113 protein-coding genes and 1 tRNA gene (1 of these 114 cut by a window edge) are annotated in these 109591 nt (G+C 68.6%); 49 read left to right on the top strand and 65 right to left on the bottom strand.

What is annotated here, in order from left to right; all coding sequences use genetic code 11:
* Positions 1-321, top strand: partial view of a CaiB/BaiF CoA-transferase family protein gene (locus ACIQCS_RS20675; RefSeq protein WP_345849362.1) — the end only. 759 nt of this gene lie to the left of the window's left edge; 321 of the gene's 1080 nt are visible here — the last part of the coding sequence; its start codon lies beyond the left edge, outside the window; it ends in the stop codon at positions 319-321.
* 59 nt (positions 322-380) lie between these two features.
* On the opposite strand, the gene ACIQCS_RS20670 is transcribed toward ACIQCS_RS20675, so the two are convergent.
* Positions 381-1031, bottom strand: a complete 651-nt coding sequence (locus ACIQCS_RS20670) for a TetR/AcrR family transcriptional regulator (RefSeq protein ID WP_345849364.1) — start codon at positions 1029-1031, stop codon at positions 381-383.
* A 245-nt stretch (positions 1032-1276) separates the two neighbouring features.
* On the opposite strand from ACIQCS_RS20670, the gene ACIQCS_RS20665 reads away from it, so the two are divergent.
* Both ACIQCS_RS20665 and ACIQCS_RS20660 read left to right on the top strand, forming a co-directional pair.
* Positions 1277-3508, top strand: a complete 2232-nt coding sequence (locus ACIQCS_RS20665) for a TonB-dependent receptor (RefSeq protein ID WP_401531609.1) — start codon at positions 1277-1279, stop codon at positions 3506-3508.
* Positions 3509-3522: 14 nt separating this feature from the next.
* Entirely contained in the window at positions 3523-4839 is a 1317-nt protein-coding gene (locus ACIQCS_RS20660; RefSeq protein WP_345849366.1) for a metallophosphoesterase, read from the top strand.
* Positions 4840-4943: 104 nt separating this feature from the next.
* On the opposite strand, the gene fliS is transcribed toward ACIQCS_RS20660, so the two are convergent.
* The 18 genes from fliS to ACIQCS_RS20570 all read right to left on the bottom strand — a co-directional run bounded on the left by fliS (position 4944) and on the right by ACIQCS_RS20570 (position 20649).
* Positions 4944-5342, bottom strand: a complete 399-nt coding sequence (gene fliS / locus ACIQCS_RS20655; RefSeq protein ID WP_345849367.1) for a flagellar protein FliS — start codon at positions 5340-5342, stop codon at positions 4944-4946.
* Complete coding sequence (gene fliD, locus ACIQCS_RS20650) at positions 5342-6748, bottom strand: flagellar filament capping protein FliD (protein ID WP_345849370.1); 1407 nt, start codon at positions 6746-6748, stop codon at positions 5342-5344. Before fliD ends, fliS begins: the two co-directional genes overlap by 1 nt.
* A gap of 45 nt (positions 6749-6793) precedes the next feature.
* Positions 6794-7930 (bottom strand): flagellar type III secretion system protein FlhB, encoded by a 1137-nt coding sequence (locus tag ACIQCS_RS20645; protein ID WP_345849372.1) that lies wholly within the window; start codon positions 7928-7930, stop codon positions 6794-6796.
* Positions 7930-8700: a flagellar biosynthetic protein FliR gene (gene fliR / locus ACIQCS_RS20640; RefSeq protein WP_401531606.1), complete on the bottom strand. Its 771-nt coding sequence runs from the start codon at positions 8698-8700 to the stop codon at positions 7930-7932. The genes ACIQCS_RS20645 and fliR overlap by 1 nt, the downstream gene beginning before the upstream one ends.
* A gap of 50 nt (positions 8701-8750) precedes the next feature.
* Positions 8751-9020 carry a flagellar biosynthesis protein FliQ gene (fliQ, locus tag ACIQCS_RS20635; protein WP_086127675.1) on the bottom strand — a complete coding sequence of 90 codons (270 nt, stop codon included), beginning with the start codon at positions 9018-9020 and terminating at the stop codon, positions 8751-8753.
* Positions 9021-9179: 159 nt separating this feature from the next.
* Complete coding sequence (gene fliP / locus ACIQCS_RS20630; protein WP_294049991.1) at positions 9180-10010, bottom strand: flagellar type III secretion system pore protein FliP; 831 nt, start codon at positions 10008-10010, stop codon at positions 9180-9182.
* On the bottom strand, positions 10007-10255 hold the full coding sequence (locus ACIQCS_RS20625; RefSeq protein WP_086127677.1) for a flagellar biosynthetic protein FliO: 249 nt from the start codon (positions 10253-10255) through the stop codon (positions 10007-10009). Before ACIQCS_RS20625 ends, fliP begins: the two co-directional genes overlap by 4 nt.
* A 4-nt stretch (positions 10256-10259) precedes the next feature.
* Positions 10260-10556: a flagellar motor switch protein FliN gene (fliN, locus tag ACIQCS_RS20620; RefSeq protein WP_280281367.1), complete on the bottom strand. Its 297-nt coding sequence runs from the start codon at positions 10554-10556 to the stop codon at positions 10260-10262.
* Entirely contained in the window at positions 10553-11500 is a 948-nt protein-coding gene (locus ACIQCS_RS20615) for a flagellar motor switch protein FliM (protein WP_345849384.1), read from the bottom strand. Before ACIQCS_RS20615 ends, fliN begins: the two co-directional genes overlap by 4 nt.
* Before the next feature lie 6 nt (positions 11501-11506).
* Positions 11507-12130, bottom strand: coding sequence for a flagellar basal body-associated FliL family protein (gene fliL, locus ACIQCS_RS20610; RefSeq protein ID WP_345849386.1), 624 nt, complete (start codon positions 12128-12130; stop codon positions 11507-11509).
* A gap of 18 nt (positions 12131-12148) precedes the next feature.
* Positions 12149-13672, bottom strand: a complete 1524-nt coding sequence (locus ACIQCS_RS20605; protein ID WP_345849387.1) for a flagellar hook-length control protein FliK — start codon at positions 13670-13672, stop codon at positions 12149-12151.
* A gap of 35 nt (positions 13673-13707) precedes the next feature.
* Positions 13708-14133: a hypothetical protein gene (locus tag ACIQCS_RS20600; protein ID WP_280281363.1), complete on the bottom strand. Its 426-nt coding sequence runs from the start codon at positions 14131-14133 to the stop codon at positions 13708-13710.
* A gap of 152 nt (positions 14134-14285) precedes the next feature.
* The gene (locus ACIQCS_RS20595; RefSeq protein ID WP_345849389.1) at positions 14286-15614 is read right to left on the bottom strand and encodes a FliI/YscN family ATPase; all 1329 of its coding nucleotides are present in this window, start codon (positions 15612-15614) and stop codon (positions 14286-14288) included.
* Entirely contained in the window at positions 15608-16339 is a 732-nt protein-coding gene (locus tag ACIQCS_RS20590; protein ID WP_345849391.1) for a FliH/SctL family protein, read from the bottom strand. Before ACIQCS_RS20590 ends, ACIQCS_RS20595 begins: the two co-directional genes overlap by 7 nt.
* Positions 16332-17348 (bottom strand): flagellar motor switch protein FliG, encoded by a 1017-nt coding sequence (fliG, locus tag ACIQCS_RS20585; protein WP_345849392.1) that lies wholly within the window; start codon positions 17346-17348, stop codon positions 16332-16334. The genes ACIQCS_RS20590 and fliG overlap by 8 nt, the downstream gene beginning before the upstream one ends.
* Positions 17345-19021, bottom strand: a complete 1677-nt coding sequence (gene fliF / locus ACIQCS_RS20580) for a flagellar basal-body MS-ring/collar protein FliF (protein WP_345849395.1) — start codon at positions 19019-19021, stop codon at positions 17345-17347. The genes fliG and fliF overlap by 4 nt, the downstream gene beginning before the upstream one ends.
* 3 nt (positions 19022-19024) lie before the next feature.
* Positions 19025-19393: a flagellar hook-basal body complex protein FliE gene (gene fliE, locus ACIQCS_RS20575; RefSeq protein ID WP_345849397.1), complete on the bottom strand. Its 369-nt coding sequence runs from the start codon at positions 19391-19393 to the stop codon at positions 19025-19027.
* Positions 19390-20649: a sigma 54-interacting transcriptional regulator gene (locus tag ACIQCS_RS20570; RefSeq protein ID WP_345849398.1), complete on the bottom strand. Its 1260-nt coding sequence runs from the start codon at positions 20647-20649 to the stop codon at positions 19390-19392. The genes fliE and ACIQCS_RS20570 overlap by 4 nt, the downstream gene beginning before the upstream one ends.
* 222 nt (positions 20650-20871) lie before the next feature.
* Between ACIQCS_RS20570 and ACIQCS_RS20565 the strand changes: the two genes are divergently transcribed.
* A complete protein-coding gene (locus tag ACIQCS_RS20565; protein WP_345849399.1) occupies positions 20872-21756 on the top strand; it encodes a flagellin in 885 nt (294 codons plus the stop codon).
* A 153-nt stretch (positions 21757-21909) separates the two neighbouring features.
* Here the strand turns inward: ACIQCS_RS20565 and ACIQCS_RS20560 are convergent, their stop codons facing one another.
* From ACIQCS_RS20560 to ACIQCS_RS20520, 9 genes are all read right to left on the bottom strand, one after another.
* Positions 21910-23265 carry a M28 family peptidase gene (locus tag ACIQCS_RS20560; protein ID WP_345849400.1) on the bottom strand — a complete coding sequence of 452 codons (1356 nt, stop codon included), beginning with the start codon at positions 23263-23265 and terminating at the stop codon, positions 21910-21912.
* 277 nt (positions 23266-23542) lie between these two features.
* Positions 23543-24274: an RNA polymerase sigma factor FliA gene (locus tag ACIQCS_RS20555; protein ID WP_345849401.1), complete on the bottom strand. Its 732-nt coding sequence runs from the start codon at positions 24272-24274 to the stop codon at positions 23543-23545.
* A 29-nt stretch (positions 24275-24303) separates the two neighbouring features.
* Positions 24304-26385 carry a flagellar biosynthesis protein FlhA gene (gene flhA / locus ACIQCS_RS20550; protein WP_345849402.1) on the bottom strand — a complete coding sequence of 694 codons (2082 nt, stop codon included), beginning with the start codon at positions 26383-26385 and terminating at the stop codon, positions 24304-24306.
* Positions 26386-26391: 6 nt separating this feature from the next.
* Positions 26392-27279, bottom strand: a complete 888-nt coding sequence (locus tag ACIQCS_RS20545; RefSeq protein WP_345849403.1) for a lytic transglycosylase domain-containing protein — start codon at positions 27277-27279, stop codon at positions 26392-26394.
* A gap of 87 nt (positions 27280-27366) precedes the next feature.
* Complete coding sequence (locus ACIQCS_RS20540; RefSeq protein ID WP_345849404.1) at positions 27367-27678, bottom strand: flagellar protein FlgN; 312 nt, start codon at positions 27676-27678, stop codon at positions 27367-27369.
* On the bottom strand, positions 27665-27958 hold the full coding sequence (locus ACIQCS_RS20535; RefSeq protein WP_401531599.1) for a flagellar biosynthesis anti-sigma factor FlgM: 294 nt from the start codon (positions 27956-27958) through the stop codon (positions 27665-27667). Before ACIQCS_RS20535 ends, ACIQCS_RS20540 begins: the two co-directional genes overlap by 14 nt.
* 68 nt (positions 27959-28026) lie before the next feature.
* Entirely contained in the window at positions 28027-28617 is a 591-nt protein-coding gene (locus ACIQCS_RS20530) for a flagella basal body P-ring formation protein FlgA (RefSeq protein ID WP_345849406.1), read from the bottom strand.
* On the bottom strand, positions 28614-29114 hold the full coding sequence (locus tag ACIQCS_RS20525) for a flagellar motor protein MotB (protein ID WP_345849407.1): 501 nt from the start codon (positions 29112-29114) through the stop codon (positions 28614-28616). Before ACIQCS_RS20525 ends, ACIQCS_RS20530 begins: the two co-directional genes overlap by 4 nt.
* Positions 29111-29773 (bottom strand): MotA/TolQ/ExbB proton channel family protein, encoded by a 663-nt coding sequence (locus ACIQCS_RS20520; protein WP_345849408.1) that lies wholly within the window; start codon positions 29771-29773, stop codon positions 29111-29113. Before ACIQCS_RS20520 ends, ACIQCS_RS20525 begins: the two co-directional genes overlap by 4 nt.
* A 217-nt stretch (positions 29774-29990) precedes the next feature.
* Between ACIQCS_RS20520 and flgB the strand changes: the two genes are divergently transcribed.
* From flgB to ACIQCS_RS20455, 13 genes are all read left to right on the top strand, one after another.
* Positions 29991-30344, top strand: coding sequence for a flagellar basal body rod protein FlgB (gene flgB, locus ACIQCS_RS20515; RefSeq protein WP_294050007.1), 354 nt, complete (start codon positions 29991-29993; stop codon positions 30342-30344).
* A 2-nt stretch (positions 30345-30346) separates the two neighbouring features.
* On the top strand, positions 30347-30757 hold the full coding sequence (gene flgC, locus ACIQCS_RS20510; protein ID WP_086127697.1) for a flagellar basal body rod protein FlgC: 411 nt from the start codon (positions 30347-30349) through the stop codon (positions 30755-30757).
* 2 nt (positions 30758-30759) lie between these two features.
* The gene (locus tag ACIQCS_RS20505) at positions 30760-31467 is read left to right on the top strand and encodes a flagellar hook assembly protein FlgD (RefSeq protein ID WP_345849409.1); all 708 of its coding nucleotides are present in this window, start codon (positions 30760-30762) and stop codon (positions 31465-31467) included.
* A gap of 28 nt (positions 31468-31495) precedes the next feature.
* Positions 31496-32803: a flagellar hook protein FlgE gene (locus tag ACIQCS_RS20500; RefSeq protein ID WP_345849410.1), complete on the top strand. Its 1308-nt coding sequence runs from the start codon at positions 31496-31498 to the stop codon at positions 32801-32803.
* Between the two features lie 26 nt (positions 32804-32829).
* On the top strand, positions 32830-33573 hold the full coding sequence (gene flgF / locus ACIQCS_RS20495) for a flagellar basal-body rod protein FlgF (protein WP_345849411.1): 744 nt from the start codon (positions 32830-32832) through the stop codon (positions 33571-33573).
* Positions 33574-33587: 14 nt separating this feature from the next.
* Positions 33588-34376, top strand: coding sequence for a flagellar basal-body rod protein FlgG (flgG, locus tag ACIQCS_RS20490; RefSeq protein WP_167300131.1), 789 nt, complete (start codon positions 33588-33590; stop codon positions 34374-34376).
* 9 nt (positions 34377-34385) lie between these two features.
* A complete protein-coding gene (locus ACIQCS_RS20485; protein WP_345849412.1) occupies positions 34386-35081 on the top strand; it encodes a flagellar basal body L-ring protein FlgH in 696 nt (231 codons plus the stop codon).
* A 14-nt stretch (positions 35082-35095) separates the two neighbouring features.
* Positions 35096-36196, top strand: coding sequence for a flagellar basal body P-ring protein FlgI (locus ACIQCS_RS20480; RefSeq protein WP_345849413.1), 1101 nt, complete (start codon positions 35096-35098; stop codon positions 36194-36196).
* Positions 36193-36549 carry a rod-binding protein gene (locus ACIQCS_RS20475; RefSeq protein WP_345849414.1) on the top strand — a complete coding sequence of 119 codons (357 nt, stop codon included), beginning with the start codon at positions 36193-36195 and terminating at the stop codon, positions 36547-36549. Before ACIQCS_RS20480 ends, ACIQCS_RS20475 begins: the two co-directional genes overlap by 4 nt.
* Positions 36546-37889 carry a flagellar hook-associated protein FlgK gene (gene flgK, locus ACIQCS_RS20470; RefSeq protein WP_345849415.1) on the top strand — a complete coding sequence of 448 codons (1344 nt, stop codon included), beginning with the start codon at positions 36546-36548 and terminating at the stop codon, positions 37887-37889. Before ACIQCS_RS20475 ends, flgK begins: the two co-directional genes overlap by 4 nt.
* A gap of 6 nt (positions 37890-37895) precedes the next feature.
* Positions 37896-38795, top strand: a complete 900-nt coding sequence (locus ACIQCS_RS20465; RefSeq protein ID WP_345849416.1) for a flagellin — start codon at positions 37896-37898, stop codon at positions 38793-38795.
* Positions 38796-39068: 273 nt separating this feature from the next.
* Entirely contained in the window at positions 39069-39932 is an 864-nt protein-coding gene (gene motA, locus ACIQCS_RS20460) for a flagellar motor stator protein MotA (RefSeq protein WP_137863640.1), read from the top strand.
* Between the two features lie 3 nt (positions 39933-39935).
* A complete protein-coding gene (locus tag ACIQCS_RS20455) occupies positions 39936-40910 on the top strand; it encodes a flagellar motor protein MotB (protein ID WP_345849417.1) in 975 nt (324 codons plus the stop codon).
* A 34-nt stretch (positions 40911-40944) separates the two neighbouring features.
* Here ACIQCS_RS20455 and ACIQCS_RS20450 read toward each other — a convergent pair whose 3' ends face one another.
* The gene (locus ACIQCS_RS20450) at positions 40945-43956 is read right to left on the bottom strand and encodes a TonB-dependent receptor (RefSeq protein ID WP_345849418.1); all 3012 of its coding nucleotides are present in this window, start codon (positions 43954-43956) and stop codon (positions 40945-40947) included.
* 166 nt (positions 43957-44122) lie between these two features.
* Positions 44123-44209 (bottom strand) — tRNA-Leu (locus ACIQCS_RS20445).
* Positions 44210-44338: 129 nt separating this feature from the next.
* On the opposite strand from ACIQCS_RS20445, the gene ACIQCS_RS20440 reads away from it, so the two are divergent.
* Complete coding sequence (locus ACIQCS_RS20440) at positions 44339-45691, top strand: MATE family efflux transporter (protein ID WP_345849419.1); 1353 nt, start codon at positions 44339-44341, stop codon at positions 45689-45691.
* Here the strand turns inward: ACIQCS_RS20440 and ACIQCS_RS20435 are convergent.
* A complete protein-coding gene (locus ACIQCS_RS20435; RefSeq protein WP_345849420.1) occupies positions 45672-46421 on the bottom strand; it encodes an MJ0042-type zinc finger domain-containing protein in 750 nt (249 codons plus the stop codon). The two genes, ACIQCS_RS20440 and ACIQCS_RS20435, sit on opposite strands and share 20 nt — an antisense overlap.
* A 158-nt stretch (positions 46422-46579) precedes the next feature.
* Between ACIQCS_RS20435 and ftsE the strand changes: the two genes are divergently transcribed.
* From ftsE to ACIQCS_RS20415, 4 genes are read left to right on the top strand one after another with little or no spacing between them, the layout of a single operon-like run.
* Positions 46580-47281: a cell division ATP-binding protein FtsE gene (ftsE, locus tag ACIQCS_RS20430; protein ID WP_345849421.1), complete on the top strand. Its 702-nt coding sequence runs from the start codon at positions 46580-46582 to the stop codon at positions 47279-47281.
* Positions 47278-48162 (top strand): FtsX-like permease family protein, encoded by an 885-nt coding sequence (locus ACIQCS_RS20425; RefSeq protein ID WP_345849422.1) that lies wholly within the window; start codon positions 47278-47280, stop codon positions 48160-48162. The genes ftsE and ACIQCS_RS20425 overlap by 4 nt, the downstream gene beginning before the upstream one ends.
* Positions 48159-48689, top strand: coding sequence for a YdcF family protein (locus tag ACIQCS_RS20420; RefSeq protein WP_345849423.1), 531 nt, complete (start codon positions 48159-48161; stop codon positions 48687-48689). The genes ACIQCS_RS20425 and ACIQCS_RS20420 overlap by 4 nt, the downstream gene beginning before the upstream one ends.
* Complete coding sequence (locus ACIQCS_RS20415) at positions 48689-49372, top strand: lysophospholipid acyltransferase family protein (protein ID WP_345849424.1); 684 nt, start codon at positions 48689-48691, stop codon at positions 49370-49372. The genes ACIQCS_RS20420 and ACIQCS_RS20415 overlap by 1 nt, the downstream gene beginning before the upstream one ends.
* Before the next feature lie 392 nt (positions 49373-49764).
* Here ACIQCS_RS20415 and ACIQCS_RS20410 read toward each other — a convergent pair whose 3' ends face one another.
* Complete coding sequence (locus ACIQCS_RS20410; protein WP_345849425.1) at positions 49765-50706, bottom strand: prephenate/arogenate dehydrogenase family protein; 942 nt, start codon at positions 50704-50706, stop codon at positions 49765-49767.
* Positions 50706-51815: a histidinol-phosphate transaminase gene (hisC, locus tag ACIQCS_RS20405; protein ID WP_345849426.1), complete on the bottom strand. Its 1110-nt coding sequence runs from the start codon at positions 51813-51815 to the stop codon at positions 50706-50708. The genes ACIQCS_RS20410 and hisC overlap by 1 nt, the downstream gene beginning before the upstream one ends.
* 84 nt (positions 51816-51899) lie before the next feature.
* On the opposite strand from hisC, the gene ACIQCS_RS20400 reads away from it, so the two are divergent.
* Genes ACIQCS_RS20400 through ACIQCS_RS20380 form a run of 5 tightly spaced genes read left to right on the top strand, consistent with a single transcriptional unit; the run spans position 51900 to position 56511 of the window.
* Positions 51900-53447, top strand: coding sequence for an NAD(P)/FAD-dependent oxidoreductase (locus ACIQCS_RS20400; protein WP_345849427.1), 1548 nt, complete (start codon positions 51900-51902; stop codon positions 53445-53447).
* 32 nt (positions 53448-53479) lie between these two features.
* Positions 53480-54616: a homoserine O-acetyltransferase gene (locus ACIQCS_RS20395; RefSeq protein WP_345849428.1), complete on the top strand. Its 1137-nt coding sequence runs from the start codon at positions 53480-53482 to the stop codon at positions 54614-54616.
* Positions 54613-55050, top strand: a complete 438-nt coding sequence (locus ACIQCS_RS20390; RefSeq protein ID WP_345849429.1) for a GNAT family N-acetyltransferase — start codon at positions 54613-54615, stop codon at positions 55048-55050. The genes ACIQCS_RS20395 and ACIQCS_RS20390 overlap by 4 nt, the downstream gene beginning before the upstream one ends.
* The gene (gene metW / locus ACIQCS_RS20385) at positions 55047-55634 is read left to right on the top strand and encodes a methionine biosynthesis protein MetW (RefSeq protein ID WP_345849430.1); all 588 of its coding nucleotides are present in this window, start codon (positions 55047-55049) and stop codon (positions 55632-55634) included. Before ACIQCS_RS20390 ends, metW begins: the two co-directional genes overlap by 4 nt.
* Positions 55635-55653: 19 nt before the next feature.
* Positions 55654-56511: a pirin family protein gene (locus ACIQCS_RS20380; RefSeq protein WP_345849431.1), complete on the top strand. Its 858-nt coding sequence runs from the start codon at positions 55654-55656 to the stop codon at positions 56509-56511.
* A gap of 10 nt (positions 56512-56521) precedes the next feature.
* Here the strand turns inward: ACIQCS_RS20380 and ACIQCS_RS20375 are convergent, their stop codons facing one another.
* The 3 genes from ACIQCS_RS20375 to ACIQCS_RS20365 form a co-directional block, all read right to left on the bottom strand.
* Positions 56522-56956, bottom strand: a complete 435-nt coding sequence (locus ACIQCS_RS20375; RefSeq protein ID WP_401531589.1) for a hypothetical protein — start codon at positions 56954-56956, stop codon at positions 56522-56524.
* A gap of 342 nt (positions 56957-57298) precedes the next feature.
* The gene (locus tag ACIQCS_RS20370) at positions 57299-57595 is read right to left on the bottom strand and encodes a hypothetical protein (protein ID WP_345849433.1); all 297 of its coding nucleotides are present in this window, start codon (positions 57593-57595) and stop codon (positions 57299-57301) included.
* A 9-nt stretch (positions 57596-57604) separates the two neighbouring features.
* Positions 57605-62146, bottom strand: coding sequence for an RHS repeat-associated core domain-containing protein (locus ACIQCS_RS20365; RefSeq protein WP_345849434.1), 4542 nt, complete (start codon positions 62144-62146; stop codon positions 57605-57607).
* A gap of 643 nt (positions 62147-62789) precedes the next feature.
* Here ACIQCS_RS20365 and ACIQCS_RS20360 point away from each other — a divergent pair.
* Positions 62790-63335 carry an RHS repeat domain-containing protein gene (locus ACIQCS_RS20360; RefSeq protein ID WP_401531587.1) on the top strand — a complete coding sequence of 182 codons (546 nt, stop codon included), beginning with the start codon at positions 62790-62792 and terminating at the stop codon, positions 63333-63335.
* Positions 63336-63593: 258 nt separating this feature from the next.
* Here the strand turns inward: ACIQCS_RS20360 and ssb are convergent, their stop codons facing one another.
* Entirely contained in the window at positions 63594-64154 is a 561-nt protein-coding gene (gene ssb, locus ACIQCS_RS20355; RefSeq protein ID WP_345849435.1) for a single-stranded DNA-binding protein, read from the bottom strand.
* 41 nt (positions 64155-64195) lie between these two features.
* On the opposite strand from ssb, the gene ACIQCS_RS20350 reads away from it, so the two are divergent.
* Positions 64196-64369: a DUF4169 family protein gene (locus ACIQCS_RS20350; protein ID WP_345849436.1), complete on the top strand. Its 174-nt coding sequence runs from the start codon at positions 64196-64198 to the stop codon at positions 64367-64369.
* Between the two features lie 393 nt (positions 64370-64762).
* On the opposite strand, the gene ACIQCS_RS20345 is transcribed toward ACIQCS_RS20350, so the two are convergent.
* The 4 genes from ACIQCS_RS20345 to ACIQCS_RS20330 form a co-directional block, all read right to left on the bottom strand.
* Positions 64763-66613 carry a ferrous iron transporter B gene (locus tag ACIQCS_RS20345; RefSeq protein ID WP_345849437.1) on the bottom strand — a complete coding sequence of 617 codons (1851 nt, stop codon included), beginning with the start codon at positions 66611-66613 and terminating at the stop codon, positions 64763-64765.
* Positions 66610-66882: a FeoA family protein gene (locus tag ACIQCS_RS20340; protein ID WP_086127725.1), complete on the bottom strand. Its 273-nt coding sequence runs from the start codon at positions 66880-66882 to the stop codon at positions 66610-66612. The genes ACIQCS_RS20345 and ACIQCS_RS20340 overlap by 4 nt, the downstream gene beginning before the upstream one ends.
* 67 nt (positions 66883-66949) lie before the next feature.
* On the bottom strand, positions 66950-67606 hold the full coding sequence (locus ACIQCS_RS20335; RefSeq protein WP_345849438.1) for a COQ9 family protein: 657 nt from the start codon (positions 67604-67606) through the stop codon (positions 66950-66952).
* A complete protein-coding gene (locus ACIQCS_RS20330; RefSeq protein WP_345849439.1) occupies positions 67606-68535 on the bottom strand; it encodes a DMT family transporter in 930 nt (309 codons plus the stop codon). The genes ACIQCS_RS20335 and ACIQCS_RS20330 overlap by 1 nt, the downstream gene beginning before the upstream one ends.
* A 56-nt stretch (positions 68536-68591) precedes the next feature.
* On the opposite strand from ACIQCS_RS20330, the gene ACIQCS_RS20325 reads away from it, so the two are divergent.
* A complete protein-coding gene (locus ACIQCS_RS20325; protein ID WP_345849440.1) occupies positions 68592-69686 on the top strand; it encodes an alkene reductase in 1095 nt (364 codons plus the stop codon).
* Here the strand turns inward: ACIQCS_RS20325 and ACIQCS_RS20320 are convergent.
* The 9 genes from ACIQCS_RS20320 to ACIQCS_RS20280 all read right to left on the bottom strand — a co-directional run bounded on the left by ACIQCS_RS20320 (position 69683) and on the right by ACIQCS_RS20280 (position 76398).
* The gene (locus ACIQCS_RS20320; protein ID WP_345849441.1) at positions 69683-70144 is read right to left on the bottom strand and encodes a hypothetical protein; all 462 of its coding nucleotides are present in this window, start codon (positions 70142-70144) and stop codon (positions 69683-69685) included. The genes ACIQCS_RS20325 and ACIQCS_RS20320 overlap by 4 nt on opposite strands.
* A 5-nt stretch (positions 70145-70149) precedes the next feature.
* Positions 70150-70569: a 6,7-dimethyl-8-ribityllumazine synthase gene (gene ribH, locus ACIQCS_RS20315; protein WP_280281314.1), complete on the bottom strand. Its 420-nt coding sequence runs from the start codon at positions 70567-70569 to the stop codon at positions 70150-70152.
* A 1-nt stretch (position 70570) separates the two neighbouring features.
* Positions 70571-71719: a 3,4-dihydroxy-2-butanone-4-phosphate synthase gene (ribB, locus tag ACIQCS_RS20310; protein WP_345849442.1), complete on the bottom strand. Its 1149-nt coding sequence runs from the start codon at positions 71717-71719 to the stop codon at positions 70571-70573.
* Complete coding sequence (locus ACIQCS_RS20305) at positions 71706-72326, bottom strand: riboflavin synthase (protein ID WP_345849443.1); 621 nt, start codon at positions 72324-72326, stop codon at positions 71706-71708. The genes ribB and ACIQCS_RS20305 overlap by 14 nt, the downstream gene beginning before the upstream one ends.
* Positions 72327-72378: 52 nt before the next feature.
* Positions 72379-73308, bottom strand: coding sequence for a bifunctional diaminohydroxyphosphoribosylaminopyrimidine deaminase/5-amino-6-(5-phosphoribosylamino)uracil reductase RibD (ribD, locus tag ACIQCS_RS20300; protein ID WP_345852029.1), 930 nt, complete (start codon positions 73306-73308; stop codon positions 72379-72381).
* Positions 73309-73322: 14 nt separating this feature from the next.
* Positions 73323-73670: a hypothetical protein gene (locus ACIQCS_RS20295; RefSeq protein ID WP_280281311.1), complete on the bottom strand. Its 348-nt coding sequence runs from the start codon at positions 73668-73670 to the stop codon at positions 73323-73325.
* 67 nt (positions 73671-73737) lie between these two features.
* Positions 73738-74403: a TonB family protein gene (locus ACIQCS_RS20290; protein WP_345849444.1), complete on the bottom strand. Its 666-nt coding sequence runs from the start codon at positions 74401-74403 to the stop codon at positions 73738-73740.
* Between the two features lie 85 nt (positions 74404-74488).
* Positions 74489-75814, bottom strand: a complete 1326-nt coding sequence (locus tag ACIQCS_RS20285) for a glutamate--tRNA ligase (RefSeq protein ID WP_345849445.1) — start codon at positions 75812-75814, stop codon at positions 74489-74491.
* Between the two features lie 41 nt (positions 75815-75855).
* The gene (locus ACIQCS_RS20280; RefSeq protein WP_401531582.1) at positions 75856-76398 is read right to left on the bottom strand and encodes a YcxB family protein; all 543 of its coding nucleotides are present in this window, start codon (positions 76396-76398) and stop codon (positions 75856-75858) included.
* Positions 76399-76468: 70 nt separating this feature from the next.
* Here ACIQCS_RS20280 and ACIQCS_RS20275 point away from each other — a divergent pair, with 70 nt between their 5' ends.
* A complete protein-coding gene (locus ACIQCS_RS20275; protein WP_280281307.1) occupies positions 76469-77404 on the top strand; it encodes a ribose-phosphate pyrophosphokinase in 936 nt (311 codons plus the stop codon).
* Between the two features lies 1 nt (position 77405).
* On the opposite strand, the gene ACIQCS_RS20270 is transcribed toward ACIQCS_RS20275, so the two are convergent.
* Complete coding sequence (locus ACIQCS_RS20270) at positions 77406-78155, bottom strand: sulfite exporter TauE/SafE family protein (RefSeq protein ID WP_345849447.1); 750 nt, start codon at positions 78153-78155, stop codon at positions 77406-77408.
* A 120-nt stretch (positions 78156-78275) separates the two neighbouring features.
* Here ACIQCS_RS20270 and ACIQCS_RS20265 point away from each other — a divergent pair, with 120 nt between their 5' ends.
* Positions 78276-78599, top strand: coding sequence for an antibiotic biosynthesis monooxygenase (locus tag ACIQCS_RS20265; protein WP_345849448.1), 324 nt, complete (start codon positions 78276-78278; stop codon positions 78597-78599).
* Positions 78596-79885: an MFS transporter gene (locus ACIQCS_RS20260; RefSeq protein WP_345849449.1), complete on the top strand. Its 1290-nt coding sequence runs from the start codon at positions 78596-78598 to the stop codon at positions 79883-79885. Before ACIQCS_RS20265 ends, ACIQCS_RS20260 begins: the two co-directional genes overlap by 4 nt.
* Before the next feature lie 133 nt (positions 79886-80018).
* On the opposite strand, the gene ACIQCS_RS20255 is transcribed toward ACIQCS_RS20260, so the two are convergent.
* A complete protein-coding gene (locus ACIQCS_RS20255; protein WP_345849450.1) occupies positions 80019-82313 on the bottom strand; it encodes a CDC48 family AAA ATPase in 2295 nt (764 codons plus the stop codon).
* A 290-nt stretch (positions 82314-82603) separates the two neighbouring features.
* On the opposite strand from ACIQCS_RS20255, the gene ACIQCS_RS20250 reads away from it, so the two are divergent.
* A complete protein-coding gene (locus ACIQCS_RS20250) occupies positions 82604-83503 on the top strand; it encodes a LysR substrate-binding domain-containing protein (RefSeq protein ID WP_294050044.1) in 900 nt (299 codons plus the stop codon).
* Between the two features lie 136 nt (positions 83504-83639).
* On the opposite strand, the gene ACIQCS_RS20245 is transcribed toward ACIQCS_RS20250, so the two are convergent.
* Positions 83640-84071, bottom strand: a complete 432-nt coding sequence (locus tag ACIQCS_RS20245; protein ID WP_401531615.1) for a peptidylprolyl isomerase — start codon at positions 84069-84071, stop codon at positions 83640-83642.
* A 135-nt stretch (positions 84072-84206) separates the two neighbouring features.
* On the opposite strand from ACIQCS_RS20245, the gene mgtE reads away from it, so the two are divergent.
* Both mgtE and ACIQCS_RS20235 read left to right on the top strand, forming a co-directional pair.
* Complete coding sequence (gene mgtE / locus ACIQCS_RS20240; RefSeq protein WP_401531579.1) at positions 84207-85610, top strand: magnesium transporter; 1404 nt, start codon at positions 84207-84209, stop codon at positions 85608-85610.
* Positions 85611-85641: 31 nt separating this feature from the next.
* The gene (locus ACIQCS_RS20235; protein WP_345849451.1) at positions 85642-86055 is read left to right on the top strand and encodes a DUF1489 domain-containing protein; all 414 of its coding nucleotides are present in this window, start codon (positions 85642-85644) and stop codon (positions 86053-86055) included.
* A gap of 19 nt (positions 86056-86074) precedes the next feature.
* On the opposite strand, the gene msrA is transcribed toward ACIQCS_RS20235, so the two are convergent.
* The 3 genes from msrA to pabB are packed head-to-tail and all read right to left on the bottom strand — an operon-like array spanning position 86075 to position 89762.
* On the bottom strand, positions 86075-86743 hold the full coding sequence (msrA, locus tag ACIQCS_RS20230) for a peptide-methionine (S)-S-oxide reductase MsrA (protein ID WP_345849452.1): 669 nt from the start codon (positions 86741-86743) through the stop codon (positions 86075-86077).
* A gap of 26 nt (positions 86744-86769) precedes the next feature.
* Positions 86770-87969 (bottom strand): pyridoxal phosphate-dependent aminotransferase, encoded by a 1200-nt coding sequence (locus tag ACIQCS_RS20225; RefSeq protein ID WP_345849453.1) that lies wholly within the window; start codon positions 87967-87969, stop codon positions 86770-86772.
* A 35-nt stretch (positions 87970-88004) separates the two neighbouring features.
* Positions 88005-89762, bottom strand: a complete 1758-nt coding sequence (gene pabB / locus ACIQCS_RS20220; protein ID WP_345849454.1) for an aminodeoxychorismate synthase component I — start codon at positions 89760-89762, stop codon at positions 88005-88007.
* 80 nt (positions 89763-89842) lie between these two features.
* Between pabB and ACIQCS_RS20215 the strand changes: the two genes are divergently transcribed.
* Positions 89843-90505 (top strand): MBL fold metallo-hydrolase, encoded by a 663-nt coding sequence (locus tag ACIQCS_RS20215; protein WP_345849455.1) that lies wholly within the window; start codon positions 89843-89845, stop codon positions 90503-90505.
* Here ACIQCS_RS20215 and ACIQCS_RS20210 read toward each other — a convergent pair.
* Positions 90502-90930 (bottom strand): MAPEG family protein, encoded by a 429-nt coding sequence (locus ACIQCS_RS20210; RefSeq protein ID WP_345849456.1) that lies wholly within the window; start codon positions 90928-90930, stop codon positions 90502-90504. The two genes, ACIQCS_RS20215 and ACIQCS_RS20210, sit on opposite strands and share 4 nt — an antisense overlap.
* 187 nt (positions 90931-91117) lie before the next feature.
* Here ACIQCS_RS20210 and rpmF point away from each other — a divergent pair, with 187 nt between their 5' ends.
* From rpmF to ACIQCS_RS20185, 5 genes are all read left to right on the top strand, one after another.
* Positions 91118-91297, top strand: coding sequence for a 50S ribosomal protein L32 (rpmF, locus tag ACIQCS_RS20205; protein ID WP_137862863.1), 180 nt, complete (start codon positions 91118-91120; stop codon positions 91295-91297).
* A gap of 40 nt (positions 91298-91337) precedes the next feature.
* Positions 91338-92369 (top strand): phosphate acyltransferase PlsX, encoded by a 1032-nt coding sequence (gene plsX, locus ACIQCS_RS20200; RefSeq protein WP_280277385.1) that lies wholly within the window; start codon positions 91338-91340, stop codon positions 92367-92369.
* A 10-nt stretch (positions 92370-92379) separates the two neighbouring features.
* Positions 92380-93351 carry a beta-ketoacyl-ACP synthase III gene (locus ACIQCS_RS20195; RefSeq protein ID WP_345849457.1) on the top strand — a complete coding sequence of 324 codons (972 nt, stop codon included), beginning with the start codon at positions 92380-92382 and terminating at the stop codon, positions 93349-93351.
* 114 nt (positions 93352-93465) lie between these two features.
* Complete coding sequence (locus tag ACIQCS_RS20190; protein WP_280277387.1) at positions 93466-93765, top strand: integration host factor subunit alpha; 300 nt, start codon at positions 93466-93468, stop codon at positions 93763-93765.
* A gap of 11 nt (positions 93766-93776) precedes the next feature.
* On the top strand, positions 93777-94142 hold the full coding sequence (locus tag ACIQCS_RS20185; RefSeq protein ID WP_345849458.1) for a MerR family transcriptional regulator: 366 nt from the start codon (positions 93777-93779) through the stop codon (positions 94140-94142).
* Positions 94143-94629: 487 nt separating this feature from the next.
* Here the strand turns inward: ACIQCS_RS20185 and ACIQCS_RS20180 are convergent, their stop codons facing one another.
* A complete protein-coding gene (locus ACIQCS_RS20180; RefSeq protein WP_345849459.1) occupies positions 94630-95163 on the bottom strand; it encodes a histidine phosphatase family protein in 534 nt (177 codons plus the stop codon).
* A gap of 11 nt (positions 95164-95174) precedes the next feature.
* Entirely contained in the window at positions 95175-97871 is a 2697-nt protein-coding gene (locus ACIQCS_RS20175) for an ATP-dependent DNA helicase (protein WP_345849460.1), read from the bottom strand.
* A gap of 422 nt (positions 97872-98293) precedes the next feature.
* Here ACIQCS_RS20175 and ACIQCS_RS20170 point away from each other — a divergent pair, with 422 nt between their 5' ends.
* Together ACIQCS_RS20170 and ACIQCS_RS20165 are read left to right on the top strand one after the other, a co-directional pair.
* Positions 98294-98974, top strand: coding sequence for a hypothetical protein (locus ACIQCS_RS20170; RefSeq protein ID WP_345849461.1), 681 nt, complete (start codon positions 98294-98296; stop codon positions 98972-98974).
* A gap of 89 nt (positions 98975-99063) precedes the next feature.
* Entirely contained in the window at positions 99064-100641 is a 1578-nt protein-coding gene (locus ACIQCS_RS20165) for a lysine--tRNA ligase (protein ID WP_345849462.1), read from the top strand.
* A gap of 4 nt (positions 100642-100645) precedes the next feature.
* Here ACIQCS_RS20165 and ACIQCS_RS20160 read toward each other — a convergent pair whose 3' ends face one another.
* The gene (locus ACIQCS_RS20160) at positions 100646-102112 is read right to left on the bottom strand and encodes a DUF389 domain-containing protein (RefSeq protein ID WP_345849463.1); all 1467 of its coding nucleotides are present in this window, start codon (positions 102110-102112) and stop codon (positions 100646-100648) included.
* An 83-nt stretch (positions 102113-102195) separates the two neighbouring features.
* Here ACIQCS_RS20160 and nhaA point away from each other — a divergent pair, with 83 nt between their 5' ends.
* Positions 102196-103482 carry a Na+/H+ antiporter NhaA gene (gene nhaA, locus ACIQCS_RS20155; protein WP_345849464.1) on the top strand — a complete coding sequence of 429 codons (1287 nt, stop codon included), beginning with the start codon at positions 102196-102198 and terminating at the stop codon, positions 103480-103482.
* Here the strand turns inward: nhaA and ACIQCS_RS20150 are convergent.
* On the bottom strand, positions 103383-104558 hold the full coding sequence (locus ACIQCS_RS20150) for an MFS transporter (RefSeq protein WP_345849465.1): 1176 nt from the start codon (positions 104556-104558) through the stop codon (positions 103383-103385). The genes nhaA and ACIQCS_RS20150 overlap by 100 nt on opposite strands.
* 70 nt (positions 104559-104628) lie before the next feature.
* On the opposite strand from ACIQCS_RS20150, the gene ACIQCS_RS20145 reads away from it, so the two are divergent.
* Positions 104629-105210 carry a hypothetical protein gene (locus ACIQCS_RS20145; protein ID WP_401531573.1) on the top strand — a complete coding sequence of 194 codons (582 nt, stop codon included), beginning with the start codon at positions 104629-104631 and terminating at the stop codon, positions 105208-105210.
* Positions 105211-105226: 16 nt separating this feature from the next.
* Here the strand turns inward: ACIQCS_RS20145 and ACIQCS_RS20140 are convergent, their stop codons facing one another.
* The 4 genes from ACIQCS_RS20140 to ACIQCS_RS20125 are packed head-to-tail and all read right to left on the bottom strand — an operon-like array spanning position 105227 to position 107569.
* Positions 105227-105544: a phytanoyl-CoA dioxygenase family protein gene (locus ACIQCS_RS20140; RefSeq protein ID WP_345849467.1), complete on the bottom strand. Its 318-nt coding sequence runs from the start codon at positions 105542-105544 to the stop codon at positions 105227-105229.
* The gene (locus ACIQCS_RS20135) at positions 105523-105864 is read right to left on the bottom strand and encodes a hypothetical protein (RefSeq protein WP_345849468.1); all 342 of its coding nucleotides are present in this window, start codon (positions 105862-105864) and stop codon (positions 105523-105525) included. Before ACIQCS_RS20135 ends, ACIQCS_RS20140 begins: the two co-directional genes overlap by 22 nt.
* Before the next feature lie 2 nt (positions 105865-105866).
* The gene (locus tag ACIQCS_RS20130; RefSeq protein WP_345849469.1) at positions 105867-106808 is read right to left on the bottom strand and encodes an electron transfer flavoprotein subunit alpha/FixB family protein; all 942 of its coding nucleotides are present in this window, start codon (positions 106806-106808) and stop codon (positions 105867-105869) included.
* Positions 106805-107569, bottom strand: coding sequence for an electron transfer flavoprotein subunit beta/FixA family protein (locus tag ACIQCS_RS20125; protein WP_345852032.1), 765 nt, complete (start codon positions 107567-107569; stop codon positions 106805-106807). The genes ACIQCS_RS20130 and ACIQCS_RS20125 overlap by 4 nt, the downstream gene beginning before the upstream one ends.
* Positions 107570-107766: 197 nt before the next feature.
* On the opposite strand from ACIQCS_RS20125, the gene ACIQCS_RS20120 reads away from it, so the two are divergent.
* From ACIQCS_RS20120 to queE, 3 genes are all read left to right on the top strand, one after another.
* Positions 107767-108189, top strand: a complete 423-nt coding sequence (locus ACIQCS_RS20120) for a hypothetical protein (RefSeq protein WP_345849470.1) — start codon at positions 107767-107769, stop codon at positions 108187-108189.
* A gap of 58 nt (positions 108190-108247) precedes the next feature.
* The gene (gene ybgF / locus ACIQCS_RS20115) at positions 108248-108967 is read left to right on the top strand and encodes a tol-pal system protein YbgF (protein WP_401531613.1); all 720 of its coding nucleotides are present in this window, start codon (positions 108248-108250) and stop codon (positions 108965-108967) included.
* A gap of 8 nt (positions 108968-108975) precedes the next feature.
* The coding region (gene queE, locus ACIQCS_RS20110) for a 7-carboxy-7-deazaguanine synthase QueE (protein WP_401531570.1) at positions 108976-109591 on the top strand (616 nt) is incomplete at its 3' end.

Here is a 109591-nt window from a genome sequence, read left to right as displayed (position 1 = left end):
GGGCTCGGCATCGCGCCGCACGGGTTCGACCAATATGACCGGGCCTGCTGGCCGGCCCTGGCCGAGGCACTCGCCGCCGCCTTCGCCTCGCGCGGGCGCGACGAATGGGCGGCGCTGTTCGAAGCGAGCGAGGGCTGCGTGACGCCGGTGCTCTCGCTCACCGAGGCGCCGCTCCATCCGCACAATCGCGCGCGCGGTACCTTCGCCGTGCGGGACGGCGCGATGCAGCCGGTGCCGGCGCCGCGCTTCTCGGGCACGCCGGCCGAAGCGACGCCGCCGATGGACGAAGCCGTGGCCGACATCCTCGCCCGCTGGGCCTGAACGCATGGCGCTGACGCCAGCTCCGAACGTTCATGACCATGCCCATGCGCCGCCTTCGTCTATGGCAGCGCCACGGGCTCCTGCGCGCCGAAGGTAAGAAGTGCGACCAGGGCATCGGCCGCACCCTCAGGTGTACGGTCCTTGAGGTCGGGCCGGACGAGGTTGTACGAGATGAGCAGTATGTGCCCAAGCGTGGTCGCCGACCAGGTGGTGCTCCAATCGCCTTCGGCCTGCGCACGGGTGATCAGCGCGGTGATGCGATCGTGTAGCGTGCCGGCGCCGATTCCGGCGCTCATATCCGTTCCATATGTCGCAAAGAAATCGAGCGCCAGAGCACCGACGGACGCCGAACCGACTGTTTCGTCGCCGGCTTCTCGGAACAGAAAGACAAGGAAGCGGCGGATCGCTTCGACCGCCCGCTCGCCCTGGGGGGCCGGCTCGGCTTCCCATAGCTCGGCGAGTTCCCGGCTGAGCTCGCCGACCAGGGCCGCCTTGGTAGGGAAATGCAGAAAGAAGGTGGCGCGGGAAACGCCTGCGGCCGCCGCGATCTCGGCCGCGGTCGTGTTCTGGTACCCCTGGCGGGCGAAGAGCTCCAGGGCAAAGCCGAGCAGGCGCCGCCGTGTGCGCCGCTGCTTGCCGAGCGCCATGTCGGTCGCGTCGGCGCCTCCCCGCGCCGGCAACTCCCGCCATTTTTCGATCTCATTCGCCAAGTGTCAAATCCTAGTAACAATCAAAAACTAGACGGCCATCTAGTTTTTTGGCGCCCACCATAATTCATGGTCCTAGAGCCGGTCCGTCCGGGTGGGAAGCAGCTGAAAACCTGACAATCCACGGGCGAGCCCCAGGCAACCCCCAACATCACAGGCAACCTGCCGCTCCTGGTCGAGCGGCGGGATGGAGAGGATCTGCGTCGATTTCCGGGAGCCATCCCACAATGAAAGAGAGTCGCCACACAATGAGATTGCGAAGCACAAGGACGAGACTCCTCACCGCCGCCACGATCGTTGCGAGCGCCTGCAGCACCGCGGCCCAGGCCCAATCCGAACCGGACGCCGTCGATGAGATTGTGGTCACCGCCGAGAAGCGCGAAACGCGCCTGTTGGACGTGGCCGCCCCGATCTCGGTAATCAGCGGCGAACGCATCGCCGAGCGCGGCGTCTCCGATTTCGAAGGCCTGGTCGAACAGATTCCGGGGGTCAGCATCACGGCCGACTATGGCGGCGCGGCGTCGAAGGTGATCAGCATCCGCGGGGTTGGCGGATCGGATGACTATCGCCCGAACGGCAGTCCTTCCGTGGCGCTGCACGTCGATAACATCTACCAGTCGTCCAACGCCTTTTTGATCATGCCCTTCTTCGACGTCGAACGCGTCGAGGTGCTGAAGGGGCCGCAGGGCACGCTTTATGGCCGCAACAGCACGGCCGGCGTGATCAACCTGATCACGCGCTCCAAGAGCGACGAACTCAACGGCTACGTCACCGGCCAGTATGAGAGCTTCGATCGCGGGAGGCTGGAAGGCGCGGTCGGCATTCCGATCGCTCCGGGGATCGGCCTGCGTCTGGCCGGCCTCGTCGACCAGGGCGGCGGCTTCCAGAAGGGCAAGGGCGCCGGCGCGCTCGCAGGCGTCGCCCCCTTCCGCGGCGCGCCCGCGATTTCCGACCCGGGCACCCGCGACGGCTGGGGCGACCGCGACCTGTTCGCCGGTCGGGCCACGCTCGACGCCGAATTCTCAGCCGACACCCATCTGGTCCTGAAGCTGTTCGGCAGCCGCGATCGCGGCGAGACCCAGATGCCGGATTCGCGCGGCGGCGTGTCCAACCTGGGCTTCGTCGAACCCGACAACGACCCCTATACCTTCTACTCCGATCGCTATCCGAACCGCTCGATCGACCTCTGGGGCGTCTCCGCCTCGTTCTCGCAAAAGCTCGGCGAGGCGATAACGCTCGACCTGGTCGGCGGCTACCAGGCGGCGGACCGCTATGTGGAAGGCGAAGGCTTTGGCACGCCCGCACGTATCTGGGACTTCAACTTTGCCGACCGCATCCGGCAGCATTCACTCGAGGCCCGCCTGTCGCACCGCGACAAGGGCCCGATCGATTGGGTCATCGGTGGCTATTACATCAAGGACAAGGTCGACTTCCGCACCGATCTGATCTCCACGGACCAGCTCGGCAGCACCCTGATGAGCGACTATGATCAGGAGCGCGAAAGCAAGGCGGTGTTCGGCCAGGCGGACCTGAAGCTCACCTCGCGCATCACGCTTTCGGGCGGCCTGCGCTACACCGCCGACACTGCCAACTTCGCCGGCGCCACGACCGACACCAATCCGCTGGGCATCTCGATCGTACGGATCGCCCTGCCGAGCGTGCCCGTGGTCTTCGACCAGGATTTCGACGAAGACAATCTGTCGGGACGCGCCACGCTTTCGTTCCGCCCCACCGACAACACCAACCTCTGGGCTTCGTTCGGCAAGGGCTACAAGGCCGGCGGCTTCGACGGTTCGACGATCTGGAGCGCCGTCGAGGCGCTGCCGTTCAAATCGGAGAATGTCCTGGCCTATGAGGCCGGGTTCAAATTCTCCGGCGCGGGCGGCCTGTTCCTCAATATCGATGGCTTCTACTACAAGTTCGACGATCTTCAGGCCAATACCACGACGCTCATCCCGGGCACGACGACGCCGGCCAACGTCCGCACGAATGTCGCCGAGGCGCGCGTCTACGGCGTCGACATCGCCGCCGGCGCCACGCTGCTGCGTTCCGGCCCCCACCGCCTGAAGCTCGATGGCGGATTGACGCTCCCCGCCTCGAAGATCCTGAAGTTCGACTCCTCCAACCCCGCCATCGTCGCCGTCAATCTGGGCAACGACCTGCCGGCCTCGCCGAAATTCTCCGGCAACGCCCAGGCCGCCTACAGCTATGTCGCCGATGCGTGGACCCTGACGGCGACCGTCGACGCGCGCCACAAGAGCAGCGAGTTCAAGCGCCTGAACAATACGCCGGGGACTGAAGCGCCGGCCTATACGCTGCTCAACGCGCGGCTCGACCTGAGGCTGACCCAGAGCGGGCTGGGCTTCTTCGTCTATGGCCGCAACCTGACCGACCAAATCTATTACACCGACATCACCGCCACCAACCGGCTCTCGGGCTCGCCGCGCGTCTTCGGCGCCGGCGCGAACCTGCAATTCTGAAGAAGGAACCAGGAATGCGCTTTCAACATTGCGCCGCGCTGCTGGCGCTGGCCTTGAGCTCGGCGGCAAGCATCGCGCCGGTCACCGCGCAACAGGCCGCCAAGCACGACCCCGGCAGCTTCACCATCGCGGTGATCCCGGACACCCAGAATTATCTCGACTATGCGCATCAGACCGAAGCGGGTTTCCCCTTCGATGCGCGCGAGATCTTCTATGATCAGATGGCCTATATCGCCCGCAATGCGCAGTCCGAGGGTGGCGAGATCGCCTTCGCTGTCGGCGTCGGCGACGTCTGGCAGCATGCGACGGGCAGGATGGACGACGCCCATGCCCGGATGGGGCTCAAGGCCATTCCCAACAAGCTGGCCGACTCCATTCTCGCGCCGGATCAACGCGCAGTCACCGTCGAGATGCCGATCGCCCGCAAGGGTTATGGCATGATCGCCGGAAAGCTGCCCTTTGCGGTGGTGCCCGGCAATCACGACTATGACGCCAACTGGTCCGACAGCCGCTTCCCGCCCGCCGAGGATTACCGCAATCCGGGCGCCAGCAAATATCCCTATGGCCAGCTCCATTATGGCGGCCTGGCGAACTTCAACGCCGTGTTCGGCAAGGACAGCACCTTCTTCAAGGGCAAGCCCTGGTATGTCGGCAGCTATAATGGCGGGGCCAACAGCGCGGCCCTGTTGACCGCGGGCGGCTATCGCTTCCTGCACATCGGGCTGGAGATGGCGCCGGCCGACGACGTCCTGGCCTGGGCGGAAACGCAAATGAAGGCCCATCCCGGCCTGCCCACGATCATCACCGTCCACGACCATTTGAGCCCGGCGGGCAAGCGCGAGCCAGTGTCCGCCGTGGACTTCAAGGCAGTGCATCCCGAGCACAACAACGCCGAGGACCTGTGGGCCAAGTTCCTTTCGCGGCACGACCAGATCTTCCTGGTGCTGAGCGGTCACCAGCACGGCCAGGCGCACCGGGTCGACAAGAACGCGATGGGCCATGATGTCCACCAGGTGCTGGCCGATTATCAGGACCGCCACCAATCCCTGATCCAGGCCGCGCCCGGCGTGAAGCCGCGGCCGGGACTGGGCATTGGTGACGGCTGGCTGCGCCTGATGCGCTTCGAACTGGGCGGTGCTGCACCGCGTATCGTCGTCAGCACCTATTCGACGCTGTACAAGAGCAACGCGGCACAGCTTCCAACCTATTCGGCCTTCTACAAGGCGAAGGAAAAGCCGGAGCTCAGCGACGCCGCCTTTGTGCGCGAGGAAGAGTTCACGCTGCCGCTCGACGGCTTCGCGAGCCGGTTCGCGCGCGCTCGAACGAAGTGACGAGAGAGGGTGGGTCGCCGCGGGCGGCCCGCCCTTTGCCGGCCTATCTTCCGGCCATGACATGTCCTGGGTCGCCATGGGTATCTGCGGATCGAGGCGGGTGCCTAGCCCGCCTTCAGGCTGCTCCAGGCGCGGGCGATCTCGTCCAGGCTGTTCGCCGCCTCGCGGAACGGGGCGGGATCGGTGCCGGTCGCGGCCTGCAGGATCTCGCCGCGCAGCCCGTGGTAGAAAGTGGCGAGCGTCCGGGCGACTTCGCCGCCCCGGTCGAAGTCCAGCCCCGCTTCGAGCGCGAACAGGATCGCGGTGGCCCGCGCGACGCGCTCGCCCCGCACCGAATAATTGCCGCGCTCCACTGCCCAGGCCGCCGTGCGCAGTGCCGCAATGCCCTCTTCGTAGAGCAGCCCGACCAGCGCGTGCGGATCGCCGCCGGCCGTCCGGCCGACAATGTCGATCTGGCGATAGGTGTCGGCGGGATTGGCGGCGAGCGCCGAGGCGTACCGCATCAGCTCTTCGCGTTCCAGGAATCGATCTGCTGCTTGAGGAAGGTCTGGGTCGACTTGTAGGCCGCGACCTTCGCATCCATCGCCGCGAACTGCTGGGTCATGCGGTCGCGCATCTTCTGGCTATCCGCCGCGATCTTGGTCTTCTCGTCCGCGAGCGCGTCCTGCGCCTTGCCGTACTTGTCGGCGCTCGCGCCCAGGCCGGTCTTCGTGCTCGTGGCGATCGTCGCGACGTCGGAAAGCGCCTTGGAGAGGCCGGCATTCTCCGTGAACATCTTCTCGACGTCGTTCGGATAGGTGGTCAGCACCTTGGAGAGACGCGCCGTATCGAGGCTGAGCGTGCCGTCGCGATTGGTCTTCACGCCGAGATCGGCGAGCGCGGAGGGCGCGTTCTTGCCTGCGCCGGGGACGAGCGGGCTGAGCGTCAGCCGCTTGAGCTGCTGGAGCAGCTGCTTCGCCGCCGGATCGGACTTGAGCGGGCCGTTGATCGGGTCGGTCGCCTGCTGCACCGCCTTGAACACCTGATTGTAGGTTTCGACGAAATTGGCGACCGCCTGGCTGATCGCGCTGGTCGGCGCGCTGGCACCGATCATCACCTTGGTGCCGACCGCGGCCGATACCAGGTCGATCCGTGCGCCGGGAATCATCGTGGTGATGCTGTTGGTCGGATATTTCGCCTCGACGCCGTCGAGCGCGACCCGGGCGTCCTGCGCGGCCGCGTTGATCGTCGACCCGCCGGCGCCGGGGCCGACCGCGAGCTGGGCGAGGCCGTCGGTGCCGCTCAGCGTGAAGGCCTGGGACGAGCCGGTGCCGCTCTTGAGCACCAGCCGGGCGCCGTTCGAATCGCTCAGGATCGTCGCGGTGACGCCGGCTTTCTTGGCGTTGATCGCGGCGGCGACATCCGAAAGCGTCGCGTTGGGCGAATCGATGGTGATGTCGATCGGCGTGGCCGTGCCGGCGGTGAAGCCGGTCATCGCGCCATCGGCCACCGTCGCGGAGCCGAAAGTGAGCGTGAGCGTGCCCGCCCCCACCACCGAGCCGCTGCCGCCGCTGAAGGACGGCGAGCTGGAAACCTGGCCCTGAGCGAGCTGGCGCACCTCCATCGTCGCGCTGAGGCCGGCGAGATCGGCGCCCGACAGGCGGGTGATGCCGAGGATGCCCGTGTTCGAGCTGGTCGGCTGGGTCGCGAGCGAGCCCGAGCTGGTGAGCGACGCGAGCGCCGAGGCGAAGTCGGTGATGTTGCTCTTGATCGTCCCCACGGTGGAAATCTGCGTGGTGAGCGCAGTGCCCTTGCTGGTGAGCGCCTGGTTCTTGTTGGCGAAGCTGTTGTCGACGAGCGACTGGACCAGCGCGGTGATGTCGATCCCCGATCCGGTGCCCAGCGTCTTTGCGATCGATTCGACGGCCATCTCGTCCCCCTGCTCTCCCGGTAAACGGCCGCCGCCGCCGCGCCTTTAGTGCGCGCGCGCCTGTTTCAGGCCGTTCTCGTCGAAAAGTGCCGTCTCGGGCACCGTGATCGCCGGCTGGACCGCGCCGGCCCGGCGGCTGACCTGGAAGACGAAGGCAAGCACCGTCGCCACCGCCATGTAGAGATCGTCGCGGATCTCCTGATTCTCGCGGCTGGTGTAATAGACCGCGCGGGCGAGCTGCGGATATTCGAGGATCGGCACTTCCAGCTCGCCGGCCAGCTCGCGGATCGCCAGCGCGGTGGCGCCGCGCCCCTTGGCCACCACCACCGGCACCTGGTCCCGGCCCTGTTCGTAGCGCAGCGCCACGGCGAAGTGCGTCGGGTTGGTGATCACGACATGCGCGGTCTCCACCGCCTTGCGGAAGCCGCCCTTCAGGATCTGGCGCTGGCGCTGGCGCTGCGCCGCCTTGGCCTCGGGCGAGCCTTCGCTTTCCTTGTGCTCGTCCTTCACTTCCTGCTTGGTCATGCGCAGCCGGTTCATGTGCCGGAGGATCTGGATCGGCAGGTCGATGCCCGCGATCAGCATCAGCCCGCCGGCCATGACGAAGAGCAGCATCAGGAACTCGCCGCCCATCGCGCCGATCGCGCCGTGCAGGTCGGCCTCGACCAGCCCGAGCGAGCGGCGCGTGAGCGACCAGAGCAGCCAGGTGCCGATGCTGCCGAGCAGCACCACCTTGAGCAGCGCCTTGCCCATCTCGATCCAGCCGGTGGGGCCGAAGATGCGCTTGAGGCCCGAGCCCGGATTGATGCGCGAGGCCTTGGGCGCGAACAGCTTCGAGTTCCAGCGCAGCCCGGCGAGCCCGGCATGGCTGAGCACCGCGCCGACGACCGCGACCAGCAGCAGCCCGCCGATCGGCAGCGCGAGCTTCCATCCCGCCTCGGCCAGCGGGCGCCAGGGCTCGAAATCCTCGATATCCGCCCGCCCGAAGCTGAAGCTGCCGACCATCACTTCCTTGCACGCGCGGATCAGCGCGGGTCCCAGCATCGCCATCCAGGCGCAGCCGAGCAGCACGATCAGCGCAGTGCCGAAATCCTTCGAGCTGAGGATCTGCCCCTCGTCCGCAGCCTTGCGCTTGCGCTTGGGTGTCGGGGCTTCCGTCTTTTCGCCGCCGGACTCCGACATCAGCCGAGCACCAGCTGCGGCATCATCACGAGCGCCTCGCGGATGATGACGACGAGATAATCGCCCATGGCGGGCAGCGCGAGCAGCAGCGCGACCACGCCGAACAACAGGCTGGCGGGCAGGCCCACCGCGAACAGGTTGAGCGCAGGCGCCGCACGGCTCAGCATGCCGACGATCAGGTTGAGGCAGAGCAGCAGGAAGCCGATCGGCAGCGAGAGCAGCAGCCCGGCGAGGAAGGTATAGCCGCCGAACATCGCGATGCCGAGCAGCCGCTCGGGCGCGATCCAGGCGCCGGGCGGCATCACCTGATAGCTGCGCACCACCAGCTCGACGAGGACGAGATGCCCGTCGAGCGACAGGAAGATCAGCGTCAGCATCAGCGACAGGAAAGTGCCGATCGCCGGCGTGGCATGGCCGCTCGCCGGGTCGACCGCATTGGCGAAGCCCAGGCCCATCGACATCGAGATCACTTCGCTCGCCACCATCGGCGCGGCGAAGGCGACCTGGAGGACGAAGCCCATGGCGAGGCCGATCAGCGCTTCCGCCGCGATGGCGAGGAACGTGGTGAGCGAGAAGATCTCGGCCGGCGGCGCGATGTGGGCGACGTTCATCACCAGCACGCCGATCGCACCGGTGAGCGCGATGCGCGCCGGCAGCGGGATCGCCACCGCGCTGAACACCGGCGCCGCGACGAAGGCCGCGCCGATCCGCACCATGGCGAACAGCAATGCCCAGAGCTGCGGCTCGATCGAGAGGCCGAAGCCCATCATCTAATTCCCTCTCCCCTTGTGGGAGAGGGAGGATCGGTCCGGCGACAGAATCACTTCACCAGGTCCGGGATGCGCTCGAAGATGCTCGTGGTGAAATCGCCGAGCAGCCCCATGATCATCGAGCCGAAGATGATCAGGCTGAGCGCTACCACGATCAGCTTGGGCACGAAGGTGAGCGTCTGCTCCTGGATCGACGTGGCCGCCTGGACCATGCCGAGCACCAGGCCCGCGAGCAGCGCCGGCACCAGGATCGGCGTGGCGGCGAGCGCCAGCACCCACATCGCCTCGCGGCCGACGGTAAGGAAATAATCGGCGTCCATGCGTCTAATCCTTCGCGGTACCAGCCCGCTCCCCCACCCGGCCACCCATAAGATAGCCTGGCTGGATGGCCGGGTGGGGGAGCGGGCGGAGCAGCCCAAGGTTCCGGCGATGCGAAGCATCGCTGGAAAGGCTGTGAAGGGCGGTGCCGTCCAGCATCGCTAGCTCACGAAGCTGGAGGCAAGCGAGCCCATCGTCAGCGCCCATCCGTCGACCAGGACGAAGAGCAGCAGCTTGAAGGGCAGCGAGATGATCGTCGGCGACATCATCATCATGCCGAGCGCCATCAGCACGGTGGCGACGACGAGATCGATGACGATGAAGGGCAGGAAGATCAGGAAGCCGATCTGGAAGGCGGTCTTGAGCTCGCTGGTCACGAAGGCGGGGAGCAGTACCGAGAAGGGCACGTCCTGCGGCTTGGCATAGGGGCCGCTCTTCGCCAGCCCGGCGAACAGCGTGACGTCCTTGGTGCGGGTCTGCTTGATCATGAAGCCGTGCAGCGCCTCGCCCGACTTGGCGATCATCTCGGTCGCGCCGATCTTGCCGGCCGAATAGGGCTGGATCGCGCTGACGTTCATCGTGTTCAGCGTCGGTGCCATCACGAAGAAGCTCAGGAACATCGCCAGGCCGATCAGCACCTGGTTGGGCGGGGTCTGCTGGAGGCCGAGCGCCTGGCGCAGCAGCGCCAGCACGATGATGATCCGGGTGAAGCTGGTCATCATCAGCAGGATGCCCGGCAGCACCGTGAGCAGGCCCATGATGATGAGGACCTGGAGCGACAGGCTGAGCGGGGCGTTGCCGCCGCCCAGGTCGCCGAGCGCGCGGTCGACCGCATCGCCTACGCCCGGCGTGGCGACCGGGGCGGGCGCGACCGGGGCGGCGCCCTGGGCGAAGGCCGGGAAGGCAAAGAGCACCAGAAAGGCGAGCAGCCCGATGAACAGGGCCGCGCGCCCGCCGACCGTGCGCGGCGCCGGGATGAGCGCCCGCGTCATTGCTGCTTGTCCACCAGGGTGACGCCGCTGCGGCTCACCGAGACAAGCAGCTTCTGCCCCTCGAACTCGATGACGGCGAGGCGCAGGCCGGGGGAGAGCAGCATCGTCTCCTTCAGCTGCACCATGCGGGTCTGCTGGTTCCGGGGCAGGCGCGATTCAAGCTTGCGCCAGGCATAGAGGCAGCCGACCAGCAGGCCGCAGACCAGCGGCAGCAGCACGATCAGCTTGAGGATGTACCAGGTCATGGGATCAGCGGGCCGCGCGCTTGTCCGGGCTGACCAGCTCGGTCATCCGCACGCCGAACTTCTCGCCGACCGTGACCACTTCGCCGCGGCCGATCAGCGTACCGTTGACGAACACGTCGAGCAGCTCGTTGGCCTCGCGATCGAGCTCGATCACGCTGCTCTCGCCCAGCGCGAGCAGCTCGCGCAGCGTCAGCCGGGTCGAACCGATCTCGACGGTCAGCTTGACGTCGACGTCCTGCAGCAGCCGGAAATTGGCGGCGACGGCAGTGTCGACCTGGAATGCGGCCGTCATGTCGTTCATTGGAAGTCCTCTGCGTTGATCGGTTCGAGCGAAGTGAGGCGGACGGCCGCGCGGCCGTTGGCGGTGCCGACAAGGCCGGTGCCCAGGCGGCGCTTCGCCACCATCACCGGAACCTCGGGGCCGAAATCGATCGGAATGACGTCGCCTTCCTTGAGCTCGAGCAGGCGGCCGAGCGGCATGGTCGGTTCGGCAAGCACCGAGCGGACGGGCAGCGTGACCGCCATCACCGCGCGGGTGAGGCCCGAGCGCCATTCGGGCTCCACCTCGTCCTTGTTGCCGTGCACCTTGACCATCAGCGCGGCGCCGTGCGGCTTCAGCGCGGCGACGGGATAGAGAATGTCGACGAAATGCGGCCGGCCCTCGCCCTCGGCCAGGCCGAAGCGCGTGACGACGACGGGGTCGTCCGCGCCGAAATCGGGCGCGGCGGCGAGATTGGGCGCGGCCTCCACGCGGAAGGCGATGCGCGAGAGCGGCTCCCAGGCGCGGTCGAGCAGCAGGGTGGCCGACTGGGCGAGCCGGCCGACCAGCGCCTCGGCGGACGGCGTGAACTCGCCGGGCAGCGGATGCGGCGCCTCGCCGTCTCCGCCGAAAAAGGCATCGAGCATCTCGAAGACCAGCCCGGCCTCGAGCACGAACTGGGCCCGGGCGCGGGCATTGCCCATCGCCAGCGGCTGCCAGGCCGAGAGCGTGCCGCCGCGCTCCGCCTTGTAGTCGGCGAAGCGCTGGACCGAGAGCGGCTCGGCCCAGGTGCGCAGATCCTTGCGCAGCAGCCCTTCAAAGGCACCCTTTAGCGACTTGGCCAGCCGCGCGCTCAGATGCTGCAGCGTGACGAGATCGCCGAACGGATTGAGGTTGGCCGTCCCCAGCGCCGGCGCGTGCTCCGCGCTGGCTCGGGGGCGTTCCCGCCGTTCGGCCGTGCCGTCTGATGAAGGGCTGTTAACCATGCCCGTTCACTGAACAATGAAATTGGTAAAGTAGACGTTACTAACGCCGCCAAAGCCTTCCTTTTCCTTCAGAACGCCGTTGATCGCCTTGGCCAGCCGGTCCTGGATGTGGCGCTTGCCCTCGGCGGTGAACACCTCGTCCTCGGTCGTCTCGCCAAGCGCCATCAGCACGGCCGAGCGAATCGCGATCTCGTGCGTCTTGATGTTCTCGAGGACGCGCTCGTCATAGGGCGTCGACACGGCGATGCCGACCTGGACGAAATGGACGCTGTCCTGGAGGTTGGAAGTGAATTCCTTCTCCATCGGATAATAGCTCGAGGCATATTTGTCGCCGCCCTCGCCCTTGGGCGTGGGCTTGCCGCCATGGCCGGGCGCTTCGCCGCCTTCGTCGCCATGACCGCCCTCGCCGCCTTCCTTCGCCGAAGCGCGCTTCTCCTCGCTCTTGGGCACCAGCCGGGGCTCGTCATTCTGCTCGGCATGCGCGGTCGCGCTGAACCAGCCGGCCTGCATGCCGTAAAAGGCCGCCCCGCCGCCGCCGCCGAGCAGCAGCACGGGCAGGCCGACCAGCAGCAGCAGGTTCTTTTTCTTCTTCTTCGGCGCGTCGGCGCTTTCGGTCTTGGCGTCGGACATCATCTATCTCCGGGGGTCTCAGGCGACCCGTTCGTCGTCATGGGTGGAAGCCCGCGCCTCGCGGCGGGCGGCGGGCGCCGCCAGGGGCTGGTGGCGGTTGGGAGCGGCGTCGTGGCGCTGGTCCTGCCCCGTCTGCGGATTGCCCGGACCGGTGCCGGTTCCGGTGCCCGCCGCGTTCGATTCGACGCTGGTCGAGCCGAGGCGGATGCCGCGCTGCTCGGCGATCTCCGCCAGCCGGGGCTGGGCATCGGCGATCAGCTGGCGCGCGGCCTGGCTCTCGGTATGGAACTGGACGTGGATGCCGGCATCGTCCTGGCGGATCGCGATATCGACCTTGCCGAGCGCCTCCGGCATCAGGCTCAGCCGAGTCTCGCGCGCCGGCGCGGCGTCGCGCAGCGTCTCGATCCGGTCCATCATCTTCGCCGTCCATTGCTGGTGGCGCATGTCGAGCGCGGCGTCCTGGGCAACGCCGGCGGCGGAGGCGGCCATGACGGTCTGGGTGCCGGTGGCCGGCGTAGCCAGCGTCGAGAGATCAGGCTGCGAATCGGCCGGCGCCCCGGCCGGGATGCCCCGGCGGGCGGGCTCGAGCGCGGCGCCCGGTTGCGGCGTGGCGGCCGGTGGCGGAGCGGCCGCTGCCTCGCGCCGTCCCTGAGTCACATCGGCGATCGACACCTTCTGCTGCGGTGCCGGCCGGTCGAGCGCGATGCGCACCACCGGCGCCTCGGCGGCGGCCCGGCGGAGTTCGCGCGGCGCCGGGGCGAGCACGGGCGACGGCGGCACGGATCCGGGCGAATCGGCGGCCTTTGCCGGCTCCGCCTGCACGACGGCGGCAGCGGCGATGTCGGCCGTGGCCGGATCGATGGCCGGATTGCCGCGTGCGGCGCCTGGCGCCGGCACGGTGCGCGACGGGGCGGCCGCGACGGGCGGGGCGCTTTCGGCACCGCGCCGGCCCGGCGACGGGGCTTGCGCCGCCGCCTCGGGCTGCGGCCGGACCTCGGACGCGACCGGCGCTGCCGGTTCGGCGGCGCTCCGCACGGCGGCACGCTCGGTCTTCGCCTTGCCGTCCGGCGCCGCGCCGGTCTCGGCGGCGACGGCTTCGGGGAACGCGATCTCGCGACGCGCCCGCGCCTTGCCGGCGTCTCCCCCCACGGTCGGCAAGGAAACATCGGCTTCGGGGCCTGGCTCGGGCGCAGGCGTCGGCGCCGGTGCGGCGGCGAACCAGGCGAAGGGCGGGGGCGGCGCATCCTCGGCAGCCGCATCGTCGTCCTGCCCGGCGTCCGAACCCGCCTGTTCCCCGGCCTTGCTGTCGAGCGCAGGCACGGCATCCGGCAAATCCTTGCCGCCTTCGGCAGATTCCTGCCCCATCGGCGGCAGGACCGGCGCCTCGCCGGGTTGCGCCCGGGAAGGGATGGCAGGCGCCGCGATCCCGGGCATCAGCGCGTCGAGCGCCAGCGCGAAGCCGCCCGCATCCGCGGAAATCGCGGCGTTCGGCTTGACGGGCCCCACGGTGATGGCGGGAAGCGCGGTAGCGAGCTGGATCAAGTTCAGGTCCCCGTGAAACAAGGTTCACGAGGCACTCAGCAAATATCGTGCCGATTTCTGCCCATCGGCGGCAGCTGCTCCAGCTCGCGCAATGCCTTGAGCGCGGCATCAGCTTCGGCGCGGGTGATCAGCTTCTCGATCGCATTCTGGTCGCGCCGTGCCTCACGCGTGGCGGCGCGCGCCATCTCCAGGCTCTGCTCGGCCACTTCGACGCGCTTCTCGGCGGCGAAGGCGGACTGGTGGAGCCGCTCGCGGAAATGCGCGGCGGCGGCCAGGCTCGAAGCCGATTCGGAAACGCTGGGCGCCGGCGCCACGTTCGCCGCCAGATTGGCGATGCGATCGCGCAGCCGGGCTTCCTGATCGACCTTGGCGAGCGCCCGCACTTCGTCGGCACGGACCAGGTCGAGCTGGAGCGTGCGGACGCGGAGCAGGCGGCCGAGCTTCTTCGCCGACCTAGGCATATCGGGTTTCCGGCACCGGCCCGCTCCCGCACCCGGCCACCCGTAGGATACCGGCGTTGGGTGGCCAGGTAGGGGAGCGGGCGGAGCAGCCCAAGGTTCCGGCGATGCGAAGCGTCGCTGGAAAGGCTGTGAAGGGCGGCACCGCCATCGGATCAGCCATGGCCGAACACGCCGACCAGCTCGGCCACGGCATCGGGCAGCGTCACGATCTCGTCGGCGCCCTGGCGGATATATTCCATCACCGCCGGATGGCAGGCGATCGCCGCGTCGATCTCCGGATCGGCACCGGCGCGATAGGCGCCCATCAGCACCAGGTCGCGATTCTCCTCATAGGTGGCGAGGTGCCGGCGCAGCACGCGCGCGGCCGCCGCATGCTCGCGAGGCGCGATATCGGTCATCACGCGGCTGACCGAGGGGCCAAGATCGATCGCCGGATAGACGCCGCGCTCGGCGAGCGCGCGGCTCAGCACGATATGGCCGTCCAGGATCGAGCGGGCGCTGTCCACCACCGGATCGTTGCCGTCGTCGCCATCGGCAAGCACGGTATAGATCGCGGTGATCGAGCCGCCGCTGTGCACATCGGTGCCGGCACGCTCGATCAGGCTGGGCAGCATCGCGATGGCCGAGGGCGGATAGCCCCGGGCCGAGGCCGGCTCGCCCAGCGCCAGCCCGATCTCGCGCCCGGCATGGGCGACGCGGGTGAGCGAATCCATGATCAGCAGCACCTTCTTGCCCTCGGCGCGGAACGCCTCGGCAATGGCGGTGGCGCGCAGCGCCCCGCGGATGCGGAGCACCGGGGAATGATTGGCGGGAACCGCGACGACGACCGAGCGCGCCCGCGCCTCGCCCGCCACCTTGGTCTCGAGGAAATCGGCGACTTCGCGGCTGCGCTCGCCGATCAGGCCGATAACGATCACGTCCGCCTGGGCCGCGCGGACCATCATGCCGAGCAGCACCGACTTGCCGACGCCCGACCCCGCCATGATGCCGACGCGCTGGCCCTGGCCGATGGTGAGCAGCCCGTTGATCGCGCGCACGCCGACATCGAGCGGCTCGAGCACCCGTCCGCGATCGAGCGGCGACTGGAGCTTGCCGGCCAGCGGCCATTTCCCCGCGCCGCGGATCGGACCGAGGCCGTCGATCGGCTTGCCCGAACCATCGACCACCCGGCCCAGCATCGCGGCGCCGACCTCGGCCTCGCCCGGCGCGCCGATCGGGCGGACGGGGGCGTTGGGCAGCAGCGCGGCGGGGCCGCCGAGATTCATCAGCAGCGTCCTGCCCGAACGGAAGCCGATCACTTCGGCCTCGACCCGGCTGGCGCCATCGCCGATCGCGCAGACCGTGCCGACCGGCAGCTGCAGCCCCACGGCCTCCATCAGCAGCCCGTCATAGGAAGCGAGCCGGCCGGAGATCCGCGGCCGGGCGACGAAGTCGCTGCGGCCAAGGCCTTCCAGATAGTCTTCGGTGAACAGGTTCAGCATGCGGGCGGGATCGGCACGCGGTCGATCGCCTGGGCGAGTTGCTCGAGCCACAGGTCGGGGCCGTCCTCGACGATGGTCGAGGCGCTCTCGATCACGAAGCCGCCGCGCTGGACGTGCGGATCGCCGACGGGGAAGACCGTGGCGGGCAGCTTGCCCTGGACGAACGGCACATCCTCGGGATGGAGGCGCAGCAGCGCGGATTCGGCGCTGTCGGCCAGCATGTCGACCGCGGCATGGATCCGCTGGGCGAGCACATCCGGCGCGACGCCGACTTCGCCGACCAGCCTGGTGACCAGGTGGAGCACCGTCTGGCGCAGCTGCCCGGCCATGCGCTCACGGTCGAAATGGGCGCCGCTGGCGAGCGCGGCGGAAATCTGGTCGAGCAGCGCCATCTCGCGCGCCTTGGCGGCCTCCGCCTCGACGAGCGCGGCGGCATGCCCCTCGGCAAAGCCCGCCTCGTGCGCGGCCGCGATCGGATCGATGAACGCGCCATGCTCGGCGGGGTGCTGGGCATCGGCAGTGAACGGATCCCAGCCCTCGGTGGGATTGGCTTCCGGATTGGCCGGCGCGAAGTGGCGCGGCTGGGCCGGCACTTCCGCGAACACGCGGCGGCCGATCCGGTCGACATCCGACGGCGCGAAGCCGGCACCATCGCCAAAGGCGCGGGCCAGCACATGTCCGGCCGCGCTGATCCGCCCGGCGAATCCCGGCGAGAAATCAGACATAGTCGTCGTCCCCGCCCTTTGACGGCATCTGGATCGTGCCGTCCTTCACCAGGCCGCGCGCGATCGCGATCATCGCCTTCTGCGCGTCGAGCACATCGGCCATCTTCATCGGCCCCAGCGCTTCGATCTCGTCGCGGATGCCATCGGCGGCGCGGCTCGACATGCAGCCGAGGAACCGGCCGCGAACCTCTTCCTCGACGCCCTTGAGCGACTTGACCAGGATGTTGGTGTCGATGTTGCGGATGAGCGTCGACAGGTTCTTGTCGTCGAGCTCGAGCAGATTGTCGAAGACGAACATCGCCTCCTCGATCGCGCGGGCGACCTCGCGATCGATCTTGGCGAGCTTGGGCATGACGCGCTGCTCGGTGATCTTGCGCGCGCCGGAGAGGATCTTCGCCGCCTCGCGCGTGCCGCCCAGCTGGAGCCCGCCGCTCGACTTGCGCCCGCCCATGCCGGCGCGGCCCTGGAGCATCGTCTTCAGCGTCTCGATCGCCTCGGGCGGGATCGGGCCCAGCTTGGCGATGCGGCGCAGGATCTGCGGCTGGGCCGCCTCGGGCAAATGCTCGAACACCTTGGCGGCGATATCGGGATCGAGATTGGCGAGCAGCACCGCCGCGATCTGCGGATGCTCCGCCTCGATCATCCCGGCGATCTCCTCGGGCTCGAACCAGTCGAGCCATTCGATCGCGGCGGCCTGGCTGGCCGGCATCACCCGGGCGAGCACGCCCGAGGCGCGCTCGGGGCCCAGCGCCCTGGTCATGATGCTCTCGATCCTGGGCGCCGGATCGAACGTGACGCCGGTGCGCTCGCGTGCCTTGAAGACGAAATCGTCCAGGACGATCTCGACCTCGGCCTCGCTGACGTCCGCCACGTTGAACATCGCCTTGCCGAGCTGGCGCACTTCCTCCGGATCGAGCTTCTGGAGGATCGCCGCGGCTTCCTCCTCGCCCACCAGCATCATCAGGACCGCGGCGCGCTCGACGCCGTTGAAGCTGCGGATGGCGTTCATTGCGCGTCGGCCTTGATCATGTCGCGAACCGCCAGGGCGGCGCGCGCGGGATTGTCGCGGGTGAAGCCGCGGACCAGGCCGACCCGCTCGTCATAGCTGTTATGAGCGCCCTCGAGCATGTCGATCGAGACCGGCGGCGCGCCCTGGCCGCCTTCCTCGCCGGCATGGCCGCCCATCGACAGCGCCGGGCGATTGCCCGAAGCCGGCTCCTCGCGCTTCTTGAGCAGCGCCTTGGTGAGCGGTCGGACGCCGAGGAACAGGACGAGCAGCGCGATCACCAGCGCCGTCGCGTTGCGTGCGGCGAGCGGCACCCAATTGGCCTCGTACCAGGCCGGGCCCTTGTCGGCGGCATCGGCGGCGGTGGTGAACTTGCGGCTGATCACCGTCACCTGGTCGGCACGGCCCTGATTATAGCCCATCGCGGCCTGGACGAGCTGAGTGATCTGCTGGATCTCCACCGTCGAGCGCGGCTTGCCCGGCTCCTCGCGCAGCAGCACCGCGACCGAAAGGCGCTTGATCCCGCCCGGCGCCTGGCGCGTGACCGAGACCTGCTTGCCGGTCTGATAGGCGCGCGAGAAGCTGTCGCTCTGCTTTTGCGGCGTGGCCTGGCTCGCGCCGGCCGCGGCACCGGCAGCGGGCGCCGCGCCGGGCGTCGGCTGCGCATTGGGCGCGGTGATGGTGCTGGCGGGCGGCAGCGTGTTGGAGAGCGCGCCGGGAATGCCGCCGGGCGCGTTGCCGTCCTTGCTGCCGGTCCAGGCGCCCTGCTCGGCCGCGAGCACGGCGCCTTCCTTGTCATAGCTCTCGCGCGTCGCCTGGCTCTCGTCCAGGTCGACATCGGCCTGCACCTCGGCCGTGAAGTTGCCGGCGCCGACCAGCGGCGTGAGCAGCTGGACGAGCTGCTCGCGATATTTGTCCTCGATGCGGCGCTGATAGTCGATGCGGGCGTCGCCGGCCGAATTGGCCTCATTGCCCTTCTTGGAGAGCAGGGCGCCCATCTGATCGACGATGGTGACGTTCTCCGGCGCCATGCCGGGAACCGACGAGGCGACGAGATTGACGATCGCGCGGGTCTGCGCATCGCCCAGCGCGCGGCCGGGCTGGAGCTTGAGGATCACCGAAGCGGTGGGCACCGCCTTGTCGCGCACGAAGACGCTGGCCTCGGGCGTGGCGAGATGGACGCGCGCCTCGGCGACCGCATCGATCTCCTCGATCGAGCGGGCCAGCTCGGTCTCGCGGGCCTGGCGCAGGCGCTCGCCCTCCACCGCACGGCTGACGCCCATGGGGAGCTGGTCGAGGATCTGGTAGCCGCCCGGCGCCGCCTTGGGCAGGTTCTGGCTGGCGAGCAGCATGCGGGCCTTGTGGAAATCATCCTCGGCGACAGTGATCGAGCCCGACCCGTCGATGTTCGAGCGGATGCTCGCCCCCTGCAGCGCCGAAGTGATCGCCGCCTTGTCGGCATCGCTCACATTGGCGAACAGAATCCGCTGCGGCGGCGTCGAGACCAGCGACCAGGCCAGGAAGCCGGCGGCGACCAGGCCGATCAGGAAGAGCAGCGGCATGGCCCGCCGGACCGCGGGCTGCGCGAGCAGTCCCCGCATCTGGGCGAGTGGTGCGCCGAGCCGGCCGGTGGCGGACGGGATGGCGGCATCGGTGGAGGTGAGGGCGTTGCTCATGGGTTACACCGGCATGCTCATGATGTCCTTGTAGGCGGACAGGAGTTTGTTGCGGACCTGCAGGGTCGCCTCGAAGCCGACCGAGGCCTGCTGGCGGGCGAGCATCACCTTGGCGATGTCGACCGTCTCGCCGCGCTCATAGGCTTCGGAGAGCGCGCCGGCCTGGCTCTGGGCCTGGTTGACCTGCTTGAAGGCGTCTTCCATCGACGCGGCGAAAGTCGCGGATTTCCCGCCCGCTGCGCCCGCGACGGTGCCGGCCGGCGTCTCGTTGGCCTTGGCGAGCGCGGCGTTGCGCTCAAGGATCTGGGCGCGGAGCGCCAGGACCCGGTCGATGCTCATCGCGCCGCCGCCGATACCGTCGATGCCGCTCATGCCGAAGCCCTCGCCTTACCGGTGTCGATGCTCTCGCCCTGCTCGCGCGCCTTGGCGAGGCGGTAGCGCAGCGTGCGCTCCGAGATGCCGAGCCGCCTGGCGGTCTCGATCCGGCTGCCGCCGCATTCGGCGAGCATCTCGCGGATCGCGGCGAACTCGTGGATCTGGACGATGTTGGAGAGCGTGCCCGCCGCCTCGATCTCGACGCGGCGCGCGGCCGGCCTGTCGAAGATCAGATGCTCGGGATCGATGGTGCGGCCGCCGCAGAGCAGCAGCGCGCGCTGGATGACGTTCTCGAGCTCGCGGACATTGCCCGGCCAGTCATGGCCGGCGAGCGCATCGAGCGCCGCGTTCGAGATCCACGGCATCGCGCCCCGCCCGCCGGCATGGCGGACGACCATCGCGGCCGAGAGCGCGGCGATGTCGCCGGGGCGCTCGGCCAGCGCCTTGGTGGCCAGCGGGAAGACCGAGAGGCGGTAATAAAGGTCGGCGCGGAAGCGGCCGGCGGTGACTTCGCCCTGCAGGTCGCGATTGGCGCAGGCAATGACGCGGACGTCCACCTTCTCCGGCAGGGTGCCGCCGATGGGCACCACTTCGCGCTCCTGCAGCACGCGCAGCAGCTTGGCCTGGAGGTTGAGCGGCATCTCGGCGATCTCGTCGAGCAGCAGCGTGCCGCCATGCGCGGCGCGGAAAAAGCCCTGGCCGCCCGACGAGGCACCGGTGAAGGCGCCCTTCTGGTGGCCGAACAGCATCGCCTCGAGCATCGTCTCGGGCAGCGCGGCGCAGTTGATGGCGACGAACGGGCCCTCGCGGCGGGCGGAGCCGTTGTGGATGGCGCGGGCAAGGACTTCCTTGCCGGTGCCGGTGGGGCCGTTGATCAGCACGGTGATGTCCGACGCGGCGACCCGCTCGGCCAGCGCCAGCAGCGCCAGGCTCTCGGGATCGGCGGCGACCGGCTCGTGCGGCCCGCGCAGCAGCGCCGTGGCGAAGCCGGCGCCGACCGCGGCGTCTTCCGCCGTATAGGAGAGCCGAGCCGGATTGCCGTCGCCGAACGCGATCGCCTGGCGGCCTTCGCCGCCCAGGATCAGCGTGCGCGCCGCGGCGGGCGGCACTTCGCCCTCGGCGACGAGGAACAGGTCCTGGGCGGCCGGCCGGCCGTCCTCGCAGGTGCCGATGGCGAAACCCTGGGCGCGCAGCGACGAGACGAGAGCATATTTCTGGCGCAGCACAGCGGCGGACGGGACGATGGATCGCATTGGTTACCCCCTGAGACACCATCCTTTTGCCGCCGGCTTGGTTAACGCCGCGTAAAATTGCGTGTCCCGCAGCAACCTTGGTCCGGGCGCGTCTACGCGTGCGCGCGTAGCGGCGAAATTTTTTGCTTAAGCCCGGCGGCGGGCGGCCGTTCCTTGGCCTGGCGGCTCCGAGCTCCCGTTCAGGGGGGTACGCGGGAAGCCGACGAGCATGGAGTAACGAACATGACTGTTATCTCGACCAACACCGCGGCGCTGCGCGCCGCCAATGCTTCGACCGGCGCCAACAAGGCACTGAGCACGGCCATGGAGCGCCTGTCGACCGGCAAGCGCATCAACAGCGCGAAGGACGACGCCGCCGGCCTGGCGATCGCCTCGACCATGACCGCCTCGATCCGCGGCATGACCCAGGCGGTCCGCAACGCCAATGACGGCATCTCGCTGGCGCAGACCGCGGAAGGCGCGCTCAACGAAGTGACCAACATGCTGCAGCGCATCCGCGAGCTGGCGGTCCAGTCGTCGAGCGGCACCTATTCGGACGACGACCGCAAGAACCTGCAGGCCGAAGTCACGCAGCTGACCTCGCAGATCAAGGACGTGCTGACCAACACCAAGTTCAACGGCAACACGCTGTTCCAGATCGGCAAGCCGCCGGCGGATCCCGCGGCCCCGGCCGCCGGCGAAGTCGCCGCGAAGACCTTCTCGATCCAGACCGGCGCGGAATCGACCGACAAGATCACGATCAGCATCGACGCGCTCGACGTCGGCAGCATCGTGGGTGACGCGGCCGCCAGCCCGGCCGTCGCCGCCCTTTCGGTCGGCACCTCCGGCAGCGCCGACACCGCCCAGGGCACCGTGGACACCGCGCTGAAGTCGGTCGCCACGCTCCGCGCCTCGCTCGGCGCCGCGCAGAGCCGCCTGGACTCGGTGGTCAACAACCTGACGACCAACGTCGCGAACCTGAGCGACGCCCGCAGCCGCATCGAGGACACCGATTATTCGGCGGAGACGACGGCGCTGGCCAAGGCCCAGATCCTGTCGCAGGCGTCGACGGCGATGCTCGCCCAGGCGAACCAGAGCCAGCAGTCGGTGCTCAAGCTGCTTCAGTAAGCGCGTGCCGGTCGGGGTGTCACCCCCCTGACAGGCACCAAGGCCGGTCACCCCTTCTTGCCGGAGGGGGCGCATGGGGAACCCCGGTGGGATCGTCCACCGGGGTTTTTCCTTGTCCGGCGAAGAGCCCGCCCCAGGCCGCGCCGATGCCCCTTACTTCCCCTCGGGCTTGCCGCCGGGCTTCCATTGCGGCCTGGCATCGCTGTTGGCCAGCGCGTGGAGCGGCTCGACCAGCGACTGGATCGCGCGCGTCATGAACGCGATGTCGAGATTGGCCAGCGTGTCGTCGGGCGTGTGATAGGTCGGCGTGACCGCCCAGCCCGAGATGGTGTGGGCCACCACCCCGCGCACCGCGAGCGAATAATTGTCCGAGCGCTCGAAGAAACGCTGCTCGGGATAGGGATCGGCAGCGACCAGCGCGCCGTGCGCCTTCAGCGTCTCGCCCAGGGTCGAGCGCTCGAAACCGGTCATCATCATCGTGCCGGCGGGCAGCTTGGGATCCTGGGCGCCGATCATCTCGATCTCGATATTGGCGACGATCTGGTCAAGCGGCACCGGCGGGTGATCGCCGAACCAGCTCGAGCCATAGCCGCCGATCTCCTCGCTGCCATAGGCGACGAACAGCAGCCCGCGCCGGGCCTGCTTCGCCGCCGCCATCGCCCGGGCCAGCTCGAGCACCGCGGTGGTGCCCGAGGCATCGTCGTTCGCGCCGTACATGATCGTGCCGTCGGGCTTGCGGCCGAGATGGTCGAGATGCGCGGTGACCAGGATCACGCCCGCCTTGGGATCGCTGCCCGGCAGCCAGCCGATCGCGTTGGTGGTGATCGCCTCCTCGCGCACCACCGGCAAGCCGAGCGCGACCGGCGCGCCGGCTTGGGCCACCGCCTTGTCGAAATCGGCCGAGGGCAGCGTCGCGAAGGCGGCATAGCTCGGCGGCGCCTTGCCCTCGAGCCCGGCCGGCATGCGCGGCTTGCCGCCCAGCGCCTTGGCCAGCCCCCGCGTCGCATCGTCCTCGCGCACGATCACCAGCTTCGCCCCGGCCGCGCTGGCGGCGCGGACCAGCGCCATGGGCGAGGCCTTGCCGCCGGTCACGAACAGCACCTGGGCATGCGGGATTTTCGCGAGATCGGCGCCGTCGAACACCGCCGAGGCGCCGGAAATGCTCTCGGCCGCACCGACCAGCACGGTGGGCGCCGCCGCCGGCCTGCCCGCGATCGTCAGCGTCGCCGGGCCGTTCAGCGCATAGCGGATCACCTTGGCGGGCTGGAGATAACCGGTCATGCCCGGCGCGACCTTGAGCCCATAGCCTTCGAACTGCGAGCCGACATAAGTGGCGGCGATCGCCTCATCGCGGGTCGCGCTGCCGCGCCCCTGCAACGCCTCGCTGGCAAGGAAGGATTCGTGCGCGCGCACCCATTCGGGGCGGACGGTCCATGCGTCCTGCGCGAAGGCCGGCGACGCCAGCATGCCGAACGTCATCGCGCCGGCCAGGAACAGATGCTTGGTCATGAAATCCCCCGAATGGTCCACGGGGATTTCTGCGGCAAGCGTCGATGCGGCGCAAGCCGGAGCCGGCAAGGGCCCGGATCGGCGAGGCGCGCAGGCCGCTGCCTTGCAATATAGGATTTTGCCTGCTCGATGCTGGCGGATGCGGGCTGTCTTCCCTCCCCCTGTCCGGTGCGCGCGCCAGGCGCCCGCGCGGCGGAGGAAATCAGGCCCCCATAGCGTATGTTTCGTAACCTTCCGCGGAGCGAATCGACCCACGGACAGCGGCTGGCGGCGGCGACTAGCCGAGCCGGCGCGCCAGCCCCTTCTTCAGCCTGGCATGCGCCGATGCCTTGATCTGGCAGATGCGCGCGGCACCCACGCCCAGGACCTGGCCGATCTCCTCGAGGTTCAGTTCCTCGACATAATAGAGCTGGATCACCTGCTGCTCGCGCTCCGGCAGCTCGGCGATCGCCGCGATCAGCGCCTCGCGCTGGTCGCTCTCCGCCAGCTGGTCGAAGGCGCTGGGCTCGTCGGACATGAACCAGGGGCTCTCGTCCGAATAGCTGTCGTCGATCGAATCGAAGCGCACCGCTTCGGCATTGGCATAGTCGGCGCGCAGCTTCTCCGGCGTCACGCCGAGCCGGGCGGCGACCTGTTCGTCGTCGGGCGCGCGGCCCAGTTCGTTGGTCAGCACCGATATCGCTTCCTGATAGGCCTTGCGCCGGCGCATCGCCCCGCGCGTGGTGGTCGCCTGGCGGCGCAGCTCGTCGATCATCGCGCCGCGCAGCCGCGTGGCGAGATATTGCTCGAAGGTCACCTGCCCCCGGTCCTCGAACGCCGCCGCCGCCTCGATCAGCGCGACCAGCCCGACCTGGATCAGGTCCTCCACCTCGACGAGCGAGCTCATCGAGCCATGGATGTGCCAGGCGATGCGCCGGACGAGCGGCAGGTGCCTGCGCACCAACGCCTCGGGATCGCGCCGCGGCGGCGTGGGCGTGTAGGTCAGCGGCGCAAGGGCCAGTGAAGCCATGGCGTCGAGTTTCCCTGGAGTGAAAGCGTTCATGCGGGCAGCGCCTCCGGCGCGCCGATCACCGCGACGACTTCGACGGCCTTGTCCTCGGGCACTTCGAAGAAGCTCATCACCGGCGTGTCGGGCAGGACCGTCTTGATCAGCTTGCGGATCGCCACCCGGATCGAGGGCTGGACGACGAGCGCGAAGGGCTTGGCCTCGGCGATCAGCGGCTGGGCGGCGCGCTGCAGCGCCTCGGCGATGCGGCGGCCCAGATCGGGCTCGATCGTATGCCGCTTCGAGGGATCCGAGCGGACCGCCTGGCCGAGCAGCGCCTCGAGCTGGCCTTCGAGCGTCATCACCCGCAGCGGCTCGCGCACGCCGCACAGGCGCTGGATGATCAGCGGGCCGAGCTCGGGGCGGATCAGCTCCATCAGCTCGTCCGCGTCCAGGGTCCGCTGGGCGGCGACGGCGATGGCGGCGGCGATGCGGCGGAACTCCTTGAGCGGGATGCTCTCGGCGAGCAGGCCGCGCAGCACCTGGGTGAGCGTGGTGAGCGGCACCGGCGACGGGCACAGCGCGGCCACCAGCTGGGCCGAACGCTCCTTGAGCCCGTCGAGCAGCGCCTGGACCTCGTCCGGGCCGAGCAGGTCCGAGGCGTTCTGGATCAGGCACTGGTTGAGATGGGTGGCGACCACGGTGCCCGGATCGACGACGAGATAGCCCAGGCCCGTGGCGGCATCGGAATCGCCCTGGGCGATCCACAGCGCGTCGAGCCCGAAGGTCGGGTCCTTGACCGGCTTGCCGTCGAGGCGGCCCGAGGCCTGGCCGGTGTCGATCGCCAGCACCTCGTCGGGCGAGACATTGTCCTCGGCGACGACGACGCCGCCGATGACGATGCGATAGGTGAAGGGCGCCAGGTTGATGTCGTCGCGCACGCGCACCTGGGGCACGACGAAGCCAAGCTCCTTGGAAAGCTGGCGGCGCACGCCGGTGATGCGGCCCATCAGCGGGCCGCCGCGCCGCTCGTCGACCAGCGGCACCAGGCCATAGCCGATGTCGAGCATCACCTGCATGTTGTCGGTCACTTCGTCCCAGCCGATCCTGGAGAGGTCGGCCGGCTCGGCCGGCGGCGCGGCGACGAGCTTCGGGCGGTTGGCCGCCTTGCGCAGGCGCCAGGCCGCAAAGCCGGCGGCGGCGGCGGCCGGCAGCATCAGGAAATGCGGCATGCCCGGGAACACGCCGAGCAGGCCCAGGATGACGGCGACCGGCATCCAGGTCTTGTGGCTGGCGAACTGGGTGCCGATCTGGCCGGCCAGGTCGTGGCTCGACGCGACGCGGGTGACGATCGCCGCCGCGGCGATCGAGAGCAGCAGCGCCGGCACCTGCGCGACCAGCGCATCGCCGATGGCGAGCAGGACATAGGTGGAGGCCGCCTCGCCCACCGCCATGTGATGGCTGGCGACGCCGAGGATCAGGCCGCCGATCACGTTGATCGCCAGGATCAGCAGGCCGGCGATCGCGTCGCCCTTCACGAACTTGGACGAACCGTCCATCGCACCGTAGAAATCGGCCTCGGTCGACACTTCCTCGCGGCGCTTCTTCGCGTCGTCGGGCGTGATCAGGCCGGCGTTGAGATCGGCGTCGATCGCCATCTGCTTGCCGGGCAGCGCGTCGAGGGTGAAGCGCGCCGAAACTTCGGAGACGCGGCCCGCGCCCTTGGTGACCACGATCATGTTGATGATCACGATGACGGCGAACACCACCAGGCCGACGACATAGTCGCCGCCGATCATGAAGGTGCCGAACGCCTCGATCACATGGCCCGCGGCGCTTTCCCCTTCATGGCCATGCACCAGCACGACGCGCGTCGAGGCGACGTTGAGGCCGAGGCGGAACAGCGTCGCGAACAGCAGCACGGTGGGGAAGGCGGAGAAGTCCAGCGGCTTCTGCGCGTTCAGCGCCACCATCAGCACCGCGAGGCTGATCATGATGTTGAGGATGAAGAAGACGTCGAGCAGGAAGGCCGGGATCGGCACCACCATCAGCGCGACGAGCAGCAGGATCGCGCCGGGCAGCGCGAAGCTCTTCAGGGCAGGGCCGGTCCCTGCGGGAAGCGAGAGTGCGGACACGAGGGGTCAGGCTCCCAGATTCGCGAGCATGAGATAGGCGAGCCTGGCATTCTCCGGCGTCGGCCGGAGCGGATCGATGCGGCGGCCGAGCGCCGGTTCGCCGGGCGAACCCGGGGCGACGTTCAGCTGGGCGAGCGTGTTCTGCACCCAGTGGCGGTCGCGATCGACCGCGCCGTTGCCGAGCACGACTTCGTTGTCGCCGTCGCTCCAGGCGCGCGCGGCGGCGGCGAAGCCGGCATCGAGCCCGTCCGGGGCGCTGCCGGCGCCGCCGCCCGCGGCCGCGCCCTGGTCGAGCTTGCCGGCGAAGCGGCTATAGATGTCCGAGAGCGTGCGCGGCTGGCCGTTCGACGCATAGAAGACGCTGCGATTGGCGCGCGCGGCGGCGGGGAACAGCGAGGCGCCGGTGCGGCCGGGGCTGTCGGCCATCGCGCTCAGGAACTTGCCGGCGCCACCCAGGCCCAGGAAATGCGCCATGTAGAGATCGGTGCCGGTGGCGGGGCGGCCGAGCGAATCCTCGAGCGCCGCCTTGTTGTCGGCGGCATGCTCGGCGGCCATCAGCGACGCGGTCTGCGGATCGCTGCGCAGGCCCAGGATCGCGCTGCGCGCGGCGGGATCGCTGACGACATAGCGGCCGGTGCCGGTCTGCTTGATGCTGTCGGCGGCCCAGCCCAGGCCATGCTCGGCGCCGTGCTGCTTCACCACGCCCAGCCAGCTCTGCTCGATGAACTGATAGAGGCCGGTGGCCGAGGAAGTTCCGGCGCGCGCATCGGCACGCAGCCCGCTTTCCACCTGCGCCTGGCCGAGCAGATAGTTGAAGTCGATGCCGGTCTTGCGGCTCGCCGCGGCGATCGCCGTCTGGACGCTTGCCCTGGTGTTGACCGAAGTAACGCTCATCGATCCTGGAATCCGAATAGCCTAATCCGAGGCTATCCAAAGCAAGGACCGTGCCAGTTACGGTTAACGGATGTCGGAAACGCCCGTTCAGCCGAGGGCGTAGCCGCCCGCCTTGTAGGCGGGGGCCTGCTGGCCGGAAAGGATTTGCAGGCGGCGGCGAACATTTGCCGCCATCAGGTTCACATAGATGCGGCAAGTCTCGTTGAGCTTGTGCGCCTCGGCGGCAAGCTCGCGGATCTCGGGGCCCGGCGCCTCGCCGTCGTACAGCGCGACCGTGTCGATCGCAGCCAGCTTGGTGCGGGTGGCCGCCTCGAGCGCGGCGACGTCGTTCGCCTTGAGCGCCGCGATCTCGGCGTGAAGGCATTCGATCACCTGGATGAGCGCGTCACGACGGTTCACGGGACTTCCAATCGAGCTTGAAGGCGAGCAGCCGGTCGGCGATCGTCGAGGGAGAAAGCGGGAATTTGTTGTCGTGGATCGCCTTGCGGATGCGCGAGACCCGCTCGGTATCGACCGGCGGCCGCGCCGCCTGTTCCACGGCGATCTCCGCCGCGGCGCTCCGCACCGCCGGCGCGTCGCTCGCGACCGGGCGCACCGCCGCCACACGGGCTGCGGGGTCAACGGGCACAATGCGACGATCGGTGACCGCGCCTCCCTTCGTGCCGATTGAGTCCACCATTGCCTGCGATCCTAGCTGTGCCTGCAGCCCTTCAAACGGCCAGGGCGCGCGAAGCTTTACGGAAAAATTCAACTGCCCTCGGCAAAGCCCGGCAGGCGGGCGCGGCCGGGCTCGATCGCGATCGCCTGGATCGGCGGCTGCCTGTCGTCCACCTTGATGCCGATCCGGCCCCCCGGAGGCGCGTCGTTCATCGCGATGCCCTGGCGCGAGATCGCGAACCCCTCGGCCCCCGCCTCGACCGTGACTGCATCGCCGCGCTTGATCACCGGCTCCACCTTCACCGGGATCGCCGGGCGGACGAGCGTGGTGGCGGGCATCGGCGCGGGTTGCTCGGCCCGGGGCCGGGGCACCGCGGCCACGGGCACGAAGATCTTCCAGGCCGGCGCCATGCAGCGCACCACGACCGCGTCGCGATTCTCGCTGCGCCATTCGAGCTGGGGCGCGGCGCAGGAGGCGAGCTTCAGCCGCCGGTCGATCGGCGCGATCGCCCCGCCCTGCGCGCCCATGGGCTTGCCGGCGAACTGGGCGACGATCGCGTCGAGCGCCTGGGTCGACTGGAAATCCTGCGCGCCGGCGGGTGCGGCGGTGACGAGAGCAATGGCGAGGAACATGGTCTTCTCCATGGAAAGAGGCGTGGCGATTGCCCGGCGGCGGATCATTGCCGGTCTCCCTCGAAGCCGAGGGCAAGGACGGCGCGGCGCTGGCCGCGGCCGGTGGAGATCATGATGCGCGCGGGATCGACCGCGCGCTGGCCGACCAGCAGGGCGGCGACGGCGCGGGCGCGATCGGCGGCGAGGATCGGGCCGCTGCCGGTGGCCGGATCGACGTCCGCTTCCGATCCGTCGACTTCGCCGGTGATGCGCAACAGGGTCCGCGGGTCGCGCGCGGCGCCCCGCGCCCATTCCAGCGCCGAGCCGGTATCGACGGGCACCGCCGAGCCCGGCGCGAAGCCGGTGGCGGTGGCGATGTCGACCGGCATGGCGGCGGGCGTCGCCTCGCGTGCACCAAAGCCCGCGCGGATGCCCGCGGCAAGCTTGGCGGGATCGACCTGGGTCGCCTGGAGGAAGACGAAGAAGCCGACGAGCAGCAGCGACAGATCGGCCAGCGTGACCAGCCAGGGCGCGCGCGCGGGTTCGTCCTCGTCGAACAGGGTCACGCCGCGATCTCCTTTATCCGGCCGGTGCCCGGCTCGATCCCGGCCAGGGCGGCGAGCGCCGGCTGGAGGCGGAGCCGCTCCTGCGCCTCGTGCCGGGCGCGGCGCTTCAGGCGCACGGCGACCGGCAGCAGCACGAGATTGGCGAGCAGCGCGCCGTAGAGGGTCGCGAGCAGGGCAACGGCCATGGCGCCGCCGATCGCCTGGGGATCCTTCATCGCGGCGAACATGCCGACCAGGCCGAGCAGCGTGCCGACCATGCCCATCGCCGGGGCCAGCTCGGCCGCGCCGGACCAGACCTCCCATGCGCCGCGCTGGCGCTCGAAGCGCGCGCAGCGGCGCTGCTCGAGCAGCGTCTCGACATCCCGGGGGGCCGCGCCGTCGACGATCGCGGCAACGGCCGCGGCGATGTCCGGATCCTCGATCTTCGAGCGATCGAGCGCGATCACGCCGTGGCGCCGCGCGATCCGGCCCAGCGCCGAGACCTGGGCGAGCAGCGGCTCCACATCGAAGCGGCGGCGCGGCAGCACGCCGAGCGCCGCGACACCCCGCGCCAGATCGCCCGAAGCGCTGCGCAGCACGGTGCCGGCCAGCGTCCCCCCGCCGACGATGGCGAGCGCGAGCGGATCGAGGAAGGTCCCCAGGGCGGGAAGTGCATTCATGTCCATGCCTGCGTGGGTGCAAGACACGGGCCAACTGCGCAGGCCGGCGCGGAACGCCCGCCAGGCCCGGTGGCGCGGCAACCGCCTGCCGCCGCACCGGCAAAACCTTGCCGCGACTTGCCGGCCCTGAGGGGAAACCGGGTTTTTTCGCACCTTCAGGCAAATTGGCACGGCGGTTGCAGGGAACCCGGCGAACCTTTTGTGCGGGAGACGTGCAATGCCCGATGACAAGCTTTTCGGCGTACACGGCGCGGCGCTGGCCGTGCGCTCGCAGCGCATGGGCATGCTGGCGTCGAACATCGCGAACGCCTCGACCCCCGGCTACAAGGCCCGGGACGTGGATTTCCGCGCCGCCCTGAACGGCGCGACCACGCCGGGCGGCTCGCTCGACGCCGCGATCGACGCCAACACGCTCTACCGCGTGCCGCTCCAGCCTTCGGCCGACGGCAACACCGTCGAGCTCACCACCGAGCAGACCGCCTTTGCGGAGAATGCCGTCGCGTATCAGACGACGCTGTCGTTCCTCAACGGCCGCATCAACCAGATCACGCGCGCGCTGAAGGGAGAATGAGCATGGGCGACCAGCCGCTATCCATCTTCCAGGTATCCGGCCGCGCAATGAGCGCGCAGCTGGTGCGGATGAACACCACGGCGTCGAACCTGGCCAATGTCGGCACGGTCGCGTCGAGCGCCGACGCCGCCTATCGCACGATCAAGCCCGTGTTCCGCACCGCCTTCGACGAGGCGAGCGGCATGTCGACCGTCGATGTCGAGCAGGTCGTCACCGCGGGCTCCGATCCCACCAAGCGCTACGACCCCGGCAACCCGATGGCCGACAAGGACGGCAATGTCTGGGAAGCCGCCGTGGACGAGACCCGGGAGCTGGTCGACATGATGGAGACCGCCCGGAACTACCAGAACAACGTCGAAGTGATGCAGACTGCCAAGCAGCTCATCGTCGACACCCTCAAGCTGGGCCGCTGATCATGAGTGACTTCGACAACACCCTCGCCGGGCTGGGCATCTCCCGGTACAACAAGACGAGCACGACGAGCGGCACCACGCTCGACACGAAGGACACGTCCCGGCTCGGCAAGACCGACATGAACGTTTCCGACTTCCTGGCGCTGATGACCGCCCAGCTGAAGAACCAGGACCCGTTCCAGCCGGTCGACAACAGCCAGATGGTCGCCCAGATGGCGCAGTTCTCGTCGCTCTCGGGCATCACCGAGATGAGCTCGACGCTGAAGTCGATCGCCAGCAAGCTGAACGGCGGCACGCTCAACGACGCGCTCGGCTATGTCGGCAAGAACGTGCTCGTCCAGGGCTCGACCGCCTATCCGCGCACCAGCGGCGGCCTGGCGGGCGCCGTGGCGCTGGACAAGGACGCGACCAACGTCTCCGTCACCATCAAGGATCAGAACGGCAACACGCTGAAGACGATCGAGATGGGCAAGGAAGGCAAGGGTGCGGTCGCCTGGGACTGGGACGGCAAGACCGATGCCGGCGAAAGTGCCGGCGCGGGGCCCTTCACGGTCAGCGTCACCGCCACCAACGGCACCGGCAGCGTCAAGGCCTATCCGCTGGTCTGGGCGCCGGTCACGGCCGTCTCGATGGGATCCGACGGCAAGCCCGTCCTCACCCTTCCCGGCATCGGCAACGTGTCCACCGACGCCGTCTGGCAGGTCGGCTGAATCCATTTTTTCCACGGAGTAACGGAAAATGTCCTTCTTCACCTCGCTCTCCGGCCTGCAGGCAGCGCAGACCGACATGTCGACGATCTCGCACAATCTCGCGAACGTGCAGACCAACGGCTTCAAGAAGAGCACCACCCAGTTCGCCGACGTCATCGCGTCGACCGCCAACATGAACCCGACCCAGATGGTCGGCTCGGGCGTGGTCGTGAAGGCGGTGCGCCAGCAGTTCGGCCAGGGCGGCTTCACCCAGTCTTCGTCGTCGCTCGACGTTGCGATCTCGGGCGACGGCTTCTTCATCGTCAAGGGCGACGAGAAGAGCGGCAATGGCGTGGCCTACACCCGCAACGGCAGCTTCCAGGTCGATGCCGATCGCTATGTGGTCGACGCGCAGGGCAACAAGCTGCAGGTCTATCCGGTGGACGGCTCGGGCGCGGTGGTCGCGACCGGCCTGTCCTCGACGGTGAGCCTGCGCCTGCCGCAGACCAGCGGCACGCCCCAGGCGACCGAGAACGTCAAGCTCGGCCTCAACCTCAATGCCGGCTCGGCGATCCCCTCGACCAACCCCAAGTTCGAGAGCGCCGGCTACAAGTTCGACCGTTTCGACCCGACCACCTACAACCAGTCGGTGCAGACCACCGTCTACGACGCGAACGGCAACGCGCTCACGCTGACCAACTATTTCGTCCGCGAGACCAAGCCGAACGACACCGACGCGACCAGCACCTGGAAAGTCTATTCGTTCGTCGGCGACCAGCAGCTCAACGCCGGCGACGATCCCAACACGATCAAGCAGTTCGAACTGAAGTTCGACAGCACCGGCAAGCTGTCCGAGCCGACCACGCCGATCACCTTCATGGGCTTCCTGGCGCCGGGCGCGACTTCGGAGCAGGTGCTCAAGCTCGACCTGACCCAGGGCACCACCCAGGTCAGCTCGCCGTTCAGCCTCAACTCGACCAAGCAGGACGGCTCGCCCGTCGGCCAGATCGAAGGCGTGACGATCGCCGACGACGGCACCGTGACCGCCAGCTTCTCGAACGGCGACACCCAGGCGCTGGGCAAGGTCGTGCTCGCCAGCTTCACCAACAATGCGGGCCTGCGCCAGCTCGGCAACTCGACCTGGGCGGCCACCGGCTTTTCGGGCGATGCCCGCCTGGGCGAGCCGGGCACCAACGGGTTCGGCGGCCTGATGTCGGGCGCGATCGAGCGCTCGAACGTCGACATCACCGAAGAGCTGGTCAATCTGATCGCGGCACAGCGCAACTTCCAGGCGAATGCCAAGGCGCTCGATACCGCCAGCCAGATGTCCCAGACGATCTTCAACATCCGCAGCTGATCGGATCGGCTGAGGAGGAGTAAGCAATGGACCGGCTTGTCTACACCGCGATGTCCGGGCTCAGGAGCCAGATGCAGTCGCAGGCGACGATCGCGAACAACATCGCGAACGCCTCGACCATCGGCTTCCGCGCCGAGCGCGTCAGCTTCGACCGGCTGGTTCTGCAGGGCACCGGCATGGATTCGCGCCAGATGGCGGCGGAGGAAGTCAACGACTTCGACCGCTCGAAGGGCACGATGGTCCAGACCGGCAACCCGCTCGACGTCGCGGTGAACGGCGACGCCTGGATCGCGGTCCAGGCGACCGACGGCACCGAAGCCTATACGAGGCGCGGCGATCTCCGGATCGCGCCCTCGGGCGTGCTGGAAACCGGCGACGGTTTCCCGGTGATGGGGTCGGGGGGCCCCATCACCGTGCCGCCCGCCGACCGGATCAGCATCGCCGAGGACGGCACGATCTCGATCGTGCCGCGCGGCGGCGACCCGACCCAGCCCCAGGAGGTCGGCAAGATCAAGCTGGCCAGCACCGCCGGCAGCCAGACCGCCAAGGGGCTCGACAATCTTCTCCATGTGAAGGGCGGCGGCGTGCTGCCCGAGGACATGGATGCCAAGGTGACTTCCGGTTCGCTCGAGCAGTCGAACGTGAACCTGACGCAGGCGCTGGTCGACATGATCGAGAACCAGCGCGCCTACGAAGTGCAGGCCAACCTGCTCAAGGAAGCCAAGAACATGGACGAGAGCACCGCATCGCTGATGCGGATGCCGTCCTGATGAGGAGTTAGAACATGGGATCGGCAGCACTGCACATCGCGCGCACGGGCCTCGACGCCCAGGATACGCGCATGCGGGTCATCTCGAACAACCTGGCGAACGTGAACACCACGGCGTTCAAGAAGGACCGCGCCAGCTTCGAGACGCTCGCCTATCAGGTCGTCACCGCGCCCGGCGCCGCCTCCACCGCGGAGACCAAATACGCGACCGGCCTGAACCTGGGCACCGGCGTGCGCATCCAGGGCACGCAGCGGCTCGAGACCCAGGGCTCGCTCCAGACCACGGGCAATGGCCTCGACATGGCGATCGACGGCAATGGCTATTTCCAGATCCAGCTGCCCGGCGGCGGCCTGGGCTATACCCGCGCGGGCAATTTCTCGCGCTCGGCCGAGGGGCAGCTGGTCACCGCCGAGGGCTATCAGGTGATGCCGGGCGTCACCATTCCCGAAGGCGCGATCTCGGTCACCGTCGGCAGCGACGGCACCGTCTCGGCCCAGATGCCGAACCAGACCGACCTCACCCAGATCGGCCAGATCCAGGTGGCGAGCTTCCCCAATCCGGCGGGGCTCCAGGCCGTCGGCGACAACTACCTGATCGAGACGCCGGCGAGCGGCACCGTCGCGCTCGGCAATGCCGGCATCGATGGCCGCGGCACGATCCGCCAGGGCATGCTCGAAGGCTCGAACGTCAACGTCGTCGAGGAGCTGGTCGACATGATCGAGACCCAGCGCGCCTATGAGGTGAACTCGAAGATGATCTCGGCGACCGACGAGATGCTCAAATATGTCAACCAGAACATCTGAGGGCGCATCATGAAGCATCTCCACGCCCTCGCCACCGCCACGCTGCTCGCCGCCGGGCTCGCCTTCGCCGCGACGCCCGCCCAGGCGCAGTTCCTCGGCATCGGCAAGAAGAAGCAGACGGAGGATTTCTCCGCGACGCTGCCCGCGCCGGTCGCCGTCCAGCCGCCCGCCAATGGCGGCATCTTCCAGGCGGGCGACGGCTATGCCGCGCTCTACGAGGGCATGCGCGCGCGCCGCGTCGGCGATCCGCTGACGATCCTGCTGGTCGAGAAGACCGCCGCGTCCAAATCGGCCGGCACCAAGCTCGACAGCGGCGGCGGCTTCGGCCTCACACCGCCTACCACCGGCGCGCTCTCGCTGTTCAAGGAAAGCGATGCCAGCGTGAGCGGCAAGCGCAACTTCAACGGCACCGGCACGGCCGACCAGGCCAATGCGCTCTCGGGCGAGATCAGCGTCACCGTCGCCGCGGTCTATCCCAACGGCACGATGCTGGTGCAGGGCCAGAAGCGGGTGACGCTCAACCGGGGCGACGAGTTCGTCCAGATCAAGGGCCTGGTGCGCACCGCCGATATCGACGCGAACAATCGCGTGCTGTCGACCCGCGTCGCCGATGCCCGCATCGCCTATACCGGCAAGGGCGACGTCGCCCGCGCCAGCCGCCAAGGCTGGCTGAGCCGGTTCTTCTCCGCGATCAGCCCCTTCTAAGCCGGAGCAGAGACATGATCCGCCGTTTCCTCGCCCTTGCCGCCCTAGCGCTCGCTGCCGCCGCTCCCGCGGCGCATGCCCAGCGCGTGAAGGACCTGGGCGGCTTCCAGGGCATCCGCACCAACCAGCTCACGGGCTATGGCATCGTCGTCGGCCTGCCGGGCACGGGCGACGACAATCTGGAATATACCGTCCAGTCGATGAAGGGCGTCGCCTCGCGCTTCGGGCTGCAGCTGCCCCAGGGCGTGGCGCCGGGCCTGAAGAACGCCGCGGTGGTGATGATCACCGCCGAGCTGCCGCCCTTCGCCAAGCCGGGCCAGAAGCTCGACATCACCGTCTCGTCGATGGGCAAGGCCAAGAGCCTGCGCGGCGGCACGCTGATCCTCACCCCGCTCCAGGGCGCCGACGGCCAGATCTATGCGATGGCGCAGGGCAATCTCGCGGTCGGCGGCCTGGGCGCCGAGGGGGCCGACGGCTCGAAGATCGTCGTCAACACGCCGAGCTCGGGCCGCATCCCGGAAGGCGCCACGGTCGAGCGCACGGTCGATACCGGCTTCGACAGGTCGCCCTTCCTCACCTTCAACCTCGCCCGCGCCGATTTCACCACGGCGCAGCGGGTGCAGGACGCGATCAACCTGCGCTTCGGCACCGGCCGCGCCCGCGCGATCGACGGGGTCTCGATCGCCATCCAGGCCCCCGAGGGCCGCGACGTGCGCGCCGGGCTGATGAGCGAAGTCGAGAACCTGACCGTCGAGGCGGCGGAAGCCCCCGCCAAGGTGATCGTCAACGCCCGCACCGGCACGGTGGTGATCAACTCGGCCGTCCGCGTCAGCCCCGCCGCGGTAACGCATGGTAAACTGACCGTTCGTATTGATGAGAACCAGCGTGTCAGCCAGCCCGCGCCGTTCAGCAAGGGCGAGACCCGCACCGAGCAGCACAGCACGCTGGGCGTCGAAGAGGAGAAGCGACCCATGTTCCTGATGGCACCGGGCCCCAAGCTTTCCGACGTCGTCAAGGCAGTGAACGCGATCGGCGCGTCGCCGGCGGACCTCGTCGCCATCCTCGAGGCGCTCAAGGAAGCCGGCGCGCTCAAGGCTGAGCTGATCGTCCTGTGAGCAAGCTGCTCGGCCCCATCGGCAGCCCGTCGGGCGGCGTGTCGACCGACACGTCGCGCCTGGCCTCCAAGGAGAATCTCGAAGCCGCCGGCCAGCGCTTCGAGGCGGTCTTCACGGGCATGATGCTGAAGTCGATGCGCCAGGCCAGGCTGGGCGACGGGCTGTTCGACAGCAAGGGCGAGGACCAGTTCCGCGACATGCAGGACCAGCAGCTCGCCCAGAGCATGGCCGTGCACGCCCCGATCGGCATCGGCAAGGCGATGACCGCCTTCCTGGCCAGGAACCTCAAGACCGAAACGGCGCCCGCACCGGGTGCCGCGCCGGCCGCGACGGACGGAGGCACCGTCAAATGACCGACCTGCTCTCGATCGGCGCCAGCGGCGCGCGCGCCTATCAGTCGGCGCTCGCCACTACGTCGGACAATATCGCCAATGCCGCGACCGCGGGCTATTCGCGGCGCGTCGCCACCGTTCGCGAGATCGTCGCGACCGGCGGCAATACCGGCGCGATCAATTCCGGCCTGGGCGCCAATGTCGGCGGCGTCACGCGCGCGGCCGATGCCTTCAAGGCGACCGAAGTACGCAGCGCGAGCTCCGATCTCGCCCGCACCCTCGCCGGCGCCACCTGGCTGGGGCGGATCGACAGCAGCCTGACCCAGAACAAGCTGGGCGACCAGCTGACCGCCTTCTTCACTTCGGCCAAGGCCGTGGCGGCGGACCCGACCGCGCTGCCCGCGCGCGCGACGATGCTGGAGAATGCCGCCGGCGTCGCCGCCGCCTTCGGCGCGACCGGCAAGGCGCTCGACGGCGCGATGACCGATCTCAAGGCCTCGGCCGAGACCGCGGTGACGCAGCTCAACAACCTCTCGGCCAGCCTCGCCAAGGTGAATGCGGGCCTGGCGCGTGCCAATGACGGCACTGCCGGCCAGGCCGCCCTGCTCGACCAGCGCGACCAGATGCTCGAGCAGATGAGCGCGCTGACCGACGTGACGGTGAGCTTCGACAATTACGGCCGGGCCACCGTGCATGCCGGCGGCAATGGCGGCCCGCTGCTGGTCGAGGGCGCACAGGCGGCCCAGGTCACGCAGGTGAGCAACGACGAGGGCGCCTTTTCCTTCGCCGTCAAGCAGAGCAGCGGCCAGGTCCAGGCGATGTCGCCCGGCGGCGGCGCGCTCGCCGGCATCGCCGAGAGCGGCGGGCGCATCGCGGCGGCTCGCGACCAGATCAGCCAGATGGCCAAGGACTTCGCCGAGGGCGTCAACGCCGTCCAGGCGGCGGGCAGCGACCTGCAGGGCAATGCCGGCCAGCCGATCTTTACGGTGGGCGACCCCGCCTATCAGCTCGGCACGGTCATGACCGACCCGCGCGGGATCGCCGCGGCGGCGGCGGGCGCGGGCCAGCGCGACAACAGCAACCTCGCCGGCTTCGAGGCGCTGCGCACGGGCGGCAAGTTCGAGCAGGGGGTGACCGACCTCACCGCGGCCAATGGCGCGGCGCTTTCGGGCCGCAACAGCGTGGCCGACGCGCAGACCGCGATCCGCGACGCCGCCGTCTCGGCGCGCGATTCGGTGAGCGGCGTGAACATCGACGAGGAGGCGGTCGACCTGATGCGCTTCCAACAGGCCTATCAGGCGTCCACCCGCGTGATCCAGATCGCGCGCGAGACGCTGCAATCGCTCCTCGATATCAGGTAAACGATCATGCGCATCTCCACTTCGCAGATGTACAGCCGGCCGGTGTCGCTGATGACCCAGCTCACCGCCGAGGCCGACAAGACCCAGACCCAGATCGCCACGACCAAGCTGGGCGTGACCGCGGTCTCGGACGCGGCGGCCTATATCAAGCTGCAGCAGATCCAGCGCGCCACCACCGCCGACGCCACCTACAAGGCGAACATCACGGTCGCCCAGGGCGTGGTCTCGCAGACCGACCAGACGCTCGAAAGCGTCGAGACGCAGCTCCAGCGCGCCCTGGAGCTCGCGACCCGCGCCAAGAACGACACGCTTTCGAATGCGGATCGCGCGTCGATCGGCGCGGAGCTGAGCTCGATCCGCGACACGCTGTTCGCGCTCGCCAACACCAAGGACGATATTCGCGGCCAGCCGCTGTTCGGCGGCGCGACCGGCGACACTGCCTATGTGAAGAACGCCGACGGCTCGATCAGCTTCGCCGGCACCGGCGAGCCCTCGGCGATCCCGATCGGCGACGGCGAGAGCATCCAGCCGACGATCAGCGGCCAGCGGGTGTTCAGCCCCGCCGGCGCCGACATGTTCGCGGTCCTCGGCAACCTTGCCGACGCGCTCAAGGCAGGCGGCGACGTGCAGGCGGCCGGCGCCACGGCGCTGGACGGGATCAACGCCTCGCTCGACACGGTGGCGCTCGCCCGCGCCTCGGTCGGTGCGCGCGGCGCGCGGCTCGACCTCCAGGCGGACCGGCTGACCGATGTGGCGGAGACCCGCGAGGCGACGCGCTCGGGCATCGAGGATACCGACATCCCCACCGCGGTGGCGAACCTGCAGAAGACGCTGACCGTGCTCCAGGCGACCCAGGCCAGCTTCTCCAAGCTGAACAGCGTCTCGTTGTTCGACTATATCAAATAGGCGCAGGCGCTTCCGTCATGGGATCGCACCTGTCGCCGCGCGCCTGGGTTGGAGGACTCATATTCCTTCAAACGTCATCCCCCCGCGAAGGCGGGGATGACGAACGTAGTTTCAAGGGCTTGCCCAGGCTCTCGCGTTAGGCGGACCACGGGGAAAACCCAAGCGAAACGGCGAAATAATTCGCGCCGGTAACGAATTAACCATGTTTTTCCGCTGAAGATCACGGCGAAACGGTCGTTAACCGAAACGTCAAAACAGGGGTTCTTCGCGCACATGTTTCCGGCAATCGGCCTCGTCATCCTGCTCGCGATGGTCTTCGGTGGTTTCGCGATCACCGGCGGCGCGCTCGGCCCCGTGCTCGAGGCCATTCCGCACGAGATGCTGATCATCGGCGGCGCCGCCATGGGCGCGCTCGTCATCGGCAACTCGATGAAGGAGCTGAAGGCGCTCGGCGGCGGCCTGGTCAAGGTGCTGAAGGGACCGAAGTACAAGAAGCAGGACTATCTCGACACGATCTTCCTGGTCTCCAAGCTGATGAAGATGCTGCGGACCGAAGGGCCGATCGCGCTCGAGCCGCACGTCGAGGATCCCAAGTCGAGCGCGATCTTCGCCGAATATCCGCGCCTGCTGGCCGATCACACGCTGATCAACCTGATCACCGACACGCTCCGCCTCGTCGTCGTCTCGTCGGGCACGCTCGACGTGCACGCGGTCGAGGAAGTGATGGATAACTCGATCAAGACGCACCACCACGAGGTGCAGGGCCCGCAGACCACGCTCCAGTCGCTGGGCGACGCGCTGCCGGCGCTCGGCATCGTCGCCGCCGTGCTCGGCGTGGTGAAGACGATGGGCTCGATCGACAAGCCGCCGAGCATCCTCGGCGCGATGATCGGCTCGGCGCTGGTCGGCACCTTCATGGGCGTGCTGCTGGCCTATGGCATCGTCGCGCCGCTGGCGGGCCGCCTGCAGCAAGTGATCGACGCCGATTCGGCGATCTATCACGTGGTGAAGCAGATCATCATCGCCTCGCTCCACGGCCATCCGCAGCCGCTGGTGATCGAGGCCGCCCGCTCCAGCATCGCGCACGCCAACCAGCCGGGCTTCGGCGAAGTGTTCGACGGGCTGCGGGGGCGCTAGGCCATGGCGACCGCGCGCGCTCCCCACGGCATCAACGCGCCGCCCAAGATCATCGTCAAGAAGATCTATGTCGAGGGGCATGGCGGCCATCACGGCGGCGCCTGGAAAGTGGCCTATGCCGATTTCGTGACCGCGATGATGGCGTTCTTCCTGCTGCTCTGGATCCTGGGCGCCACCACCGAGAAGCAGCGCAAGGCGCTGGCCGATTATTTCGCGCCGACGCTCGTCGAGCTGAAGCAGAACAGCGCCGGCTCGAACGGCCTGTTCGGCGGCGAGGCGATCAACCAGCGCGACAATTATCCGGGCAAGGCCTCGCAGACCGGCACGCGGGCGCTCACCGTGCCGGTGGGCGGCAGCGGCGGCAATAATGTCGGCACCGGCGCCAAGGGCACGCTGAAGGACCAGCGCGCGCTGACCCAGCAGGACCAGAAGAATTTCGACGAGACCGCCAAGCGCATCCGCGAGCGCATGCGGGCGACGCCGGCGCTGGCCAAGCTCGCCAATCACGTCCGCTTCGTGCCGACGCGCGACGGGATGCGGATCGACCTGCTCGACGACGCCAATTATTCGATGTTCAACCTGGGCACGACGGCGCTCGTGCCCGAGGCGAGCGCGCTGATCGGCACGATCGCGGACTCGATCAAGGGCATGGAGAACCCGATCATGATCCGCGGCCATACCGACAGTCTCGGCTATGGCGACCCGCTGGCGATGAACAACTGGATGCTGTCGAGCGGCCGGGCCGAGGCCACCCGCCGGCGGCTGCTCTCCGGCGGCGTGACCGAGATGCGTTTCGAGCGGATCGAAGGCGTCGCCGACCGCGAGCCGCTGATCGTCGACAATCCCGCCGATCCGCGCAATCGCCGCGTCTCGATCACCCTGCTCTATCGCCGGATCATGGACCAGGACCAGCAGGGCCGCTTCCGCCCCGGCCTGCGCGCCAGCCGCGAGGCCGGCGCGCCGCTCGGGCAGCACTAGGATCTCCTCCTCCCGGCCAGGGAGGGGACAGCGCTCAGAAGAACTGCTTGCGGAAGGTGAGCTTGATCGTGCGGCCGACGGGATCGCGCAGATTGGGCGCATAGGCCGCGGGCGTCATGCCGTTCTGATCGGTCACCCGCTGGCGGGCGTCGAACAGATTGTCGATCCGGAACTGGACCCGCGAGCCGCGGAACCAGGGGTGCTTGAGCAGGAAATCGATGTCCTGGCCCGGATTGAACTCGGCCAGCAGGTTCAGCTTGGCGAGGCTGCCGAAATTGAGCTCCGTCGCGCCGCCCGGAATCGTCGCGGTGCCGCTGGTGGTGCGGGTGCCGCTCTGCCAGTTGCCGTTGAGCTGGAGCAGCAGCGCGTCGCGCTTGATGCCGGCGGTGAAATCCACCCGGTGCGCCGCGATCGACTGCGATCCCTCGCCGTCCAGCCGGTCGATCACCGGCAGGCCCGGCCGGATCTGGATCTCGTCCTTGAGCACCCAGGTGTGATAGGCACTGAGCAGGATGCGGTTGCCACCACCGCCGCCGCCAAAGCCGCCGCGACCACCGCCGCCGCCGCCGCCACCGCCCGGCCCGCCGAAGCGGCGCGGGCCGCCATCGCCGCCCGGACCGCCGCCGGGGCCCGGGCCGGGCCCGTCGGTCTGCACGCGTCCCTGCCCTTGGCCCTGGTCCGGCTGCGGCCCCTGGCCCTGCGGCCCGTCGGGGCGCGGACCGCGGAACTGCTGGTTCAGCGTGCCGCCGAACAGGCTCGATTGCTGGCCCAGGCGGCGGAACTGGTCGAACATCGCCGTCATCTCCGCCGGCATCGGCTGGCCGGTGCGGCGCGATTCCTCGCGCGCCTTCATGAACGCCTCGCGGCGCTCGCGCATGCGCTTCTGCTGCGGCGAAGCGATCGGGATGAACAGGTTGAAGCCCCAGCGCAGCTCGGAATGCGCGGTCCGGTCATAGTTCACCGGGCGGGTATCGAGGCTGAGCAGCCGCCCGCTGCCGTCCCGCACGAAGCGATCGGGGAAGGCGGCCTCGAGCTCCTCCGACGCGCCCGGAAAGTTCTGGATCGCGTTGCGGAAGCGCACATTGGTATAGTTCACCACGATGCCGAGATTGGTCTCGGTGAGCGGCCGGATGTTGAGCCCGACGCGGAACACATGCCGGCTGTCGGCGCCGAGTGATGGGTTGCCGCCGGTGATCTGGGTGATGTTGACGCTCTCGCCGCGCACGAAATCATAGATGGGCACGTTGGGCGTGGTGACCACGGGATTGCCGAGCTGGCCCGGCGTCGGCGCATTGCTGTCGTTGATGAAGCTGACGATCGCCTGGACCTGGGTGATGGGCGACCAGTTGAAGCCATAGCCGGTCGTGGTCAGCCGGCCGAAGTCCGACAGCTGCTCGATCTCGAAATTGGCGTTGACCGAGAAATCGCCGACCGCGTCGAGCACCGCCCGGCGGCGGCTGGTGATCGGGACGGTGATGTTGCCGCGCACGGCGCCGATGTCGCGCGAGATGTCGCTCGCGCTGTACTGGCCCGAGCGGAAGGACTTGCCCGAAAGGTCGTTGGTGCGGCCCGCCACGCGGATGCTGGTGGTCACGTCGCCGGCCGGCAACTTGAACAGCGGGCCGTTGGTGAGGAACTCGATATTGCCCACCTTGGTCGTCGACTGGGTCCAGTCGTCCGGCCGGCTGCCGACCAGGCCATAGGGGATCGCGGCGAACGGATTGAAACTGGAGTCGCCGGCGTTGAGCAGCGCCTGCATCTGCGACGGATCGACGCCGCGCGTGGTGGTCGTGTCGCTGCCGGTCTGCTGGTAGTTGGCGTTGAGCGACCAGCGCCAGCTGTTGATCCAGGGCGCGCTGTCGCCGTTGATCGTCACTTCGCCGCGCAGCGACTGGCTGCCGCTCGAGCGGGTGAGGGGATTGAGATTGTCGTAATAGCGCCGCAGCTCGACATTCTGGCCGAAGGGCGAGAACGGGTTGCCGGCGGGCAGGAGCAAGGTCGCGCTCGGCAGGCCGAGCCAGGATTCGCTCTCGTTGACGTCCAGATTGACGGTGGCGGTGGCGCTCACCTTGGCCGAGAGCGCGCGATTGTAGATGCCGCTGATCGTCAGGTTCTTCGCCGGGCCCACGAGCGTGCGATAGGGCGTGAGGTCGGTGACGTTGGGATCGTTGGCGTTGGCGGCATAGCCGGCGAGCGACTGCTGGCCGCTCACGGGAACCCCGGCGGTCGTCACCGGCTTGCCCGCCAATGCGCTCAGCGCCGGATCGATCTCGCGGCCGGTGGCGCCGGTGAGCGGATCGACCACGACCGCGCCCAGGCCGACGATGTTGCCGGTCGTGTCGAACAGCGCGTTTCCGACCCGGCTGACGCCGCGTTCGCTCTCGAGGATCGCGGAGTTCTGATTATATTTGACGTCGAGCGTCACCCGCCCGTTGCGGTTGAGCTTCAGGATGTTGAGATTGGCGCTCTCGGTCGCATTGCCGCCGGCGGTGGGCATCTGCCCCTCCAGCACGGTGGTGACCGCCTGGAAGCGGTTGCGCAGCACGAAGTTGATCACCTTCTGCGTGGCGCCATAGCCATATTGCAGCGCAACTTCCTCGGGCAGGATATCGATCCGGTCGATCGCCTCGGTGGGCAGGTCGCGCACTTCGTTCATGCTCGAGCGGCGGCCACTGATCAGGATCACCGGCTGCTCGTCGCCGCGGCCCGAGCTGCTGCCGAGCTGCGCCTGCAGCGCCGTGATCAGCTCCGAGACGTTCGAGGCGCCATAGGCGCGGATATCGGCCGGATTGAGCTGGACCTCGGGCTTGACGTCGGTCTTGACCGCGCCGGGCAGCACGCCGTTGACGACGATCGTGCCTTCGTCGCCCGTCTCGTCCGGACCCTGATCCTGCGCGGCGGCCGGCTGCGACGCATGCTGCCGGGCGGGATGATCCTGGCTCGGCGAAGGCATGGGCTGTTGCTGCGCCTGGGCCCATGCCCCGCCGGGCATCACGCCGACGAGCAGACCGGCAACCGCACAACCCAGCTTCAGCCTCGAACGCATCAATTCCCCCACCCTCATCGAAGACCCGCGGCGCACCTGACACCGCTTGCATGAATGCCGCGTGGCTAATCGCCACTTGTCGCAGAAGTTTGCCCGGTTCTGGAAAAAATGGCGGCACCGCGGACGGGAGCCCGCGCCCGGCTCTGCCGGGCGCTGCGTGTTTCACTGGTGCGGTCGAGAAGACTCGAACTTCCACGGCCTTTCGGCCACAACGACCTCAACGTTGCGCGTCTACCAGTTCCGCCACGACCGCACGTGAAACTCCGCCGGATGAATACCGACGGCTGGTAAGGCAGCGGCCCCTAGCAATGCGTTTCGGACATTGCAAGCCATTGCCGCACGCTTTTCCAAACGGCGCGAAATCCGCTAAGCGCCCCCTCCCATGCGCCTCTCCCCCGCCCTTTCCGCCGAGATGCGCCGAATCCTGTCGCTCGCCTGGCCGGTGGCGCTGACCAGCCTCAACTGGACGATCCTCCACGTCACCGACGTGATCGTCGTCGGCTTCACCGGCACGGAAGAGGTGGCCGCGCTGGGGGCGAGCCGCGCGCTCACCTTCCCGGGCATCGTGATGGGGCTGGGCGCGCTTTCGGGCGTGCTCGTCCATGTCTCGCGCGCCGATGGCGCGAAGGACCTGCCCGGCACCGGCCGCGCCTTTCACCAGGGGCTGTTGCTCGCCATCGCGCTGGGCATGATCAGCGCGCTGGCGCTGTTCGCCCTTGCCGAGCCGATGCTGCGCGGCATCGGCGTGGCGGGCGAGATCGCGCCGCTCGCCGCCGACGTCGTGCGGGTGATGGCGCTCGCCTATCCCTTCCAGCTGCTGATCGTCACCGCGAGCTTCTTCCTGGAGGGCGTGAGCCGGCCGCAGCGCGTGACGGTCGTCAACCTTGCGATCCTGCCGGTCAACGCGCTGCTCGCCTGGGCGCTGTCCGGCGGGCATCTGGGCCTGCCCGCCATGGGTGCCGTCGGCGCGGCGCTGGCCACGACGATCGCCTCGGCGCTGGGCGCGGCGGGAATGATCGGCGCGGCCTGGACGCTGCCCCGGGCCAGGCAGCGCGGCGTGCACGACCTGGCCGGCATCTTCAGCCGCGCCTCGCTGAAGGGCGCGCTGGGGCTCGCGCTGTTCGGCCTGGTCCCCGCCATCGCCTCGGGGCTCGAGCTCATCGGCTTCTCGATCCTGATCGCCCTCTCGACCGAACTGGGCGAAGTCACCACCCATGCCTTCCAGATCGTCTTCTCGATCCACAACGTCACCTTCTCGGTGGCGCTGGGCCTGGGATCGGCGGCGGGCGTGCGCGTGGGCAACGCGGTGGGCGAGGGCGTGCCCCAGGCCGCCGCGCGCCGGGCCGCCATCGCCGCGGCCCTGGCGGCCCTGGCGACGGGCGTGCTGGCGGCGCTGCTGATCCTGGTCCCGCATCCCTTCGTCGCGCTGTTCCCCGCGGTGCCCGAGGTGCAGAGGCTCGCGCTGGCGATGCTGCCGATATGGGCGCCATTCATCCTGTTCGACGGGATGCAGGTGGTGTTCGTCTATGCGCTGCGCTCGCTGGGCGACCAGGTGGTGGCCGGTGTCAACTCGGTGATCGCCTTCTTCCTCGTCACCGGCGGGGCGGGGCTGGCATTCGTCCATCTTGCCGGCTGGGGCGCGACCGGCCTGGTCCTCGCCTCGGGATTCGGCATGGTCGTCGCCGCCGCGCTCCACGGCACGCGGCTCTGGTGGGTCAACCGCCGATTTCGGTAGCGAAGGTCAGCCGCGCCGTACGTGCGCTGCGCGGCGGATCGAGCTGGGCCGAATTGAAGTCGATCGTCTGCTTGGGACCGAGTTCGCGGACCTGCGGGGTTACTCGCCAGCTATAGACCAGCTGGTCCTGCTCGTTCCGCAGCTCGATGCGGATATCGGGCACATGCTGCTTGTCCGAGCTAGGGTTCGCGACCTTGCCCGAGATGATGAACAGCTCGCTGCCGTTGGTCTGGGTGCGCCGTTCGACATTCTTGTCGGTGAACAGCAGCGGCGTCTCCACCTCGCCACCCATGCCGAGGCCGAACCCCATCTGCGCCGCCAGCCCGGGCGCGCCCGAATAGAGGATCGCCCCGGTGCCGAGCAGCATCGAGAAGCCGGCGACGAACGCGGCCGCGGTCCAGCGCCGCGCCGGATTCCTGCGCGGCTTGAACGGCGGCTGGGGCGCGAAGGGATCATAGTCCGGCGCGGGCCCGCCCGCCGCGGCGGTGATCGACGCATCGTCGAACACGCGCGGTGCCGGCGCCTCGCGCTTCGGCAGCTCGGCCGCGCGGCCCGGGGTCTGGGTGACCGGGCCGTCGGCGTCCGTCGCCCGCGTCGTCAGGTCGAGCGCGACCGGCGCCTGGAACCAGCTATGCTTGCAGCTCGCGCAGCGCACCGTGCGGCCATCGGCACCGATGGCGCTGTCGGGCACCAGGTAGCGGGTACGGCACTGGCTACATTCGAGGATCATTACGCGCGGCTCACGACACGGGGCCCTGTCGCCCGATTGTCACGATTCTAGACCCATCGATTCGCGCCCACAAGAGTCCCCGGCCCGAGTATCCCCAGCTTCTTGTGACCCGCCAGCGGCTGTGCGATGGCAGGCGCGAGGGAAGCGCCGGGAGCCAGATGGCCAGCATCGTCCAATTCGAGAATGTCGGCCTGCGCTATGGTTCGGGCGACGAGACTCTCTCGGACATCAGCTTCACGCTGAACACCGGCGCCTTCTATTTCCTCACCGGCCCCTCCGGCGCAGGCAAGACCTCGCTGCTCAAGCTCCTGTACCTGGCCCAGCGCCCGAGCCGCGGCACGGTGCGCCTGTTCGGCGAGGACGCGGGCGCCCTGCCCCGCGCCCGCTTGCCCGGCTTTCGCCGGCGGATCGGCGTGGTGTTCCAGGACTTCCGGCTCGTCCCCCATCTCTCCGCCTATGACAATATCGCGCTTCCGCTAAGGGTGGCGGGCGTGTCCGAAGGCGATATCGAGGCGCCGGTGCGCGAGATGCTCGCCTGGGTGGGGCTGACCGATCGCGGCCGCGCCCGGCCGCCGACGCTCTCCGGCGGCGAGCAGCAGCGCATCGCCATCGCCCGCGCGGTGATCGGCCGCCCCGAGTTGCTCGTCGCCGACGAGCCGACCGGAAATGTCGATCCCGACATGGCCGAGCGGCTGCTGCATCTGTTCGACAGCCTCAACCGCCTGGGCACCACCGTGGTGGTCGCGACGCACGACTTCCACCTGCTCAACCGCATTCCCAACGCGCACATGATGCGGCTCGAAAAGGGCCGGCTCAACGACCCGACCGGCGCGTTGCGCAACCCGCCGGGGCGCGGATGAAGCTGAGCCTCAACCCCAATGCGCCCGATCGCCGCCTGCTCGACGAGAGCCGGCGCACGCGCGCCATGACCTGGATCATGGCGATCATGCTGTTCCTGACCGTGCTCGCCGGCGCGCTGGGGCTGGGCATGTTCGCCGCCACCGCACAGCTCGACCGCCAGCTCGCGGGGCGGCTCACCATCCAGATCGTCGAGCCCAATGCGGCGACGCGCGACGGCGAGGCGGCGGCGATCCGCGCGGCGGTGGCCAGGATCCCGGGCGTGGTGCGCGCGGCCGAAGTCGATCGCCAGCGGCTCGCCGAGCTGCTCAAGCCCTGGCTGGGCGACACCGGGCTCGATCCCGATCTGCCGATGCCGGCGATGATCGATGTCGAAGTGCATGGCAGCAGCCTGGCCATGGTCGAGCGCACCGCCCGCGCCATCGCCCCCGCCGCCCGGATCGACCGGCACGCGCAATGGCTCTCGCCGGTGCGCGGCTTCATGACCACGATGAGCTGGCTCGCAGTGGGGCTGATGCTGCTGATCGCCACCGCCACCGCCGCCGTCGTGCTGCTCGCCGCGCGTTCGGGGCTGGACACGCACCGCGACACCATCGATGTGCTGCACATGCTCGGCTCCACCGATGTCCAGATTGCCCGCCTGTTCCAGCGGCGGATCGCGTTCGACACGCTGTTCGGCGGCCTGCTCGGCACCGCGGCGGCGCTGGGGCTCGTCTGGTTCCTCCAGTCGCGCATGGCGCTGGTGGGCTCGGAGATGCTGAGCGGCGTGGCGTTGCAGCAGCGCGACTGGTTCCTGCTCCTGCTGCTGCCGCTGGGCTTTGCGCTGCTCGCCACCTTCGCGGCGCGGAGCACCGTGCTGCGCGCGCTGGGCCGCACGCTGTGATCCTGCGCCTCATCGCCCTGGTGGTGATCGCCTGGCTGCTCGGCTTCGCGGCGTTCATGCTGTCGCTCGGCCATCCGCTGGAGAACCGCAAGACCGACGCGATCGTGGTGCTGACCGGCGGATCAAAGCGGATCGATCGCGGGCTCGAGGTGCTGCGCGCCGGCGATGCGAAGCGGATGCTGGTCAGCGGCGTCGATCCCGATGTGCGCCCCGGCGAGTTCGCGGCGGAATACAAGATCGACCGGAAGCTGATGCGCTGCTGCGTCGACCTGGGCTGGCAGGCGGTCGACACCCGCTCCAACGCGGAGGAGACCGCGGAATGGGTGAAGGAGCACCAGTACCGGACGGTGCGGCTGGTGACCTCGGACTGGCACATGCCGCGCGCGCGGCTCGAGCTGGCCCATGCCCTGAAGGGCGTCGAGGTGATCGGCGATCCGGTGCGCAGCCAGCCGGGCTTCGCGATGCTGTTCCGCGAATATCACAAATATCTCGTGCGGCGGATCGCGCTGCTGCTCGGCGCCAGCTGATGAACCTGCTCCGCACGCTCGCCTTCTCGATCTTCTTCTACGGCCTGTCGGTGCCGATGGTGCTGCTCGTGCCCCTGGTCGCGCTGCTGGGCGGCGATTCGCTGCGCAGCTATGCGATGGGCTGGGTGGCGCTGATGCGCTGGTCGGCGCGCTGGATCCTGGGGATCCGGGTGAAGATCGAGGGCGAGATTCCCAAGGGGCCGGTGCTGTTCGCGGGCAAGCACGAATCGCTGTTCGAGGCATTGGAGCTGAGCCGGCTGCTGGGCTCGCCCGCCACGGTGATGAAGCGCGAGCTGGCGCGGATCCCGCTCTGGGGCTGGGCGGCGCGGCGCTATGGCGTCATCATCGTCAACCGCACCGCCAATGCCTCGGCGCTGCGCGCGATGATGAAGGACGCGCAGGCGGCGTTGCAGCAGGGCCGGTCGGTGATGATCTTTCCGGAGGGGACGCGGGTGAAGCCGGGCGAGAAGCCCGCGCTGCGCTCGGGCTTTGCCGGGCTCTACCGGATGCTCGACCTGCCCGTGGTGCCGATCGCAGTGAAGAGCGGCCATGTCTGGCCCAAGCACGGGATCAAGAAGCCGGGCGTCGTCACCTTCCGGTTCGAGCCGATGATCCCGCCGGGCCTGCCCCGCGCCGAGGCCGAGGCGCGGGTGCATGCGGGGATCAATGCGCTGAACGGCTGAGCGCTACCGGCCGGCGCCGGCCACGGCTTGCAATGTAGGATTTCCCATGGCCTGTTCCCGCGGCCGGATTGGCGCCCGGCCGCTCTTTCGACCTGTTGGAGAAATAGGACCCCTCGCGCGCAAGGAAGTTGCGAGATGCCCCGCATCCTCGGGAAAATAGGGAAATTTGCACGCCGCGAACCGTCCCGCGGGTAGGGGCTTTCGCGACCTTTCGGCGGGCCGTCCCGGTCGCCCTGTAGGAACCCGGAGGCAGGCCCCAGGGCCAGGCGCCGGGCGCGAGCGATAGTCCTGCCGCTCTCCGGAGAGCGATGGTGCGATGGCGTCGATATCCCGCACTATCCTGGATCCCCGCCTTCGCCGGGATGACGAGAGAGGGAGTATCGGTCCCCGGCCTAGTCGTGCGTGCGGCCGAAATCGGGCGCCGCGTCGTCCTGGCCCTGCTCGATGATCGAGCGCCGGATCGCGCGGGTGCGGCTGAACAGCTCGAACAGCTCGTCGCCCTTGCCCCAGCGGATCGCGCGCTGGAGCGCCGTCAGATCCTCCGAGAAGCGCTGGAGCATGTCGAGCACCGCTTCCTTGTTCGCCAGGAACACGTCGCGCCACATGGTCGGATCCGAGGCGGCGATGCGCGTGAAGTCGCGAAAGCCGCCGGCCGAATATTTGATCACCTCGGACTGGGTGACTTCCTCCATGTCCGACGCGGTGCCGACGATCGTATAGGCGATCAGGTGCGGCAAATGGCTGGTCACCGCCAGCACGCGATCGTGATGATCGGGCGCCATCGTCTCGACCTCGGCACCCAGGCGGCGCCAGAATTCGCGGACGCGCTCGACGGCGAAGGGCGCGGTGCCCTCCACCGGCGTGACGATGCACCAGCGGCCATGGAACAGCGAGGCGAAGCCGGCCTCGGGCCCGCTATTCTCGGTGCCCGCCACCGGATGCGCGGGAACGAAGGTCGTCTCCGCCAGCGCGGCGCGCACCGCCTCGACCACGCTTTCCTTGCACGAGCCGACATCGCTGACGATCGCGTCGGCGGGCAGGTCCGCGGCGATGTCGGCCGCCGCCGCGCCCATCGCGCCGACGGGAACGCAGAGGATGACGAGATCGGCATCGATCACCGATGTGCCGGCGGTGTCGGCAACGTCGTCGCACAGCGCGATGCGCTGGGCAGTCTCGCGCACCGCCGGATCGGCGTCGAAGCCGGTCACGCGCACGCTCGGCATGTGCTGCTTCACTGCGCGCGCGATCGACGAGCCGATCAGGCCCAGGCCGATGATCGTCACCCGGGCAAAGGGCGGCTGTTGCCGCCCGTCTTCCACAGGCGCGGGCAGCATCAGCCCTCGCCCGCCATTGCCCGCAGCGCCGCGATCACGCCGCGCGTCTCGTCCTCGGTGCCGATGGTGATGCGCAGGCCGTGCGGGAGCCCCTGGCCGGGCAGCCAGCGGACGATATAGCCGGCGTCCATCAGCCCCTTGTACGCCGCCTCGGCGGTGAGATGGCCCTCGAACAGCACGAGGACGAAATTGGCCTGGCTCGGCACGGCGCGCAGGCCCTTGTTGCCGAGCTTGGCGATCTCGTCGGCGAACCAGCGGCGCCACTCGGCATTGTGCGCCTTGGTGTGGGCGACGAAATCGGTATCGCCCAGCGCCGCGACCGCCGCCGCGGTGCCCGCGATGGTGATCGAGAAGGGCAGGCGGATGCGGTGCATCGCCTCGATGATCGGCGCGGAGGCATAGCCCCAGCCGATCCGCTCGGCGGCGAGGCCGTACATCTTGGAGAAGGTGCGCGTCACCAGCACGTTGGGCGCGGTGCGGGCCAGCTCCATGCCGCCATCGTCGTCATCGCCTTCGATATATTCGGCATAGGCATGGTCGAGCACCAGCAGCACATGGCTGGGCAGCCCGGCATGGAGGCGCAATATCTCCGAACGCGGCGCATAGGTGCCGGTCGGGTTGTTGGGGTTGGCGACGAAGACGATCTTCGTGCGCTCGGTCACCGAGGCGAGGATGGCGTCGACATCGGTCGCATAGTCCTTGTCCGGCGCCACCACCGGCGTCGCGCCGACGCGGCGCGTGGCGATCGGGTACACGGTGAAGCCGTAATGGACATAGATGATCTCGTCGCCCGGGCCGGCAAAGGCGCCGGCGGCCAGGTGGAGCACCTCGTCCGAGCCGTTGCCGTAGATGATGCGAGCGGGATCGAGGTCGTATTTCGCCGCGATCGTCTCGCGCAGCTCGACGGCGCTGGCATCGGGATAGCGCTCGAGGCTGGTCGCCGCGGTCAGGAACGCATCGCGCGCCTTTTGCGACGTGCCGAGCGGATTCTCGTTGGACGAGAGCTTCGAGACCTTGCGGCCGTCATCGGTGGTGGAGCGCCCCGGCACATAGGGGGCGATTTCCATGATCCAGGGCTTGGGCCGGGGGCTGTCGGAGTGTGCGGTCATGGCCGCGCGGCTTGGCGGAATGGTTACCGGATGGCAAGGGTCAGGCTCTAGGGCTTCATGGTTAAAGGGAGCCGGGGAGGGGCAATGCGGGGGAACGGCATCGTCTGGCGCGCGCTGGAAGCGGCGCGGCGACGCAATCTGGAAGCGGCCGGCGAGGCGATGCCGGTCAAGGGCGCGAGCGGCGCGACGCGGCGCGCGGTGCTGCGGGCGATGGCCGCGGCCGGCATGGCCGGCGCCCTGCCCCGCCCCGCCGCGGCGCGCGCGCCGGGCCGCGTGGCGATCATCGGCGGCGGCATCGCCGGCCTCAGCGCGCTCCACCATCTGCGCAAGGCGGGCGTCGATGCATTCCTGTACGAAGGCCGCACCCGCACCGGCGGGCGAATGCACACCCACCGATCGGGCGAATGGGCGTTCGAGGCAGGCGGCCAGCTGGTCAACACCGATCACTATGACATGCACGCGCTGCTCAAGCGCTACGGCGTGGCGCTGCTCGACCGCAAGAGCGAGCCGCACGACACGCTGATCCTCGCCGACGGCCGGCTCGTGAGCGACGCGGAGCTGGCCACGGCACTGCGTCCGATCGCGGCGCAGATCGGCCGGGACGCCGATCGGCTCGACCGGGACCATGCCCGCGTCGCCCCCGGCCTCGATCGCCTGTCGATCCACGACTATCTCGAACGGCACGCGGCGCAGATCCGCGCGCCCTGGGTCCGCCAGCTGCTCGAGGCGACCAGCCGCACCGAATATGGCGTCGAGCCGAACCGCGCCTCGGCGATCGAGCTGATCTTCAACCTGCCGACAGTGGACGGCCGGCGCGCCGAAGTGCTGGGCGGCGCCGACGAACGCTATGTGATCGAGGGCGGCAGCTCGGCGCTGGTCGAGGCGATCAGCGCGGTCCATGCCGATCGGATCGCCACGGGCAAGCGCCTGCACCGGGTCGAGCCCGGGCTGAAGCTGCATTTCCTCGACGGCTCGGCCGCGGATGCCGATACGCTGATCGTCGCGGTGCCGGGGCCGCTCACTCGCCAGATCGATTTCCGCGTGCCGCTTCCCGCCGCCTGGCGCGCCTTCATCGGCGAGATGGAGCTGGGCTTCAACGAGAAGGTCCAGTCCGGCACCAACGCGACGCCGTGGCGCCGGCCGATGGGCGTGGGCGGCGAGCTGTGGCAAACCGATCCGCGGGCCGGCTGGGCGCTGGGCTGGGACGGCAGCGTCCATCGCAAGGACGGGCTGTCGCCGGTCTGGACCTGGTTCCTCGGCGGCGGCGAAGTGCTGCGCGCCGCGAGCGAGGCGCCGTCCGCGCTCGCCGCGCGCTTCGCCGCCAGCGCCGCCGCCGCGATCCCCGGGCTGGTCGAGGCCGCCACCGGCCCGTTCACCCGCACCAACTGGCATGCCCAGCCACTCACCCTCGGCGCCTATTGCAACTATGCCCCCGGCCAGCTCACCCGCTTCTCGAAGCTGCTGTACATCGAAGGCGAGGGCAACGACCAGGTGCCCCATGCGGGACGGATCTGGTTCGCGGGCGAGCATCTCTCCGATGCCTTTCCGGGCTATATGAACGGCGCTGCGCAGACCGGACGGATGGCGGCCGCCGCCGTCCTCGGCACGCGGATCGATGCCAAGGCCGCTTGAACCGCGGCGCGCAGCCTCCTAACGACCGCGGAATGTCCGACGATCCGCGTTATGGCACTGGCCGTTCGGTGACGCTGCCGGGGCCGTTGCGCCTCGACGGCGGCGGGCTGCTGTCGCCGCTCGACATCGGCTACGAGACCTATGGCACCCTCGCCGCCGATGGCGGCAACGCGATCCTGGTGTGCCATGCGCTGACCGGCGACCAGCATGTCGCCTCCACCCATCCGCGCACCGGCAAGCCCGGCTGGTGGGCGCGCATGGTGGGGCCGGGCAAGCCGATCGACACCGATCGCTATTTCGTCGTCTGCTCGAACGTGCTGGGCAGCTGCCTGGGCAGCTCGGGGCCGGCGACGGTCAATCCCGCCACGGGCAAGCCCTGGGGGATGGGCTTCCCGGTCATCACCATCCGCGACATGGTCCGCGCCCAGGCGATGCTGCTCGACCATCTCGGCGTGGGGAAGCTGTTCGCCGTGGTGGGCGGCTCGATGGGCGGCATGCAGGCGCTGAGCTGGGCGGCGACCTATCCCGAGCGCGTCGCCTCGGCCGTGGTCATCGCCAGCGCCGCGCGGCACTCCGCGCAGAACATCGCCTTCCACGAAGTCGGCCGCCAGGCCGTGATGGCCGATCCCAAATGGCGCGGCGGCGACTATTATGCCGACAATGATCCTCCCGCCGCCGGGCTGGCGGTGGCGCGGATGGCGGCGCACATCACCTATCTTTCCGAGGCCGGGCTCACCGCCAAGTTCGGGCGCAAGCTGCAGAGCCGCCCGGAGAAGCCGGATGGCGCCAAGACCTTCGGCTTCGACGCGGACTTCCAGGTGGAGAGCTATCTGCGCCACCAGGGCCTGGCGTTCGTCGACCGGTTCGACGCCAATTCCTATCTCTACATCACCCGGGCGCTCGACTATTTCGACCTGGCCGAGGAGCATGGCGGGCTGCTCGCCAACGCCTTCCGGGGCAGCGGCGCGCGCTTCTGCGTGGTCAGCTTCGACACCGACTGGCTCTATCCGACGAGCGAATCGCGCACCATCGTCCACGCGCTCAACGCAGCGGGCGCGCGGGCGAGCTTCGTCGAGCTGCGATCACCCTTCGGCCATGACGCCTTCCTGCTCGAGAGCCCCGAGCTCGACCGGGTGGTGCGCGGCTTCCTCGAGGCGGGGACGGCATGAGCGACTATCGCATCTCGTTCGACAAGACGGAGCTGGATCTCGACCTGATCCATGCTTTCCTGAGCGGATCCTATTGGGCCAGGGGCATCCCGCGGCACATCGTCGAGAACTCGATCCGCAACTCCTTCTGCGCCGGCGCCTTCGCCAAGGACGAGGCGGGCCAGGACGAGCAGGTGGGCTTTGCCAGGCTGATCACCGATCAGGCCACCTTCGCCTATCTGGCGGACGTGTTCGTGCTGCCCGCGCACCGGGGCCGGGGCGTGGCGACGCAGATGCTCGAAGCGGTGCAGGCGCATCCCGAGCTGGCGGGCCTGCGGCGCTGGCTGCTCTTCACTCGCGACATGCAGCCGCTCTACGCCAAGCTCGGCTGGACGCAGATCCCGCATCCCGAGCGCTGCATGGAGCGGCACGACACGGACCTCTATACGCGATGACCCTGCGCCCGGACCTGGCGATCATCGCGGCGAACGTGGCGGCCGGCAGCCGCGTGCTCGACATCGGCTGCGGCGACGGCGCGCTGATGGCGGCGCTGCGCGACACGCGCCAGGTCGATGCGCGCGGGCTCGAGCTCGATGCCGGCGACGTGGCGGCGGCGGTGGGCCGCGGGCTCTCGGTAGTGCAGGGCGACGCCGATACCGACCTGGCCGACTATCCCGACAACAGCTTCGACTATGCCATTCTCAGCCAGACGCTGCAGACCACCCGCCACCCGGACATGGTGCTGGAGAATCTGCTGCGTATCGGCAGGCACGCCTTCGTCTCCTTCCCCAATTTCGCCCATTGGCGGGTGCGCGCCTCGCTGCTGTTCGGCGGGCGGATGCCGGTGACGCGGCTGCTGCCGGTCGAATGGTATGCCACGCCCAACATCCACCATGTGACTGTCGACGATTTCCGTGCGTTCGTGCAGGGCCGGGGAATCACGCTGGAAGGCAGCTGGTTCCTCTCGGGCGACCAAAGCTGCGGATCGGCGATGGCCAATCTGTTCGCCGAACATGCGGTGTTCCTGCTGAGAAGGTGAGGTGAGGTGATGCGATGCGATGCGAACGGTGAAGCGGGTGCATCCGGCCTTTCGCGACGACATCGGCGACCTCGTCACGCGGCGCCCGGTTCCCGGCCCGGCGATCGGGCATGTCGGCGCCTTCCTGTTCCTCAACCATCACGGGCCGCAAGCCTATCCGCCGAGCAATCGCGGCCTGCCCTTCGGCCCGCATCCGCATCGCGGCTTCGAGACAGTGACTTTCATCCTGGCGGGCGCGCTGGCGCATACCGACAGCGCCGGCCATGCGAGCATCATCCGCGCCGGGGGCATCCAGTGGATGACCGCCGGCAGCGGCATCGTTCATGCCGAGGTCTCACCGGCGGACTTCAAGCGCGACGGCGGGCCGATGGAAATCCTCCAGCTCTGGGTGAACCTGCCCGCCCGGCTCAAGATGACCGCCCCGCGCTATGTCGGCGCGCAGGCCGAGGCGATCCCTGCGGTCACCACCGGCAGCGGCGCCACCGTCCATCTGATCTCCGGCGCATTCGGCGACGCGAGGGGCACGGTCGATTCGCTGACCGACGTGTTCCTGAGCTGGGTCGAGATCGCAGCCGGCGGCAGCATCACCTTCTCCGGCCTCGAGGGGCGCGATGTGCTCCTCTATGCCGTGCGGGGCATGTTCCACGTGGAAGGCACCCCGATTGCGCATTTCCATCTCGCCGAGCTGACTCCGGGCGCCGCAGTGACCATCACCGCTTCCGAGCCGGCGCTGTTCCTGTTCGGCCACGCCGCGCCGATCGACGAGCCGATCGTGGCGCACGGGCCCTTCGTGATGAACAGCGAGGCCGAAATCCGCCAGGCCTTTCTCGACTATCAGGCCGGCCGATTCGGCATCGCCGAGATCGTCGAGGCCTGAATTCCCGGGCTTAGCGCCGCACGCCCCAGTTGACGGTGACGTTGGTCACGGCCGTGCCCGGCTCCGCCATCACCCGCAGCGTGCGCCGGTCGCCTTCCGCCGCGCTGAACGACTTGCCGTCCTCGATGCCGGGCGTCAGGCCCGAGGCGATGGCCTGCTCCTTCGACCAGGCGAGGATCGCCGGGGGCGCGGCGAAATCGGTGTAGATCACCGTGCCGCTGCGCTTGCCCGTCACCGCCACGTCACCGCTGGTGCAGCTGATGATCTTGGCTTCCTTGTAGACCGGGACGAAATCGGGCTTGTCGTTGCAGGTGCCGGCGGCGACCTTGGCGGGCACGCCCTTCGAGGTCGCCTCGATCACGTTCTGCGCGGCGGGATCGTTGGTCGTCCTCGGCCCGCCACAGGCCGCTGCCAGCAAGGCCAATCCTGTCACCGCGCCGCGCATGGCAATTCCCTCATCGATCAGAACGGAACCTGCTCCCTAGCGCGCAATGCATTCCATATAATATTATGATTTACCAGGATAAATTTTGAAGCATATGATCTTGCCGATGAAACCGTACACTCTTCGGTTCTCACATGCCCCGGCGCGGCATTCTCCGGCTTCCCTTGGCGAAACGGAAAGAGACGGCAAGTTGCAACCGTAATAACAGCAACATAAATCTATTATGGTTCAGCTATTCATTATATTCATCAAATGAACAAGTGCCGCGCCCAACTCGATATGACCTCAACCCCCTCGGCATCGATCATGAAATATATATCATGCCTCATGCGTCTGGTTCGATCATATCACAACAGCGGCAACGACGTGCACAAAACTCAATACGGACATTAAGACAAATAATACACCTACCGATGTCATCACACCACCAATAACGGGAGCACTATCTATCATCCGCCTATATCTTAAGTAGTTAATCATCAAGAAAGCTACTATCAAACACGCCCACATCGAAATGTGAACTGACAGGCTGCCATTTCTCACGAAATATACCGCCTGAAGAATATATACCAGTATTCCATATGGAACAATTGACGGTATCGATAAAGAAATCGTTCCAACAATGCTGTTCAGCTTCATCTCAATATCCTAATCGGAACAGCCATCCCAGGCGCCGAAGCCATTTAAAAGCGTCGGCTTGGGACATTTCCTTCCATTGACGACGATATGGGCGTCACCGAAAGCCGATGAGGCCACATCGGAAGTGGCAGCGGTGAAGGCGGCCTGCCCCGCCGCACCAACCTGGTCGCCAATGGCGCCGGCCAACTCGTTGCGCCGGCCCGGGCCGATGGGAACCAGGAAATCCGCCCGAGTCATTCCCAAATAGGTGCCCAATCCAGCCGTCGCCGCATTTACAATACCCGCCCTGACCAAGCCGTCATCCAGTGGACGGCCCGCCATTGCATTCTCAACGGTACGCTGGCCAACGCCGAGCGCCCCACCAACGGCCGTCGTCATCACTACCGCGGTCTTCAGCTCCTGCGTCCGGATAATGGCGGTCCCGACCCTCCCGGCCAGGCCGCCACTCAGCGCAGAGATACCGAGCCTGGCGACCTGGGTCTTTACCGAGCCCAGCGCACCCAGGACGTGCCCATTCTTCGCTTGCTCATAGGCGGCGCCCCAAGCCGCCCGGTCGGAATCGCTGGTTGCCTGATTCAGCATCTCCACCAGAAGCCCGATGCACGCCGGGCCGCAGAGACCTGAAGGATCAGAAGCGTTAATGGGATCGTTTGAGGAATAGGCATACAAGTTCATCTGATCGAAATACCCGATCGGATCCGTCTGCATGAATCGCCCAAGCATCGGCGAGTAGATACGCGCCTTGTAATAGTACATGCCCAGCTCGGGTATCCAAGCCTGGCCGGTATACTGGAAGCGACCAGCGTTGCCGCTGCCCGGCAAGCCATATTCATCGTAGCTGTTGATCCCCGTGCGGTTGCCCCAGCAATCGGCGGTCGCGATGATCGAGCCCAGGTGATCGGCATGGAAGACCTTGGTTGCCGAACAGTTCATCGCGCCGCCCTCGTCCCACAGGATGGGCTCGTCCTCGGCGGGACCGAACATGTAGCGGCGCAGCAATGCCCCGCTGCCACTATACTCGGCGACGAGGTTGTTGCCGTCGTACAGGAACTGCGTGACGCCGGCGCTGCCACCCGACGTCTGGTAGAGACGCCCCAAGGGATCATAGACCAGGTTCGCACCGGTCGAAGCGCTCACTAGCCGGTTCTCGGCATCATAGGTGTAGGCGATGCCGCCGTCCCAAGTCAGGTTGCCATTGGCGTCATAACCATAGCCGTTGCCGCCTACCGCGGCATATTGGTTGAGGCCATTCGGGACATAGGTGCGGCTGGTGGATGCATAAGCGTTGTACGCATAGTCCGAGTTGCTGCGGCCGAACCTGACGATCTGGCTCGCCGCATTATACCCGAAGGTAGCGGTCATATTCCCGGCGCCGCCGGCAAACCCCTGCGTCTGGCTGGCAAGGCGGGAAATCGCATCATAGCCATAGCCCGTCATGCTGCTCGCGCGGTTGGTATTGGCGCGCCGTCCCTGGGCATCGTAGCCGATGCCCATGAAAGGCACGGTACCTGTGGCGCCGGTCCACCATCGTGCCGCGCTCATCCGGTCCAATCCGTCGTAATCCATGGCGAAATATGCGCCGTCGGGATGCGTAACGCGCGTTCGATTGCCATCTGCACTGAATTGGAAAGTCAGCGTTCGGCTTACGCCGCCCATTGCGGTGGTCGTCGAGATGATCCGCCCAAGCCCGTCATAGCCGTTAATTACGGCATCGCTGCCCGAAGGGCCGTCAAACCTTGCCGCCGTCTGCAGGCCACGCAGATCGTAACTATAATAGACATCGCGCGTCAGCGAGGGCGGCACATTGGTGCAGGCATAGCCTGACACGCAAGCTTCCGGCACGATCTTCGAGGTTATCCGGTTCAGCGCATCATAGGCGTAGGTGAAGGTGCGCCCGTCGCGCTTGCGCAGGCGCGTGCGGTTGCCCCTCGCGTCATAGCCATATTCTTCATAGTCTGCGCCGCTCACCGCGCCGGCGCTCGCCAGCGCCGTGGCGGCAGTGGCCGGATTGAAGCCCGAAACGGCGCCCGAAGATGGGAAGCGCCACTGCAAGTGCCGGTCGAACCCGTCATAGACCAGTTGCGCGCGATTGCCGTTCGCATCGACGACATATTGCTCCTTGCCGTTGGGCGAGAAGCTGTACGTCACATAGGCCTGCTCGACGCTCGTTCCGACGGCCTTGCGGATCTGCTGCAAACGTCCCGCGGCGTCATAGAATTTGCGGGTGATCCGATCCGGCCCCTCGCTGCCTTCGGTGCCCAGCACACAAGCGCTGGCCGGCAACGCGCCGAACGCGGCCGGGTTCATCCGCATGGCGGCGCATTCGAGGCGCGCCGCACCGTCATAGCTATACTGCCTCAGCTGATAGGCGGTACCGCCCGACGATAGGGTCTCGACGATCTTCTCGCCGTAGGAATTATAGATCGTATCGGTGACCTGAGTGACCGTCATCGCGGCAAGCGCGCCCGCGGTCACGTCGGTTGCGGTGCCATCCTCGACCTTGGTGACCTGATCGTCATCATTATAGTTGATTCGCTTTGCAATCCGGGGAAGCGGTCCCGCTCCATCCGGATCGGTACTGATCGTTCCGATCTTTCGCCCGACGGCATCGTAGAGGAACGTCGTCGTACCTCCGCCGGGACCGGTCACGGTCACGAGATGGCCGGCATCGTCATAGGTATAGCTGGTCGCCAGCGACAGGCCATCCGAGGTCACGGTCTCCGTCGCGCGAAGGAAGGTGTTTCCGACATAGGTGAAGCTGTGCCGCACCTCGTCCGAGCTGCCGGCGCATGATGCCAGAGTCCTGCATTCCGACGCCTGGACAAGACGATAGAGGGTGCCGTCCCCCACATTGATGGCCTCGTAGGTCGATCGCCGCTCCGGTCGCACGCCGGCGCTGTCGGGCGGCATGGTGACCCTGGTCTCGCCGCCATGCGCCGGATCATATTCGAAATGGGTCTCGCCGCCATTCGCATCCCGCGTCCAATTCGGCTTGTTGCATTTCACTGGCACCGAACAGGTCGCGTCATAGTCGGCCTGATAGAGGACAATCGCCGCGAGCCCCGAGCCGGGCTTGGCGACGCTGGTGACGCGGATCAGGTTGCCGCGGCTGTCATGTTGATACTGGCGGGCGTTGCCCTCAGGGAGAGTGGTGGCGCTGAGCGTTCCCTGCGACTGATAGGCGAAGTTCGTCTGCTGGTTGAACTCGTCTTTGTTCTGGACCACGTCCGAACCCGTGGTCGAGACGAAGCAGGCGGAGTCAATGGAACCCCAGCCGGTGACCCAGGGCACCGGATTGCCGACCGCAATCCGCGTCTGACTATTGCCCAGCGGGTCGGTCGTGGTCAGCGTGCCGCCGCCGTCATTCGTGTCCACGAAATTGTATAGCCAGGTCCGGCCTCCCCGCGTGATCGACGAGACCGGTACAATGCGCGACGCGCTGAACTGCGTGATATTCTTGTAGGTGATGCCGGTTTCGACGCCGCTGGGCGTGATCACCCGGACGGGATTCAAAGTCGTCTTGTCATGTCCGTTGCTTATTCCCCAGCCGTCCGAGCCGAGCTGGCAGGTCATGATGTTCCTCGCCTGCAGCGTGACCTTGAAGGTGCGGCCGATCTTGTCCGTCGCCTTCCAGTCCTGCTGCGCTGCCAGCTGCCCTACCTGATTTGCCGGAAAATTCGTGTGGACGCGGCTGAAGCTCACCCGGTCGAGTTCGATCCCGTTCTTCCTCAGGACATAAGACGTAGCGTTGGCGAGGCCGCCATAGAGCACCCAGGCACTGCCTGTCGGCGAAGCGCTGGAAGTACAGGAAGTGCAGGGATAGACGGCGTCGACGGTGTAACCGAGATTGCTCGTGATCGTGCTGACCATCGTGCTGCCCGACACAATCGGATTGCCCGCGAAAGTAAGCTTCTCGCCATTCGCATAGAGGATCGAGGAAGCGTAAGCGAAGCCTCGATAGTTCGCGCCATTGCAGCTGGCGCCGCCGCCCATGCAGACCGGAATGGGTTCGACGGACATCGGAAAGAAGCTGACGACCGTGCCGTCGCGCGTCTGCAGGCCATAGGATTTGTCCGCAGTGCGCGTAAGCCGCGAACCGTCCACCTTCCCGACCTGCTGGCACAGCCCGAGGGCCGTGCAGACGAACATCTTGTCCATGCCTTCGAAATGCACGCGGATCTGGCGGCTGTTGGGGTTGCCGCTATCGGGTTCCGTCAGCGTATCGTCGGTCAGATAGGTTTCGAGGTTGGTGGTGAAGCGCCGCCCGTTGAAGACGGATCGCACCTGCAAATGCCCCGCTCCAGGCGCATTGAAACCGAGGGGCGAGGCGACCGAGTATTGCGCGGTCGCGACATCGACGCCGTTGATATCCGGCTGTGGATTGATCACGGTCTGGTTCTGCGCGGAATTGTCCTGCGCACTGGCCGCCAACGGCACCAGCACCAGCGCCGACACGGGAAGCCCGAGCCGCAGGATCGAGCGCCGCACCGTCCCAAGCATTCGGAAAAGGCGCGTCCCTGCCGCCCGGAGCGCAACGATATGCTCGGTCATGATACCCTTCTTGCCCATAGCCATTTGAAACTCGCGCAGCCTGCCGAAGCAGGACGCAGCGTCACGCGCCGCTGCATCTCCCGCCTCTCAGCGAACCGCCAATCGTGGAAATGCGCGCCCTGCACCGCGACCATGGCCTGGTCCTCCGCGCCGGCAGCGAAACGAAGCCTATGGCAAGGGCGCCCGAGGAAACCAGCAAACGCAGATACATGCCCCGCCCCGTTGCCCATGGCCGATATGAACAATGAAGCGCCGGACGGTTACGGGAATACGTCAAACCGGTAGTCAATTGGTCCATATCCGAGCAATGGAACGGCATGCCCCGATGCTCGGGTCACCGAGCGCTTCGCGGAACAGCACTGCGCAGTTGCGCTGGAAGGTGCCAGGAATCCCGGGCTTCAGGATCCCACCCGCAAGCCGCGTTCTGAATCGGCGTGCGCCGATGCGCTGGCCGCGCTTGCTTCGCCCCGCTGAATCATCTCGTGAATCCAGGGAGCAAGTGGGGAACATCCGTTCCTCAAGCCCTATCGGCCGGAGAGAGATTCGACGGTGCCGGATTTGGCGCAGTTTTCAGAAGTGTTTCATACTGCCGTAACACGCGCGCGGTTTCTGTCTCATATTTGGTATCATCGAAGGGTTGGAAATGCGCGCCGATAGAAGTGCCTCCGTGATTTCGTTTCTCGCAATTGCAGGGGCAATGATAGCATCGCCTTCAAGCGCTCAGGAAACCACGAGATATTCATATGATGCACTGGGGCATCTGGTCGGCGTGACTCATAGCGGAGGCGCGGCCAGCGGCGTAACTTCAACTTATTCCTATGACCCTGCCGGAAATCGGACAAACGTTACCACGAGCGTGCCGGTTGCAGGCGGGGATTGCACATTCGCTGTGCGCGACGGCGGTTTCTCCCATGATTGGGAGTTCCCGAGCAATCCTTTCCTGATCTGGATCGATAAATCGGGCAGTTGCACTGCCGCTACAACCCTCGCGTATAGCTTCTCACGCCCCGGCTCTCCGTCCGGCACCTTTGTGATGAACCCTTCGCAAGGAAGCTATTATTACTACGAACTGCCGGCCCCGTGCGCGTCGGGCGGGGAGGGCGATTTTACGACTACGATCCGAATAGTCTCGGGCCCGGGCTCGATCGCCAAGGGAACCGCTGCGCTTCGTATATGGAGTTGCACCTGAAGCATTTTTGGCCGTGGCAGCAACACCTTCCGCGCCGCCATCCATTCCGGTGCGCCAATCGAGCCCCGAGCCCGGTCTCTCCCGACGGACGGCGCAACAACCAACGCACCGCAGCGTTCGGGATTGCCTTCAACCTTCTGTCCAAGGCGGCGTTTCCGAGGAGCGCAGCCTGGTAGATCGCTACGGGGGGAGCACGCTTTCACGCGCTCCCCCCATGGCTTGGCCTATAAGACGCGACAAACTCGCGCTGGGTGTTTCTTAGAACGGGACGTCGTCGTCCAGATCATCGGGGAAACCGCCACCGAAGCTATTGTTTCCGCCGCCGCCCGAACGCTGGCCGCCGCTGTTGAAATTGCCGCCGCCCCGGCTGGACGACTGACCGGCAAATTCGTCGCCGCCACCGGCGCCCCAATCGTCGCCACCCGAGGAGCGGGCGCCACCGCCGCCACTACCGCCGCCGCCGCCGGGCGCGCCGTCCAGCATGGTGAGCACCGAGTTGAAGCCCTGGAGCACGATCTCGGTCGAATACCGGTCCTGGCCCTGGGCGTCCTGCCACTTACGGGTGGTCAGCGCGCCTTCGATATAGACCTTGCTGCCCTTGCGCAGATAGCGCTCGGCGACATTCGCCAGGCCTTCGTTGAAGACCTTGACCGTGTGCCACTCGGTCTTTTCCTTGCGCTCGCCCGAGTTGCGGTCCTTCCAGCTTTCGGACGTAGCGATGCGCAGTTCGACGACCTTGCCGCCATTCTGGAAGCTGCGGCTCTCGGGATCGCGCCCGAGATTGCCCACCAGGATCACTTTGTTGACGCTGCCCGCCATGGAAACTCCGCTTCGAAATCTGTAAATGCTCGGGTGAGGATATGGCCGAGATCATCAACTTCAACAAGGCGCGCAAGGCCAGGGCAAGGACCGAGAAGCCGATCCGTGCACAGGAAAATCGCGCGCGCTTCGGCCGCACCAAGGCCGAGAAGCAGGCCGAGGCCGCCGAGAAGGCACGGATCGCGAAGGCGCTGGACGACGCCAGGCGCGACTAGCGGCCCTGCGGAAGTTTAGGTTTTCGGCTGCCGGCCAGGCTCTGCGACGCCCCTCCCACAGCATTTCGCGGGACCCACCTGCTCCCTCCGGAGCAAGCAGGGAACATGCACAATCCCTGCATTGCAAGACGCCGTTTCCCGGCGAAGGCCGAGCCCCGGTGGCAACGTCGCTCGCGCGGTTCGGCAGCCCGGCCGGATGCGCCGGAGACTGGGCCCCGGCCTTCGCCGGGCACCCATTTGGGTAGCGTCCGCTAGGTTGAGAACCCAAGCAAATACTAGATTTTCTACCGTCATCCCGGCCTTGCGCCGAGATCCCGCTGCTTCTTGCGCTAGCGAGACAGCGGGACCCAGGCTCAAGGCCGGGGTGACGAAGGAGGAATATGAGTCCTCAACCTAGAGCCCCAGCGCCACCGCGCTCCAATAGGTGAGCCCCGCCGCGACATAGGCGAGCGTGAAGAGATAGCCGATCATGAACAGCGGCCATTTCCAGCCATTGGTCTCGCGCCGGGTCACGGCGATCGTCGAGATGCATTGCGGTGCGAACACGAACCACATCAGGAAGGCGAGCGCGGTCGGCAGGCTCCAGCGCTTGCGCAGATTGTCGGTGATCGTCGCCTCGCCCTTGGCATCCTCGGGATTGTCGACCGCATAGACGGTGCCGATCGCCGCCACGGCCGCCTCGCGCGCCGCCATCGCGGGAAGCAGCGCCAGCGAGATGTCGTGATTGAACCCGACCGGCTTCACCACCACTTCGATCCCGCTCGCGATGCGGCCGGCGATCGAATATTCGCTCTGCTTCACGCCCGCCGGCGCCTGGGGAAAGGTGGCGAGCACCCAGAGGATGGCGACGGTGGCGGCGATGGTGGTGCCGGCACGCTTCAGGAAGATCTCCGCGCGCTGCCACAGGCCGAGCGCGATGTCGCGCAGGCGGGGCAGCTGGTATTTGGGCATCTCCATCATGAAACCGGAGGTCGCGCCCTTCGTCACCGTGCGGCGGAGCAGCAGCGCCGCGCAGAAGGCGCCGGCGATGCCGAGGATGTAGAGCCCGAACAGCACCAGCCCCTGCAGCCCGATGCCGGGCAGCACCGCGCGATCGGGAATCAGCGCGCCGATGATGATCGCATAGACCGGCAGGCGCGCCGAGCAGGTCATCAGCGGCGCGATCAGGATAGTGGTGAGCCGGTCCTTCTCGTCGGCGATCGTCCGCGTCGCCATGATGCCGGGCACCGCGCAGGCGAAGCTGGAGAGCAGGGGAATGAAGGCGCGGCCGGACAGGCCGACACCGGCCATCACCCGGTCCATCAGCATCGCGGCACGGACCATGTAGCCGGTCGCCTCCAGCACCAGGATGAAGGCGAACAGGATCAGGATCTGCGGCAGGAAGACCACGACGGCACCGACGCCGGCGATCAGGCCCTGGACCAGAAAGTCGCGCAGGAACCCGTCGGGCAGCGCGCCAGCGACCATGCCCTCGACCCAGGCCATGCCCGCCTCGATCCAGCCCATCGGCGCCTCGGCCCAGGCGAAGACCGACTGGAACATGACGAACATCAGCGCGAGCAGGATGATCGGTCCGGCGACGGGGTGGAGCACGATCGCGTCGATCCGGTGGGTCCAGCGGCGCGCCGCCGTTTCCGACACGGTAACGGCGGTGGCGATCTGGCGGGCGCGGCGCTGGAGGACGACGATGTCGTGCTGGACGCCGGCGCCCTCGCGCAGCCGGTGCGTGCCCTTGACCGCCTCGCCCAATCGCTCCTTGAGCGTGTCGATCCCGCGCTTGCGCACCGCGACGGTGGGAACCACCGGCACGCCGAGCTCGCGCTCCAGCGCTTCGGCATCGAGGATCAGGCCGTCACGCTCGGCCATGTCGACCATGTTGAGCGCGACCACCACCGGCAGGCCCAGCGCGATCAGCTGGAGCGTGAAGCGCAGGTGATTGTCGAGATTGGTGGCGTCGACCACCACGATGATCGCGTCGGGCAGCTTCTCGCCCTGCTGCTTGCCGAACAGCACGTCGCGAGTCACCGCCTCGTCGGGCGAGGACGGGTCGAGGCTGTAGGTGCCGGGCAGGTCGAGCAGCTCGACCGGGCGGCCATCGGGCAGCGCCAGGCGGCCGGCATGGCGCTCCACCGTGACGCCCGGATAATTGCCCACCTTCTGCCGCGCGCCGGTCAGCGCGTTGAACAGGGCGCTCTTGCCGGCATTGGGATTGCCGACCAGCGCAACCAGCGGCGCGGCGTTCATGCGCCGGGACTGACGTGGATCGCCGAGGCGACGTGGCGGCGGAGCGCTACGATCATGCGGCCGATCCGGCAGGCGATCGGCCCGCCGCCCAGCAGGCCCGACTTGTGGAGCAGCTCGACCTCGACGCCTTCGTCCAGCCCCAGCTCGCGCAGGCGCCGGCCCTCGGGCTCGCTCAGCTTGCTCCAGTCGATCGTGGCGACGGCCGCGGGCTTGTGGCGGGGCAGGCTGGCAAGCGGTACGGGCACGGGAATCGCAGCGGGGGCATTCATGCTGCGAGTCATTATCAATTGCGACGAGGGTACGCCAGTAGGATATGTCCTGGTCCGTCCCCCTGAATCAAACCGCCGGGTAGCGCAGCCGGCCGATGAAGCGGGAAAGGCTGAAGCGATGCTCGGGCGGAGTCAGCCATTTCGCCTTGGCACGCTCGAACTGCATGATGTTCTCGATCCGGCGGGCGAGGAAGGCGCGCGTCTCGGCATGGCCTTCGCTCTCGTCGTCCAGGAACACCGCGATGGTCGCGGCATAGACGGTGCCCAGCGTCATGCGCTTGGAATAATGGTTGTAGTCGGTCGCCGTGTCGCCGGCGGCGCGCCACATCGCGTCCGCGGCGCGCCAGCCGAGCCGGGCCCCGCGCGCGGCGTTCTGCGGCATGGCGAGGATGGCGAGCGCACGGCGCAGCGCCTCGCGGTGCGGTGCGGCGAGCGCCAGCCGGGCCTCGACCAGCGCGGTGATGCGGGCGCGGATCTTCATGCCGCCCAGCTGCTCCGGCGTGAAGCGGGCGAGCATCGCGGCATCGATCGCGGCGAACCAGGCATCGATCATCGCCACCGGCCCGTCGGTGAAGGCGAGCCGGGCGACGTCGCGGTCGACGCCCAGGCCGTCCGCCGCGGCGTCGAGCGCGCGGTTGTTCCAGCCGTCGAACGCCGCATTGGCCGCCACCTCGGGCGCGAGCGCGGCACGCAGTTCGTCGAGAGTCGCGTCCTTCAGGTCCATCATGCCGGTTTAGCCTCCCCGGCTTCCGACGCAACCCGCGGGCCGCCGCTGCGCACCAGCACCAGGGCGATCGCGACCAGCACCGCGCCGCTCAGCTCGGCCGGGCCGAGCCGCTCGCCATAGGCGATCCAGCCGACGGCGCCGGCGACGATCGGCTGGCTGAGCAGCGCAATCCCCACTACGAGCGGCGAGAGATGGCCGATGGCGTAGATGATCAGCCCCTGGCCGACCACCTGGCTGGCAAGCGCCAGGCCGATCAATATCCCCCAATGCTGGGGCCAGAACTGCTCGCCCGCGACCAGCGCGGCGACCAGCAGCGGCAACAGGCTGGCAAGGGTGGAAAGGGCGAGCGCGGGGAGCGGCGCCACCACCTCGCGCGCCTTGCCCATCAGCACGAAATAGACGGTGTAGAGCGTGCCGGCGAGCAGGCAGAGCAGGTCGCCGGCCAGGTGCTTGGGCGAGAGCTGGAAGGAACGGCCGAGCAGCAGCCCCGCCCCCGCCGCGGCGAGCGCCAGCGCGAGGCCCTGGGTCCGCGTCGGCCACATCCGCGCGACGAGGAAGCCGTAGATCGGATACATCAGCGTCGCCGAGTTGCCGAACAGCGTCGCATTGGCGAGCGTGGTCTGGAGGATGCCGACATGCCAGCTCGCCAGGTCCGCCGCGAAGGCGATGCCGCCCAGGGCGATCGCCGGCCACAGCCCGCGCGCCGGGGCGAAGGGGCGCCGCTGCCCGGCAAAGGCCAGCGCCACCAGGATCGGCGCGGCCAGCGCGATGCGCCAGAAGCCCGCCGCCACCGGCCCGACATCGGCCAGCCGCACGAACCAGGGCCCGAAGGCGAGCGCGATGTTGCCGGCGAGCAGCGCCGCGATCGGCAACGCAGAGGCGGTTTGCGGTGCGGTAGCTTTTCTTGGGGACCCGGGACGATGCATGCGCCCCCTTAGCCACCTATTTGGCCGGCGTCACAGCCGTTAGGGAATTTGCGACGATGCCAAGCCTGTTCGATCCGATCCAGCTGGGCGCGATCCACGCGCCGAACCGCATGCTGATGGCGCCGCTGACGCGCGGCCGCGCCACCCGCGCGCACGTGCCGACGCCGATCATGGCCGATTACTACGCCCAGCGGGCAAGCGCCGGGCTGATCATCTCCGAGGCGACCGGCATCAGCCAGCAGGGCCTGGGCTGGGCCTATGCCCCCGGCCTGTGGAGCGACGCGCAGACCGATGCGTGGAAGCCGATCGTGGAAGCGGTGCACGAAGCCGGCGGGCGCATCGTCGCGCAGCTCTGGCACATGGGCCGGCTGGTCCATTCCGATTTCCTGGACGGCGCCCGGCCCGTCTCGGCCTCCGCCACCACCGCGCCGGGCACCGTCCGCACCTATCCGGCGGAGGATAGCGGCGAGATCCGGCGCCCCTATGGCGAAGCGCGGCCGCTGCGCACCGACGAGATCCCCGGCATCCTCGACGATTATGCCCATGCCGCCCGCAACGCGATCCGCGCCGGCTTCGACGGGGTGCAGATCCACGCCGCGAACGGCTATCTGATCGACCAGTTCCTGCGCGACAATTCCAACTTCCGCGACGACGGCTATGGCGGCACCATCCCGAACCGGGTGCGGCTGCTGCGCGAAGTGACGCAGCGGGTGGTCGACACGATCGGCGGCGCGCGCACCGGCGTGCGGCTCTCCCCCAATGGCGAGGTGCAGGGCGTCAACGACAGCAGCCCGCATGCCCTGTTCGAAGCAGCGGCGGCGGCGCTCGACGCGATCGGCATCGCCTTTCTCGAGCTGCGCGAGCCGCGGGCGGGCGGCACGCGCGGGCTGCCCGATCATCCGCCGGTCCATCCGGTGATGCGCAAGGCGTTCAAGGGCCCGCTGGTGCTCAACGCCGACTATCTTCGCGACGACGCCCAGACGGCGCTCGACGCGGGCGAGGCCGATGCGATCGCCTTTGGCCGCACCTTCCTCGCCAATCCGGACCTGCCGCGGCGGCTGCGCGAGGGGCTGCCGCTCAATCCGCAGCGCGAGGACCTGTTCTATATCGGCGGGGCCGACGGCTATACCGACTATCCGGCAGCGGCCTAGCCGCCCTTCCGGTCCAGCGCGGTGATCCAGGTCGTGGCGGCGGTGCGGAAGCCGCCACGCGCCTTGGGATTGAACAGCAGGATACCCAGCACGATCACCGCCGGCCAGCCGATGACAGTGAGGCAGAAGCCGGCGACGACCACCAGCACGAGCAGCGCCATGCCGAGCTGGGCCTGGCCGTCCCGGTCGATCCGGATCGAGCGCGGGGCATCATTGTCGAACCAGCGGGCAGTGACGAAGCGCAGCCCCTCCCCGTCCGCGCGGCTGCCCGGCTCGGGCCGGTCGGAGGACATCGAGCGCGGCACGGGGCGCGGCGCCTGCCGCCTGCGGCGCTCGCCGCCCGGCATTTCCGGCAGCGGCGAAGTGACCGGGCGGACCGGTTCCCCCGCCAGCGTGTCGATCACGACCAGCCGGCGCCCCTGCTCCACTACGCGGTAGCGGGAGGGGGGCATGTCCATGGCCGTCAGCCGAACCGGCTCTTGAGCGCCAGCATCGCCAGCGCGGCCTTGGCGGCTTCCCCGCCCTTGTCCTTCTCGTCGGGCTTCGCGCGCGTGAGCGCCTGGGCCTCGTTCTCGACGGTGAGGATGCCGTTGCCGATCGGGATCCCGTCCATCGCCAGCGCCATCAGGCCGCGCGCGCTTTCGTTCGAGACGATCTCGAAATGATAGGTCTCGCCGCGGATCACCACGCCGAGCGCGACGAACGCGTCGTAACGGCCGGTCTCGGCGGCCATCGCCACCGCGCCCGGGATCTCCAGCGCGCCCGGCACCGTCACGGTCTCGTGCTGGTGCCCGGCCGCCTCGATCGCGGCGCGCGCGCCTTCGAGCAGCAGGTCGTTCAGATGGGCGTAGAAGCGCGCTTCGACGATCAGGACACGTGCCAAGTCATTCTCCGGTATCGATGGGGCGCTCGCCGACGATCGACAGGCCATAGCCGTCGAGCCCGACCAGCGTGTGGTGGGTATTGGTGAGCAGGATCATGTCCTGCACGCCGAGTTCGGTGAGGATCGTCGCGCCGACGCCATAGTCGCGCAGCTCGTCCATGTCCTTGGCCTCGAGCGTGCCGGCGCGTGCCTGGAGCGCGACGGTGAACTGGTCCGGCCGCGGCTTGTTGATCACGACCACGACGCCCGCGCCTTCCTCGGCGATGATCTCCATCGAGCGGCGCAACAATCCGCCGCGCGCGCCGCCCTCGCCGAAGATGTCGGAAAAGGGCGAAAGCGCATGCATGCGGACGAGCGTCGGCCTGGCCGGATCGATCCTGCCCTTGACCAGCGCGACCTGCTCGCTCTCCGTCGCCTTGTTCCAGAAGGTCATCGCGGTCCACTCGCCGCCCCATTCGCTCTCGAAACGCGTTTCGGCGCGCTTCTCGACGAGATGGTCGTGGCGGCGGCGATAGGCGATCAGGTCGCGGATCGTGCCGAGCTTGAGATTGTGGAACTGGGCGAAGGCGATCAGATCGTCGAGACGGGCCATGGTGCCGTCGTCCTTCATGATCTCGCAGATCACGCCCGACGGGTTGAGCCCGGCGAGCCGCGCCAGATCGACCGCCGCCTCGGTATGGCCGGTGCGGACGAGGACGCCGCCGTCGCGGGCGATCAGCGGGAAGACATGGCCCGGCGAGGTGATCGCATCGGGCCCGTTGGCCGCGTCGATCGCCACCGCGACGGTGCGCGCGCGATCGGCCGCGGAGATGCCGGTCGAGATGCCTTCCTTCGCCTCGATCGAGACGGTGAACGCGGTGCCCAGCGGCGTGCCGTTGATGCGCGCCATCGGCTCGAGCTGGAGCTGGCGGCCCCGCTCCGACGTGAGCGCGAGGCAGATCAGCCCGCGGCCGAACCGCGCCATGAAATTCACCGCGTCGGGCGTCGCCATCTGGGCGGGGATGACGAGATCGCCTTCGTTCTCGCGATCCTCGTCATCGACCAAGATCACCATCCGGCCGTTGCGGGCCTCGTCGATCAGCTCCTCGGGCGAGGAGAGGAAGGCATGCTTCAGACGCCCCAGTTCATTGGCTCGTTCAGGCTTTGCCACGGAGCGCCTCCATGCGCTGCAGATAACGGGCGAGCACGTCGATCTCGAGATTGACGGCCTGCCCTGCTTCGAGTGCGCCGAATGTAGTGACGGCGGCGGTGTGGGGAATGATGTTGAGGTCGAATTCCACGCCGTCGGCCGTGTCGCGCACCGCGTTGACGGTGAGCGAGACGCCATCGACCGTGATCGAGCCCTTGGGCGCGACATAGGGCGCCAGCTCCGGCCCGGCGAGGATGACGACATGGTGCGAGCCGCCGATCTCCGCGATCGCCTTCACCGCGCCGATCCCGTCGACATGGCCGGTGACGATATGCCCGCCCAGCTCGTCGCCCAGGCGCAGCGCGCGCTCGAGGTTGAGCCTGCGGCCCGAAGCCCACATGCCCGGCGCGGTGCGGCTGGTGGTCTCGCCCGAGACGTCGAACGCAACCCAGCCGCCGCCCGCGTCCACGCCCTTGTCGACCACTGTCAGGCACACGCCCGAACAGGCGATCGAGGCGCCGAGATCGATGCCGGAGGTTTCATAGGCAGTGGAGACGCGGACATGCAGGTCGCCCTGCCTTTCCGTGGTCTCGACGGTGCCGATATCGGTGACGATCCCAGTAAACATCAGGAGTCCTTGCTGCGCCGCGCGCGGGCGGAAAACCGGAGGCCATGCTTCCTCATGAGGCGTGCTCGTAGACCTCCATCCTGTCACTGCCAAGCATGCGGCTGTCAGATAGCCGCCAGCGGCCATGGGCTTCGTCCAGCCGGGCGAGCCCGATATCGCCGAGCGCCGCCCTCCCCTCGCCGATCAGGATCGGCGCGCGATAGAGCAGCAGCCGGTCGACCAGGCCGGCGCGGAGAAAGGCCGAGGCGGTCTCGGCGCCGCCCTCGACGAAGAGATGGTCGACGCCCGCCAGGCCGGCAATGTCCTCCGGGCGTTTCAGATCGCCGGTGGCGGAAAGCACCAGCCGGCGCGGCGCGCGGTCCTCCAGTCCGGGCAGGCGCACGTCGAGGCGCGGCCGGTCGACTTCCATCGTGCGGCGGCCGACCAGGATCGCTTCGTGCCGGGCGCGTTCCAGATGGGTATGGGCGCGGGCCTCCGGTCCGGTGATCCAGCGGCTCTCGCCCGTGGGAAGCGCAATGCGACCGTCGAGCGAGGTCGCCAGCTTGAGCGTGACGAGCGGGCGCCCCTTTTCCAGCCGCGCCAGGAAGCCGGCCATCGAACGGCGCGCCTCGGCGGCGCGGACGCCCTCCGCCACGTCGATCCCGGCGGCGCGCAGCCGGGCCGCCCCCGCCCCGTTGGTGCGCGGATCGGGATCGCCAAGCGCGATCACCACCCGGGCGACGCCGGCCGCGACGAGCAGGCGCGAACAGGCCGGCCCGCGCGGCGATTCATGCGCGCAGGGCTCGAGCGTGACATAGCAAGTCGCGCCGCGCGACTTCGCGCCCGCCTGGGCCAGCGCCATCGCCTCGGCATGGGGGCGCCCGCCCGGCTGGGTCCAGCCGCGGCCGACCACGATACCGTCCCGCTCGATCACGCAGCCGACATTGGGATTGGGCGCGGTCCGCCCCCGCCCGCGCTCGGCCAGCGCGAGCACGGCGCCCATCCGGCGCGCGTCGCTCAGAAGCCGTGGCTGGTCAGCCAATCGTCATATTTCTTGAATTCGGCCTGGCGCTTCTTCTGCGCCGCCTCGATCGCCGCCTTGCGCTTCAGCTCCTCGGGCAGGTCCTTGGCCTGTTGCGCCTTGATATCGGCGTCGCTGCGATCGAGCCGCCATTGCTGCACATAGATGATGTCGCGCTTGTAGGGCGTGGCGACGTTCGAATCCTTCACGAACATCCACAGGATCACGAGCGTGACCGCCATGGCCAGCATCATGAACCACAGCTCATAGGGCTTGCGGGTGGCAAGCCAGCGCCGCAGGTCGCCGAAGGCGCGCAGGGGATTGAATCTCTGAAGGTAGCTCATCTCGCCGCCAAAGATAGGAGCGCGGAGGCCCGAGAGCCAGCCCCCGCGCTCCACCAAGGACGTTCCGCTACTGGTCCTTGATCTGGAAGGTGACGCTGAGGGTCATCCAGCTCTCCTCGGCCACGCCGCCGCGGGTCGCCGGCTTGAACCGCCATTTGGCCAGCGCCTGCTGTTTTGTCGCCTCGAAGAAGGCGGCGCTGGTGGCGCTGACCTGCTCGACCGCCTTCACCCGGCCATCGGGCCCCACCAGCACCCGCACCGCGACGCGCCCGTCGCGCTGGGCACGCAGTTCCGAGGCGGGATAGTTGGGCTGGAAGGCATCGGCATAGCGCGGATCGCGTTTCGCGCCGACGAGTGCCGGCACCGGCTTGGGCGGATCGACGGCGACCGGTGGGCCGACCTCGACGGGCTTGGCGATGTCCGGCTGCACCGGCGGGATGTCCGGCGTGGTCCTGATTATCGGATCGCTGTCGGTCTTCACGATCGGATCGGGCACGGTGATCGGCGGCTGGGTCGGCGTCTTCACCAGCACCTTCTTGTCGATGGGCTGGGGGTCTGGCGGCGGCACCGGATCGATCGGAATCTGCGTCGCCTCGAAGATCGGGGTGACATGCTTGATGATGTTCGGCGCCGAATAGATCATCCCGGTGATGATCGCCCCGCTGATGAGCAGCGACGCCCCGATGCTGACGGCGCGCGATTGCTGGGGCTGGTAGCGATGTTCGGCATACATGGCGTTGCACTCCATCTCCAACGCCGGTCCAGGCCGGCAAAGGCGATGATACAACATTACATACTCGGCGCAAATGCTTTCTCGATCATCCCTGCCCGAGGCGCGCCAGGGCATTTTCCTTGCCGATCAGGGGGAGCAGGGCAGCCATGTCGGGCCCGTGCTCGCGGCCGGTAAGGGCGAGTCGCAGGGGGAGGAACAGCGCGCGGCCCTTGCGGCCGGTGGCCTCTTTCAGCGCGCCGGTGAGCGCCGGCCAGGGATCGGACCAGTCGATGCCCTCAGCGATCCCGGCGGCGAGGGCGAGGAAGGCGCGGTCCTCCTCGGGAATCGTGGCGGCGACCGGCCCCTCGACCACGCGCCACCAGTCCGCCGCCTCGGCGACGGTCGCCAGATTGGGGCGGATCGCTTCCCATCCGGCCGCGCCCATCCCCGCCGGCAGCCGGTCCTGCACGGCGTCGAAGCCGAGCTGGTGGACGATGCGCGCGTTGAGCTGGGCCAGCTCCTCCTCGTCGAAGCGCGCGGGCGCACGGCCGAAGCGCGCGAAGTCGAAGCCGGCGACCAGCGGCGCGACATCGACGAACGGCTCGACGGGGTCGCTGGTGCCGAGCCGGGCGAGCAGGGCGATCAGCGCCTGCGGCTCGATGCCCAGTTCGCGGAAATGGTCGATGCCGAGCGAGCCCAGCCGCTTGGAGAGCTTGCCCTCCGCGCCGGTGAGCAGCGCCTCGTGCGCGAACCGCGGCGCGGCGGCACCGAGCGCCGCGAACATCTGGAGCTGAGTCGCGGTGTTCGAGACATGGTCCTCGCCGCGCACGACATGGGAGACGGCCATGTCGATATCGTCGATCACCGAGGGGAGGAGATAGAGCCAGGAGCCATCGGCGCGGCGCACCACCGGGTCGCTCATCGTCCTCGGATCGAAGCGCTGGGGCCCGCGGACCAGATCGTCCCATTCGATCATGGCGTCATGATCGAGCCGGAAGCGCCAGTGCGGGCGGACGCCCTCGGCTTCCAGCCTCGCCTTGTCCGCATCGGCCAGCGCCAGCGCCGCCCGGTCATAGACCGGGGGCAGGCCGCGGCCGAGCAGCACCTTGCGCTTGAGCTCGAGCTCCTGCGCGGTCTCATAGGCCGGATAGACCCGGCCGGCGGCCTGCAGCTCCGCGAAGCGCGCCTCGTAGCGGCCGAACCGGGCGGACTGGCGCTCCTCCCCGTCCGGCGCCAGCCCCAGCCAGGCGAGATCGGCGCGGATCGCGTCGACGAAGCGCTCCTCCGAACGCTCGCCATCGGTATCGTCGATGCGCAGCAGGAAGCGGCCGCCCTGGCCTTGCGCGAACATCCAGTTGTGGAGCGCGGTGCGGATGTTGCCGACGTGGAGCGTGCCCGTGGGGCTCGGCGCGAAACGGGTGATGACGGTCATTGCCGCGCTCTACCGGGCGGGCCGGGCGCGCGCAAACCGGCTCAGAGCCGGCGCAGGCCCGATGCTTCGAGGATCGCGCGCAGCGCCTCCGCCTGCCCCGCGGCGAGGGCCGAGGCCGGAACGACCTGATATTGCTGGTCGTTGAAGTAGAGCAGGAAGCCCGAACGCGCGGCGTACCAGCCATGATAGTCGGTCCAGGCGAGCTCGGTTTCGCCATGGGGCGAACGCGCCGACATGCCGGCGGCGGACCAGCTGGCCTCGACCGGCCGCTGCCAGATCGCGCTCTGCGCCACCAGCCGCCGGATCCGGCGCGGCAGGAACAGGTAGAGGAGCCCGTAGATCAGCGGGAACAGCACGACCATCTCGGCCGCGAAGACCAGCATCCACCACAGCGGATCCTCGCCGATCGCCACGCCGAGCACCGCGCCGATGGCGAGCATGAGGAGCAGGCCGATTCCCATGCGGATCCAGGCGCGGCGGGAGCGGAGATAGCGCCAGAGATTGGCCCGCGCCGCCGCGATCTGGGCATCGGCGTCGAGCACATAAGTCACAGTCGTGACGCCTTCTGCATGCGCAATCGCCATCTGCTCTTTTCAACCCCGCCCTTTGGCCTCTAATGCGCGCCCAGCGTAGCAAGCCTGGGGAGTGGCGCACATGAAATTGATGGCCGGCAATTCGAACCTGCCGCTCGCCAAGGCGATCGCCGAGTATCTCGAGATCCCGCTGACCCAGGCGAACGTCCGCCGCTTCGCCGATGAGGAGATCTTCGTCGAGATCCTCGAGAATGTCCGCGGCGAGGACGTGTTCGTCATGCAGTCCACGGCGTTCCCGGCGAACGACAATCTGATGGAGATGCTGATCATGATCGATGCGCTGAAGCGCGCATCGGCCCGGCGCATCACCGCGGTGCTCCCCTATTTCGGCTATGCCCGCCAGGACCGGAAGCCCGGCCCCCGCACGCCGATCTCCGCCAAGCTGGTCGCCAACCTCGTCACCACCGCGGGCGCCGACCGCGTGCTCTCGGTCGATCTGCACGCCGGGCAGATCCAGGGCTTTTTCGATATCCCGACCGACAATCTCTTCGCCGCGCCGGTGATGAGCGCCGACATCCACAGCCGCTTCCCGGGCAAGCAGTGGATGGTCGTCTCGCCCGACGTGGGCGGCGTGGTCCGCGCCCGCGCCCTGGCCAAGCGGCTCGACAACGCGCCGCTCGCCATCGTCGACAAGCGCCGCGAGCGCCCGGGCGAATCGGAAGTGATGAACATCATCGGCAATGTCGAAGGGCGCTTCTGCATCCTGATCGACGACATCGTCGATTCGGCCGGCACCCTGTGCAACGCCGCCGCCGCGCTCAAGGCCTCGGGCGCCGAGGACGTGGTCGCCTATTGCACGCACGGCGTGCTCTCGGGCGGCGCCGTGGCGCGCGTCGACGGATCGGCGCTCGCCGAGCTGGTGATCACCGATTCGATCGGCAACCACGCGGTGATCGCCGAGAGCAGCAAGATCCGCCACCTGACGATCGCGCCGCTGCTCGCCGAAGCGATCAAGCGCATCGCGGACGAAAGCTCGGTCTCCTCGCTCTTCGACTGAGCTAGCGGATCGCCTCGGCGACCAGGGCGATGCCGACCAGGATCATCAGCACATGGATCGCGGTGTAGAAGCGCGCCGCATCGACTCTGCGCACCAGCCGGACGCCGGCAACCGTGGCGACCAGCGCGAGCGGCAGCAACGCGGCCGACGTCATGACGTTCGCCGCGGTGAACTGGCCGAGCGCCCAATAGGCCGGCACCTTGATCCAGTTGGTCGCGGCGAAGAAGATCGCGGTGGTGCCGACCAGCATGTCGCGCGGGAGGTTGCGCGGCAGCACCCAGAGCTGGAAGGGCGGCTGGCCGACATGGGCGATCTGGCTGGTGAAGCCCGAGGCAATGCCGAACAGCGATCCGATCCACTCCGGCCAGCGCGCGGTGCCGCCCGGCGCGGCATGGCGGGCGGCCCGGAGCCGATAGGCGCCGAACAGGACCGAGATCGCGCCGACCATCGCCATCACCGCGGCGGAAGAGACGCTGGCGGCGAACCCGTAACCCAGCGCGATGCCGAGCACCGAGCCGGGCAGCATCCAGCCGAGCAGCCGCCAGTCGACCGTGCGGCGAAAGGCCCAGACGCCGACCACGTCCTGCGCGATCAGGATCGGCAGGGTGATCGCGGCGGCACGCACCGGATCGATCGCGAAGGCGAGCAAGGGCAGCGACAGCGCGCCCATGCCGGCAAACCCGCCCTTGCTGAGACCGAGCAGGATCACCGCGGGCACGGCGAGCGCATAGAAATGCCAGTCGGTGATCATAGGGTGCGGCTTTAGCCACACCCGCCGTCCCGGCGAAAGCCGGGATCTCGTGCCACGGCCGCGCCATCGCCCGAGACCCCGGCTTTCGCCGGAGTGACGGTTAGGTTAGGGGCAGGAGCCATGGCAGAGGATCGCACCGGGCAGACCGCCGTCCTGTTCATCTCCGCGCGCACGGGGGAAGACGCCGAAGGCTATGCGACGGCCGCCGCGGCGATGGACGCGCTGGCCGCCGAGCAGCCCGGCTATCGCGGCATCGACCATGTCGGCAACGCGGACGGCCAGGCGATCACCATCAGCTATTGGGCCGACGAGGCCAGCGCGATCGCGTGGCGCAAGCATCCCGAACATGCCGAGACGCGCGAGGCGGGGCGTGGGCGCTGGTATGGCTGGTACATGCTCCATGTCGCCACGATCGGGCGGAGCTACAGCTGGGAGCGGAAATGAAGTTCCGGCGCGTCGACCGGACCTTCGCGCTGCTCTTCACCGTGATGCTGGCGATCGCAGCCGGCAACACCGCGCTGCAATCGGTGCTGCCCGCGCTCGGCCGCTCGCTGCACGCGCCGGACAGCGCCGTCGCCGCCGTCTTCTCGGTCTCCGCGCTGCTCTGGGTGATCGCCGCGCCCTTCTGGGCCAACCGGTCCGACCGGCACGGCCGGCGCGCGATGGTGTTGGTGGGGGTGGGCGGCTTCACCGTGTCGCTGGGGCTGTGCGGGCTGTGCCTGGCCATGGGGATCAACGGGCTGCTCGGCCCGGTGGCCACCTTCATCGCCTTCGTCGCGGGGCGCGTGATCTACGGCACGTTCGGATCGGCGGCGCCGCCGGCGGTGCAGGCGATCGTCGCCGGCCGCACCAGCCGCGAGGAGCGGACCGGCGCGCTCACCCTGCTCGCCTCCGCCTTCGGGCTCGGCACGATCCTGGGCCCGGCGATCGCGCCCTATCTGGTGATGGGACGGCTCTGGCCGGAGGGGCCGCTGATCGGGCTGGCCGGGCCTGCCTTCGCCGCGAGCGCGGTGGGCGTGGTGATCTGGATCGCCGCCGCGCGCGGGCTGCCAAGGGATGAGGGCAACGCCCATGGCGCCGCCATCTCCTATCCCTCGATCGGCGGGCAGGGGACCGGCGCCACGGTGACCGCCGCCACCGCCGCCGCCGAGACCAGCGAGAACATCCGCTATTTCGATCCGCGCATCCGGCCCTGGATCGTCGCCGGGCTGATCATCGGCCACGCCCAGGCGATGACCGGCCAGGCAATCGGCTTCCTGATCATCGACCGGATGCACCTGCCCCCGACCGAGGCGCTGCAGCCGACCGGGCTGGTGCTGATGCTGGGCGCGGGCGCCTCGCTCCTCGCGCAATGGGGGCTGATCCCGATGCTCGACCTGCGCCCGCGCGCGCTGGTGCTGGCGGGCGCGACCCTGGGCGCGTGCGGCTGCGTCGTGACCGGCTCGGCGACCACATTGTACGGCATCGCGCTGGGCTATGCACTGATCGCGCTCGGCATGGGCTTCGCGCGGCCGGGCTTCACCGCGGGTGCATCGTTGGGCGTGGGGGCGGAATCGCAGGGATCGGTGGCGGGCAAGGTCACCTCGGTGAACGGCGCGGCGTTCGTGCTCGGCCCGTCGATCGGAGTGGGCCTCTACGAGCTGTGGCGGCCGCTGCCCTATCTGACCGCGGCGGGATGGCTGGTATGCCTGCTGGTCTATGCCTGGGTGGCGACGCGGCGATCGACATGACTCCCCTCCCGGGAAGGGAGGGGATCGAGGGGCGGGTGGCGTGCTCGCGAAGCAGCGAGGTCAAGCCTGCACCCACCGTATCGCCGGGACGCCACCACCCCGAGCCCCACCCTTCCCGGGAGGGGAACAAGCGTCAATCCGCTCCCTTCGGCCCATGCCCGCGCAGCATGCCCGGCGCGATGAAGCCGATCGGCTGGATCGCCGAGGCCTGCTGCTTCAGCCGGCCCGACATCGCCTGATACTCCTCCTCCATCTCGGGCGTGACGGTGGCGCGCGAATCGGCGAGCGCCTCGTCGAAATGCGCCATCGTCACTTCGCGCGTGTCGAGCGACTGGCGGAGCGCGATCAGGCCGGCCCGGCGGACCACATCCTCCAGATCGGCACCGGTATAGCGCTCGGTCTGCCCGGCGATCGACCGCAGGTCGACATCCGCGGCGAGCGGCATCTTCTCCGTCTGGATCTCGAGGATCCGCTCGCGCCCGGCGGCATCGGGCACGCCGACATAGACCAGCTCGTCGAACCGCCCCGGGCGGAGCAGGGCGGGATCGATCAGGTTGGGCCGGTTGGTCGCGCCGATCACCACCACCGACTGGAGCTCCTCCAGCCCGTCCATCTCCGAGAGGATCGTGTTGACCACCCGCTCGGTCGCCTGGGGCTCGCCCAGGCCGCCGCCGCGCGCGGGAACCAGCGAATCGAGCTCGTCGATGAAGATCACGCAGGGCGCGACCTGGCGGGCGCGGGCGAACAGCCGGGCGATCTGCTGCTCGCTCTCGCCATACCATTTCGACAGCAGGTCGCTCGACTTGGTGGCGATGAAGTTCGCCTCCGCCTCGCGCGCCACCGCCTTGGCGAGCAGGGTCTTGCCGGTGCCGGGCGGGCCGTAGAGCAGAAAGCCCTTGGCCGGGCGGATGCCGAGGCGGCGGAACGCGTCGGGATCCTTGAGCGGCAGCTCGACGCCTTCCTTCAGCCGCATCTGCGCATCGTCGAGCCCGCCGACATCCTCCCAGCGGACGCGCGGCGCCTCGACCATCACCTCGCGCATCGCCGAGGGCTGGACGCGCTTCAACGCCTCGAGGAAATCCTCACGCGTGACCGACAGCGTATCGAGCACCTCGTGCGGGATCGTCCCTTCCGCCAGGTTGAGCTTCGGCATGATCCGGCGCACCGCCTCGATCGCCGCCTCGCGGGCGAGCGCGGAGAGATCGGCGCCGACGAAACCATAGGTGGTGCGCGCCAGCTCGGCGAGATCAACCTTGTCGCCAAGCGGCATGCCGCGCGTGTGGATGCCCAGTATCTCGCGGCGGCCGCGCTCGTCGGGCACGCCGACGATGATCTCCCGGTCGAACCGGCCCGGCCGCCGCAGCGCCTCGTCGATCGCGTCCGGCCGGTTGGTCGCGGCGATGACCACGACGTTGGCGCGCGACTCGAGCCCGTCCATCAGCGTGAGCAATTGGGCGACGAGGCGCTTCTCGGCCTCGCCCGAGACCTGGCCGCGCTTGGGGGCGATCGAATCGATCTCGTCGATGAAGACGATCGACGGCGCCGCCTTGGTCGCCTCCTCGAAGACCTGGCGCAGCCGGCCCTCGGACTCGCCATAGGCCGAGCCCATGATCTCGGGGCCGTTGATCAGGAAGAACTGCGCGTCCGATTCGTTCGCGACCGCGCGGGCAAGGCGAGTCTTGCCGGTGCCGGGCGGGCCGTGGAGCAGCACGCCCTTGGGCGGATCGACGCCCAGGCGCTGGAACAGCTCGGGATAGCGCAGCGGCAGCTCCACCATCTCGCGCAGCTGGTCGATCGTGCCGGCCATGCCGCCGATATCGTCATAGGTGACGTCGGCACGCCGGCCGTCGCCCGCGGCCGCCTCATATTCGGGACGCAGCTCGACCTCGGTATTCTCGTCGATATGGACGATGCCCTTGGGGCTGGCGGCGACCACGGTGAGCCGGATCTCCTGCAGCGCATAGGCCGGCGCGCGCAGGAACTGGGCGACCTGGGGCGGGATGTCGGCGCGCTGCTGGCCGGCGGTGGCGACGACGTCGCCCTGGGCCAGGGGACGCTGGAAGAAGACGCGCTTCAGCGCCTCGCCGCTGCCCTGGAGGCGCAGATTCTGCTGGGCGGGCGCGAACACCACCCGCGTCGCCGGCTTGGACACGGCCTTGCGCACCTCGACGAAATCGCCCGAGCTGGCGCCGGCATTGGCGCGCTGGAGCCCGTCGATGCGCAGGATCTCGAGGCCCTCGTCCTCGGCATAGGGCAGCACGGCGAGGGCGGGGGTGGCGCGCTTGCCGATGATCTCGATCACATCGCCCTCGGCAAGGCCCAGTCGCGCCATCAACGCGCGCGGCAGATGCGCGAGACCCCGGCCACTGTCCTCGGGCCGGGAATTGGCAACCTGCAGCCTGGCGGGCTGCCCTTCTTCGTCCGCCATTCTCTGTTTCTCCCCAGGCGTGTGAGACGCGGAACGTGGGGGATCGGTTGCACAAAAAAAAGGCCGATCACGAGGACCGGCCGGGAAAGTTTTAGGAGAGGATGCCTGAAAGGCACGTGCTTTGTGCAGTGCGGCCGGTTTTTGTGCAAGTGCGAAAAGAAACATTAACGCGTGCATGGCTTGCAATCGCGCGTGTGTGCAACGATAGTTGTGCCCGAGTGAGAAACGCCATTGGCGCCGCGCGAATCGCACGCCAAGGGTCGTGACGCAGCGCAACAAAAGAGAGCGAGATGCGACGACTACCCCCGCTTACGGCAATCGAGGCTTTCGTGCAGGTGGCGCGGCTCGGCTCGATCAAGGCCGCCGCGGAGGAGCTGGCGCTCTCCTCGCCGGCGCTGAGCCGCCGCGTCCAGGCGCTGGAGCGCTTCATCGGCAAGCCGCTGTTCGAGCGCCGGCACCAGGCGCTGCGCCTCAACGACGATGGCGAGCGGCTGCTCGGCATGATCGCGCCCGCGCTCGACACCATGGCCGACGCGGTGGAGACGATGACCAGCGGCACCGAGCTGCTGCGCCTGCGCCTGGGCATCCTGCCGCTGTTCGCGACGCAGCGGCTGATGCCGCACATGGGCGACCTGAAGCGCAAGCATCCCGAGCTGCATCTCGACGTCGATACCGGCGCGCACGCGGTGGCGCGGCTGGGCGACGGGCTCGACGCGGCGATCGTGGTGGCGCGCGACATCGACCCGACACTGTATTCGAAGCGGCTGGACCGCAACCGCGTCTATGTGATCGGCGCGCGTTCGCTGGTGGAGGGGCCCGAGCCGATCACCCGGCCGGAGCAGCTTTCGAAGCTCACCGCGCTGGTGCACCGCGACATGGCGGACACCTTCACCGCCTGGCGCGCAGCGGCGGGGCTGTCGCATCTGGAGATCGAGCCAGCGGCCATCGACCATTTCGATTCGGGCACGCTGATGCTCGAGGCGGCGGCGCAGGGGCTGGGCGTCGCCTTCATGCTCGAATCGCATTTCGAGGCGGCGCGCGACGACCGGCTGGTCCAGCTCTTCGACCTGACCGTGGAGAGCGACTACAGCTACTGGTTCGTCTGCCGGCCGCGCGCGCTCACGACGCGGCCGGTCAAGCTGTTCCACGACTGGCTGATCGAAGTGCTCCACGCCGAGCGGGTGGAGTAATCGGAGCCCCTCCCTGGAAGGGAGGAGTTGGGGTGGGTCCTTGCACGCGATACAGTGAGGCGATCGCGCGACCACCGTATCGCCAGGACGCCACCCGCCCCTAGCCCCTCCCTCCAGGGAGGGGAATCGGAAGGCCTTACGCCTCGGTCCGCGCCTTGACGATCTTGCCCGGATTGCGCGGCGGCTCGCCCTTGGGCAGCGCGTCGACATGCTCCATGCCCTCGGTCACCACGCCCCAGACGGTGTACTGGCCGTCGAGGAAGGTGGCGTCGTCGAGGCAGATGAAGAACTGCGAGTTGGCGCTGTTCGGATCCATGGTGCGCGCCATCGAGCAGACGCCGCGGACATGCGGCTCGCGGCTGAACTCGGCCGGCAGGTTGGGCAGCTTCGAGCCGCTCATGCCGGTGCCGGTGGGATCGCCGCCCTGGGCCATGAAGCCGTCGATCACGCGGTGGAAGACCACGCCGTCGTAAAAGCCCTCATCGGCGAGAGTGGCGATGCGCTCGACATGCTGGGGGGCGAGGTCGGGGCGCAGCAGGATGTGCACGTCGCCGGTATCGAGGGTCATGACGAGCTTGGTGGGTTCGGACACGAATTGACTCCTGAGAACGATTTGCGCCCTGCCTAGGCGGGCTTCCGGCGACTTGCAAATCGCGCCCGGCAATGGCAGCGGCGGCAGGGGGCCGACAAGGGAGGTCGAACCTTGAGCGAGACCGAACTTCAAATGGATAGCGGCACCCCCGAGCCCCAGCTCGACGAGGACGACCGGCTGCGCCCCGAGTTCGTCCATGCGGTGCTCGACGCCGTCCATGCCGGCGATTCCGCCCGCGCCCATGCGCTGGCCGAGCCGCTCCACCCCGCCGACATCGCCGACCTGGTCGAGCTCGCGCCCGCCGAGGAGCGCGCCGCGCTCGTCGCCGCGATCGCCGACCTGATCGACGGCGACGTGCTCGCCGAGATGAACGACTGGGTGCGCGAGGCCCTGGTCGAATCGCTCACCGCCACCCAGGTGGCGGACATCGCCGCCGAACTCGATACCGACGACGCCGTCGCGATCATCGAGGACATGGATGTCGAGGACCAGCGCGAGGTGCTGCGCGCGCTCGACCCGGACGACCGCGCCGCGATCGAGGAAGCGCTCTCCTACCCGGAGGAATCCGCCGGCCGCCTGATGCAGCGCGAGCTGATCGCGGTGCCCGAGCATTGGACCGTCGGCGACGTGCTCGACTATCTGCGCAGGAACGAGGACCTCACCACCGATTTCTGGGAGATCTTCGTGGTCGACCCGGCGCACAAGCCGGTCGGCACCTGCCAGCTCTCCTGGGTGCTGCGCACGCCGCGCGTCGTCGCGATGGGCGACGTGATGAAGCGCGAGCAGACGCTGATCCCGGTCGACATGGACCAGGAGGAAGTGGCGCTGCGCTTCCAGAAATACGCGCTGATCTCGGCCGCGGTGATCGATCCGAGCGGGCGGCTGGTCGGCATGATCACGGTGGACGACGTGGTCCACATCATCTCCGAGGAAGCGGGCGAGGACATCCTCCGCCTGTCCGGCGCCGGCGAAGGCGACATCAACGAGCCGGTGGTCGACAGCTACAAGGGCCGGGTGCGCTGGCTGCTCACCAACCTGCTGACTGCGCTGGTGGCGGCGACGATCATCAGCCTGTTCGAAAGCACGATCCAGAAGATGGTCGCGCTCGCCGCGCTGATGCCGATCGTCGCCGGGGTGGGCGGCAATGCCGGCACCCAGACCATGGCGGTGACGGTGCGCGCGCTCGCCACCAACCAGCTGACCCAGTCCAACACGCTGCGCGCGATCCGGCGCGAGATCTCGATCGCCGTGCTCAACGGCCTGACCGTCGCCTGCGTGATCGGCACCGCGGTGGGGCTGTTCTTCCATCATGCCGCGCTGGGCGGCGTGATCGCGGCGGCCATGCTCACCAATATCGTGATCGCGGGACTGGCCGGCGTGATCGTGCCGCTCACGCTCGACCGGCTGAAGGCCGACCCCGCCGTCGCCAGCTCGATCTTCGTGACCATGACGACCGATTCGATGGGCTTCCTCGCATTCCTGGGCCTCGCCACCGCCAGCGGCCTGGTCGGTTGATTGCGGCGCCCGCGCGCACCAGATTGATCGCGTGCCACTCCATCTGACCCCACTCCATCTGACCAAGGTCGCCTTTGGCTGCGACTCCGTAGACTATCTCGCCCAGCGCCTCGCCGCGCGCGGCGGCACCTGGGGCCTGACCACCCGCTACCTCCCCAAGCGCCACGAGGAGATCGGCGGGGAAGGCTCGCTCTTCTGGATCCTCAAGCACCAGCTGGTCGGACGCACGCCGATCCTGGGCTTCGGCGAGGCCGAGGGCGGGCGCACCGCGATCCTGATGGAACCGCGGCTGATCCTGGTCGCCGCCCGGCCCAAGCGCGCGCACCAGGGCTGGCGCTATCTCGAGGCCAGCGACGCACCGCCCGATCTGGGCGATGCCGGCGCCGGCATCGACGCGCTGCCGCCCGCGCTGATGGGCGAGCTGGCGGGACTGGGGCTGATCTGACGCGGGCCGGGAGACGGCTTCAGTTCACCAGCAGCGGATAGGCGTTGCGGAACGCCGCGACCTTGGGCTTGTCCCAGCGCACGATATAGGGATGGGTGGGGTTCCGCCAGAAAAAGTCCTGGTGATAGGCCTCGGCCGGATAGAAATTGCCGGTCTCCAGCCTGGTCACGATCGGACGGGAAAAGGCCTTGGCCCGGGTCAGCTGCTCGATATAGGCGGCCGCCACCCGGCGCTGCTCCTCGTCCTGCGGGAAGATCGCGGAGCGATAGGAAGGGCCGCGGTCCGGGCCCTGGCGGTTCAGCTGCGTCGGATCGTGCGCGACCGAGAAATAGATGCGCAGCAGCGTCCCATAGCTGACCTTCCGCGGATCATAGGCGATCCGCACCGCTTCGGCATGGCCGGTCTTCTCGGTCGAGACCTGGGCATAGGTGGCGGTGCCGGCGGTGCCGCCGGCATAGCCCGAAGTCACCGAATGCACGCCCTTCACCGACTGGAAGACGGCTTCCATCCCCCAGAAGCAGCCGCCGGCGAGCACCGCGACCTGCTCGCCCTTGCTCGGCTTCACGTCGAGCGTGGGGACAGGCACCGGCACCGCGCGCTCGACCACGCCGGCGCCCGGCAGCGCGCCGGGCACGAGGAACAGCGCGGCTCCGAAAAGCGCGGCAGCGGAGAGCGACCCTTTGAGCATGGCCGCAATGTCGGGCCTGTTCGCCCTCAGCGCAAGGCCGCGCAGGCTTCCTGGATGCGGCCGCACGCCTCGGTGAGCAGCGCTTCCGACGTCGCATAGCTGATCCGCAGCGCCGGCGAGAAGCCGAACGCCCCGCCATGCACCGCCGCGACTCGCGCCTCGTCGAGCAGATAGCCCACCATTTCCTCGTCGGTGGCGATCACCTGGCCCTTGGGCGTGGTCTTCCCGATCAGCTGGCTGAACTCGGGATAGACGTAGAAGGCGCCTTCCGGACGCGGGCAGTGCATGCCGTTGATCTGGTTGAGCATCGACACGACCAGATCGCGGCGGCCCTGGAAGGCGGCGACGCGATCCTTGAGGAAGCTCTGGTCGCCGTTCAGCGCCGCGACCGAAGCCGCCTGGCTGATGCTCGACGGGTTCGAGGTCGACTGCGACTGGAGCTTGCCCATCGCCTTGATCAGCCAGGCCGGCCCGCCCGCATAGCCGATGCGCCAGCCGGTCATCGCATAGGCCTTGGACACGCCATTGGCCGTCAGCGTGCGATCATAGAGCGACGGGCAGACCTGTGCGATCGTCGCGAATTCGAAGCCATCGTACAGGATGTGCTCGTACATGTCGTCGGCATAGACCAGCACATGCGGGTGCCGCTCGAGCACTTCGCCCAGCGCCTTCAGCTCCGCGGCGCCATAGGCGGCGCCGGTCGGGTTGGACGGCGAGTTGAGCACCACCCATTTGGTCTTCGCCGTGATCGCCGCCTCGAGCTGCGCGGGCTTGATCTTGTAGCCCTCGGCCGCGCCCGCGGCGATGAACACCGGCTTGCCGCCCGCGAACTCGACCACGTCGGGATAGCTGACCCAATAGGGCGCCGGGATCACGACCTCGTCGCCCGGGTCGATCGTCGCGCAAAAGGCGTTGAACAAGGTGTGCTTGCCGCCCGAATTCACGCTGATCTGGTTCTCGGCATAGGTGAGGCCGTTGTCGCGCGCATATTTGGCCGCGATCGCCTGCTTCAGCTCGGGCGTACCGTCGACATTGGTATATTTGGTCTTGCCGGCGCGGATCGCCTCGATCGCCGCATCCTTCACGAAATCGGGCGTGTCGAAATCGGGCTCGCCGGCGCCCAGGCCGATGACGTCGATCCCCTGGCGCTTCAGCTCGAACACCCGGCTCGTCATCGCGAGCGTGGCGGAGGGCTGGATGCGATTGAGCGCGGCCGAGGTCTGCATGAAAGGCGCCTTTTCCGATAAGGGAGACGGCGCGCCTATAGGACCGGGCTCGCGGCCTCCGCAACCGTTACCGCTGAAACCAGTCCCCGCAGCGCATTGCCGACATAGAAGCCGCCCGCCAGATCGGCCGGCCGCAGATCGCCTTCCACTGCGCGGCCGGTCTCGATCAGCTCGGCGCGCAGCACGCCGGGGAGCAGGCCGCGCGCGGCGGGCGGGGTGACGAGCATGCCGCCCCGCTCGACGAAAATCGACGTGAAGCTGCCCTCGGCGAGATAGCCTTCCGCGTCGGTGAACAGCACTTCCCAGGCGCCGGATGCGCGCCGCGCCGCGTCGTGGAACGCCCGGCGGCTGGTCTTGTGCGCCAGGCGGAAGTCGTCCCGCGCGACTTTCCGGGGTGCGATCGCGACCGGCACCGGGCCGGCCGGCGCCTCGGGCAGCGGCGCGATGCCGATGGCGATGGCGCCCGAGGGCGCGAGCAGCAGCCGCACGCGCGCGGGCGCGCGCAGACGGAAGGTGGCCGCCTGCAATTCGTTGCGCGCCGCATGGCGATCGAACGCGAAACCAAAGGTCCTGGCGCTATCCTTCATCCGCGCGAGATGCCGCTCGAGCAGCGGCAGGCCGGCCAGCGGATCGAAGCGCATCGTCTCGATCAGGTCGAACGGCACCTCGCCGGACGTGACGAAGGCGCCCTTGGCCAGGCACTCGTCCCATTCCTCGGCGGCGTTCGAATCGGCAACCACGCCCGATCCTAACCCGAGCAGCGCGCGATCCGCACCCGTTTCGATCGTCAGCGTGCGGATCGCGACATTGAACAGGGCCGAGCCGTCGGGCTCGATCGCGCCGATCGCGCCGGTATAGATGCCGCGGGCGTCCCGCTCGACCTCGGCGATCACTTCCATCGCGCGCAGCTTGGGCGCACCGGTGACGGACCCGCAGGGAAACAGGGTGGCGAGCGCGTCGATGGCGGCGACGCCCGGCGCGGGCATGGCAGTGACGGTGGAGACCATCTGGTGGACGGTCGGGTAGCGCTCGACCGCGAACAACGCCGGCACGCGCACCGTCCCCGCCCGCGCGATGCGGGCGAGATCGTTGCGCATCAGGTCGACGATCATCAGATTCTCGGCGCGCTGCTTGGGATCGGCGGCAAGCTGCGCGGCAAGCGCATCGTCCTCCGCCGGCGTGGCGCCGCGCCGGGCGGTGCCCTTCATCGGCTTCGCGGCGAGGCCGGCCGCGTCGAAGGTGAAGAACAGCTCGGGCGAGAAGGAGAGGATCCAGCGCGCGCCAGTGAAGACCAGCGCACCATAGCCCGCGCGCGCGCGCGACCGCAGCAGCGCGTAGAGCGCCGCAGGATGCCCCGCAACGGGCACCGCGGCGCGGAAGGTCAGGTTCGCCTGATAGATGTCGCCGGCATTTATATAGTCGGCGACGCGGGCAAACTGCGCCTGATAGTCGGCACGAGTGACGCCGGGGATCGGCGTGCCCGCCCAGGCACCGGCCGGATCGGGGAGCAGCGCGGCGGGGTCCACCGGCTCCCGCCTGGCGAACCTGCCGAACCAGAGGCACGGGGCCGGAGCCTCGCGCGTCGCGGCCCGCGGCTCGAGGCCGGAAGCGGCCTCATAGCCCAGCATGCCGGCGACATGGCCGTCGCCGCCGCGCAACTGCTCCAGCGCATCCGCCACGCCGCCCCGCTTGTCCGCCTGCACGATCTGCAGCACGCCATGATAGAGACGCGCGCCTGCCCCGCCGGGGCGGGCATCGTCGAGCAGCACGAAGGGAGTGTCGGGCAGGATCATGCCGGCCCCCGCATGCAGCCGCGCGGCCGCCACGGCAAGCCCGTGTTGCCGCGGCGGACGGCGGCGCCTATCTCCGCGCCATGTCGAATCCCCCGATGCGCGCCGCGGTGATCCCGGTCACGCCGCTCCAGCAGAACTGCACGCTTTTGTGGTGCACCGAGACGATGCGCGGCGCCTTTGTCGATCCCGGCGGCGACCTGGAGAAGCTGCGCGCCGCCGCGCGGCAGCAGGGCGTGACCATCGAGAAGATCCTGGTGACGCACGGCCATATCGATCATTGCGGCGCGGCGGGCGAGTTCGCCGAGGAGCTGGGCGTGCCGCTGGAGGGGCCGCACGAGGCGGACCGGTTCTGGATCGCCCGGCTCGACGAGGACGGGCGCACCTATGGCATCCGCGGCACGGTGTTCGAGCCGACGCGCTGGCTGGCGAACGGCGACCAGGTGACCGTGGGGAAGCTGACCCTCGACGTCTATCACTGCCCCGGCCACACGCCGGGCCATGTCGTGTTCCACCATCCCGAATCGCAATTCGCCTGTGTCGGCGACGTGCTGTTCCAGGGCTCGATCGGCCGCACCGACTTCCCGATGGGCAACCATCAGGACCTGATCGACGCGATCACCGGGCGGCTCTGGCCGCTCGGCGACGCGACTGTGTTCGTGCCGGGGCATGGGCCGCTCAGCAATTTCGGCCATGAACGGAAGACCAATCCCTTCGTGGCCGATTCGGTGCTGGCGAAGGGCTAGCCCACCCGACCGACCTTGAAGACGGTGGTGGGCGCCGCGCGGTACTGGCTGCCGATATAGATGCCATAGGCGGCGAGGCCGAGCATCGTCAGCATGGTCAGCGCAATGCCGATGCGGCGGCCCAGGCCCCAGCCGTCCATGCCGAAGGCGTGGAGGACACGGCCGAGGATCAGCGCCGCGCCGACGCCCCACAGCCAGATGCTCGTTCCCGCCGCCAGCTCGACCAGCGCGAGCAGGACCAGGATCAGCGGCACATATTCGGCGAAGTTCAGTTGCGCGCGCATGCGACGGACCAGCCGGTCGTCGCCGCCATCGCCGACGAAGATCTTTTCGGACATGCGGAGCCGGCCGATTCGCAGGGCCAGCCAGAAATTGACCACGGCGGCGGCGCCGGCGGTGCAGAGCGTCACGGGAAGAATGAGCATATAGAAGAGTCCCCTCCAGAGGCTTCCTCCTACACTCCCTTGCTTCCCCTGCAAGAATCGCTATACGCGCGCACTCGCTTTCGTGACCGTCCGCTGGTCCGGCGAGCGCCGGATCCTCCGTCGCTTGCCCGCTGGGCCATGCGGGCGTATCGCGATTTTGACTTTGGTTTCGTTAGAAGGTGCCGAAATGGCCGTTCCCAAGAGAAAGACCTCGCCGTCGCGGCGTGGCATGCGTCGCGCTCACGACGCTCTGACGCCCCAGGCGTTCCAGGAGTGCCCGAACTGTGGCGAGCTGAAGCGTCCGCACGTGCTGTGCGGTTCGTGCGGCCACTATAACGGCCGCGAGATCGTCTCGGCCGAAGACTGATCGGCAACGATTGGGCCGAAACGCGCGGGGGCATGCGGGTATGACGAATTCCTCTCGAATCGCCGTCGATGCGATGGGCGGTGACGAGGGAATTGCGGTCATGCTCGCCGGTGTCGCTCGCGCGCGCCGCCGGTTCGAGGGCATGGAGTTCATCCTCGTCGGAGACGAGGCGCAGATCCGCGAGGGTCTGAAGAACCATCCGAACCTGACGGCCGCCTCCGAAATCGTCCACGCACCGGACGTCGTCGCCTCGGAAGAGAAGCCGAGCGCGGCGATTCGGCGCGCCAAGACCACGTCGATGGGAATCGCCATCGACCTGGTGAAGAAGGGCCAGGCCGGCGCGGCGGTCTCCTCGGGCAATACGGGCGCGCTGATGGCGATGGCGAAGCTGTCGCTGCGCACCATGCCGGGAATCGATCGCCCCGCGCTCGCGGCGCTGATGCCGACGCTGGGCGAGAACGACACGGTGATGCTCGACCTGGGCGCCAACACCGAAGTCGACGCGCGCAACCTCGTCCAGTTCGCGGTGATGGGCGCCGCCTATGCGCGCACCGCGCTCGACCTGGAGAATCCCCGGGTCGCGCTGCTCAACATCGGCACCGAAGAGATGAAGGGCACCGATTCGATCCGCGAAGCAGCGGCCGAGCTGCGCGCCGCCGAGCATCTCCGGCTCGACTTTCGCGGCTTCATCGAGGGCAACAAGCTCTCGCGCGGCGATGTCGACGTGATCGTGTGCGACGGCTTCTCGGGCAATATCGCGCTGAAGACGGTGGAGGGCACCGCGCGCTTCGTGGCGGACCTGCTCAAGCGCGCCTTTTCCAGCTCGACTCGCTCGAAGATCGGCTTCCTGATCTCCAGGCCGGCGACCGAGCTGCTGCGGCACCATCTCGATCCCAACAACCATAATGGCGCGGTCTTCCTCGGCCTGAACGGCATCGTCGTGAAGAGCCATGGCAGCGCCAACGAACTCGGCGTCGACACTGCGATCGGCTTCGCGGCCAAGATGCTGCGCGACGATCTCAATCGCCGCATCGCCGAGGATCTCGGGAACTTCGAAGCAAAGGCGGCGTAGACATAGTAAGATGACCCTGCGTTCCGTCATCATCGGCACTGGTTCCGCCCTGCCGCCCCGCCGCGTTTCCAACGCCGAACTCGCCCAGGAAGTGGATACGAGCGACGAATGGATCGTCGAGCGCACGGGCATCCGCTTCCGTCACATCGCGGGGCCCGACGAGACCACCGGCACGCTCGCCGCCGAGGCGAGCAAGGCCGCGCTGGCCAATGCCGGCATCGCCGCGGCCGATATCGACCTGATCGTGCTCGCCACCGCGACTCCAGACCAGACCTTCCCGGCCACCGCGACCAAGGTGCAGGCCGCGCTCGGCATCCAGGACTGCGTGGCGTTCGACGTCGCCGCGGTCTGCTCGGGCTTCCTCTACGCCGTGCAGGTCGCCGATTCGATGCTGCGCGCCGGCGTCCACAAACGGGCGCTGGTGATCGGCGCGGAGACGTTCAGCCGCATCCTCGACTGGGAGGACCGCGCGACCTGCGTGCTGTTCGGCGACGGCGCCGGCGCGATCGTGCTGGAATCCCAGGATACGGTTCCCGAAGGCGGGCGCGGGATTCTTTCGACCAAATTGCATGCGGACGGCCGCTACAACGAGCTGCTCTACGTCGATGGCGGCCCCTCGACCACCCAGACGGTCGGCAAGCTGCGCATGAAGGGCCGCGAGGTGTTCCGCCACGCCGTGGTCAACCTCGCCTCGGTGATGCAGGAATCGCTCGCCGCCGCCGGGCTCCAGCCCGGTGATGTCGACTGGGTGGTGCCGCACCAGGCCAATGCCCGCATCCTCGACGCGACCGCCCGCAAGCTCGACCTGCCGGCCGAGAAGGTGATCATCACCGTCGACCAGCACGCCAACACCTCCGCCGCCTCGGTGCCGCTCGCGCTCGACACCGCGGTGCGCGACGGGCGCATCAAGCAGGGAGACCTGCTGGTGCTGGAAGCGATGGGCGGCGGCTTCACCTGGGGCGCCGCGGTAGTGCGTTTCTGATAGCTGCGAAAAAACGAAGATAATCGTTCCGGAGCCTCAATGTTCCCGTTTGCTGTGTCGAAACAATCTGATACGACCGACTCGACACAGTAGAACGCAAGGGGGAGTTGCCGCATGACGGCTGCGGGCACGCTGACCAGAGCCGATCTTGCCGAATCGCTGCACCGCGAGGTGGGTCTCTCGCGCGCCGACGCCGCGCGGCTGGTCGAGCAGATCCTGAGCCATATGTGCGAGGCGCTGGCCAAGGGCGAGAACGTCAAGATCTCCGGCTTCGGCAGCTTCATCCTGCGCGACAAGGGTGAGCGGGTGGGCCGCAATCCCAAGACCGGCGTCGAAGTGCCGATCGCGCCCCGCCGGGTGCTGACCTTCCGAGCAAGCCAGATGATGCGCGACCGCATCGTCTCGGCCGGCTGAGGGAAGCCGGAATGCCGGGGGCCGAGAAGGCTGCTGGCGCGCTAAGGACGATAGGGGAGCTCGCCCAGGAGATCGGGCGCCCCCAGCACATCCTGAGATATTGGGAAACCCGCTTCCCCCAGCTGCGCCCGCTCACCCGGGCCGGCAACCGCCGCTATTACCGGGCCGAGGACGTGGCGCTGGTGCGGCGCATCCACGACCTGCTCTCCAACCAGGGCTACACGATCCGCGGCGTGCAGAAGCTGCTCGCGGCGGAAAAGGGCAGCCGCGCCGCCCGCGCCGCCGCGGGTACCAGCCCCGGCGTGGGCAGCGGGAGCAAGCGGGGCCTGAAGGCCGTCCGCGATTCGCTCGCCCAGGCGCTCGACGAGGACGGCTGAGCCGGCTTCGCGCTCCGGCGCACTGCCATGCCGTTCGAGAGATTCCAACGCCGGCGATGGTGCCCGGCGCCTCGGCCGGGCCTTGGGAGAAGCGACATTTGGCCTGAAGAAGCTGGCCTGAAGAAGCCGCAAAGGCCCCTTCCGCACCGGGCATGTTTGCGGAGCGCGCACGAGAAGAGGACACGCTTTCGCGCAAATGACGCGGTTTGCCGATCGCATCGTGCCCCTGGGCCGAGAATCCATGCAAGTCGTTGGTTCGTCTGGAGGCCAAGCTCCCATTTCGTCATCCCCGCGCAGGCGGGCACCAGGGTAGCTCGGGATGTCGACGCCACTACACGATCGCTCTCCGGAGAGTGCAGGGCCTGGCTGCGTACAATCCGCCCCCTGGCCCTGGATCCCCGCCTGCGCGGGGATGACGGTGAAGGATGGCGGGGCCTGCCGATCGGGCCTGGCCCGGGAACCGCCCGACAGCCATGCCGATGGCGGCCTATCTATAGTCCGGCCCCAGCGTGGGATCGAGATCGCGCGGGCGCGTGAAGCGCACCAGCTCGCCCTTGCCCGGCTTCACGTCGGCCCAGCGCGCCACGTCGAAGCGCATCTCGGCAAGGCTCGCCGTGGGGAATTTCAACGCGACCGAATCGCGCAGCGCGTTCGCGCCCGCCAGCAGCAGCACCAGCTCCTCCAGCCCGGGATTATGCCCCGAAAAGAGCACCCGGCCGGCCCCGTCGGGGAGTTCGTGCACCAGGTCGAGCAGCGTGGCGGCGGAGGCGAGGTAGAGCCGCTGGTCCCAATGCGGCGCCAGCTCGCAGCCATAGCCGATGGCGACCTGGGCCAGCGTCTCCACCACCCGCACGGCGGGCGAGGCGAGGACATGGTCGAACTCCAGCCCCTCGGCCTTCAGGTGCCGCCCCATCATCGCGGCGGCGCGCTGCCCCTTGGGGTTGAGCGGACGATCGAAATCGCGCGCGACCGGATCGTCCCATCCCGACTTGGCGTGGCGCAGCAGCGTGAGCGTCTTCATGGAATCCCCGGTCAGGCGTTCGCGGGGGCCTCTTGCCCCAGCTTGGCGGCCAAGGAAAGCCGCACGCGCTCGACGGCCTGATCAAGCGTGACCCGCGTCACCCGCGTGCCCGGCGGAAAGGCGTCGAGCAGCCGCGAGGGGCTGGCGGCGGCGAGCAGCACGAAGGTGCCGCGATCGTCGGCCCGGCGAATCAGCCGGCCGAACGCCTGGGCCAGCCGCGCGCGCACGATCCGGTCGTCATAGGCGGTGCCGCCCCCGGCCAGCCGCCGCGCGGCATGGAGCACGGTCGGCTTGGGCCAGGGAATGCCTTCCATCACCACCAGCCGCAGCGAATCGCCGGGCACGTCCACGCCGTCGCGCAGCGCATCGGTGCCGAGCAGCGAAGCACGCGGATCGTCGCGGAAGATGTCCACCAGCGTGCCGGTATCGATCGGATCGACATGCTGGGCGAGCAGCGGCAGCCCCTCGCGCGCCAGCCGGTCGGCGATTCGCGCATGGACGGCGCGCAGCCGCCGGATCGCCGTGAAGAGCCCCAGCGTGCCGCCTTCGGCCGCGACGATCAGCCGGGCATAGGCATTGGCGAGCGCCGGCATGTCGCCGCGCTTCACATCGGTGACGATCAGCACCTCGGCCTGCTCGGCATAGTTGAACGGGCTCGCCGCTTCGAAGCGCTGGGCGGGGCGCATCAGGTGCACCGCCCCGGACCGCGCCTCCGCCACGTCCCAATCGCCGCCGGCCCGCAAGGTCGCCGACGTGATCAGCGCGCCATGCGCCTGCTTCAGCACCGTCTCGGCGAACGGCTTGGAGGGATCGAGCCAATGGCGGTGGAGCCCGACATCATATTCGCGCCCCTCGACCCGATCGACCGCGAGCCAATCGACGAACGCCGAATCGGCCGGGCCGCCGATTCGCGCGATCAGCGCGAGCCAGGCGCCGACCGTGTCCGCACGCCAGCCGAGCGAGGCGACCGCGCCTTCGATGCGGGCGCGGGCCGGGCCGTCCATCCAGTCGGGCGCCTCGGTCAGCACCGCTTCGAGCCGGCGGCCGAGATGGACGAGCGGGCGGAGCAGCGCGTCGAGCGCCTCGCCGGCGGGTCCGGCAGCCTCGACCAGCGCGGCATCGGGCTCGGCCAGCTCGGTCTCCAGCCCATAGCCGGCATCGGCGGCGCCATTGACGTCGCGGGCATAGACCAGCCCGCGCACCGCCGCGAGAAGATGCTCGACCGGGCCGAAGGGCTCGCCTTCGTTCAGCCGCTGGAGCCAGCCGTCGCTGGGCAGCGCGCGGGCGGCATCCACGGCCTCGGCGATCGCCCGGCCGCCTTCCTCGTCATAGCTGGCGACGTCCGAGAGGCGCGCCGCCAAGCCCCGGCGGCGGCCCCTCGAACCCGATTCGGGACCCGTCACCCAGCGGCGGATCTCAATCGCTTCCTGCCCGGTGAGCGCGGCGGCGAACATCGCATCGGCGGCATCGAACAGATGATGCCCCTCGTCGAACACATAGCGGGTCGGGCGATTCGCCGTCTCGCGGCCGCGTGCGGCGTTGACCATCACCAGGGCATGGTTGGCGATGACGATGTCCGCATCCGCCGAGGCGCGGGTGGCGCGCTCGATGAAGCATTTCCGATAATGCGGGCAGCCGGCATAGATGCACTCGCCGCGCCGATCGGTGAGCGCGGTCGAGCCGTTGCGGCGGAACAGGGTGGGGAGCCAGCCGGGCAGGTCGCCACCGACCATGTCGCCGTCCGCGGTATAGGCCGCCCAGCGCGCCACCAGCTGCGCCAGGATCGCGGCGCGGCCGGCGAAGCCGCCCTGCAACGCGTCCTCCAGGTTGAGCAGGCAGGCGTAATTCTCGCGGCCCTTGCGCGTGACGATCTTCCGCTTGCGCAGCTCCGGATCGGGAACGAGCCGCTCGCCCTCATGGCCGAGCTGGCGCTGCAGCGCCTTGGTGAAGGTCGATACCCATACCGCGCCGCCCGCCTGCTCGGCCCAGAGCGAGGCGGGGGCGAGATAGCCCAGCGTCTTGCCGATGCCGGTGCCCGCCTCGGCCAGCACCAGATTGGGCGATTCGCGCATGTCGCGCGGGGCAAAGGCACCGGCGGCGGCAGCAGCATAGTCGCGCTGGCCCTGGCGGCGCTCGGCGGCGCTGCCGGTGAGGCGGGCGAGCCGCTCGGCGACATCCGCATCGCCGAGCGTCACGCTGCGCGGCGGCACGCGCGGCGGCTGCTCGTTCCATTCGGGCAGGCGCGAGAAGAGCCAGCGCTCGGCGCGCTCGGGCTTGGCGATCGCCTGGGAGACAACGGGCGCCCAGGGCCAGCGCAACCGGAACAGCGACTGCGCGGCGTGCCAGGCGCCTTCGCGCTCCGGCCAGTCGCCCTGGGGCAGGGCCAGCAGCGTCTCCGCGGCACGGCGCAGGAAGCCGGCGACTTCGGTATCATTCTCCGGCGGCTCCAGCCCGGTTGCGCGCGCCACGCCCTTGGCGGTGGGCACCATGAACCGGGCGGGGCGCAGAAATGCGAACAGCTCGAGCAGATCAAGGCCCGACAGCTCCGCATAGCCGAGGCGCTGGCCGATCAGCGGCGCGTTGAGCAGGATCACCGGCGTATCCGCCGCCAGCCGGATCGCCTCGCCCCGGCTCATGGCGCGCGTCTCCTCCGCAGTGGCGAGCCAGACGCCACCATGGCTGGCGTGAAGGGCAGGATAGGGGAGCATGTACGCCTTTCGTTCCCTTCCTCCTAGCGCCAGCCGGGGTGCGAAGTGAAGGGACTCGCCCCGAATCATTTCACTTTGGCCGATTTCGCCCGGCCGGCGGCGCCCGGGCGGCATGTCTTCGGGGTTTCGCGAGCCGGGGGACGACTCGACGATGGTCCGTCGGCAAACCCCGCGGCCCGCCTCTCCACCCTGGTTTCAGCCGAAATGGCCGAGGCAGTTTCAACGGCCTGCTCGCGTTCCCGGACCGGGCCCGGCGCATCGGGCGGCCGCGAATTTCGTCGTCGCCAGTTCCATATGGGACTGAGTCCAGCCGGCGCGCTTCGCCTAGTGGAACAGCAAGTCGCATCCCGCCCACGGCCTCGCGCCGGGCGGCCCCAGAAAAGAAAAAGATCCGCACATCCTTTCCCACGGGGAGAATTCTCATGTCCGATACCCTTCCGCCCTTTCCCGACATCGACAGCACCGACTGGTCGCCGCCGGCCCAGACCGATCCGATCGAAATGGTGCGCATCACCAAGCCGCTCGTCATCTATGCCGATGCCGACAACGCCAACTACCAGGACAATGTGTGGGACGAGCCCCGCGATTCGGGCTGGCCGCGCCTGAACAACTGGTGGGACAATAGCGCGCCGGTCCCCCATCAGCTGGTGCTGCGCAAATATTGGAAGCTGGTGCCCGGCACCTTCACCCATCTCTATCCGGGCACGCACCTCCAGAAGAGCTGGGCCTATGAGCATGGCATCTCGACCACCGACAGCGAGTCGCTCACGGTCCAGATGGGCTTCTCCGGCGGCGGCGTCAGCGCGGGGGTGAGCGCCACGCTCTCGCATTCGGTGACGATCAACGACAAGCAGACCTCCACCATCCAGTTCAACGTCGATCCGCCCGCCTCGGGCACGCGCGTCTGGCTGCTCTGGGACCTGATGTACGAGTTCATGATCGTGCGGTCGGGCACCGACGAAGTCATTCCGACCGGCCGCTATCATGGCGATGTCGATTTCAACAATGACGACCATTATTCGGGCGCCTATCTCGACTATCGCTGGACGCACCTGCCCATATCGTCGGGCATATTGTGCCCGCAGGACAAGGTGTTCCCCTGATCCCGGCACCGGCCTCCCGCACGGCGCGGGGGGCCGGATTCGCCACGGCGCTGGCCCCGCGCGCCCGTCTCCGCTAGAGGCGCGCGGTTATGACCGATACGAACGCCCTGCGCGCCGCCGCGCTCGACTCCAAGGCCTGGCCCTATGAAGAGGCGCGCAAGCTGGTGAAACGCTATCCGCAGGGCAAGCCCGACGGATCGCCGATGCTGTTCGAGACCGGCTATGGCCCGTCCGGCCTGCCGCATATCGGCACCTTCCAGGAAGTGCTGCGCACCACCATGGTGCGCCACGCCTATGCGGAGATGACCGGCCACGCGACGCGGCTGATCGCGTTCAGCGACGATATGGACGGCCTGCGCAAGGTGCCGGACAATGTGCCGAACCAGGCGCTGCTGGCCGCCAATCTCGGCAAGCCGCTGTCGCGCATCCCCGACCCGTTCGAGAAGTATGAGAGCTTCGCGGCGCACAACAACGCGATGCTGCGCGAATTCCTCGATCGCTTCGGCTTCGAATATGAGTTCGCCTCCTCGACCGACTATTATGGCTCGGGCCGTTTCGACGAGACGCTGCGCAAGGTGCTGCGCAACTATTCCGCGATCATGGACGTGATGCTGCCGACGCTGCGCGCCGAGCGCCAGGCGACCTATTCGCCGGTGCTGCCGGTGAGCCCGAAGTCGGGCGTGGTGCTGCAGGTGCCGGTCGAGGTGGTGGATGCCGAAGCGGGGATCATCCGCTTCATCGACGAAGGCGAGACGATCGAGCAGTCGATCTTCGGCGGCCAGGCCAAGCTCCAGTGGAAGCCCGACTGGGGCATGCGCTGGGCGGCGCTCGGCGTCGACTATGAGATGTACGGCAAGGACCTGATCGACAGCGGCGTGCAGAGCGGCAAGATCGCCCAGGTCCTGGGCGGGCGGAAGCCCGAGGGACTGATCTACGAGCTGTTCCTCGACGCCAAGGGGGAGAAGATCTCCAAGTCCAAGGGCAACGGCCTGTCGATCGAGGAATGGCTGACCTATGGCCCGGACGAGAGCCTGGCCTTCTACATCTATCGCGAGCCGAAAAAGGCCAAGTCGCTGCATCTGGGGCTGATCCCGCGCGCGATCGAGGAGTATTGGCAGTTCCGCGCCAATTATCCGACGCAGGAGATCGCCCAGCAGCTCGGCAACCCGGTGCACCATATCCATGGCGGCCAGGTGCCGGCCGAGACGCTGCCGGTGACTTTCGGGCTGCTGCTCAACCTGGTCAGCCTGCCGGGCGTGGGCAATCGCGAGACGATCTGGGGGTTCCTGCGCCGCTATGCGCCGGAGCTTTCGCCCGAGAGCCATCCCGAGCTCGACCGGATGGTCGGCTATGCGATCCGCTATGCGAAGGATTTCGTCGAGCCGGGCTTGCAGCGCCGCGCCCCGAGCGCAGCCGAAGCGGGCGCGCTGCGCCAGCTCGACGCGCAGCTCGCCGAGCTGCCGGAAAATGCCTCGGCCGAGGATATCCAGAACATCGTCTACGAGATCGGCAAGACCGATGCGTTCGCGAATCTGCGCGACTGGTTCAAGGCGCTCTACGAGACGCTGCTGGGCAGCGAGCAGGGGCCGCGCATGGGCAGCTTCATCGCGCTCTACGGGATCGAGAACAGCCGCAAGCTGATCGCCGAGGCGCTGGCCCGGGCCTGAGGGCTCAGGGCGCCTGCCAGGCCAGCACCGCCTGCGCGCCGTTGCCGGGCAGGCGGACAGCAGCGATTCCGGCCGCCTCCAGCCGCGCGATCACCGCGTCGGCGCGCCGGCCCGACACGCCGATCGGCAGATGCAGGCGCCGCGCCCCCCAGATCGCGGTATCGAGCGCGGCAAGGCCTTCCGCATCGGGCGCATCGCCGTCGAAGCCGACCGGCGGCAGCGGCGCGGCGGGCGGCAGCAGCGTCACCTGCCAGTCCGGCACCGTCGCCGCCACGCGCTGCTCGAGCGCGCGATAGCTGGCGAGCGATGCGCCGGGCAGCGGCGCGGCGCGGACCTCGGCGCGGCGCGCGGTGCCGTCGAGCAGGACGGTATTCCCGTCGCCCGCCACCAGCGCCAGCCGCTCGCGCAGCAGATCCGCCTCGGACCGCTCCCGCTCGCGCGACTGGGCCGCGGCGATCTGCGCCGATTCGCTCGCGCCGCTCTCGCCGCCCACCCGGACCTGGTCGACATGCACGTCCACCGCATGGCCCAGCGCCGCCCGGATCGCCGTGCCGGCCATGGCATCGCCGTCCGCCCGCAGGACCGGAGTGAAGACCACCGCGCGGATCCGCTCGGGCCGCCCCGCGAAATCGATGTCGAGCTGGCTGATCCGGGCCTCGCGCGGGAAGCTGGCGCGGATCGCCTCGCGCACCTGGCGCTGGGCCAGCGCTTCCCAGGCGATCTGCCGCAGCGCGATGCCCAGCGGCACCGCCAGCGCCACCAGCCCGAGGATGATCAGCAGCCCCTGCAGCCGGGTCTGGGACGGCGAGAGATGGCCGCCGAACCCGTAGAGCCGCGCCATCACCGCCGCAGTGAGCGCGATGGTGACGAGGTTGGTCAGGAACAGCAGCAGCGCGCCGCCGGCCACGGTGCCGTTCAGCGTCGCGACGCCGAAGCCCACCACCGCGAGCGGCGGCATCAGCGCGATGGCGATCGCCACGCCCACCACCGTCTCGCCGCGCCCGCGGATCAGCGCATAGCCGCCCGCCACCGCCGAGAGCAGGGCGACGAGCAGGTCGAACAGATTGGGCTTGGTCCGCGCCGCGATCTCGCTCGTCACCGTCTGCACGGGCGAGAGCGCGACGAAGCCCGCGCACAGCAGCACCGCGATCGCCGCGCCGGCGGCCAGGGCGAAGGCGGCCCGGCGGATCTCGGCCAGGTCGAAAGTGGCGATGCCGAAGCCCAGGCCGATGATCGGCATCATCAGCGGCGAGATCAGCATCGCGCCGATCAGCACGGCGGAGGACGGCAGCAGCAGCCCGAGGATGGAGATCAGCCCCGAGACGACCACGAGAAAGGCATAGCGCCCGCTGAAGCCGGAATCGGCATGCACGCGCGCAAGCACCGCGCCATGCTCGACCGAGCCGACGACCACGCGGCGCCACCAGCGCCAGGGCATGGCCCAGCCATGCGTTGGAGAGGAGCTGTCCATCCCCCAAGGCTATGGGCTTTGCAGCGCGACATCCACCCCATAGAACGGCCGCGCCAGGCAAGCAGGGAGGCAATGGGCAGCGCATGCGCGAGATCGAAGAGGCGGCCGAGACGCTCGCCAAAGCTCCCGCCCGGGCCGAATCGGCACTGCGCGACTTCCTCAGGAGCGAGGCCGCGGGCGGCATCATCCTGATCGCCGCCGCCATCCTCGCGATGATCGCCGCCAATGTTCCCGGCATCTCGGAAACCTATTTCCACACGCTCCACCGGGAGATCGGCCCCACGCTCTCCGCCGTGCACGGGCCGATGACCGTGCATCTGTGGATCAATGACGGCCTGATGGCAGTGTTCTTCCTGCTCGTCGGGCTGGAGATCAAGCGCGAGTTCGTCGACGGCCGGCTCGCCAGCTGGGAGCGCCGCCGCCTGCCGGTGGTGGCCGCCGCCGCCGGCATGATCGGCCCGGCGATCGTCTACCTTGCCATAGCCGGCCGCACGCCCGGCCTCGCCAATGGCTGGGCGATTCCGGCCGCGACCGACATCGCCTTCGCGATCGGCGTGCTCGCGATACTGGGCAGCCGCGCGCCGGCATCGCTCAAGCTGTTCCTCACCACCGTCGCGATCGTCGACGACATGGGGGCGGTGGCGATCATCGCCCTCGCCTATACCGCGCATATCAGCACCCTGGCGCTGGCGGGGGCGGCGATCGTGCTCGCCACCATGTACCTGCTCAACCGCAGCGGCGTGCGGCGGCTGTGGATCTACCTGCTGCTCGCCCTGCTGCTCTGGTACCTGGTCTTCCTCTCCGGCATCCATGCGACCGTCGCCGGCGTGGCCGCCGCCATGACCATCCCGATCGTCAAATCGCCCGGCCACCCCGACGATGTCGCCTCGCCGCTGCACCGGCTCGAGCATGCGCTGCATCCCTGGTCGGCCTATCTGATCGTGCCGCTGTTCGGCTTCGCCAATAGCGGGGTCTCGCTGGCCGGGGTCTCGCTTTCGGTGCTGCTCGCCCCGCTGCCGCTGGGCATCGCGCTCGGCCTGTTCCTCGGCAAGCAGCTGGGCATTTTCGGCAGCATCTGGATCGCGGTGCGGACCGGCTTCGCGACGCGCCCGGGCGGCTGGCGCCAGATCTATGGCGTGTCGCTGCTCGCCGGCATCGGCTTCACCATGAGCCTGTTCATCGGCGGCCTGGCCTTTCCCGACCGCCCCGAGCTGATCGACCAGGTGAAGATCGGCGTGCTCGCCGGCTCGATCCTCTCGGCAATCGCCGGCTATCTCGTCCTGCGCTCGGCGAGCACCGCCACCACCAGCACCGCGAACCCGCCGAGCGACAGCAGCGCGCCCACCCAGCCGGTCGACGTCCAGCCATAGCCGGCCGCGATGGCGAGGCCGCCCAGCCAGGGGCCGAGCGCGTTGGCGAAGTTGAACGCCGAATGGTTGAGCGAGGCGGCAAGCCCCTGCGCCTCGCCCGCCACGTCCATCAGCCGGGTCTGCAGCACGGCGCCGAGCGCGCCCAGGAACCCGATCGCGGCGATGTCGAGCGCCAGGCTCCACAGCTGGCCGGCGGCAAGGGGATAGAGCGCCAGCGCCACCGCGCTGCCGAGCAGCAGCGCCGCCGCCGTCGGCATCAGCGCGCGATCGGCGAATCTGGGCACGATGATGCTGCCCGCGGTCGCGCCGATGCCGAAGATGGCGAGGACGACGGGGATCATGCCCGGCGAGGCCCCGGTCACTTCCAGCATGGTCGAGGCGACATAGGTATAGACGCAGAACATCCCGCCAAAGCCGATCGCGCTGATGCCGAGCGTAAGCCACACCTGGCCATTGGCGAGCGCCCCCAGCTCCTTGAGCGGGCTCGCGCCCCGTTGCGGCGGATCGCGAGGGGCGAGCGCCGCGACCAGCGCCACCGTTGCCAGCGCGAGCCCGCCGACCACCACGAAGCCCCAGCGCCAGCCCAGCGCCTGGCCCAGCCAGTTGGCGAGCGGCACCCCCAGGATCGTCGCCACGGTGAGCCCCAACATCATCCGCCCCACCGCCTGGGAACGCTTGTTGACCGGCACCAGCGAAGCGGCGACCAGGGCGGCGATGCCGAAATAGGCGCCGTGCGGCAGCCCCGACAGGAAGCGGAACAGCAGCAGCCAGCGATAATCGGGCGCAAGCGCGCTCAGCGTGTTGAACAGCGCGAAACCGGTCATCAGCAGGATCAGCGTCAACCGGCGCGAGAGCTTCGCCGCCGCCACCGCGATCAACGGCGCCCCCACCACCACCCCGAGCGCATAGGCGCTGATGACATGGCCGGCGCTGGGCACGTCGATCTTCAGCCCCTCCGCCATATAGGGCACCAGGCTCATCGTCGCGAATTCGGTGGTGCCGATCGCGAAGCCGCCCATCGCCAGCGCGAAATGGACCAGGCCGACATTGTGGACGCGGGGAGCGGGGGCGTGCATGCGCCTCAAGTGCGTATGCTGCACTGCAGCGTCAACCCCCGGCGCGCGCATCCGGGGTTGCGCGCGCCGCATGGCAGCCGCCCTTTCCGGCACTCCCGCGATCGCCTATCCTGGCGCCATGCTCGCCGCCGCCCTCCTCTCGCTCGCCGCGCCGGACGCCTGCCCCTCGGACTGGCGCCTGCTCTTCGCCAACGGCCCCCAGGGCGAGGACGTCGCGGGGAGCCGCGCGGCGCTGATCGCGGCGGTGCGCCGCGGCAGCCCGCTGCGCGTCGGCTGGGGCGAGGCGGCCAGGGACGGCAGCTGGTCGGTGGAGGAATTCTCCAATGTCGGCTTCACCAACATCATGGGCGGCAGCGACCTGGTGGTGCAGCTGGAGCCGGCGATGATCCAGAACGACTATCTCGACGCGAAAAAGGCCACGCTGCGCGCCGAGCCGCTGGAATGGCGGGCGATCATGTCCACCGACGGGCGCTTCGACGCGCAGATGACCGTCCCCGCCACGGGCAAGCTGTTCCGCACGCTGCGCCAGCGCACCCGGATCCATTGGTACGCGCTCGCGCCCGATCCGAAATGCGATGCGCGCGAAGCCGTGAACACCGCCCCGCCCGGGCGCACCAACATCCTGGTCGAAAGCATCAAGCCGGTGGAATGACCGGGCACCCGGCGCTTCACACGCCCAGCCAGTCCAGCCCGCCCGGCAGCGCGGCCGCCGAATAGTCCACCTGCAGCACCCGGCGATGCCGCCTGCCGCCGCTGGCGGCCGAGGCATGGACGATCGGCGTGGCGTAGAGCCAGACATCGCCCGGCTGGGCGAGGCAGGCGGCAGTGCCGCAGCGCTCGACCACGCCGGCAAGGTCGCCCTCGGTGATCCGGCCCAGCCGGTGCGAGCCCGGCGCGATCAGCAGCGGCGCATTGTCCTCGGGCACCGGATCGAGATGGACGCGCATCGTCCGCATCGCCGCGATCAGCGCGAAGGGCGGTTCCACGTGGAGCAATCCCCGTTTGCGCGACCAGGGCCCGAATCGCGGCGCGCGCGCACTGCGATCGTGCGGTCCTGGTGCCAGCCGAGCGCCCAGTTGGCGCCGGGGCTCTTGTCGAACAGGATCGCCCGGACCGGGCGCATGCCGGGAGCCAAGGCGCCGAGCATGTCCGGGCCGAGCAGCGCGGCCAGGCCCTGCACATCGTGCAGCCGGATTCCGGCACGGCCCGCCGGCTGGCGCGCGGCAAGCGCCAGCAGCGCATCCAGAAAAGGGGCGGCCGCACCGGCAAGGTGCGCCGCCCCATCCGCGTTCAGCGAAAGCGCCAAGATCAGAGCTTCTCGGTAAGCTCCGGCACGATCTTGAACAGGTCGCCGACCAGGCCGATGTCCGCCACCTGGAAGATCGGCGCGTCCTCGTCCTTGTTGATCGCGATGATCGTCTTCGAGTCCTTCATGCCCGCCAGGTGCTGGATCGCACCCGAGATGCCGATCGCGACATAGACTTCGGGGGCGACGATCTTGCCGGTCTGGCCGACCTGATAGTCGTTCGGCGCATAGCCCGCGTCCACGGCGGCGCGCGAAGCGCCGACGGCGGCGCCGAGCTTGTCCGCCAGCGGATCGATCTGCGCGTGGAACTGCTCCGACGAGCCGAGCGCGCGGCCGCCCGAGACGATCACCTTGGCGCTGGTCAGCTCCGGACGCTCGGACTTGGCGATCTCGGCGCCCGCGAAACTCGACAGGCCCCTATCTGCACTGGCTCCGCCTTCGCTCGCGACGGCCTCGATCGTGCCGCTGCCGCCGGTCGTCGCCGCCTTGGGGAAGGCGGTGCCGCGCACGGTGATCACCAGCTTCTTGTCGCTGGTCTGCACGGTGGCGATCGCGTTGCCGGCATAGATCGGGCGGGTGAAGGTGTCGGCACCCTCGACCGAGAGGATGTCCGAGATCTGCATCACGTCGAGCGCGGCGGCCACGCGCGGCGCGATGTTCTTGCCTGTGGTGGTCGCCGGGAACAGCACCGCGTCGTGCGAGCCCATCAGCGACACGATCAGCGGCGCGACATTCTCGGCGAGGAAATGCTCGTACGCGGCGTCATCGGCGACATGGACCTTGCCCACGCCCTCGATCGCCGCCGCCGCCTTGGCAACGCCGTCGACGCCCTTGCCGGCGACGAGGAGATGGACCTCGCCCAGCTTCGCCGCGGCGGTGACCGCCGAGAGCGTGGCGTCCTTGAGGTTCTGATTGTCGTGCTCGACCCAAACCAGCGTCTTCATTTCGCCACTCCCAGCGCCTTGAGCTTCTCGACCAGCTCGTCGACCGAACCCACCTTGACGCCGGCCGTGCGCTTGGCCGGCTCGACGACCTTGAGCGTCTTGAGACGCGGGGCGACGTCGACTCCGTAATCCGCGACGGTCTTCTTCGCGACCGGCTTGGACTTGGCCTTCATGATGTTCGGCAGCGTGGCGTAGCGCGGCTCGTTGAGGCGCAGATCGGTCGTGACGATCGCCGGCAGCTTGAGGTCCACCGTCTCGAGGCCGCCATCGACTTCGCGCGTCACCTGCACGCCCTGGCCGCCCAGCTCGACCTTCGAGGCGAAGGTGCCCTGGGGCCAGCCGAGCAGCGCGCCCAGCATCTGGCCGGTCTGGTTCGAATCGTCGTCGATCGCCTGCTTGCCCAGGATGATGAGCCCGGGCTGCTCTTCCTCGGCAACCTTGGCGAGCAGCTTGGCGACGGCCAGCGGCTCGATCTCGGAGCCAAGGTCTTCCGGGGTCTGGATCAGGATCGCACGGTCGGCACCCATGGCGCGCGCGGTCAGCAGCACGTCCGACTCCGCCTTGGCGACGCCGATGGTGACCACCACCACCTCGGTCGCCGCGCCCTTTTCCTTCAGGCGCACGGCTTCCTCGATCGCGATCTCGTCGAACGGGTTCATGCTCATCTTGACGTTGGCGAGGTCGACCCCCGTCCCGTCCGCCTTCACCCGCGGCTTCACGTTGTAGTCAAGCACCCGCTTGACCGGCACCAGCACTTTCATCGAAATCCTCTCCATCGCTGGAAGATCGGCAACACCAATCGCTAATGCCCGAGAATCGATTCAAGTCCAGCCCCAAAGCGCCCCCGGCATACCCGATCATCGAAAATGCAGCCCATATCGCCTTGTTACGGTGGCGCGACGAGTTCACCGCAAATTCAGGATCGAACCTGCAATTTCGTGAAGGAAGGAGAGGAGACATGAGGAAATATCATGTGGCGTTCTGGGCGATGCTGGCGGTGACCGCCGCCGCGGCACCCGCCTTGGCGCAGGATGCGCCGGCCATCGCGGCCAAGGAAAAGGCGAAGGCGGGGACGCTCACCGGGCAGCCGGGTGCCGCCTCGTCCAGCTACGCACGCTGCGCGCCGGGCACGCCGATCGGCGGGATCGTGGTGAAGGGCGGGGTCAATCCGACCGGGCGGAGTGCCGAGCCCGAGGGCGCCTGCCCGTCCGGCGGGGCCGCGGAGAACGGGAATGCGCCGCCGGCAGCAGCCGAAGCGGTCACGGCGGCGGATGCGACCATGCCGTCGCGCTTGTCGATGACTCCGACCACGATCAAGGCAGTCGCGCCGGCGGCACCCCAGTTGCTCAAGAAGAGCATCAGCGAAAAGGGCGTCAAGTAAATCGGCGGGGGGGGCGCCCGGGGGGCCCCCCACGCCCGCTTTCGCCCAGCGCGCGAGCCTGGCCGATCGGGTCGCGACGCTGGAACAGCGCGCGTCCGACAACCAGGCCAACATGGACCTGCTCAACCAGGTCAACCAGCTCAAGTCGGAAATGCAGGCCCTGCGCTCGCAGGTCGAGGAATTGCAGCAGCAGAACCGCCAGCTGCAGGAATCGAGCAAGGCCCAGTACCTGGATACCGACAACCGCCTCAACCGGCTCGAAAGCGGCGCGCCCGCCGCCGCCGCGCCGGGGCCGCAAGCGTCCGCCAAGCCTTCGCCGCCGCCGCCGGCGGTGAAGGACACTCCGCCCAGCGTGCACGGCGATCCGGGCCTGCTGGCGCAAAGCGGCGACGAACGCGCCGCCTACGACGCCGCGTTCAACCAGCTCAAGGCCGGGCAGTACGTCGAATCGGCGCGCCTGTTCCAGGAGTTCCTGGCCGCGCACCCGAACGGCACCTACACGCCCAACGCGCTGTATTGGCTGGGCGAGAGCTACTACGTCACTCAGAACTACCAGCTTGCGCAGGAGCAGTTCCAGGCTCTGCTCGATCGCTATCCGACCCACGACAAGGCCGCCGGGGCCCTGCTCAAGGTCGGCCTGGCCCAGTTCGGGCTGAAACAGGTCGACGCCGCCGAGCGCACGCTCGCCGACGTGGCCAACCGGTATCCCGGTACCGACGCCGCGCGCACGGCCGCCGATCGCCTCAACGCGATCCAGCTGAGCCGGTTGCGCAACTGAGTCCCGCCATGAACGCCGTTGTCTCCGAGACGGCCGCCGCGCCGTCCTCCGAGCGCCTGCGGCTGACCGAAATCTTCCTGTCGCTGCAAGGCGAATCCGACAGCATCGGTTGGCCGACGGTGTTCGTGCGCCTGACCGGCTGCCCGCTGCGCTGCCAGTACTGCGACACCGCCTACGCCTTCCACGGCGGCGAGTGGTGGACGTTCGAAGCGATCTTGGCCGAGGTCGCCCAGCACGGCGCGCGCCACGTCTGCGTGACCGGCGGCGAGCCGCTGGCGCAGAAGCGCTGCATCGAGTTGCTCAAGCGCCTGTGCGATGCCGGTTACGAGGTCTCGCTGGAAACCTCCGGCGCGATCGACATCGCCGCGGTCGATCCGCGCGTGTCGCGCGTGCTCGACATCAAGACCCCGGACTCCAAGGAAGCTCACCGCAACCTGTGGAGCAACCTGCCGCTGCTGAGCGCGCGCGACCAGATCAAGTTCGTGATCTGCAGCCGCGAGGACTACGAGTGGTCCAAGGGCATCGTCACCGAGCACGGACTGACCTCGATCTGCGCGGTGATGTTCTCGCCGAGCTTCCACCAGGTGCGCCCGCGCGACCTGGCCGACTGGATCGTCGCCCACC

The organism is Sphingomonas sp. NPDC092440 (assembly GCF_044754985.1).
In the GTDB taxonomy this organism is placed as follows: Bacteria; Pseudomonadota; Alphaproteobacteria; order Sphingomonadales; family Sphingomonadaceae; genus Sphingomonas.
The sequence above is the reverse complement of the archived record's forward strand: the minus strand, read 5'-3'. Positions and strand labels throughout refer to the sequence as shown.

Excerpts from the sequence above, each read along its gene's own strand:
- ACIQCS_RS20665 (WP_401531609.1), top strand. The coding sequence starts at position 1,277 with ATGAGATTGCGAAGCACAAGGACGAGACTCCTCACCGCCGCCACGATC.
- ACIQCS_RS20660 (WP_345849366.1), top strand. The coding sequence starts at position 3,523 with ATGCGCTTTCAACATTGCGCCGCGCTGCTGGCGCTGGCCTTGAGCTCG.
- fliS (WP_345849367.1), bottom strand. The coding sequence starts at position 5,342 with ATGCGGTACGCCTCGGCGCTCGCCGCCAATCCCGCCGACACCTATCGC.
- fliD (WP_345849370.1), bottom strand. The coding sequence starts at position 6,748 with ATGGCCGTCGAATCGATCGCAAAGACGCTGGGCACCGGATCGGGGATC.
- ACIQCS_RS20645 (WP_345849372.1), bottom strand. The coding sequence starts at position 7,930 with ATGTCGGAGTCCGGCGGCGAAAAGACGGAAGCCCCGACACCCAAGCGC.
- fliR (WP_401531606.1), bottom strand. The coding sequence starts at position 8,700 with ATGATGGGCTTCGGCCTCTCGATCGAGCCGCAGCTCTGGGCATTGCTG.
- fliQ (WP_086127675.1), bottom strand. The coding sequence starts at position 9,020 with ATGGACGCCGATTATTTCCTTACCGTCGGCCGCGAGGCGATGTGGGTG.
- fliP (WP_294049991.1), bottom strand. The coding sequence starts at position 10,010 with ATGACGCGGGCGCTCATCCCGGCGCCGCGCACGGTCGGCGGGCGCGCG.
- ACIQCS_RS20625 (WP_086127677.1), bottom strand. The coding sequence starts at position 10,255 with ATGACCTGGTACATCCTCAAGCTGATCGTGCTGCTGCCGCTGGTCTGC.
- fliN (WP_280281367.1), bottom strand. The coding sequence starts at position 10,556 with ATGAACGACATGACGGCCGCATTCCAGGTCGACACTGCCGTCGCCGCC.
- ACIQCS_RS20615 (WP_345849384.1), bottom strand. The coding sequence starts at position 11,500 with ATGGTTAACAGCCCTTCATCAGACGGCACGGCCGAACGGCGGGAACGC.
- fliL (WP_345849386.1), bottom strand. The coding sequence starts at position 12,130 with ATGTCCGACGCCAAGACCGAAAGCGCCGACGCGCCGAAGAAGAAGAAA.
- ACIQCS_RS20600 (WP_280281363.1), bottom strand. The coding sequence starts at position 14,133 with ATGCCTAGGTCGGCGAAGAAGCTCGGCCGCCTGCTCCGCGTCCGCACG.
- ACIQCS_RS20595 (WP_345849389.1), bottom strand. The coding sequence starts at position 15,614 with ATGCTGAACCTGTTCACCGAAGACTATCTGGAAGGCCTTGGCCGCAGC.
- ACIQCS_RS20590 (WP_345849391.1), bottom strand. The coding sequence starts at position 16,339 with ATGTCTGATTTCTCGCCGGGATTCGCCGGGCGGATCAGCGCGGCCGGA.
- fliG (WP_345849392.1), bottom strand. The coding sequence starts at position 17,348 with ATGAACGCCATCCGCAGCTTCAACGGCGTCGAGCGCGCCGCGGTCCTG.
- fliF (WP_345849395.1), bottom strand. The coding sequence starts at position 19,021 with ATGAGCAACGCCCTCACCTCCACCGATGCCGCCATCCCGTCCGCCACC.
- fliE (WP_345849397.1), bottom strand. The coding sequence starts at position 19,393 with ATGAGCGGCATCGACGGTATCGGCGGCGGCGCGATGAGCATCGACCGG.
- ACIQCS_RS20570 (WP_345849398.1), bottom strand. The coding sequence starts at position 20,649 with ATGCGATCCATCGTCCCGTCCGCCGCTGTGCTGCGCCAGAAATATGCT.
- ACIQCS_RS20565 (WP_345849399.1), top strand. The coding sequence starts at position 20,872 with ATGACTGTTATCTCGACCAACACCGCGGCGCTGCGCGCCGCCAATGCT.
- ACIQCS_RS20560 (WP_345849400.1), bottom strand. The coding sequence starts at position 23,265 with ATGACCAAGCATCTGTTCCTGGCCGGCGCGATGACGTTCGGCATGCTG.
- ACIQCS_RS20555 (WP_345849401.1), bottom strand. The coding sequence starts at position 24,274 with ATGGCTTCACTGGCCCTTGCGCCGCTGACCTACACGCCCACGCCGCCG.
- ACIQCS_RS20545 (WP_345849403.1), bottom strand. The coding sequence starts at position 27,279 with ATGAGCGTTACTTCGGTCAACACCAGGGCAAGCGTCCAGACGGCGATC.
- ACIQCS_RS20535 (WP_401531599.1), bottom strand. The coding sequence starts at position 27,958 with ATGGTGGACTCAATCGGCACGAAGGGAGGCGCGGTCACCGATCGTCGC.
- ACIQCS_RS20530 (WP_345849406.1), bottom strand. The coding sequence starts at position 28,617 with ATGATCCGCCGCCGGGCAATCGCCACGCCTCTTTCCATGGAGAAGACC.
- ACIQCS_RS20520 (WP_345849408.1), bottom strand. The coding sequence starts at position 29,773 with ATGAATGCACTTCCCGCCCTGGGGACCTTCCTCGATCCGCTCGCGCTC.
- flgB (WP_294050007.1), top strand. The coding sequence starts at position 29,991 with ATGCCCGATGACAAGCTTTTCGGCGTACACGGCGCGGCGCTGGCCGTG.
- flgC (WP_086127697.1), top strand. The coding sequence starts at position 30,347 with ATGGGCGACCAGCCGCTATCCATCTTCCAGGTATCCGGCCGCGCAATG.
- ACIQCS_RS20505 (WP_345849409.1), top strand. The coding sequence starts at position 30,760 with ATGAGTGACTTCGACAACACCCTCGCCGGGCTGGGCATCTCCCGGTAC.
- ACIQCS_RS20500 (WP_345849410.1), top strand. The coding sequence starts at position 31,496 with ATGTCCTTCTTCACCTCGCTCTCCGGCCTGCAGGCAGCGCAGACCGAC.
- flgF (WP_345849411.1), top strand. The coding sequence starts at position 32,830 with ATGGACCGGCTTGTCTACACCGCGATGTCCGGGCTCAGGAGCCAGATG.
- flgG (WP_167300131.1), top strand. The coding sequence starts at position 33,588 with ATGGGATCGGCAGCACTGCACATCGCGCGCACGGGCCTCGACGCCCAG.
- ACIQCS_RS20485 (WP_345849412.1), top strand. The coding sequence starts at position 34,386 with ATGAAGCATCTCCACGCCCTCGCCACCGCCACGCTGCTCGCCGCCGGG.
- ACIQCS_RS20480 (WP_345849413.1), top strand. The coding sequence starts at position 35,096 with ATGATCCGCCGTTTCCTCGCCCTTGCCGCCCTAGCGCTCGCTGCCGCC.
- flgK (WP_345849415.1), top strand. The coding sequence starts at position 36,546 with ATGACCGACCTGCTCTCGATCGGCGCCAGCGGCGCGCGCGCCTATCAG.
- ACIQCS_RS20465 (WP_345849416.1), top strand. The coding sequence starts at position 37,896 with ATGCGCATCTCCACTTCGCAGATGTACAGCCGGCCGGTGTCGCTGATG.
- motA (WP_137863640.1), top strand. The coding sequence starts at position 39,069 with ATGTTTCCGGCAATCGGCCTCGTCATCCTGCTCGCGATGGTCTTCGGT.
- ACIQCS_RS20455 (WP_345849417.1), top strand. The coding sequence starts at position 39,936 with ATGGCGACCGCGCGCGCTCCCCACGGCATCAACGCGCCGCCCAAGATC.
- ACIQCS_RS20450 (WP_345849418.1), bottom strand. The coding sequence starts at position 43,956 with ATGCGTTCGAGGCTGAAGCTGGGTTGTGCGGTTGCCGGTCTGCTCGTC.
- ACIQCS_RS20440 (WP_345849419.1), top strand. The coding sequence starts at position 44,339 with ATGCGCCTCTCCCCCGCCCTTTCCGCCGAGATGCGCCGAATCCTGTCG.
- ACIQCS_RS20435 (WP_345849420.1), bottom strand. The coding sequence starts at position 46,421 with ATGATCCTCGAATGTAGCCAGTGCCGTACCCGCTACCTGGTGCCCGAC.
- ftsE (WP_345849421.1), top strand. The coding sequence starts at position 46,580 with ATGGCCAGCATCGTCCAATTCGAGAATGTCGGCCTGCGCTATGGTTCG.
- ACIQCS_RS20425 (WP_345849422.1), top strand. The coding sequence starts at position 47,278 with ATGAAGCTGAGCCTCAACCCCAATGCGCCCGATCGCCGCCTGCTCGAC.
- ACIQCS_RS20415 (WP_345849424.1), top strand. The coding sequence starts at position 48,689 with ATGAACCTGCTCCGCACGCTCGCCTTCTCGATCTTCTTCTACGGCCTG.
- ACIQCS_RS20410 (WP_345849425.1), bottom strand. The coding sequence starts at position 50,706 with ATGCTGCCCGCGCCTGTGGAAGACGGGCGGCAACAGCCGCCCTTTGCC.
- hisC (WP_345849426.1), bottom strand. The coding sequence starts at position 51,815 with ATGACCGCACACTCCGACAGCCCCCGGCCCAAGCCCTGGATCATGGAA.
- ACIQCS_RS20400 (WP_345849427.1), top strand. The coding sequence starts at position 51,900 with ATGCGGGGGAACGGCATCGTCTGGCGCGCGCTGGAAGCGGCGCGGCGA.
- ACIQCS_RS20395 (WP_345849428.1), top strand. The coding sequence starts at position 53,480 with ATGTCCGACGATCCGCGTTATGGCACTGGCCGTTCGGTGACGCTGCCG.
- ACIQCS_RS20390 (WP_345849429.1), top strand. The coding sequence starts at position 54,613 with ATGAGCGACTATCGCATCTCGTTCGACAAGACGGAGCTGGATCTCGAC.
- metW (WP_345849430.1), top strand. The coding sequence starts at position 55,047 with ATGACCCTGCGCCCGGACCTGGCGATCATCGCGGCGAACGTGGCGGCC.
- ACIQCS_RS20380 (WP_345849431.1), top strand. The coding sequence starts at position 55,654 with ATGCGAACGGTGAAGCGGGTGCATCCGGCCTTTCGCGACGACATCGGC.
- ACIQCS_RS20375 (WP_401531589.1), bottom strand. The coding sequence starts at position 56,956 with ATGCGCGGCGCGGTGACAGGATTGGCCTTGCTGGCAGCGGCCTGTGGC.
- ACIQCS_RS20370 (WP_345849433.1), bottom strand. The coding sequence starts at position 57,595 with ATGAAGCTGAACAGCATTGTTGGAACGATTTCTTTATCGATACCGTCA.
- ACIQCS_RS20365 (WP_345849434.1), bottom strand. The coding sequence starts at position 62,146 with ATGACCGAGCATATCGTTGCGCTCCGGGCGGCAGGGACGCGCCTTTTC.
- ACIQCS_RS20360 (WP_401531587.1), top strand. The coding sequence starts at position 62,790 with ATGCGCGCCGATAGAAGTGCCTCCGTGATTTCGTTTCTCGCAATTGCA.
- ssb (WP_345849435.1), bottom strand. The coding sequence starts at position 64,154 with ATGGCGGGCAGCGTCAACAAAGTGATCCTGGTGGGCAATCTCGGGCGC.
- ACIQCS_RS20350 (WP_345849436.1), top strand. The coding sequence starts at position 64,196 with ATGGCCGAGATCATCAACTTCAACAAGGCGCGCAAGGCCAGGGCAAGG.
- ACIQCS_RS20345 (WP_345849437.1), bottom strand. The coding sequence starts at position 66,613 with ATGAACGCCGCGCCGCTGGTTGCGCTGGTCGGCAATCCCAATGCCGGC.
- ACIQCS_RS20340 (WP_086127725.1), bottom strand. The coding sequence starts at position 66,882 with ATGAATGCCCCCGCTGCGATTCCCGTGCCCGTACCGCTTGCCAGCCTG.
- ACIQCS_RS20335 (WP_345849438.1), bottom strand. The coding sequence starts at position 67,606 with ATGGACCTGAAGGACGCGACTCTCGACGAACTGCGTGCCGCGCTCGCG.
- ACIQCS_RS20330 (WP_345849439.1), bottom strand. The coding sequence starts at position 68,535 with ATGCATCGTCCCGGGTCCCCAAGAAAAGCTACCGCACCGCAAACCGCC.
- ACIQCS_RS20325 (WP_345849440.1), top strand. The coding sequence starts at position 68,592 with ATGCCAAGCCTGTTCGATCCGATCCAGCTGGGCGCGATCCACGCGCCG.
- ACIQCS_RS20320 (WP_345849441.1), bottom strand. The coding sequence starts at position 70,144 with ATGGACATGCCCCCCTCCCGCTACCGCGTAGTGGAGCAGGGGCGCCGG.
- ACIQCS_RS20305 (WP_345849443.1), bottom strand. The coding sequence starts at position 72,326 with ATGTTTACTGGGATCGTCACCGATATCGGCACCGTCGAGACCACGGAA.
- ribD (WP_345852029.1), bottom strand. The coding sequence starts at position 73,308 with ATGGGCGCCGTGCTCGCGCTGGCCGAGCGCGGGCGGGGGCGGACCGCG.
- ACIQCS_RS20295 (WP_280281311.1), bottom strand. The coding sequence starts at position 73,670 with ATGAGCTACCTTCAGAGATTCAATCCCCTGCGCGCCTTCGGCGACCTG.
- ACIQCS_RS20290 (WP_345849444.1), bottom strand. The coding sequence starts at position 74,403 with ATGTATGCCGAACATCGCTACCAGCCCCAGCAATCGCGCGCCGTCAGC.
- ACIQCS_RS20285 (WP_345849445.1), bottom strand. The coding sequence starts at position 75,814 with ATGACCGTCATCACCCGTTTCGCGCCGAGCCCCACGGGCACGCTCCAC.
- ACIQCS_RS20280 (WP_401531582.1), bottom strand. The coding sequence starts at position 76,398 with ATGGCGATTGCGCATGCAGAAGGCGTCACGACTGTGACTTATGTGCTC.
- ACIQCS_RS20275 (WP_280281307.1), top strand. The coding sequence starts at position 76,469 with ATGAAATTGATGGCCGGCAATTCGAACCTGCCGCTCGCCAAGGCGATC.
- ACIQCS_RS20270 (WP_345849447.1), bottom strand. The coding sequence starts at position 78,155 with ATGATCACCGACTGGCATTTCTATGCGCTCGCCGTGCCCGCGGTGATC.
- ACIQCS_RS20265 (WP_345849448.1), top strand. The coding sequence starts at position 78,276 with ATGGCAGAGGATCGCACCGGGCAGACCGCCGTCCTGTTCATCTCCGCG.
- ACIQCS_RS20260 (WP_345849449.1), top strand. The coding sequence starts at position 78,596 with ATGAAGTTCCGGCGCGTCGACCGGACCTTCGCGCTGCTCTTCACCGTG.
- ACIQCS_RS20255 (WP_345849450.1), bottom strand. The coding sequence starts at position 82,313 with ATGGCGGACGAAGAAGGGCAGCCCGCCAGGCTGCAGGTTGCCAATTCC.
- ACIQCS_RS20250 (WP_294050044.1), top strand. The coding sequence starts at position 82,604 with ATGCGACGACTACCCCCGCTTACGGCAATCGAGGCTTTCGTGCAGGTG.
- ACIQCS_RS20245 (WP_401531615.1), bottom strand. The coding sequence starts at position 84,071 with ATGACCCTCGATACCGGCGACGTGCACATCCTGCTGCGCCCCGACCTC.
- msrA (WP_345849452.1), bottom strand. The coding sequence starts at position 86,743 with ATGCTCAAAGGGTCGCTCTCCGCTGCCGCGCTTTTCGGAGCCGCGCTG.
- ACIQCS_RS20225 (WP_345849453.1), bottom strand. The coding sequence starts at position 87,969 with ATGCAGACCTCGGCCGCGCTCAATCGCATCCAGCCCTCCGCCACGCTC.
- pabB (WP_345849454.1), bottom strand. The coding sequence starts at position 89,762 with ATGATCCTGCCCGACACTCCCTTCGTGCTGCTCGACGATGCCCGCCCC.
- ACIQCS_RS20215 (WP_345849455.1), top strand. The coding sequence starts at position 89,843 with ATGTCGAATCCCCCGATGCGCGCCGCGGTGATCCCGGTCACGCCGCTC.
- ACIQCS_RS20210 (WP_345849456.1), bottom strand. The coding sequence starts at position 90,930 with ATGCTCATTCTTCCCGTGACGCTCTGCACCGCCGGCGCCGCCGCCGTG.
- rpmF (WP_137862863.1), top strand. The coding sequence starts at position 91,118 with ATGGCCGTTCCCAAGAGAAAGACCTCGCCGTCGCGGCGTGGCATGCGT.
- plsX (WP_280277385.1), top strand. The coding sequence starts at position 91,338 with ATGACGAATTCCTCTCGAATCGCCGTCGATGCGATGGGCGGTGACGAG.
- ACIQCS_RS20195 (WP_345849457.1), top strand. The coding sequence starts at position 92,380 with ATGACCCTGCGTTCCGTCATCATCGGCACTGGTTCCGCCCTGCCGCCC.
- ACIQCS_RS20190 (WP_280277387.1), top strand. The coding sequence starts at position 93,466 with ATGACGGCTGCGGGCACGCTGACCAGAGCCGATCTTGCCGAATCGCTG.
- ACIQCS_RS20185 (WP_345849458.1), top strand. The coding sequence starts at position 93,777 with ATGCCGGGGGCCGAGAAGGCTGCTGGCGCGCTAAGGACGATAGGGGAG.
- ACIQCS_RS20180 (WP_345849459.1), bottom strand. The coding sequence starts at position 95,163 with ATGAAGACGCTCACGCTGCTGCGCCACGCCAAGTCGGGATGGGACGAT.
- ACIQCS_RS20175 (WP_345849460.1), bottom strand. The coding sequence starts at position 97,871 with ATGCTCCCCTATCCTGCCCTTCACGCCAGCCATGGTGGCGTCTGGCTC.
- ACIQCS_RS20170 (WP_345849461.1), top strand. The coding sequence starts at position 98,294 with ATGTCCGATACCCTTCCGCCCTTTCCCGACATCGACAGCACCGACTGG.
- ACIQCS_RS20165 (WP_345849462.1), top strand. The coding sequence starts at position 99,064 with ATGACCGATACGAACGCCCTGCGCGCCGCCGCGCTCGACTCCAAGGCC.
- ACIQCS_RS20160 (WP_345849463.1), bottom strand. The coding sequence starts at position 102,112 with ATGGACAGCTCCTCTCCAACGCATGGCTGGGCCATGCCCTGGCGCTGG.
- nhaA (WP_345849464.1), top strand. The coding sequence starts at position 102,196 with ATGCGCGAGATCGAAGAGGCGGCCGAGACGCTCGCCAAAGCTCCCGCC.
- ACIQCS_RS20150 (WP_345849465.1), bottom strand. The coding sequence starts at position 104,558 with ATGCACGCCCCCGCTCCCCGCGTCCACAATGTCGGCCTGGTCCATTTC.
- ACIQCS_RS20145 (WP_401531573.1), top strand. The coding sequence starts at position 104,629 with ATGGCAGCCGCCCTTTCCGGCACTCCCGCGATCGCCTATCCTGGCGCC.
- ACIQCS_RS20130 (WP_345849469.1), bottom strand. The coding sequence starts at position 106,808 with ATGAAGACGCTGGTTTGGGTCGAGCACGACAATCAGAACCTCAAGGAC.
- ACIQCS_RS20125 (WP_345852032.1), bottom strand. The coding sequence starts at position 107,569 with ATGAAAGTGCTGGTGCCGGTCAAGCGGGTGCTTGACTACAACGTGAAG.
- ACIQCS_RS20120 (WP_345849470.1), top strand. The coding sequence starts at position 107,767 with ATGAGGAAATATCATGTGGCGTTCTGGGCGATGCTGGCGGTGACCGCC.